Here is a 102,340-nt window from a genome sequence, read left to right as displayed (position 1 = left end):
ACGGTGAGTCAATTAGAGCCATGACGGCCTACAGTTACTTCGGAAACTCTGAGCCACCGGCCGGATTTGTCGTCGCCCTGCTAGGGGAAGACAGGTCCGAGTTTCTGATTTTTAGCGAAGGCTCGGTAAACTGGCTGGAATACGGGGACTACAGGTATGATCAGTGCAATTGATATCTCCTTCCAACCAGCTGCCAAAGTAGTGCGTCAGATGAAATGTTTGGCTTCCGGTATGGTGCTGGTTTCGGGTCTAGGAAGCGTTTGGCATTTCAATTCTCGGGTGGTGAAGTCGCCCATGCTCATGCGCATCTGATACCGCTTCTCGACAAGTACGATGTCACCTCGCAACGCTACATCGAGCAAGAAGTAATCACCTTCAAACCAATCCCGAATCCGGGGAACAACGAGCTCCGAACCTTTGCCAAACTAATTGCGGATGCTCTCGACCGATGATGTAACTTTGGGCTCTTACCGATATTCTATGCCAAGGCCGGTCAGTTGTTACTCAAGTCAGACTGAAGCACCAAGATACATTCCGCTACGTCGTCTTTTCTCATTGATCTGGTACTGACTTCGACAGATAGAGAGGTGTGCGGTGGCTGTCTTCCTTCGCAAGTGGCGCATGTCAAAGCGCTGCCGGAGGACCTCCGGTGGCCTTTATTCATGGCTTACGCACCAGCCACAGGCCCTATCAGAGGACGTCATGCCCTTTTCACCTGACGGTCAAGACCGCGCTACTCGCGCCATTGACCCATTGCCAATACGCCTTACCAAGCGCGCTATACTGGTTCTTGTCGGCCTGTTTTATTTCCTCTTCGTGGCCTTTGTCCCTCTTCTTTGCGTTAGGCGCAGAGGGTTTCGGGGTTGGTATTGGCGCCTGGTGAAACGGTCATGTTCACGCCTGCTGTGGCTCCTCAGCATCCGCGTCGAAATGCGTCCTGAGGAAAAGAATGCCCTCGCCGCCGACACCAACAGCATCATCGTGGTCAACCACCGTAGCCATCTCGATGGCTTCAGTCTCATGCACGTGGTGCCCGACACCAAATGGTTCACTTTCGCGGCGAAGTCAGAGTTCTGGAACAGCAAACTCCTGCGCACGGGTTTTGATGGAGCGGGTCTCGTCCCTATCAACCGAGACTCCGGCTCAACGGCCATGGATACGCTGATAAAGGCTGTCAGGGAAATGCCTGCCCGTTGTTCCATTGTGTTATTCCCAGAAGGCACCCGGGCCAAAACAGAAACGCTCGGGGATTTTAAAGCGGGTGCTGTATTAGTCGCCCGAGAAACCGGCCGCACGATCACCCCTATTGTCATCCACGACAGCGATAGTCTACTTCCACGCGGCAAACATTTACCGCGCAGCGGGACGATCCGTGTGGAGGCTTTGCCAACATTTACGTGCGATCCTACCGCTAGTGTGGATGAGGATCTGGCGCGATTGCGCAGGCAGATGATGGCTGTGTTTGAGCAGTGAAGTCTGTTTGACAGAAATATGCAGAAACCGAGTTTGTTGAGTTTCCGCTACGCGTAGCGGCAGATGACAGATTTGCAGAGCAGTTGTACTTGTCGGTGGGATTTTCTCCAACGGGTATCGATATTCGAAGACCTAGTTAGTACCCGTATTTCAGTATGCTCTTGGCCATTCGTATTTATGGATGGGCTGCTTGGTATTGTCTCTGAATTCTCAGAAGAGAATGGACATTTAAGTGCCCTGATCTCGCTATTCTTGCCGGAGGCAGAAAAAGCAGGGGAGACATGAATTTGCCAGATGCTGTACGACGTATGACTGACCAAAAGCTAACACTAAGCTGCCATCAGACCACCAGCATCGCCTGCGATACCGACTATGCAATCATCGCCGGTCTGAATGCGATTTGCCGGGCTTTCCCCTCCGAGTTCCAGTTTGGGTGAGGTTAACCAGAACGCGCATTGCCACGGGGTCATTTCACGTGGCAGGGCTTTCAACACTTTTTCCATCAAAGGAAGCGGGGTTCCATCCTGAGCAAACTGGAAAGATGGATAGGCGTTGGCTCCTTTGTAAGGCAAAGAAAGTACCTTCCCGGTTCGTGTCCAGATGTCGGCTATCCGCGTGATCTGCCAGGAGCCCTTCTGCCATCGTGCGTGCACGCCTACATCGTCCAGCAACGGATACTCACGCGCAAAATCATCCATCCGGATGTCATTGACCGCGCAACAATGCCCCTCGAATTTATGCAAATACATCTACTTACTCACTGAACTCACTAACAACTCATGAAACGATACTGCCAAAAAACCGTTCTAACCAAAGTTAAGAAGTTCACATTGGGCAAATTAAACTTCAGCTAACCTCGCTTTTTTACCTAGCGCGCTGAAATTATTGTTGGTTTGCTTACGATGACCCGCCGTTCTGATGCTCGTAAAACCAGTTCTGAATTCCTGGCTTTGTTACTCATTGTAGTAGTAATCCTCACAAGCTGAGGGCATTGGCCATGAATCTACCGAACCAATCTCTGGTTTGTGAGTGATCAACATCAGCGCGTTGGACAAAGCCGCCAGTCACTCTGTCCAGTGTTGGAAACTAGTACCAAGCGCGGGCTCTCTTTTTTACGATCACGATCCTCCTCGTTTGACACTCTCGCAAAAAGACAAACAGTCCTGATCCTAAGATTAGCGTGACACCAAGCGGGATGGGGAGATTTTGTATTTCTACCGACCTAAATTCCTTTCTCTGGTCACAATACGGACTGACCATTCCAAAAATTTCCTACCGCCACCTTGAATTTCTGGACCAATCATTCCAAATCATCCGCATGAGCAAAGAAACTCTCCCAAATGGCGACATCAAGCCATCCGCAGGTCCAGGTAGACCTCGTGCCTTTGACGAAGCTGAGGCATTGGAAAAAGCCTTGTGCGTATTTTGGCACAAGGGCTACGAGACCGCGTCCCTGGACGATCTGACCAAGGCCATGGGTTTGAGTCGGTCTAGCTTCTATGGTGCGTTCGGCAACAAGCAGGCTTTGTTTCACAAAGCCCTCAGCCACTATTCAAGGCGTGGTTTGAAAGAGCTGCGTGACGTTGCTGATGCAGGCGGAGATGACCCTGTTGGTGCGATAATGGAAGCTTTGGCGAACCCGCAAGGCGGCCGTGATGGCTGCATGCTTATCAACTGCCTGACGGAACTTGCTCCTCATGATGATGAAGTGGCGGCTCTCGGGCGGCAGCATTTGGAGAAAATTGACGAGATTATTGCGAGAGCGCTTGAGCCTTCGGATCCGGGACAGGCCCTCAACAAGGCACGCGCCTTTGCGTCCCTTGCAATCGGAACACTAGCCTTGCGCAAGGCGGGCGTTCCCGCTGAGCAGATATCGCAAACCCTGAAACAAGCCCGGTTGGTGATTTCGCCATAAGGCCTCCCGCCACCATAAGGAAATGAAACCTAAAACAATCTCAATCATGAGACAGTGACCCTATTATTGGACTGATTGGTCCAATAATATCTGAACGAAGTTTACCAAAGAAGGAAGCAGCAATGGCTGATGAAAAACTGTTCTCTGGCATCAAAGCTGGTGCAATCGAGCTGAAAAACCGCGTTGTCATGGCGCCATTGACCCGCAACCGGGCAAGAGCCGAGGATGACAGTGTCCATGAATTGCAGGCCAAGTACTACGCCCAGCGGGCGGGTGCAGGTCTGATCATCACGGAGGCTTCGCAAATCTCGCCCCAAGGCAAGGGCTATGCCTGGACGCCCGGCATTTATTCCGAAGCGCAGATCGACGGCTGGAAAAAAGTGACTGAGGCCGTCCATGCCAAGGACGGGAAGATTGTAATCCAGCTTTGGCATGTGGGCCGGATTTCGCATTACAGCTTGCAGCAGGATGGTGGCGCCCCTGTTGCACCATCCGCAATTGGAGCTAAGGCCAAGACGTTTGATGGTGAGCAGTTTGTTGAAACATCTGAACCGCGGGCTCTGGCCATCGAAGAAATTGCTGGCATCGTTGCGGACTACCGGAGGGCCGCGGAAAACGCCAAAGAGGCCGGTTTCGACGGTGTCGAGGTCCACGCAGCCAACGGATACCTTATCGATCAATTCCTGCGGGACGAATCCAACAGGCGTGAAGACGAATACGGCGGTCCTGTCGAGAATAGAGCACGGTTCCTGAAAGAGGTTATGGACGTGGTTGTCGATGTCTGGGGCGCCGACCGCGTTGGTGTGCGCCTCAGCCCATTCTCGGACGCCAACAACATCTCCGACAGTGACCCGCAGGCGACATTCACCCATGCGGTCAAATTGCTGAATGGCTATGGGCTGGCCTATCTCCATCTCGTGGAGGGACAGACTGGCGGCCCGCGCGATATTCCGGAAGGTGGCGATCTGAAGGCGCTCTATGAATTGTTTGACGGTGCGAAAATGGGCAACAACGCTTATGACCTGGAAATGGCGGTTGAAGCGGTTGAAACCGGAGCCGTCGATCTGGTGGCCTTTGGCCGGCCGTTTATTTCCAACCCTGATCTTGTCAACCGGTTGGAGAAAGGCGCCGCTCTGAATGAGCTCGATCCAACTACCCTCTACGGCGGCAATGAAAAAGGGTACACCGATTACCCGGCACTAGCAGAGGAAGCGGTTGCCGCAGAGTAATACATCGCTCTAGCCTCCGTAGTGACAGGCAATACAAAATAGAGTGAGCGCGCCGATTTGGACGCGCTCACCTCGCGGTTACGGCAATATCCTTTTTTGAAGCCGGGATCTAACACAAGCCTACGAATGAACTGCTTCCCTATGATCAGGGTTGAATATTTCCAATCAGAATGCACTTTTGATTGAGAGGCGCCCGGTTTTAGTTGAAGAAGATGTGCGGTGACTACCATCAATTGAACGCGTTTCTCGAACAGCGCATTGTTATGGGCAAATCGTGCAAACTTATGCGCAAATGGCGCGCAATATTTTGGGCGAATGTCTTCAATTTTTGTGAGTAAAATCAATGGCGGGGATGCAGCGTTATGAGCGCCCCTACAGCGGTTGTAGGTACGCACATAACACTGCATTCCTATCATTGATTTTATTCAAAAAATCTGGGTGTCTTCGCCCATAATTTTTCACAGCAATTGCGCATAAGTTTGCACGATTCGCCTAAAAGTTTGCACGGTTCACTATACGCGCTCAATTGTCGATTGTCTTAGCGTAGCTCGATCTACGTGAACGCACCAAAACTCAATCAAAAGCGCATTCTAGTTGGCAAACTCAACCCAAACCATGCTTGGGCACCAAAAAATCCAAAATGAAGTGCACAAGAGCGGCATGGCAGACCCTATCATTCCGATGAACCGGCAAGCGGAAAAGGCAACCCAGGCGCTCTTCACCGCCTACGGTATGGAAGGTATGATGAAGCTCAAGACCAACGTCGCCAACGTGGCCTAACAATAATAGCAGGTCTGGGGTTTTCCGGGCCTGTCTATCCAACACGGGAAAAGAGGAGCCTAGCCGATGACACACCCCGCATTTACCTCAGACTCTGTGGCCGTGATCACCGGGGGTGCTTCCGGCATTGGCCTCGCCGCAGCAGTGAAGTTCGCTCAGATGGGCATGCGCATTGTTATTGTTGATCAAGACACCGAGAAACTGGCTACTGCGGCAAACACGGTGTCTGCCGCCGGTGCGGCCGATGTGATGACGTCTGAGACAGATGTCAGTGATCGAGCACAGTTAGAAGCGTTGGAACGGAGGGTAGCAGACCGTTACCGCGGGGCAGACATCTTAATGAACAACGCTGGTGTGGGCGGCAATTCATCGACCACTGGGGACGCCGCGGCTTGGGATAAGATGCTGGGCGTGAACCTTTGGGGTCCGATCCATGGCACTCAGGTATTCGCGCCTAATATGATCGCGCGAAACAGACCAGGTGCAATAATCAATACAGGGTCCAAGCAAGGCATAACCACACCGCCGGGCAACCCTGCTTACAACGTCTCAAAGGCGGCTCTGAAAGCATTCACCGAGGCGCTATCACATGAGCTGAGAAACGGCCCCGGCCATCAGATCACAGCGCATCTCCTTGTGCCTGGCTTTGTTTATACTGGTATGATCTCCCTGCCTGAAAAGCCTACCTCAGCTTGGACCGCAGAGCAGACGGTCGACTTCTTTGTCGACAGCGTGAACCGCGGGGACTTTTACATCCTCTGCCCAGACAATGATGTCTCACGTGATATCGATGAGAAACGCATTGCCTGGAGCGTGGGAGACGTCATCGAAAATCGCCCCCCACTAAGCCGATGGCATCCAGACTATAAGAAAGCTTTCGAAGCGTTTATGGCGAAGGCTGACTAATCATCGTAATAGTCCAGCACTCAGTACGAGCTAAAGATCGGAGACTGTTCGGCGGCCATACGGGTTAGGCGCCTTTCAATTCGCGTTTAGTCTATCGTAAACAGCTCCTGTCTTTCAGCAACACCTCGCAATCTGTATCGCCCTAGGGAAACAAGGCTTGGAATGGAGTTCACTAATTCGCCAGCCACCTTGTCGGAAACGACAATGTTCTGATCGAGCCCGTTGCACATGCCTAGAATACGGGACGTTGTATTGACTGCCGGGCCGACCACTGTGAAATCCAGGCGAGACCTGCCGCCAATGTTGCCATAAAGAACATCGCCAGCGTGCAGCGAAAGAGTAAAGCCGGTCGTTGGCAAACCATCTGCTTGCCGTCGTTGGTTGAGTTCGTCAAAGGTATCTCGCAACTCCGCTGCCGCGTGAATTGCGACGCGGCGAGCATCCGGAACTTGGTTGATATCGAAGATGGCGAGCATTCCGTCTCCCATGAACTTCAGAACATTGCCGCCATGACGTTCAACAACGTCAACAGCTTCCGCAAAGTAATCGTTTAGCAATTCTATTATTGAATGTCCCGGAAGCGCCTCTGACAATTTGGTAAATCCTTGTAGATCAAAGTACCAAATCACCGCTGAAATCGTTTCGGATGAACCTCGGGTGATGTCCCCGGAAAGAACCCGCCTGCTGGCGTCTTTTCCCAAGTACGCGGCGGTTATGTCTTCAGCCATCAGCCTGTTTGCCCCACATTTCAGCGTCAGGCAAAGTGGAGATATCAGTTGACGCAAACCGTCAAGTTGCTGGTTTGTGAAACCCCCGCTCGCGTCGGTTGCCAATGAAATAATGGCACCTTCCTCGGCCTGCATTGGATCGACAGGTGTAGCATTATTTGGAAGAAGGAAGAACCGTTTGACAGCGAAGTAGTCTGTGGCACCGCGCTCGCGAAGTTCGTCGAAGATCGGAAAGTTGAGCGCGGGTTCTTCGACTGTCAGATCTTGCCTGATCTCTTCAACGTTGTTTGCCAAAAGATAGTAAATCGGGCTTAGTACGTATTCCTCAGGCGCATCCGTTCTTCGGACAAAGTTCTCTCGCTCGTTGCCGCCATCCCTGTGCCAGCGAAAAGCGACGGTTCCAATCTCGGGATGATGAGCGCGAACAGTGATGTTTGCTCTTTGAAGTGGAATTCCTGCCGAAACAAGACGGTTGCAGAATGCTTCAAGCCAGAGCTCCACAGGCGCATTCTCCAAGCCCTGTTGAACCAGCCAATCGGCTATGTCCTTAACGGCGGCGGTCAGTTCCCAGTTTTGGACTAATGGAGCTGCCATGATGACCTCACAACGGGTTGTCTCAACAGTTAGCTCCCAGTCTATTTCACTTCAAGGACACCTCAACTTCAATTTCCAGCGGTTCTCACTGCCCAAAGCGGACAAAGCTGCCGTCTTCATTCATCTCACGCTTTTTTATTTGAAGGCAAACACAGAAAGAGCAATTTTCAAGGCACCCAGATTCCGAAAGATCGCTTGGATACAGCGGGGGTCGAAACGTCAATCTTATCCTATTGCCTCAGTTGATCTATATCCGGAACACAGGATCTTCGGTTTTCGGGTAACTCTGTCGCTCCGTCCGCGCGTTTCTGGAAAACGTTGTGGTGAAGAAGCTTGATTTTCGGATGCGTCAGCGTCCCAACGACCTCGAACGGCCACGCGCTCCGCGACAAGGGCCTGCCGAGTTTTCGGGCCTCGGCCTGAATTGAAATCGTGTTTTTTATCCAATCCAGATCGCCGCGAGCAACTAGCTGTACCTTTTTGGCTTCCGCGACAAACGAGCTGAATGAAACGTCGCCAGCATCGATTTTAATGGGAGCGGCGAGGCACGTGATCTTGCTGTAACCTTTTCTCAGTTCTTCAGAAATTAGCCAAGGAAAAATGCCAAGTCCGGACAGTTCGAGAAGACTGGTTGATATTCCACCATTTGTCATCAAGATAGATGCAGAGCCTCTCATCGAGTTAAAAAAGGTCTCAACCGAGCGCCTGTTTCCGGTAAACTCAAAATTCCCATGAAGCTGGCCTACTGCCGAGTATTTGGTATTAAACTCGTTGAACAAGGTTGCCAGATTCCAATCCTTTATTGTGCCTTGAAGCGAAAGCAACTGCGGGCTCTTCACCATATTCAGTTTTGCCGTAGCGGAGAAATGACCTCCATCATATGCGACTTCGACCGGCCCAAGCTGGGCAATGCCGTTCATTGCCTTGAGATGGCTGGACAGGCTGGTTATTCCCTGTTCGCCCTCGATTTTTTTGATGTCAATGGACACATTGACATCCTGATCGAGCAGAAAGTCTTCTACCTCGACAAGATCACTGACTTTGCCTTTCGACACCTTGTGCTTTACGCCACTGGTTCCGGGTTGGCGAAAGCTTGTTGCAATGCGTGAGACAAAAGCAAAAGCGTTTTTAACGTCTTGAAGTTCGATACTCTGACTGGAAACCATGCCTTGCGTCAGTGGACGCGCGCCAGACGTGGATGTCTCAAGTTTGGCACTCAGTTGCGACTTTCCAGATGTTAGTGCGAGTACGCTTGAGTAGTTGTCTTGTTTTCCGTTTGCGGACAGGCTGACCTTTAATTGTCCGGCTTTGATTGTTTTCTGCCCGATGGCCGCTAGGAAACGGGCGCTGTCTTTGACATCTAGATTGAAATCGAAAGACAGGTTTTCAAATTCGTTTACGTTCCCGAGCTTAGCCTGGGTTTTAAGCTCCCACATTTCGGTATCAACGGTCTGCGCATCGAATTTGTTGAGGCTTAAGAACCCCTTTAGATCGTCCACCGAAAAACTGCCTTCGACGATGCCAAGCGATTTTGCGCTTAGGCCTCGGAAAAACAGCGATGACGGTATCGACATCGTACCGCTAAAGTCGACCTCTTTTAGGCGTAACAGGTCTTTAATGTTGCCTTTGGCCAAAAAGTAGGGTCGATCCTGTGGTCCCGCCTGCAAGCTAATATTTTCCAGCATCAGATTACCATTGCCAGCGCGAAACAGGCGGCCAAAGCGAACCGGACCTATCTGTTTTAATTCATTGTCAAACGCATTGGTCGTCAGAGTCAGATCCTGAAACTCCAGCGCGTTTTCAGTGCCAACAACGTGGGTTGAAAGGTCGGTGAGCTTTAAGTCCTTTAGATCCGTGGCCGTTTCAGGTGGATCTCCCTGCGGATAGAGGCGTCCGTCAACTGCAAGATCGATACCTTCAAAGCCGATCAGATTTTCGATAGAGCCTTCCACTGTCAGCAATTGACCTTTTGAAAGGTTTAAGGCCGTGCTGAGATCTGAGACTTTCAGCTTTGGGTTCTGGCTTTCTATGTCGGCCGCTAGATTTGCCCGACCTTCAATATCGCGATCCAGTCGGAGAAGTGCCAGAAGATCGCCGATTTCACCAGTATCCAACGTCAGTTTGCCTTTGAAACATACCAATTTGCAAGGAGAAGTAGTCTCGATCCTCACTCTGCCACAAGCGCAACAATAGCTTCTTGAGGCTGGGAATGCTGGTTGTTTTCCTCAAGCGGTTGGTCAAGCTTTCCACGATGCACCAAGGCGAACATTGGCGGAGTGAAATAAAACGATACGACAGTCGACAATAGTACGCCCCCAGCGATTGCAACGGCGAATGGCGGCCAAAATGCTCCTCCAGCTATGATCAGGGGTAGGAAACCACCAAAGGTTGTGACCGTTGTCGAGATGATATGCCGACTTGAACCAGTCACAACACGCGCCATCGCCACCCGGTCGCCTTGGCTTGCGTCAACGTCTTGTTGCAACCCGGTTAAAATTATTATCGCCGCGTTGATCGAAACCCCGATCGAGCCGATGACACCGATAATCGCCGTTATTCCGAACGGGAATTGCATAACGGCCAGCGACAGCATTGAAAGGCCTCCAGACAACACGCACACGACCAAGGTCACGAGCGTCAGCCGGAACGAGTTAAAGGTGAGAACGATAGTCGCAATGGAGAGTGTGACAATCAATCCAACAGAGGCAAGCAGATTGCCCACGGTGTTGGATCGGGCATCACTGTCGCCACCTAAGGACATCGAATAGCCTTGCGGCAACACAAACCCGGACGCATTAAGCGCTTCTAGTACGTCTTGCAACGCCTCTTCGGGTAAAACACCGGGGACGATAAACGCTTGGATAGTGTTTTCGCGCACGCCATCCGTTCGGGTTATGACGCTTTCCGCTGGTTCGATCACCGGCCTGGCTAGTTCCGACAACGGCACAGCAGGGAAAACACTTGTGGCGGATACGGCGGCAGCATTGGGCAGCAGGATGGGCATACTGACAATGGCGCTTAGGTCTGATCGCACCTCGTCACCCAGTCGAACACGCACCGGCAACTGTTCGGTCCCTTCGATCAGTGATCCACCGGTAATGCCAACAAGCGCCGTGTCCAGCTGACCAGCTATATCCGCCACATCCAGTCCCAGCAGACGCGCCTTGACCTCATCAATCTCGAACCGGATTTGAGGGTTGCCGCCGTTCACGCTGGCGCGCGCCTGGGTTACCAGATCGAGATTGGCCATGACTGAACGCACCTCGTCGCCCAGATCACGCAAAACCGTGATGTCCTGCCCCTGAATTTTGACTTCAACCGGTGCGGCGACCGGAGGGCCCTGAACAAGACTGCGAACGATGATCTGCGCATCAGGAAAGTCGGTATCCAGACGACTCTGCAACGTTCCAACAAGGCGGGCGGCGTCGTCTGCCGTGCCGGTCGTGATCATAGCTTGTGCAAACCCAGGCTCTCGTGAGCGGTTTCCAACGATGTTGTAGTAGAATGCCGGGCCGGACTCTCCGACGGTCCAGTAGACACTTTTGACGCCGTCGTCAGCCAGCAGCATTTCATCGATTTGGCGGGCGGTTGCTTCGGTGGTGGCAATTGACGTTCCACCCGGCATGTCGACTTCGATATAGAATTGGTTGCGGTCGACGCCCGGGAAGAATTGCGCGGTCAGCGTTGGAAAGGCCGCAAAGCCAAGCACCGGCAAGATCAATGCCAACGCGATAGATCGCACCGGATTGGTGACTGACAATCGAATTGAGGCCTCGAACATACGGGCAAGTGGCGGGATGCTGATACCGCGGCTCAGCATTCCTGCGTCTGGGCGATCGGACAGTAGCCAGCCCGCAATCGCTGGAGTCACAGTCAAGGCCACAACCAGGGACCAAACAAGCATCAGCACCACGGCGATAGCGATAGCACCGACAAAGTCGCCGGCGGGTCCCGGCAGCAAGATCATCGGCGTGAAGGCAAGCGCTGTAGTGACGGTCGACGCCAGCAAAGGCGCGGCCAACCGGCGAACAGCATCTCGCACGGCTGAAAGTCGCTCCATCCCATCCTGCAGACGACGTCGAATTTCATCGGTCATCACGATGGCTGCGTCAACAAGCAGACCGAGGGCAACGATCAGACCCGTCACGGACATCTGGTGAATGGGCAAACCGATCATGTTCATCGTCGCCAGGGTCGCCAATGAGACAACCGGCAAAACCAAAGCCACAATCGCGGCTGCCCGAACACCTAACGTAACAAACAAAACTGCCACAACCAGAGCCACGCCAATGGCCATGTTGACCCCAACCTCTGACAAACGATCCGTCGTGTACTGGCTTTGATCAAACAGCAGTATTTCCTGCATGCCCAAAGGTACCGCTGCGGCGCCGGCCTCAAGCTCATCCCGTAGAAAGCCTGTCCAGCGGTCGATCTGCACGCCGTCCTGCGCCAGAATTCCGACCAAAACGGAGGGCATCCCGTTGGCAAAAGCGATTGAGGACGGCGGTTCGCGTGCGCCCCGGTCTACGCTGGCAATATCGCCGAGCTGCACCACTGCACCGTCCGCGTTTTCACGCAGGACGATGCTCCGAATGCGATCCAGACTCTCAATTTCTCCGCTGACGCCAATGGTCAGGTCGACATCGGATTGCAGCCGCCCAGACTGAACCTTCCCATCTGCTTCGGCGATCCGCTGGGAAATCTCGGCAGCGCCAAGCCCAAGCGCAGCGGCCTTATCCATATCGACACTTACGAGCACCTCTTCCTCTGGCTGACCGAAATAGTCGACGGCTCGTGTCGCAGGTATCGCGCGCAATCTGTCACCCAATGCTTCGGCATGACGAGACAGCAAAGTTATCGGGAAGTCGGGGTCCTCGGCCGCAACTGCAATGACAGCGGAATAGGCAGCAATACCCTCGGCATCGAATTCCGGTGGCAATACTCCTGCCGGGAAGTTCTGGCGCGCATCTTCCACGGCGTCCCGAGCCTCGGCCCAAACCTGCTCAATGGTGGCTTCGTCTAGTGTTTCCAGCAATTCAACAGAAACGACCGACACGCCCGAGCGGGAGACAGAACTGATCTCATCCACCTCGGCGATCTTTCGCAGTTCTTCTTCGATTTCTGCGGTAACCAGTGCTTCAACCCGTTCGGGGTCTGCGCCAGGAAACTGCGTGGTTATGGTTGCGAAGAGGTTGGTGATCGTGGGGTCTTCCTGTCGCCCAAGCGATAGGAACGAAGACAGCCCTGCAGACACAAGCACCAAAATGATGAGGGCAACCAGCCGGGGATGGCGAAAGGTAAGGGTTTCCATCAGATCGCTCCGTTACTCGCCAGTGTCGAAGGCGACGCGCTGACCAACGCTCACCCGCTGCGGACCCTGATCGATCAGGACGGTGCCTTCCGGAAACGCGCCACGCACAAAGACGCGGTCGTCTTCGGCATGCAGCACTTCGACCGTCGCCAGGCGCACAGTCTTTTGCGCGTCGGCAACCAGCAGTGTCCATTGCCCGCGCGTTCCTTCCTTCAGCGATGTTGTGGGCACCCAGGTTCCCGCACTTTGGACAGGATCGAGTACATGCACACGTGCGGTTTGTCCGAAAGCAACGTCGGGAGCGTTTTTCAGATCGAACAGCGCAGTGCGGGTTCGGGTCACCGGGTCAATATCGGGCCGCAAGGTTGCAAGCTCAGCCCGGTAGCTTTTAGCTGATATTTCGATCTCAACATCAGTCAGAAGCGCCGGATCAACATCGAGAGGAACACCGATCCGAACCTGCGGCGACACGACCTCGACCATTCCCAGAACCAGCTCGCCCGAGCGCAGAGTTTCGCCACCGTCCACGTGTCGCGCGGTTATTTGACCGGCAAATGGGGCCTCGATGCTGGATTTCTCAATCCGAACGGTAACATCGCGCAGGGCCGCATCCAACTCGCCAATTCTGGATAACAATTCATCTTGCTGAGAAACGGCTTCGTCCAAACGGGCTTGACTGGTAAAGCCTTGTTCAATGAGTTTCGCGTTTCGCTCGACCGTCTTTCTTGCAAATGCAAGCTGGGCTGCAATGGCATCGCGTGATGCTGTCAGACGGTCGCGTTCGACCTCCAGCAGTGCAATGTCCAGTGTCGCAAGAAGTTGACCTTTGGCAACCTTGTCACCCTCATCCACCAGAATTTGATCGAGCGTCCCGTTCAGCTCGAAAGAGATATCTGCCGAACGCTGAGGTTCGACCTGCCCGATGAACACACGGTCGACCGTGTAAGCGCTCTCGGACGTTATCGGCGTCACGGATACCGGGGTCACAGCGGCGGCATCCGGTGCGGGCACCGCCTCCGCTCTACGGGTGAGCTCGGATGCGCCAAAGTGAACGGCGGCCGCTGCAACGGCTATAAAACTGACGGTCACTCCCAAACGCACAGTGCCGCGTAACACACGTGCAAATAGGCTCGGTTTGGTCGCTTCAGTAGATGAATTAGCAGGATTCGGCATTTGGGGACCTCATCAAGTTAGCATCTCTAACATATGTTAGAAGTTCTTACTTTGACAAGAGATACGTGATCTGGCACATGTTGGATCATGAGCAGCATCGAAAAAAATCATTCGACTAGCAGACAAACGGCTGGTCTTTCCGTCAGCAAGAAAGCCTATCATCACGGTGATCTCCGCGCTGCACTGATCGAAGCAACCCGACAGTTGGTCGAAGAGAAAGGACCGGACAGCTTTTCTGTATCCGAGGCGTGCAGACGCGCGGGCGTATCAACCGCGGCACCTTACAAGCACTTCAAAGACAAGACAGAAATGTTGGTCGCTACTGTCCTTGAAGGAATGGATCGGCACCGAGACAAAATGCTTGCCGCACTGGAAGGCGTTCCTGAAGGATCTCCCGAGCGCATTACTGCCATAGGAATGGAGTATATTGCCTTCGCGTTAAATGAGCCCGGGATCTTCAGACTGAAATTTGGCGGCTTCACAGACCGCATCGCGGATCTCCGGCTGGAGGAAGGCGGCCAGCAAAGTTTCGGGATTCTTTTGACTGAAGTAGCAAAATGTCTCGGTGAACCGGGAATCACAGACGAAGTTCGCCGCCGTGGTTTTTTGTTGTGGAGTTTCGTGCACGGGCTGTCCTTCATTTTGCATGACAAAGGGCTTGCGGAGAAAGGTAAAGAATTCGATCTTCATACCCTTCTTGAGGACGTTTCGGAAAGAATGCTGAGTTGAGCGTTCTCACGCTAAAACGAATTCAACCAAGCACTGATAGCAGACGATCTAAGCCGCTGTCACGCCTGCGCCTAAACGATTGCTCTGGTTCACATAGAAGACATTTTTTGGAAAGCACCGCCAATGTCGGCTATCCAGAATCGCAAGGTCTCGTCGTGAATGTCGGCTTCGGGTTGAGCCAGTATTACAAGATAGGGTGTACGGCAGAAGCTTTGTTCCAAAGCCTCCGTTTCGCAACCCGGAGTTTTGCACGCGCGTTCGTTAGCTGGGAATGTCCGCAGGAACTAGGATCGTCATTCCCACTCGACCTGCCACAGCCATGATCGCCGGAATGTCTGGTGGTCCATCTGGCGCCGGAATATCAGTCGTGCCGTCAGGCATTGCTTCACCGGCTTCGGTAAAAAAAGTGTCATGCATCGCGCCGGGGGCGTTAATGCAAAGTAGCCGGCCAGGCCGCTCTCCGGTGCATGTAAAGGCGTGCACTGCGCCGTCCGGAACCTTAACGAAGTCACCACATTTGACGTTGACTGTCTCGCCATTCAAAAAGAACTCGAATTCACCATCGAGCACATAAAAGCTCTCATCTTCGCCAGCGTGATGATTAGGCGGCGCACCGGCACCAGGCGCCGTCTTTATCTCAATGATAGTACAACGATCTCCGGTCTCACTGGGAAAGGCGTGAAAGGTCAGCAGGTTCCCAAGAAGATGATAAATTCGCGGGCGAGGTTCAGTCATTGCTGCGACTCCCTTTACTTGAATAACACTGCGCTTATGATACACATATCTACTTATGAGACAAGTGTATCACAAAGGGATTGAGATTGGCGCCTCGTACAAATCAAATCATCCGGACGCGAGAAGCACTTCTTTCGGCTGCACGTGACCTGATGTCAGAAGGCGAGGAAGTCACGCTGGCAAAAGTCGCTGAACGTGCAAGAACCAGCCGTGCGACGGTCTATCGTTATTTTTCTGACCCAAGTGTTTTGGCTTTGGACGCGACGCTCGATCTTGAAGTTACTCCAACGTCAGAACTTCTCGAGGGGCTGAATAACGTCAGGAGCCGTGTACATGTCGTTGCGCGTTACTATCTGGATTTTTCTCGGGTTCATGAGGCGCACTTCCGGCAGTTTTTAGCTGAATCACTCAAGGCATCTCTTGAGGATGGAACTGTCAAAATGCGTGGCGCCAGAAGAGTGGCGGCTTTTTCGGAAGCACTTGCGCCAGTTCACCCATTAATGGAGCCGAAGGAAATTGACGACTTGGCGAAGCGATTGGCCATGACGACCGGCATGGAACAACTTGTCATTCTTGAAGACATTTTGCGTGTGGACGAAGCAACTGGCTACCAACTTCAGGAAGGGTTGGTCGACGCTCTTTTGGATCGGTACTTGCCAAAAAACTGAGGATGGCCGAATTACAGAAATGCGCAGAAAGCAGACTTTGCAAACCTCAACGAACGATCATAGCGAACGTTTGCCGAGACCTTTTGGAGCAGCAGTTATGAGGAACCGGCTGGACAGGCTATTGATCATAACTTGCTGTTCTGTCGAAATCTCGCGCCAGTTGAAGGTCGCTGTGATTGCAAAGTCAGGCGATGGTCACTGTCCTGAATTGGTTTTCGCGATACTGCAAAGCAGATCGACATGTTTGTCCAACCATTCTTCGTTCAGCGCCTCGTGACGAATGAGCTTGCGGAAATAAGGTGCAGCGACTGCCAGTTCTATGAATTGGTCAACCGGAACGTCGGCGGCGATCTCACCCCGATCTATTGCGGCTGAAAGCACGGCTTCAACACTTGCAAACCTGTCTTTCATGAATTCAGTGATCACCAAGCGCGCTTCTGCATCGGTGGACGCAGCAGCGACAACTTGAGGCGCAATTTGGCCCCATGGTGTGTCGTTCAAGGCTCCCATCAGTACTCCGAGTAACCAGCGCAGGTCAGATCGCAGCGGGCCATCTGTTTTGGGTGGTATGTTAGGCGGTGTTGCGATGCGCCTGAATGCTGCATCACGCAGACCGCGCGCATCTGGCCAGTGCCTGTAAAGTGTGCTGCGCGAAATGCCCGTTGCCTTTGAAACCGCGCCATGAGTTACGTGCAGCACGCCCTCATCCATCAGTATCCTTTGCGCCGCATCGAGTGCGGCCTGTCGTGTGGCGATCAGCCTGGGATCTTCTTTCAATCGCCCCTCCTATAGAACATTTTGTTGCGCTGTAGAACATTTTGCCCTAAAAGTATGGTCAGCCAATACCTAAATCGCAAAACTCAATTCCACAAACACGTCTTGTCAAAATGGGAGCGTATCAATGTTCAAAGTGGCAGCAACCCCGCTGGCGGTACTCTTATCGATGGGCGCGACAACCGCTTTGTCCGAGAGTGGCACCTACGAGCTGGATCCTGGACACAGCCAGGTATTGTTCAGCTACGACCACATCGGGTTCTCAGAAACATTTGGAATGTTCTCAGGTTTTAGCGGTGAGATAAAGTTCAACGAAGATGATCCGTCTGCATCATCTGTCACAGTGTCTATGCCTGTAAAATCTATGATCACGGGCTGGGATGCCCGTTTGCAACACTTCATGTCCGATGATTTTTTTGGCGCGACTGACGGTGACGTGGTCACATTCGCCTCAACCAGCATCGAAGTCACCGGGGACAATTCCGCGAATATTTCTGGCGACCTGACCATGAATGGCATCACCAAACCTGTTGTTCTGGAAACAACGCTTAACAAGTCAGCGCCATACCCTTTTGGCGAAAAGGAGGGCAGACCGACCTTGGGGCTGGCAGCAACGGCGACTATCGTGCGGTCTGAATTCGGACTTGGGGCCTTTGCACCAGCCGTGAGCGACGAAATAGATCTCTTGATCAATATCGAGGCGTTAAAAGCTGAATGATGCGTGCAGGGGCACCGAAACCGCGCTGAGCACTCAATCTTTACTTTTGACGGGCTGACAACAAAATGAATGTGCACCTGAGAACATTGGCGGTTGCTATCACGGTAGTGGCATTGATGTGCTCGATGGCGTCCGCGCAAGAGCGCTCCTTGCCGGAGCGCACCTCGCACCGTCCTGAAACGACAAGCGGCGTACCGCATACTCAGATTGGTGTCAAAATTGATGCCGAATTGGCCCAGCTATTGCTGGAGCGAGTTGCTCAATTCCCAGGGGTTACACTTGGCCCCACACGCATATCACTACCTGGCGCAATTGGTTTTCAGCTTGATCCCGACATGTTTTTGTCTCAACCGAGCTCTATCGTCGGTGGGTTTGAATTTGCGCATATGCATCCTGATGGCAGCTTGCACGCTTCGCTGCATCCGGCAATGGCGCGGCGGGCAATTGAGGCTGGCTGGGCGGTAGCTCACCCTTGGGCCAAGCAACGTCCTGGGTGGAGCGGCTTTGTCTTGATATATACACCGACCACACCAGAAGAGTTGGATGTCGTCATCGATCTGGTAGAAAGCTCGTACACCTTCATCACCGGCAACACCTTGGGCTAAGCTCGAATTGTGCGAAAGTGTGCGGGGACACCTGTTTCCTGTCAGAGCGCAGTTTCAGCCACCTTGTTTCTCACAGTCATATTTTCTTAAATTGTCGCCGTGGCGAAGCGCTCGATACCTTCAAGCCATTCACACTAATGGTAGCTGCCGTCCGCTTGTTAGATTTTGCAAAGCTCAGAGTCGAAGTTCCGCTTCGGGCTGCCATCGGTCACAGATGAAGAGAGCAACGGGCTGACACTTTCAGAATGGATATTGCAAAGTGAACCTTTGTTAGTAACGCGAAACGCGCTAACTACTTCACCTTAATTCTAGGTTTCGCCAGCCAAAAAGACATTTTGCTCGGCTGTGTGTTTCAACGCAAGTTTTGGAACTTGCAGGCTTAGCAAAATACCCAGGCACAAGTTTTAGCCACAAAAATCTATTCGTCTGTTAATTTTGGTTCAGCGGAATTGGTTTAGCTAAAAGGATCACATCGACTGATGAAGCGGAAAATTGCTGCGATCCTAAGCCTCGATGTCGTCGAATATACCAAGCGCATGTCAGAGGATGCTGAGACCACGCTGAACACTCTACAACGCATTTTGGACGATGTGATCAGACCGTTGGTCCATGAAAACAATGGACGAATATTCAAGCTGATGGGAGATGGTGCTTTGGTTGAGTTTGTTGCAGCCACTGACGCAATTAATGCTGCCAGCCAGATTTTCAATCAGATGAGAGATGAAGACGTAACACTTCGAGGAGGTCTCCACGTTGGCGACGTAATGCCAAATGGCGCAGACTTGTTCGGAGAGGCCGTGAATGTTGCGTCGCGCCTTCAGTCCAGCGCGCATATTGGAAGTTGTCTCGTCAGCAAGACAGCTGCTGAAGTTGCAGGAACTTCGCTGGCGGTTGCTTTGCGACCAGAAAGCTCGATACGGTTGAAGGGAATTCCAAATCCAGTGGAAGCCTACTCTATTGATTTAGATGGTGACAAAAGACACGCAAAGAACAAGCTGCTGGCTAACTCTCAAGACGTCCGCTTTGCAAAATCAAAAGACGGTACAACGCTTGCCTGGACATCTACTGGAAGCGGAAGAAAGTTACTGGTCACACCAAACTGGCTCAGGCATCTGGAATACGATTGGACGATGAACACCATCGCCGGGTGGTTGCCGCTGCTTTCTGAAAATCACTGCCTTTATCGGTTTGATGGTAGAAACAATGGCTTGTCCCAGCGCGGCGTGCAGGATGTGTCTTTGAATCGAATCGTCGAAGATGTTGAGGCCGTGCTGGACGCAGCCGGGATCGAAAAAATGCCATTGTTTGGTATATCTTTTGGGGCAACCATTGCGGCGGCTTTTGCCGCACATAATCCTGACCGTGTTTCGGGGTTGGTTCTACTCGGTGGATTTGCACAAGGACTCGCGGTGCGTTCACAGCCTGGAATTGCCGCTCTTGGGCAAGCAATGATGGATATGAGTCTTGAAGGCTGGAACGATGAATACCCTTCTGCAAGAGACTTGATGGCTCAGTCTTTTGCTCCAACCGCAAGTCCGCATGACCAGCGCACTTATGCAGAATTTATGAAAGTGGCAATGGACCATCAGGATTGGCTCAAGATTGGACCACTGGTCGCAGGGGTCGACGTAACCGATCTACTTCCGCGGATCACCTGTCCGGCTCTTGTCATGCACGCTAATCGAGACAGGATGCACAGTGTTGAACAAGGTAGGATATTCGCCTCCGGCATCGAGAATGCGCGCTTTATTGGCCTTGAGACAGCAAACAACACGATGCCAGAGTATGATCCTGCCTGGCCTAAAGCCCTAGTGGAAATTGAGCGATTCTTGAGTTCAATTTGAGCAGTGTACGTTGTTCTTTGCCAAGCCTTTATTGTTCGAAGGTAAGAAGATGCCGTGCGCCCTTTGATTTTCGATACTGGAATTTGAAAACTCTAAGCTTCTCGTCATCGACCGCTTTGTCCTGATCTCGGAAACTGCAAAGTCTTGTTACGAATGTCCGGTTTGGGCAGGTAGCGGCCTATTAACCTGGAGGCTTGGCGGAGATGTCAATCATAGCGGTGAGCGTTGGTCGCGATGTTGCGTTCGTCGGCGTGCATCATATTTTTAGGGTCTTGGCGGCGCTTGTTTTGGCACCTGTCCTCGTAGCGGCTTTCACAAAGCCTTCCCGACTTAGCAATTAAGTTTGGCTGAATATGAATGATGAGGACACGAAAATTAATGTGTTTGTACTCTAGCCATGGTGAAAGTTCATTTCGCATTGCGATGTTCAAGAGAGGCATATGAGTTTGTGATCAGCGACTCTTGGGGTTGGAGAAATCCAGGTTTCAGCAGATACCACGCCCGAGAAAACGAGCCGCGTGAGACGGCCTGATGGATTTTGGCCTTATCTGCCGCGCAGAGTTGGTCCTTCGTATTTGCTGGTAGTCAGGTAACGTTAGTTTGGGAGTAAGATATGGAATTACCAACACTAACGTACGAAATGATAGCCGTGCTGAGTCTATTGTCTTTTACGGTCTTACTTTTAGTTACCGAAATCATACGGATCGATGTTGCAGCAATTCTTGTTATGGTTTTGCTAGGCGCACTGAGCTATCTACCGGGGCTGGGTAATCTAGCCGATGTATCTAAGCTCTTTGAAGGTTTCTCCTCCAACGCTGTGATGTCCATCATCGCAGTTATGGTAATTGGGGCGGGGCTTGATAAGACTGGACTTATGTCAAAGGTTGCGGCCTTGATCCTCAAGAATGGTGGCACGACTGAGGCCCGGATTATCCCAATTATATCAACAACGGTTGGTGTCATCAGCTCTTTCATGCAGAACGTCGGAGCTGCTGCGCTTTTCCTTCCTGTTGTCAGCCGCATCTCAGCACGTACAGAAATCCCGATGAGTAGATTGCTGATGCCTATGGGGTTTTGCGCGATACTCGGTGGTACGATTACATTAGTCGGGTCGTCCCCCCTCATCCTGTTGAATGACCTGATTGTTTCGGCAAACTCATCCCTTCCTGCTGACCAGCAAATGGAGACATTTGGGCTGTTTTCAGTCACGCCTATCGGTGTGATGCTGATGCTGACTGGGGTGCTTTACTTTGTGCTCTTTGGTCGTTGGGTTCTCCCTGCGCAGCGGGATCGTGGAGAAGACGCAAGCGCAGCGCGGTCCATGCAGACCTATGTCGAAAACACCTATGGGCTAAGGGCTGATATGTTCGAGATACGTGTTCCTGAAGGTTCGATCATCATCGGGCAAACGCTCGCAGATCTAATGGTAGCCCATAACATGTACATTCTTGGCACGTCCTATCGTGGCCACAAGGTCATCGCGCCGATGGCTGATACCAAGATCGAAGCCCCGGCGCGGCTCGCAGTGCTTGGCCTGCGTCGGGTGGTTGAGCATCAGTTTGCTGAGCCTTACGGATTAGAGATCCTACCCCAACTAGATGTCTTTGCGGATGATTTCGCCGCGACCCAATCGGGGGTGGCCGAAGTTGTTATTCCTCCCGGTTCTTCAGTGATCGGCCAGACTCCGATTGATTTACGTCTCCGTCAAACGCATGGTTTGTCTTTGTTGGCCATTCAGCGTGGCGAAGAAACACTAAGCCACGTTGAAACTGAGGATCACGCAGCCACACATATCGGGCAAGTCCCTTTGCAGGCCGGTGATACGTGTGTGGTTCACGTGCAGTGGGACCGTCTGACACGACTGAAGTCGGACAGGGATTTTGTCGTCGTAACTTCGGATTTTCCCCAGGAAGAGTTACGGCCACACAAGGTCGGATGGGCGCTTGCTTTCTTCCTGATAGCGTTGAGCTTAATTCTATTCTCCGATCTGCGCTTATCATTGTGCCTGTTGATCGGCGCTATTGGGATGGTGTTGAGCCGGGTGTTGTCGATTGATGAAGCCTACGAGTCGATAAGCTGGAGTACAGTTTTTCTTCTCGCTTCGCTGATCCCGCTAGGTCAGGCGGTTCAGAACACCGGCACTGCGGATTGGATTGCAGCGCATGTGTTGGCCCTTCTGAAGGGGTGGCCGATCTGGTCTTTGCAAGCAGGGATCGCCGTTTTGGCAACGGCGTTCACGCTGGTCATGTCCAATGTAGGCGCAACTGTCCTGCTGGTGCCACTAGCAGTTTCTATTGCCGTATCCGCGGGTGGCAATCCGGCTGTGTTTGCTCTCACGGTGGCAATATCAACGTCCAACTCATTTTTGATCCCAACACACCAAGTGAACGCGTTGATCATGGGCCCGGCAGGCTACCGGGTGGTCGATTTCGTTCGCTCAGGTGGAATCATGACTCTCCTTTTCTTGGTTGTCTCAATGACCGGGCTTGCGATTTTCTTCTGAGCCGCCTCTCGGCGATCCGTACAGAAGAACTCACAATATATGGTTTTTGAGACCAAATTTTTTGGCGCGGATTCAAAACGTCTGCAAAAAGGGCCTCCTCCGCGAGGGACCGAAGCAATGTGTCCAATTCAACCAAACCTGAAGTCGGTATACGCTGGAACTGGACCGTTCTTGTTTTATCGATCACTGTTATTGGACCAAGACCGTCGGCATTTTTGGAGAGTTCACGATGAAGTTCCTTCGTACACCGGACCATCGGTTTGACGGGCTGCCAGATTTCAACTTTGGCCCGAACTATCTTGATGTGGATGACACCGAGGGAAGTCTTCTCCGACTGCATTATTTGGACGAAGGACCGGCCCATGCATCACCAGTATTGTTGATGCATGGAGAGCCAACCTGGTGCTTCCTTTACCGGCGCATGATTCCGTTATTCAAGGGCGCGGGCCATCGAGTTCTGGCTCCTGATTTGATTGGGTTTGGAAGGTCGGATAAACCAACAGAGCGATCCGACTACACCTACCAACGCCATGTAGACTGGATGTCCGAGTGGTTGCGGAAGGTTGACCTGACGGGCATCACGTTGGTTTGCCAGGACTGGGGTGGTCTAATAGGCTTGCGGTTGGTAGCGAGTATGCCCGAGCGGTTCTCGCGCGTAGTTGTGGCAAACACGGCCTTGCCCACCGGTGACGCACCCTTGAGTGAGGCATTTCTTTCATGGCGGGAATACTCGCAGTCCGTGCCTGAATTTAATTCGGGACGCATTGTATTCGGCGGCACATCATCCAAGATTTCCGATGAAGAAGTCGCAGCATACAACGCACCGTTCCCAGATGCGCGCTATCTGGCAGGCGCTCGAGAGTTTCCAGTGTTGGTGCCCGACTCGCCCGACAATCCAGCTTCAGAAGCCAACCGAGCCTCATGGAAAACCTTCAAGACCCTCAACACTCCGTTTCTGACTGTTTTTGGAGAAGATGACAGGGTCATGGCGGGCGTAGACAAACTGTTCCAAAAGTCGATCCCTGGGGCAGTTGGTCAAAATCATACAGTTGTGCCAAAAGCCGGGCATTTCATTCAAGAAGATGCCGGCACAGAACTAGCACATGCGACTTTGAAATTCATTGAGCAGACATAGCAGCTATCAGATTAGTGTCTTCCCCTGCGGCCTCAACTCACACCAAATTTGCTACGCAAATGCTCAGCTAAGGCTGTTATGCGACGTGGTTGGGCCCGGCTCGGTGGAAACATCATTTGCAAAGGTTTCGGCGGTGGGAGGAAGTCGCGCAAGACAGAAACAAGTCTGCCAGATTGAACATCGTCGCCGACATCCAGTTCGGACTTCAAGACGACCCCATGGCCTGCAATCGCCCAATCGCGGATGAGTGAACCATCATTGACATTTCGATTTCCCTTTACCGATACGCGCTGGGCATTTGGTCCTGATCCAAACTCCCAAACGTTGTCGAGCATGTCGCCAAACCTCATCACCAAGCAGTTGTGGTTTAATAGATCTTCTGGTTTTTTAGGCGTTCCGAATGAGGCCAGGTAACTTGGGGACGCACAAACGAAACGTTGGTAGCTTCCCAGATTTCTCAACCTGAGTGAGCTGTCCGTAATGTTGCCGAAGCGAACGGCGAGGTCGAAACCTTGGCCTACAAGGTCGACATAACCGTCCGAGAGGGACAGTTCGATTGAGACGGCAGGGTTCTTTTCGGTGAATTCGGCAATAACCTTGGAGACAATGCTCCGTCCCAAGTCAATGGGCGCGCTTATGCGAATTGGACCAGACAGAGTTTCGGCGCCGTGCCGAACAAGTGTGTCCAGGTCCGCAACCTCACTGAGAACGTTTCTTGCTCCATTAGCGAGTGTCCGGCCTTCTTCGGTCAGGCTAATGGAACGGGTGGTGCGGTTGAACAAAACCACGCCGTAATGTGCCTCCAGAGCCGCGAGCCGTTCGGACACTGTAGTACTCGACAACCCTGTCTCGCGCGCCGCGGCCACCAGACTGCCTTTCTCGGCTATGGTCAGAAACAAGCGAAGATTGTCTAAAAGCATTAAACGGAATTTCCGGGTTATATGTTCGATCTTGCCCTGTTTATCCCGAAGGAGCTGCGGCGTAAATCTTGCGCATCGCTCAATAACACAAGGGATCTATTCCAATGGCCAAGCTGACAATCGTCGCCAACATCAAAGCCAACCCTGACAAAATTGACCTCGTAAAGGCCGAGCTGATCAAGCTCATCGACATAACCCGAGCCGAAGAGGGTTGCATCAACTATGACCTGCACCAGGACAACGACAACCCGGCTCATTTCGTGTTCTACGAAAATTGGGAAAGCCGAGAGCTTTGGCAAACCCACATGGGTGCTCAGCACCTTGCGGCTTACCTGGAAGCAACAGAAGGCGCCGTTGCAGAATTCGCCCTAAATGAGATGACAGTCATCGGTTGATAAAGAACCGGACAAAGGAGCACGTTATGAAAGCCGTGGGATACCTTAAGACAGGGTCGATTGATCGGGCGGACGCCTTAATCGACTTCGAGGCCGATAAACCGACGCCGAAAGGTCACGACTTGTTGGTGAAGGTGCAGGCCGTGTCAGTGAACCCAGTCGATACGAAAATTCGTCAAAAACGTGCTCCTGTAGGTCCAGCACCAGATATTCTGGGGTGGGACGCAGTAGGGATCGTCGAAGCAGTTGGCGAAGCGGTTGAGACTTTCAGTCTGGGAGATACAGTTTGGTACGCCGGGGCAATAAACCGGTCGGGAACCAATGCCGAGTTTCATCTGGTGGATGAACGTATCGTCGGGTCAGCGCCAAAGTCGATACCTGCAAAAGCAGCTGCGGCGATGCCGCTAACGACGCTTACTGCTTTTGAGATGCTGTTCGACCGCTTGCGGGTCCAAGATGCCGTTTCCGGCGGAACCAATACGTTGCTGGTTATTGGTGGCGCAGGCGGTGTAGGGTCAATCACCATTCAATTAGCACGGGCCCTCACTGACATGACAGTGATAGCGACGGCGTCCCGACCCGAGACACAAGACTGGGTTCGAGAGTTAGGTGCACACCAAGTCATCAACCACGCGGAACCTTTTGGCTCACAACTCAAGGCTCTCGGTATCGACAGCGTGGATTTCATCTATTCGACAAACCATTCCCAGCTTTATGCGTCCCAAGCTGGAGAGGTGATGACGCCCCAAGGTCGCTTTGGGTTGATCGATGATCCTGAGACCTTCGACATCGCGCCGTTCAAACCCAAATCGATCTCATTGCATTGGGAGTTCATGTACACTCGGTCGCTTTTTGGGACTGGAGATATGAATCGTCAAAGCGAAATCCTGAATCAGGTCGGCGGTTTGATAGACAATGGAAAGATCAGATCCACAGCAACCGATACACTTGGTAGGATCAATGCTGCAAACTTAAAGAAAGCGCATGCTATCCTTGAAAGCGGTAAGGCCAAAGGAAAACTCGTGCTTGAGGGTTTTTAGATGAGAATTGAGCGGCTGGATCATGTGAATATCGTGACGACTAGGTTGCCTGAGATGGTTACTTGGTATGAAAAGGTCCTGGGTTTGAAACACGGGGCCCGGCCCGATTTTCCGTTTCCCGGAGCATGGTTGTATGCGGGTAATCACGCCGTGGTTCATCTTGTGGGTCACGAAGGAACACCTAACGTTGGCACTGAAGTGAGGCTCAAGCTCGAGCATTTTGCGCTCTCAGCCACGGGGTTGAGCGCATTCGAAGAAAAACTGATCTCGAGTCAGATCCAGTATCGCAAAACTGAAGTCCCTGGGGCTGGAATGGTGCAAGTCCATGTGGCCGATCCTGATGGAAATCACATTCACATAGACTTTGAAGAAACCGAATAAGTGGCTAACCCGCGAATTAGTCGCAACGCAAAATCAAGCCGGTAACTTCTTGCCGATTAGGGAATGAGGTCCTTGCCGGGTTGCTTCCAAGACTTGCGTGGGACAACATTTTTTGGGCGGTGCAAACGTCGATTTGGAGATCAGTATGCCGGACCTCAAAACAAACAAGAAAAACGTCATCGCTTTCTACGAAATGATGTTCAACGAGTGTCGACCTGCCGAGGCCATAGAAATCTTTGTTGGGGAAACCTATACGCAGCACAACCCGCATGTTGGCGACGGCAAGCAAGCTTTTATCGAATATTTCGAGCGCATGGCCGCCGAATACCCGGGAAAGCGTGTGGACATCAAACGTGCGTTTGCCGAAGGCGATCACGTTATTCTGCATTGCCATCAAATCTGGCCCGATGGTCTCGAGTACGCAGGGATCGATATTTTTCGCCTGGATGTCGATGGGAAGGTTGTCGAGCACTGGGACGTTCTTCAGGAGGTTCCGGCAAACAGCGAGAATGACAATGGTATGTTTTGACTTCGTCGTTCTGACAGCGGTGCATGGAACTTCGAAAGCTCCTGTCAGCTAAACCACCAAGGTCCAAGGGTATAAGTCTTCTACAGCCTACACGAAGCTCAAATTCTGATCGAACAATGGAGGAGACACTACAACACAAAGCGGCCCCCGCAGTGCACTGGACTATCGCCCGCCAGCGCCCGAGACCATCATCCCAATGGATCACAGGCCGATGAGGCACTAACAATCAACTTGGACCAGTCAGACGAGGCTGCTCACAAAGACAAGCACGCTCTCAGTGTTTTGGTCATCGTGTTTCCTTTCGCTGTATTGCGCAGCAGGTCAGTCGCGACTGCAATTGCGTGCTAGAACAACCCTCTTCAATACCAAACTGATAGCAAAAACGCTTCACGTCTACTTCTTCCGACCTATCGCGAAAGAGCGTGCAACACCCAAACCGGTGTTTATACAAACAATTGCTTGGAACTGAGGTGCCCGGATCGGTTTTGATCCAAAACAAGGCTTTGAGTCTTTTGAGACACTAAACTCTGCGTCAGAAACCCTGTTTCAGGTGAAACGCTATGACCAAAAACCTATCGGTTTTTCTTATTTTGGCTGGTTTAGTATTTGCTGGTGCGTTGCTGTATGCCGTTGTTGCCGAGGATGGCGATGAATTGCCGGTCGGATTTGTGCAAGGAAACGGGCGGGTTGAAGCGGAACAAGTCGAAATAGCACCAACTAATGCAGGTCGGGTTGCGAAGGTAACGGCAACAGAGGGCAGTATGGTTGCGGCCGGTCAAATCCTGGCCGAAATGGACATAGATGAGCTATCTGCCGCCCTGGACCGGGCTAAAGCCGAAGTAGCATTGGCAAATCAAACAAAGGCCGAAGCAGAAGCGCTCGTAGTGCAACGCCAAAGCGAGCAGCGCAGGGCTGAGCAAGAGCTTGATCGTGCCACGGCGTTGCTGGCAGGACAAAATATATCCGAAACTATTTTTGAAGATCGCGATACCACTCATAAGGTCGCTACAGCAGTATTGGGCGCAGCGAAAGCCCGAGTTGCAACCGCAGAAAGCCGTATTGCTGCCGCTGAGGCAGAAGTGCGCAGGATCAAGGCACAGATTGAAGACAGCGCTCTAGTGGCGCCATTGCCCGGACGCGTGCTTTACCGGCTTGCAGAACCCGGAGAGGTCGTTGGCGCGGGCGAACCAATCCTAACTATTCTCGGCCTTGAGAATGTTTACATGGAAGTTTTTCTTCCGGCGCGTGAAGCCGGACTTTTGCCCATTGGAGCTGAGGCTCGTATCGTGCTCGACGCTTTGCCGGAATATGCGATACCTGCGTACGTGAGCTTTGTTTCTCCCGAGGCACAATTCACCCCCAAACAGGTCGAGACCCTGGATGAGCGAGAGCAACTGGTTTTTCGCGTTCGCGTCCGTATCCCAATAGACTTGGTTGAAAGTCGGATTGAGCACGTCAAAACCGGTCTGCGCGGTGTCGCGGTGATCCGGCTTGACCCAACCGTTGCTTGGCCTGAGGCGCTTGAACAACGCATCCCAGAAGAGCTGTTCGAATGAGAGTAGAGGATGACGCCTGCGATATTCACATTTCAGGTGTTACGCACCGTTATCGCAAGCATGTTGCATTGGACTCTGTTTCGTTGGAACTGCCAGTTGGCCAGCTTGTTGGCTTTATCGGGCCGGATGGGGTGGGAAAGTCTACACTGCTTGGTTTGATCACCGGCGCAAAGAAACTGCAATCCGGCAATATCGACGTTTTAGGCGGCCCGATTGGCAATTCTGGCCATCGACACAGCATTTGCCCAGCCATCGCTTTCATGCCGCAAGGGCTGGGTCGAAACCTGTATCCGGAGCTTTCTGTGCGCGAGAACCTCGAGTTCTTCTCAGGTCTCTTTGCTCAAGGGCATTCAGAGCGGGACGAACGTATCGCAGCGCTATTAGCTGCGACAGGGCTTGCGCAGTTTGAAGACCGTCTGATGGGCAAGCTCTCGGGTGGGATGAAGCAAAAACTAGGTCTTTGCTGTGCGTTAATCCAAGACCCCAAACTTTTGGTTTTGGATGAGCCAACTACCGGGGTCGACCCGTTGTCGCGTCGGCAGTTCTGGGCTTTGATTGATGCAATCCGAGCAAAAAGCCCTGAACTGTCTGTATTGGTTTCAACGGCGTACATGGAAGAAGCCGAGGGTTTTGACCGGATTGTCGCGATGGACGCGGGTCAAGTCATCTTTCATGGGAAGCCCGCCGAATTGAAAGGGAGTGATGTCGACCTCGAAATTGCATATCGGCGTCTGAGAGCACGGGAGTTGCCTGTCGAACCGGCGGGAAAAAACAAAGCGAATGGGCAGATCGAAGCAAAGCCAGTGATAGTTGCGCGTGGACTGACACGACTCTTTGGTGATTTCACGGCCGTAGACAACGTCGACTTCACAATCAATCGCGGAGAGATATTCGGGTTTCTAGGATCAAACGGTTGCGGCAAGTCCACGACAATGAAGATGCTGACTGGCTTGTTACCTTCCAGCTCAGGTGAAGCACTGCTGTTTGGCAACCCTGTCGATGCATATGACCGAAAAATGAGGCGTGATATAGGCTACATGAGCCAGGCCTTTTCCTTGTATGGCGAGTTGTCGGTCCATCAGAACCTACAATTGCATGCGCGGATATTTGCAATTGCCGACCGAGAACAACGCGTTTCGGAACTCACTGAGCGCTTTGGGCTCGAGGAGCACCGTCATACGTTGGCGACGGCACTGCCCTTGGGGATCAAACAACGACTGTCGCTAGCCGTAGCTGTGATCCACCGTCCGCGAGTGCTAATACTCGACGAACCAACATCCGGTGTGGATCCAGAGGCGCGCGATTCCTTCTGGGACTTGCTGATTGAGCTCTCTAGAAATGAGTCGGTTACGATCTTTGTTTCCACTCATTTCATGGGTGAGGCGGAACGCTGTGATCGCGTTTCTTTTATGCATGCTGGTAGAGTTCTAGCGGAAGGTACTCCGGCTGAACTGATCGCTGTTGAAGGGGCGGAAAATCTTGAAGACGCCTTCATTTCGATATTGGAAGCAGCAGAAAAACCAGTCTCTGTTGTCGCGCCAGAGGTGGGTTTTAGGACCAAATCCCACGCCGGGGGAGGAGCGTTTTCTCGTGTATTGGCATATGCGCGGCGCGAAACCGTTGAAGTAGCTCGCGACCCAGTGCGTCTGGCTTTCGCGTTTCTGGGTTCTGCTATTCTAATGTTGGTTTTTTGCTTTGGAATTACGCTGGATATCGATGAGCTTGAATTCGCTGTACTTGACCTTTCTCAGGGGCCGGAGAGTCGTGCTTATTCGGCTGAATTCGCCGGATCGTCCTACTTTAAAGCCACACCGCCGCTGCAAAGCGCCAGCGAAGGGCGCGACCGTCTAGTAGCAGGTGAGGTCTCTCTGGTTATTGAGTTGCCACCTGACTTTGACCGAAAGATGAGTACGGGTGAACCGACCCAGATACTTGCGACTGTAGATGGTGCTATCCCATTTAAGGGTGAGACGGTTGAAGGCTATGTTTCCGGACTGCACCAATCATTTCTCGCGGAATATGCCCTTAACAATTGCAAAAGCCAGATAGATATCGCCAGGATCGAACCCCGGTTTCGCTACAATCAGAGCTTTGAAAGCATCGCCGCAATGGCTCCGGCAATGCCTGCTATCCTACTGATTATGTTGCCAGCTGTTTTGACTGCCGTAAGCGTAGCAAGGGAACGAGAACTGGGGTCAGTTGTCAATTTCTACGTGACACCAACCACGAGGCTTGAATTTCTAGTCGGCAAACAAATTCCGTACATTTTGATCGCCTACGCAAACTTTCTGCTTTTGGCAGGAATGACCGTTCTTCTGTTCGGGGTGCCGTTAAAAGGAAATCCTTTCCCTTTGGCTGTTGGTGCCTTTCTTTACGTTTGGGCAACGACATCCTACGGGCTGTTGATCGCTACTATGTCATCCAGTCAGGTGGCCGCAACATTTGCAACTGCCATCGCCTCAGTTGTCCCAACAATCCAGTTCTCAGGTCTGTTGCAACCTGTTTCAACGCTCGAAGGAGGCGCACAAGTGGTGGGCTCTCTTTGGCCTTCCTCATATTTCCTACACCTAAACGTTGGTGCCTTCACTAAAGGTTTGGGGTGGGAGGCCCTTGCGCCAGACATTCTGGCCCTCGCCTGCTTCGGACCCGCTCTGACACTGATCGCAGCCCTATGCCTTCGGGCGCAGGAGAAGTGAATGCAGCGCTTATACTGCATATTCTGGCTAGGCTTGAAGGAAGTGATGAGCCTGCGCCGTGATTGGGTGATGATGGCATTGTTGGTTTGGTCTTTCACGCTGGCCCCGATCATGGAAGCAACGGGAGTGGCAAGTTCTGTAAACAACGCCTCGATAGCGTTTGCGGATGAAGACGACTCGCCACTTTCTCGAGCACTTGCCACAGCGTTTTTCCCACCAGAGTTCCAACCGGTCGTCCAAATCGAACCCGGAAAAGAACCTGCTTACATGGATGCTGGGCGTTTTATTTTCGTTGTGGCTGTGCCCCCCGGATTCGAGAAGGACCTGCGCGCAGGGCGCAGTCCGGAGATTCAAGTTCTCATTGACGCAACCGCTATGGAACAGGCCGGAATTGGTGCAAACTACATCACCAGTATCTTGAGCGCTGAAATATATCGCTATGCAATTGGTATCGATCTAGTGGATGCTCCCTCAATCAGTGTCATTCTAAGAAGCGCCTTCAACCCAAATAGAGATACTGTACGTTTTGCTGGTATCGTTGCTCTGATTGGCCAGATCATGTGGCTCACAACTATTTTGACCGGAGCGGCAATGATTAGAGAACGAGAGCACGGGACCATTGAACATCTCCTTGCCATGCCTCTTGCTCCATTTGACATTGCTATTGCCAAAATTTGGGCGAATGCAGCAGTGGTTTTGGTCGCGGCTGGTCTTTCACTAACGTTTGTGATGCAGGGTTCTTTGGGCATCAATATCGCTGGATCCAAGATGTTGTTTTTGGTTGGCACGGCGTTGTTTCTTTTTACTGCGACGGCGCTTGGGGTGTTTCTGGCAACCATTGCACGCTCTATGGCGCAGTTCGCGCTTCTGGTAATGTTGATTGTGCTGCCAATGCTAATGCTTTCAGGTGGCGAGACCCCAATTGAAGGTCAGCCAGCGTGGTTGCAGGCAGGTACTTTGGTTTTGCCATCACGCCACTACATGTCAGCAAGTCAGGCTATTGTTTTCAAAGGCGCTGGTATTGAGACTGTCTGGCCGGAATTCGTTTGGATGACGTTTTTAGGAATTGCTTTGTTACTAATGAGCCTACGGCTTTTTCGGCGTTCTCTTGCGCAGATCAGCTAACGCTCCAATCTGTTGGCTTTGACAGATTGGAGCGCTAGCTGATCGGCCTCTGAAGAAAGTTTGGATATCTGCTGGGCAGAAGTCAGGGCATCAGCGACTGTATGAGCGTTAGCCAAAATATCGCTAGTCATGTTAGTACTATACGTTTTGGCACCAGATACAGCCCGGACATCTGTGCTGCGTTGAGGGAACCTTTGTGAAACTGCACGAAACTCGTTCAACTCATTAAGTGAGGTCAGTTGGGCGAATTGATTGCTCCGGGTTGTGAGTTGCTTGATATGTTCCGGGATCTCGTTTCGGAAGGTGCGCGGCAGGTACTCAAAGCTCTTTGAGCCGCACCGAATACGGCTTTGTCTCGCCAACTGTGAGTTCCTCCGCAGCCAAATTTGTTTTGCTCTCGACGTAAGCCTGGTTTGGTGAAGTCGCATTGCGGCACGGACTTCTTCGTTGAATAGCGAACTAAGGCTACGATCAGCAAATGGGGATTGCTACGGAGAATATTTAGAACCTTCCATCGTGGTGTCGATAAAGGACTATACTCCCTGCCAGGCGCGCTTCGGGCGCGCGCGGAAACTTCTAACATTCAAGTAACGAAGGACAACGGCCTCTGTCCAAATGCCACATCAGCAGCGAATTCCGGAGAAGACAGAAGCAAAGATCCATTTTCTGTGGCCAAACGTACAATACTTAAATGACGGAGGTATCGTGCAGGTCGTTTGGTTCAAACGGGATTTACGGGTGAATGATCAGTCGGCACTAGCGCAAGCGTCTGAGGTTGGGCCAGTTCTGCCACTCTATGTGGTTGAACCTGACCTGTGGCAGCAACCTGACGCGTCAATACGGCAGTGGAACTTTGTTGCTGAGACAATCGCTGGGCTGCGAGAAGACCTAGGGAAACTGGGCCAGCCACTCATTGTGCGCATCGGACAAATTGTGGCGGTCCTTTCCGAGTTAAAAGACCGTGGTCTAATAGACGTTCTTTGGTCACATGAGGAAACAGGAAATAATTGGACGTATCAGCGGGATCGGCAGGTCGCTGCATGGTGCAAAGATCTTGGCGTACGGTGGCACGAAGTGCAAAACCATGGCGTTTTTCGCAGGCTCAAGTCCCGCGACGGCTGGGCGGAACGTTGGGACAGGTTCATGGCACTGCCCGTTTCGTCACCAGTTGCGCTGAAACCAATCGACATAAAACCAGGGTATATTCCCACGGCGCGCGACCTCAACTTGCGGGATGATCCATGCGTTGGTCGTCAAGCCGGGGGACGAGCTGCGGGTTTGGAACGATTGAACAGCTTTCTGACCCACCGTGGCAAAAGATACCAACGCGAAATGTCCAGCCCCTTGGAGGGGGCCGTTGCGTGTTCACGGCTATCGCCCTACTTGGCTTGGGGTGCGCTTTCGATGCGGGAGGTGTCGCAAGCGACTGAAAAGCAGAGATGTAGATTGCCGTCGCACGCACAGGACTGGCGTAAATCGCTTCGCTCGTTCTCGGGCCGATTGCATTGGCATTGCCATTTTATTCAGAAACTTGAGGATGAACCTCGGATTGAGTTTGAAAATCTGCATCGTCTCTACGACGGACTTCGACCAAAAGCACCAGATGGCGCGCTCTTGGCCGCATGGTCCAAAGGCGAAACGGGATATCCGTTTTTGGACGCATGCATGCGGTCATTGCAAGCGACAGGGTGGCTCAATTTTCGGATGCGCGCAATGGTGATGGCCACGGCGAGTTATCATCTCTGGCTGGATTGGCGAGCCCCGGGAGAGCATTTGGCGCGCATGTTTACTGACTACGAGCCGGGCATTCACTGGAACCAGGTGCAGATGCAATCAGGCACGACCGGCATCAATACTGTGCGCATCTATAATCCGGTTAAGCAGGGCTATGATCAGGATCCAGAAGGGGTGTTCATTCGGACATGGTTGCCGGAACTGGCCCATATTTCGGATCGGTACATCCACGAACCCTGGAAAGCCCAAGATGGGAAACAAATCATCGGAGTGCATTATCCAGAGCGTGTTTTTGACCATCTCGCAGCAGCCAAAGCCGCGCGCGAGCGGGTTTGGGGTGTCCGCCGAAGTGCGGAGTTTCGCTCTGAAGCGCAAGCCATTGCGACAAAACACGCGAGCCGAAAGACAAGGCGGACTGTTCGCAAAGTCGCGCGGTCGTTTCAAGATCAAGAGCAACTCAAACTGCCTTTGGGGGATCAGTGATGAAAATGCAGAAGAAAGCCGATTTGCCCCAGAAAATCTGCCCGGTCTGCCAGCGCCCTTTCACCTGGCGCAAGAAATGGGAAAACACTTGGGATCAAGTGAAATACTGCTCGAAAAAGTGCAGGTCGGCCGCATGACTGAGATGTTTCCAGAACTTGCGGACGTGAAAGAGACAATCAGTTTCAAACCCACACGAACCAATGGTCTTGCAAGGCTGAAGCAGTTCGTGCGACGCACCGGTCGGCATTATGCAAGTACGCGGAACTACGATTTTGGGACCGAGCAACGCAGCAATGTATCGGGTTTGTCACCTTGGCTGCGCCACCGTTTGATAACGGAGAATGAGGTTTTGGCAGCGGTGTTAGCGTCGCATAGTTCCAACGCGGCAGAGAAGTTCGTGCAAGAAGTGTTTTGGCGCACTTACTTCAAGGGTTGGCTGGAACAAAGGCCCAGCGTCTGGGCACTTTATCAGCGGGATTTGTTGAGCGCTTTTGAGCGACTAAAAGATGATGAGGGCTTGGAGACCCGTTTCAACGGGGCAGTGAACGGCAATACCGGCATCGACTGTTTCGATCATTGGGCGCGGGAATTGGTGACGACTGGCTACCTTCATAACCATGCGCGCATGTGGTTCGCATCAATCTGGATTTTTACACTCCGCCTACCGTGGCAGCTTGGCGCGGATTTCTTTTTGCGGCATTTGCTGGATGGCGATCCCGCGTCGAATACGCTGAGCTGGCGGTGGATTGGCGGATTGCACACGAAAGGCAAAACCTACCTCGCGCGACCTGATAATATTGCCAAATACACGGAAGGACGGTTTAAACCGAGAGGTCTGGCTAATTTTGCAGAGCCGTTGACCGAGCCGGTAGATCACCCGCTCATTCCCCTTTCAAGTTCGCACATGTTCCCGGACAGCCCTTATCTGTTGCTGTTGACGGAGGATGATCTGTCAGGTGACTGTTTAATGCCGACATCGCCTGCTGCCGTGATTGGACTTTTGGCGACGCATGGACGGTCTCCAAAGCCGATGGGAAACGCCGTAACGGACTTTGCCAAGGGGGCGATCAACAGCGCGCTTGAGCCTCACGGAAAGCTCGCGAAATCAGACGCGGATTGGTGTGGTCCGTTGATCGAGGCAGCACGGAATGCGGGTGTCACGACCATTGCAACAGCCTATGCGCCTGTCGGCCCTACTCGGTCACGCCTGGATCGTGCAGAACCTGTATTGAGAGACGCAGGCTTGTCTTTGCACAGGATAATGCGACCGTACGACGCTATGACATGGCCTCATGCAAAGGCCGGATTCTTCGGCCTTCGAAAGAAGATCCCACCGCTCTTAGGCCAATTGAATCTGCTCAGCCAACAAAGACCATAACCCGTGTCCACTGCTACTCTTCTACTTCCCAATCAATTGTTTGCACACCACCCGGGCCTGGCCGCCCGGCCAGACATTGTTGTGCTTTTCGAAGACCCGCTTTTCTTCGGTGATGCGTATTATCCGGCCTCGATGCACAAGCAAAAGCTTTGGCTGCACCGCGCCTCAATGGCGCGCTATAGAGATGGCTTAGTCGCTAAGGGCTTTGATGCCGCGATATGGCCCTTTGAGCGGCAGCCGGGCGCATGTCTTCGACTGTTTCAAAGTCTGCGTGATCGCGGTGTCAGCCAAATGATCATGGCTGACCCAGTAGACTTCATCGCAAAAAGACGTTTACGGGCGGCAGCTGGCAGTACTGAAATCACGCTCGATATACAGCCATCGCCTGGCTTTCTGAATACGCGGGACCACAATCTAGATTGGTTTGCCGGTCGAAAACGATGGCTCATGGCGGATTTCTACAAAAGCCAACGCTGCCGCTTGAACGTGTTGATGGACAGCGGTCAACCGACGGGGGGACAGTGGAGCTTTGACGAGGAAAATCGCAAGAAAGTGCCCAAGGCGCTGTTAGGCAGCCTGCCTTGGATCGATTGGCCTTCCCGTGACGCAGTTGATGAAGCTGCAAAAGCAAGCGTTCTTGCTGATTTTCCAGAAGCATTGGGCAGCCTGGATACGTTGTATTATCCGACATCACACAAAGCTGCGTCCGACTGGCTGGCGCAGTTTCTGGAACGGCGGTTCGAACGTTTTGGCGACTATGAAGATGCCATTGTTGAGGGCGAAAACTGGCTATGGCATGCCGTTCTCACGCCTGCATTGAACATAGGGTTGTTGACGCCAAAACAAGTTTTGGATGCTGCCCTTGCGCATGCGGATTGCAAGGGCATTCCCTTGAATTCGGTAGAAGGTTTTATCCGCCAGATCATTGGCTGGCGCGAATTTATGCGCGCGACTTATGAGAGCCTGGGTGTGCCGATGCGTACGACAAATCATTGGGGCCATCACCGCCCAATGCCCCGCGCTTTCTACGACGGAACCACCGGTATTGATCCGCTGGACGACACGATCAAAAGGGTGCTCAAGACAGGGTATTGTCATCATATTGAACGCCTCATGGTTTTGGGCGGATTTATGTTTCTGTGCGAAATTGATCCGGATCATGTCTATCGCTGGTTTATGGAAATGTTCGTCGACAGCTATGATTGGGTTATGGTTCCCAATGCCTACGCGATGAGCCAGCATGCCGATGGCGGGTTGATCACCACCAAACCGTACTTTTCGGGTTCAAACTATGTTCGCAAAATGAGCCATTGGGAAAAGGGGCCTTGGACCGACATTTGGGACGGGCTTTATTGGCGCTTTATTCTGAAACACAGCGATAGACTGACTGGCAATCCCCGATGGGCGATGATGTGCCGTACGGCTGGGCGAATGTCACCAGAGGTCAAAAGCAAGCATGTCACGACGGCGGAATCTTTTTTGCGACAGATGGTATGAGCTGGACTTTATGGCAGCGCATGACTGAGATTGAGCTCACACCATAGATAAGCCTTAGGACTGGCTGACCAAGCATTATGTGGTTGCTTGGTATGCAGAGGATTTGGGTTGAAAACCTGGACCGCCGCGTTCTTCCGTTTTCCGGAGGTTGGTTGCAAGAGGGTGATTACGCCGTGATCCACATTGTGAGCCATGATGGAACGCCAAACCTCGGCTCCGAAGTGAAGCTCAAACTCTAGCATTTTACGCTCTCAGCTACAGGGCTGAGCGCATTCGATTAAAAACTGGCATCACGTCAGATTCAGTATCGCAAAACCGAAGTCCTAGGGCCTCGCATGATCCAAATCCATGTGGCTGATCCTGACGGAAATCATATACATATCGAATTCGAGGTGACCGATTAATTGGCAAACCCTCGAAACAATTGGAACGCAAATTGAAGCTCGTAAATTTTGTCTACCATTGATCGAGCTAATTATTTTACGTTTTCCAAACTTTGCGAGCCAACGGTTTTGGATGGAAAAACACCGATTTGGAGATCAGCATGTCGGACCTCGAAACAAACAAGAAAAACGTCATCGCTTTCTACGAAAGGATGTTCAACGCGTGTCGACCAGCAGATGCCATAGCGATCTATTTTGGTGATACCTATACGCAGCACAACCCGCATGTTGGCGACGGAAAGCAAGCCTTTGTTGAGTACTTCGAGCGCATGGCCGCCGAATACCCGGGAAAGCGTGTGGACATCAAACGTGCGTTTGCTGAAGGCGATCACGTTGTTCTGCATTGCCATCAAATCTGGCCCGATGGTCTCGAGTACGCAGGGATCGATATTTTTCGCCTGGATGCTGATGGCAAGGTTGTCGAACACTGGGACGTTCTTCAGGAAGTTCCAGCAAACAGCGAGAATAACAATGGTATGTTTTGACTTCGTCGTTCTGACAGCGGTGCATGGAATTTCGAAAGGGCCTGTCAGCTAAACCACCATAGTCAAAGGGCATAAGTCTGATCCAAGAGATCCGCCGAAGCGTATCTATCAAGAACCAATAAGGAAGGAGATAAATATGCTCCCGAAGAGTATTCTTGCGGCGACCCTTGGACTATTTGCGGCCACTTCGCTTCAAGCCGGAGTTCAAATTCGCTTCATAGAAGGCGCACCCAAAGACCGTTTTGTTCTGACAAATGTGGGAACGTGCGAAGTAGAAACCTCGACCGTTAAAATTGACTTGTCGCAATCTGCTGGACGTCTGATTTTCGACGTTACCGAAAAAGGCGCGGGTGTAGAGGTATTCCAACCGCTCGAATTCGTTGAGGGTGCGGATGCACTGCGTCAATTTCCTTCGGTCGTGGATGGGCAGAATACAATTGAACTTGAGATCGTTTCCCTCGCAGCCGGGGACAAATTAGCCTTTACCATCGATGTGGACGACACGATCGGGCAACGCGAAATCACCGTAACGGAGTCGGAGATCGAAGGCGCCACGGTGTCATATACCGACGCGGATGAGACCAGTACTGCGACCTTCTCTTCCGAAGCGCTTGTCAACGTGACGACCAAGGGCTGCTGAAAGCTATCCCACAATGTCGAATTGGATGGTCCGCATAGCATTTCTTGCGCCCGTGTTGGGAGGCGGCATCCTGATCGGGATATTGACCGCGCCTGGCGATTGGTATGCGCAGCTTTCTAAACCTGCTTTCAATCCACCAAATTGGATATTTGGCCCGGTCTGGACGGTGCTTTATGTCTTGATCGCCATGGCGGGTTCACGCCAGTTCGAAACAGACCGAAGCTCGACTGCCATGAAGCTGTGGTGGGCACAGATGGGTCTAAACTTTTCGTGGTCCCCAATCTTTTTCATACTGCAACTACCGTGGTTTGCGTTTGTTATAATTGCCGCGTTGCTGGCTGTCATCGTCATGTTCATCGCTCTGGTCAGGAGCTCGGATCAGGTTTCCGCACTAGCCTTCCTGCCGTACTTTGCATGGGTCGCATTTGCCACTGTCTTGAACCTTTCTATTGCAATACTGAAATGAGAAAAAACGATATGCGTGGAAACTTCGCTGGGCTTGTTTCAGGTCTTGTTATCATCGGATCTATAATGGCACAGGCTGATGAAAATCTTGCAGAAGACTTCTCCAAGTCTCCGGAGACGAGTTGGGACTACGTTGCCGACACCGTCATGGGAGGAGTTTCTTCAGGACAGGTGCAGTTTCGTTCGGAACGTGATGTTGCGTTCGCCCGGTTGACCGGAACCGTCAGCACAAAAAACAACGGCGGCTTTATCCAGTTCCGACGCAAGTTGTCTGATCGACCAGATGAGGGTGTATCGGGCGTCAGGCTGTTGGTACGGGGGAATGGCGAGCAATACTTCGTCCACCTCAGGACACGTGGCACGGTGCTTCCATGGCAATACTATCAGGCCGCGTTCGCAACTTCTGACAACTGGACCGAAGTCTGGTTACATCTCTCAGGCTTCAAGGCTTCAAGTGCCATGTTGCGCGCTATTCCCGTTGCTGACGAAATCACCTCAGTTGGAGTTGTAGCCTACGGGAGAGATCACGAGGCCCGCGTAGATGTCAGCGAGATTGGTTTCTATTGAAGGTTTCCCAAGAGAGGGCTGCAATCTTCAAATAGGTCTGTTTGGAACCGCGCGGGATCTAAATTTACAAACCATCTTCCCGATGGAATACATTCCTTTGATGCCCGAGCATCAATTTGGACAGGTCTGATCAGGCTGCTCAACAACAGCAACCGACATTGCCAATCCAATTGTCTTTGCTCATCGTTTCCAAGCGACTAAATTGGGTCCATGGAAGAAGTCACTCGACTGACCGAATGGATGATTACAGAAGGTCGTCGCTCCGGTGATCCTGTAAAGGTGGTGTCACAGTTTTGTTCCTCCTTGATCGAAGCCGGAGTGCCGCTATGGCGGGCAAACATTGGCCAGCGCTTTGCCAACCCATTGCTTATTGCCTGGGGGGTAGTTTGGACGCCTGAAGGCACCGACAGCTACGACGTCACGCATGAGACGATGTTGACAGATGGTTATGTCGGGAGTTCATTCGAGTATATTCTTGCGAACAGAAAGCCACTTCACAAAAGTCTTCGGCGACTGGACTTGGAAACAGAGCATTCATCCTATCTTGAATTTGCAGAGCAGGGCGGCACAGACTACTACGCTACTTTGCTCTATTACGGCGATGGATCGCTGCATGGATGTACGTTCGTTACTCAGGCAAAGGATGGATTCTCGCCCGAACATCTTAGGCTGATTGAAGCGGCCTTACCGGCCCTTTCTTCTGCCTTGGAACCTGTCACGATGCGAAAATCGTCTAAAGGTCTGCTTCGAACTTATTTAGGAGATGGACCTTCCGAGGCCGTCTGGAGCGGCAATATAAAGCGCGGAGAGCGAACAACTTTGGATGCCGTGGTGATGTTCTCTGATCTGCGAGGCTTTACAGCACTTTCCGAGACCTCTCCGGAAGAAGATATCTTCGACACGCTTAGCGACTATTTTGATCTGGTGGTTAAAGCCGTAGAGGACAACGGTGGAGACGTCCTCAAGTTCATGGGCGATGGCATCCTGTCGATCTTTACTATTGAAGCGCAAAAAGACCATGCCGACCGCTGCAGAATGGCGGCTCTTGCAGCGCAGAGTGTGCTGAGTGGTTTGAACGCTCTCAACACCAGACGAGACGGGTTTCAAAAACCGCCTTTGGATGTTGGTATTGGAATTAACGTCGGGCAGGTCAGCTATGGTAATATCGGCAGCCCCGGCAGGCTTGATTTCACAGTTCTGGGCGGGGCGGTGAACGTTGCAAGCCGAATTGAAGGTTTAACAAAATCAACTGGTCGGAGAGTGTTGGCGACGTCAGCCGTTGCAAGTGCTGCTCCGAACATGTTCGTTAGCTGTGGGGATCACGAAATACGTGGCCTTGCGCAGCCCATTGAGTTGTTCTTTCTCACTGAAGATGCACAATAGTCAGCTATAGTTATTCAAAACAATCTACCTTCGGCATCTTACGAAATTAGATGATCGCTAGAAATGAAACACAAAGCGCAAAAATCCACTAAGGCACGGCAAGCTGAACGTAACTGTTAGAGTAACCGGAAAACGGGACTTGCCCGTTGTCGTTCAGCTTCCCTGGAATGATGAACATGGCCATTGACTTTGGTAGCAGGCATTTTCCCGCCAGCAGTTGATAAAATGAATATCTAGTCTGAATTAAGAATTAGATATTGGGAAATATCTGCGACTGATGTCCTATTTCTTTTTTGCTGCCATCTTCGCAGGCGCCGGTGACGGCCAAGCGATCAAGTAGTTTGCAGAAACCTAAAGCTGGGACCCAATTGGTAAAATACTTAATAGCCCGGCAACTATGTGATCCCAGGCCGATCCTGTCGGCTCGAATTGGTACTCAAGAATGGTGCCATCATTGGCTCTTGTCGTCCATTTAAGCTGGCCAGCTTGCTCGAGCGTCACGTTATATGTGTATGCGGGTAGTGCGTCGTCCAAGGCTCCCATCGTCTGCGCAGTCAACGCTGGAGAGTCAATCAGAATTCCCATCTCGGTGTTGATGTTGACAGATCGCGGATCCCAGTTGAATGAACCCACGAACAAGTACTGGTCATCAATTGCAAATGCCTTGGAGTGCAGGCCTGACCTGGATTGAGCCCAGTTAATACCGCGGCGCTGGACTTGATAAGCGTCGGGTCGCAGCTCGTAGAGTTCTACTCCACCGCGTAGCAGTGCTCGGCGTTTCTTGGCGTAGTGTGCGTAAACGGGTGCGACGTCGTTAGATGCAAGTGAGTTGGTTACAACCTTTACGTCGACCCCACGGTTCTCGAGTTCGGTCAGCCATTTCACACCGTTGTTGCGCGGCACGAAGTAGGCGGACACGATGTTCACTTCACTGCTGGCATTCTCAAAGTACGGAAGCAATTGAGATGCAAGAACGGGACCTGAGTTTTCGAGGCCCGCGGCCTTTGAAGGCGGATCAGCATAAAGTTTCGCTGGCAGCCAATCCAGTAACAGGGCACCATCCGCGAAGTTCTCTTTTGCCGACTTTCTGAGCGCTGCGCCGTACTGCGTTTGCTTCGCTTCCTCGACGAGTTCATTCAACCTGCTGCGCGCATCGCTCAGGTCAAATTCTTCGGGTTCTCCGACAACCACGCGAGCCGGAACAGCGAATTCGCTGTTCCAGTAAGCGTCAAAGCTACGTGACACTTCGCGTACAACTGGGCCTGCGGCCAGCACATCCAGATCAGCATAGTTCATTTCTTCCCGCGCCAAAAAATACTCGGCACCGATGTTTCTCCCACCTACAATCGTGAACACGTTGTCTGCTGTCATGGACTTGTTGTGCATTCTGCGATTGATGCGTTTGAAATCAGTCAGACCCGCGATCAAAAGGCTCTGATCTCGCCAGAACGGGTTGAACAGCCTTATTTCAATGTTTTTGTGATTGTCCAACGCAGCGGTCATCGCGTCGTAGCCGGACGTATCCATATCATCCAACAACAGCCTAACACGAACACCCCGATCCGCCGCTTGCAAGAGACTGGCAGCGAACAGGTGACCGGTTGGGTCGTCGTGCAGAAGATAGTATTGCGCGTCTATCGTTCGCTCGGCCGCAGTGGCCAACAGCAGCCGTGATACGAGCGCTTCTTCTCCATCACTGATCAGCTTGATGCCTGACCGACCGTCTTTAGGATCCCCAAGGCGATTGGCCGCCTGACCCAGAGCCGTGCTGGAATTTGCCGGTAGCGCAGCTGATACCGTCTTTTCATACGTGCGGGTTTTCGGAGCGCAAGCGACAAGAAACAGCGCGCAATAAACACTAATCACGAACTTCCACAGCGCCATTGGCTTTCTCCAACCCTATGCCCTAGGTGACTACGCCCGAGCGCGCGATTGCAAGTTTGTTCTATGAAGCCTGAGGTTGTTTTGTTCGCTAGTGTTGATTTCGTAACTCTCACAAGCGCCATGTTGTTGGTTTGCGATTTCGACACACCCCTAGATCCAACGGACTATGGCAGAACCCAGATGCGTCGAACCACACCGCTCGTAACCAGTTTCCGTGTTATAAGTCTCTGATCAGGTAAAATGATGCTCTCTGATTTTGGAAGTTTAGGTGCTCTTAGCATTGACGTGTTACGATTCCGCCCCACAGTTTTGACGCAGATTTTCGGAGCATGCAGAGTGTTTGTGAGGACCACCGCCTTATTGATTTTTGCTGTGTCGACCCCGGCCACGGCATTGCAGCTTCGCGAAACAGGGCGTTATGAACTTAATCAGCCCGCAAGTCTTGACTACGATCCGACCTTTTGTGGGTTGTGGATTGCGAACGAGGGGCCCGAGGCAATTCTCGTTACATTGCAAGGTGATGAATTGCGCCGTATATCCAGCGATCTCTTTCGGATCAAAGCAATTGCTGTTGAAGGGGATCACTTGTTGCTGGGCGATGGTCTCGGCAGTCTTCAACGTGTCACCAAGGACGGATCACGCCTGGGAGCACCCTTCGAATTGGAAGGTGGTTTCGCGGATACGGAAGGAATTGCGATCAACGCCAAGGGACAGATCGTGACCGTAGAGGATGACCCCGAACGGTTGTCGTGGTTCACCTCAGAGGGTGCATTGACGGCGAGGTTGGATACCATGAAGCTCTCTCCTCCCTTGAGTGAGGCGCAGGGGATCGCGATTGATCCGCGTACCGGCCACATGTTGATTGTTGATGACTGGGAAGGGTCAAACAGCCTGTATGAGTTCACGGCAGATGGCCAACTTCTCGCCCAGCAAAGTTTGTTAGAATTCGGAACCGATCCAGAAGGCCTCGCCATTAGGCCGGGGTCCAATCAACTGTTCGTTGCATTCGACGGTGGCGCGAAGATTGTGACATTTGACTACACGCCCACTTTGCCTGAAGGATCGCCGCCGCTCCCGCCGGGCGCGGATTGCATGATGTTCTGAAAATTTGGTTGCTTGCTTCGGCTGGCGCAGGTTTCGGCTAGTCGCGCTCGCTGTCCAAAGTTTCGCGTATGAGCGTCAGATTAGGCAATGATTCATGGAACGGTTCAGGCCCGAGTTCGGACAAAACTGGAGCCAGGGATTCCGACATCCGCTCCATACAAGTTTTCAAAAACTCAGCGCCTTGCGGTGTAGGCCGAGCAATTTTCGAACGCTTGTCATTGGGGTTGGCTTCAAGAGTAATCAGGTCATGATTTTCAAGACTGGAGAGCATGTGCGTCATCGAAGTTTTAGGCACTTGAAACGCGTTCGAAAGTTGCTGTGGAGTTTCACCCTCGGGACGCCGTACCAGATGGCCCAAAATTCCGAATTGAGTCGCCGTCATTCTACCAGGCAAGAACGTTTCCAGCTTGGTCGAGATCAACTGATTGATGATCCCGACCTCGGTGAAGAATCGGTAAACTTCGGTGGTCTCATCTTCAGGCTTCATTCAGAATTCGTGTCTCCAGCGGCCAGCGGGGTGTGGCAATTGGTTCAGGTCCATACCCCAAACGCAGCAACATTTGCACCGTGTGGTCCGGTGACGCAAGAAGCTCATGCGCCAGAGCGTATTCATCGGCCATCTCAGGATATTCCTGAAGGGCCTGGCTGACAGGATGAACGCCTAGGCCCATTTCGGTTGTCTTCAGGTAGAAACGCATCAACTGACGTCCAGCATCAAGTTGATCGCTTCGCGTATTTGTGGCTGTCGCGAGGACTGCGTATTGCGGTGTCGCGTCTAGCATAGCGAAGTAGTCTTGCATGTGCGCCTGAGTGCCTGGGTGATCAACGTTCATCAGGGTCTCGTTGTCCAATAGGCCAGTAAGTCGCAGCGTTTCCAGCATGGGATCACGCAGTTCAATCCCGTCTGGGTTTGCGTTGATTTCTGCTTTGCCGATCCGCATCAGGTCGACGGATTCTCTAAGGGTCTGTGGAGTTCGCATTTCGATTTCAAAAGCGCGTTTTGTGAGGTCTCGAATACGGGCCACTAGATCCTCATCGGAAATCAGAGTGGCATAGTTTTCAAGGACCGATATTTCCGCCTCAGAGAGCCGCTGTTCAGTGTACGGTTCTTTATTTGAATGTCGGTTGAGGATTTGATCTGAGAGTGGATCGGATGCCCCGCCAGATACAAACATCGCTTCTGCGATAGGTCCGTCATTCCCACCTGGCAGTAACTCGACCTCTGTATCAAACCCCTGTGCACCTGCTGCTAGAACCATCGTCTCAACAAATGCACCGAGGCCAATATAGAGCTGGCGGTGGTAAGGATCGGTTTCAGGAAGCTCACGTTCAGGATCACGGTGGATGCGCACTTTGTCTTGCCCAACCAACTCGATCAGCCAAGGTTGCAAATTGTGCGGATTGGGGGCGAGAATTGCGTAGGACAAAGCAGCCTTGCGTGGGTCATCATACGGTTTTGGCGTCCACGGAGCTAAAGCTTCATGGGGCGTACGTGTCGTGAGAAACCCAGCCGCGCCCGTTGCCGCCAGTATTGTGCCTCCGCCTAGAATCTTGAGAAAACGTCTTCGGTTTGGCATCTTGACTCTCCAATAGTACGATATCGAACTAAATTAATACGAAATCGTACTATTTCAACCCCAATCGATGCAGTGATTGTTTGAGCGACTAGAAAAAAGAAAATCAGAGCAGCCGGAGGCAACTGCGGGTTGCCGTTATCGACAAGTATTCGGAGCGCCTTTAGTACCGGAAATAAGCAGTTACTTTAGTTGACTAACGACCGGATACGAGAAGATCAGAGGCTGTTGAGCCGATGCTTTTCGAGTATCTCGCAAAGCATAGCCTTGGCTTGCAGCCTGTGTTCTCGATGACGTTCACGGGCGACATCCGGACGACCTTCACTAATCGCTTGGAAAACAACCCGATGATCTTCATTGGATTTGACGGGCAGGGGTCTGATGAACAAGGTCGTTGCGCGCGCGCGGCGCACCTGGTCGCTCATCATGGCGACAATCGCTTCGACCCGTTTGTTGCCGCCCAACCGAACGAGCTCTTGATGAAATAACTCATCGGCCTCGGCCCAGGCTTCAAGATCTTCGGCTTCGATGGCTCGGTCCATCTTCGCAATTGATCCAGCAAGTACTGCCAGTTCATCTTCTGAATAACCCGCTTCGGCAGCGCGTTGTGCAGCGAGGCTCTCGAGCTCCGTCAGGATGTCGTAGATTTCACGCATATCGTCTGATGAAACCGGCAGTATCCGCACGCCTTTGCGGGGCCGCATCTCCAACAACCCCTTGCTTTCCAACATCAGCGCAGCTTCCCGTATCGGGGTGCGGGACATACCAAGGGTTTCGGCGAGTTCCGACTCCAGGTGGTCAGTTCCGGCTGCAAGTTCGCCGGACAGGATCATCTGCCGCAAATCCCTAACGGCGCGTTGCGTATTGGAAAGAGTTTTTGCGTCTTGACCCTTCACGGCGTCTCCAGGTTGATCTTTCGTCCCTCCGCAGCCGAAAGATAGATGCTCTCTTCGATGCGGATCACGTCCAAATAGTCTCGGGCCGTGTTTTCCAGCGGCGTGCCCTTTACAAGGCCTGAAACGACGTGACTTTGCAAGGCGTGGACGCAATCGCCGCCAAATCCATTATGATCGCTTGGAGGTAGAATTTGCTGCTGCGCCTGCTTTCCAAAAGCGCGGAGTTCAACTGAACCATCGCCGTTAAGAACCAATGATCCTGTTGTTCCTTCAATGAGAGCTTCACCCATAGTTTGACGCAGGTTTTTGGCGCTGTGGTCAAGACACCTGTTCCCATCGAACAGAGCTTTCAAACCATTGGGATGATCAAACAGGATATAGCCGGCGTCCTCACCCGCGATAATGGGGTTCACTTGGCGCAAGTCCGCATAAACTGCGCTGGGCGCATCGAACAAGAATCGGAATGTGTCTACCCAGTGAACTGCTGTTTCATGAACCAGGAAACGCGGCATGTCCTGAAAATACGGCTGCCGGTCAAGATAGGCGCGTGGTCCTTGTCCGTCGCCAGGCCGAAGCCGGAAAGTAGCTTGTAGAGGTGTACCAATTCGACCCTCGGTCATCGCCTCTTTGATCGCGCGATACCAAGGTTGAAAGCGAAAGTTCTCGTGTACAACAATAGTTGCTCCTACCGCTTCGGCCTCTGAAACAATTTTCTCAGCTTCATGCAACGACATGCAGAAAGGTTTTTGGCAGATCAACCACTTTATTCCAGAGTGCAGCGCCGTTCGGATGGCATCGGCCTGCGCCACAGGCGGGAGGATGATGTCAACGAGATCTGGTTTTTCCGCCTCCAGCATTTTTGACAGATCATCGTAAGCGGCCAGTCCTGTTTCTTTCGCCTTTTTGATGTCACGGTTGCAGGATGCAATCGGAACCGCTCCGGGCATTCGAGACCAGCTTTCGTAGTGGAACTTGCTGAAATACCCCGCACCTACGCACGCGACCGTGATGGCTTGTTGAGTATTCATGCCAGCAATGCTTCCAATACCGATGAGGCTGCGTCCTGCGTTCCGGCTGTGCCACCTAGGTCACGCGTCAGGTTTTGACCGCTCTCAGTCACCTTTTCCACGGCTTCCCGTAAACGTTCGCCATCTTTGGACAGTTCTGGATGATTATGGGTCAACCCTAACCATTCAAGCATCATTGCTGCAGACAGGATCATCGCGAAAGGATTGGCAATGTCTTGTCCCGCAATGTCCGGAGCAGAGCCGTGACAGGGTTGGAACACGGCGTGGTTCAACCCGATATCTGCTGAAGGAGCCAATCCAAGACCGCCCATAAGGCCGGCGCCAAGGTCAGAAAGGATGTCGCCGAACATGTTTTCAGTCACCAAAACATCGAATTCCCAAGGCTTCTGCACCATCCAAAGCGCAGTGGCATCAACATAAGCATGGTCTGCCTGCAATTCGGGATGGTTTGCAGCTTCTGCATCAAACATCGATCTGAAGAACGCAAAGGCGCGGAATACATTGGCTTTGTCGACACATGTAACTCGACCCCGACCGCGCCCAGTTCTTTTGCGGTTCTGGGCGAGTTCAAACGCAAACCGGAACAGTTTTTCGGACACCTCACGAGTGATCAGCAGAGTTTCACGTGCTTCGTGTTCGGTAACTTCTCCAGCGCCTTGGGTGAAGAACAGTCCTTCTGTGCTTTCGCGTATCAAGACAAAGTCGATCTCTTTTCCGGGAGGCAGCGCTAAGGGGGTCATTTGTCCGCTGCTAACCTTTACCGGACGCACGCCGGCAAAAAGGCCGAGCTGCTTCCGCAGGTCGATCTGTGGTGAAATCTCGGTTCCATCAGGGTAGCGAACATCCGGCAAACCCATTGCAGATAGCAGAATCGCATCTGCCTTGCGTGCAGTTTCAAGTGAACCAGTCGGAAACGATTCTCCAGTTTTGGCGTAGTGGCCTGCGCCTGCTGGAGCGTCTGTAAACGCTAGGTCGTAGCTGGGATTGTTGCCGGAGAGCTGCCGCAGGATTTCAAGCGTAGGGGCCATAATTTCCGGGCCGATCCCGTCCCCGTGGAACACCGCGACATCGTAGTTCTTTTTCATCTTGGCCCGCTTCCTTCCAGTTTCGCATTCATAGCGCGATAGCAGCTTTCGCTACAGTCCGTTGACAATGCATTCTTTAATGTATACGCAAATAAATGCAATAATAAACGCAAAGATGTTTGGGAGGACTTGGAAATGAAACTGAAGTTAGGGCAGTTGGCGGCTGCAGCCGTGATTGCAACCGGGATTTCAGGGGCTGCTACCGCGCAGGATTACCCTTACCGTGATATCACCACAGCTGTGGTCTGGGGGGCCGGTGGCGGCACGGACACGATCAACCGAATGATCATGGCCGAAATGGAAAAACACCTTCCAGTCTCGATCAATGTGATTAACCAAACCGGTGGGGTCGCAGGCTCCAACGGCATGGTCTACGTCATGAACCAACCAGACGATGGCTATACACTGGTTGGTCTGTCTGAATCGAACGTCACCGCTGCTGTGCAGGGCGGTTGGGACAAGAAATTTGACTTTTGGTATCCGTTTATTGTTGGCGGATCACCCGATCTGATCTCGGTTCCGGCGGACAGCCCTTACAATACTCTGGAAGAACTGGTCGACGCTGCCAAAGCCGCTCCTGGCACTATTCCCGCTGCCGCGTCCGGCGCGGGTTCGATCCACCACTTGAATCTTCTCGCCATCGAGAAAGGGTCCGGTGCAGAGTTCAAGTTTGTTCCATACAAAGGCTCAGCGCCCGGGCAGGAAGCGGCGATAGCAGGTGAGGTTGCGTTGGTTGTGACTTCGCTGGCTGAACAAGCTCCTTTGATCGAAGGCGGACAGTTGAAGCCACTTGCGATGTTGACACCGGAAGATGCGCAGATTGCCGGAGCTACAGTGCCATCTGCCTTTAGCATCTATGACGGTCTCGACAAGTATCTGCCGCTAAAACAAGCCATCGGATTTGCCGTTCACAGCTCGGCTGGAGATGATGTGAAGGCGGCCCTCGGCGATGCGTTCGAGCAGGCGATTGCATCCGATACCGTCGCTGAATGGGCTGAGGCAAACAATTATGATGTCGGTGGTCAACACGGCGAAGAAGCTCAAGAATTATTTGCGAACCTTGAGGCTACTTTTGCCTATACCTTGCAAGATTTGGGCGCTGCCACGGTCGATCCAGCCTCGCTGGGTATCGAGAAGCCCTAATCCGATCAATTTTGGAAGGGCGCGTTTGATCGCGCCCTTTCCTCTAGGAGGCAGGCATGGACAAAATCGACGAAACACTGGTCATGCGGACCCGCGATTTCTGGGCTGCTATTGTTCTAATAACAGTGTCCGTCTTTTTCCTTTGGAAAACGTTGGACATCCCACTTTGGGGTGAAAACCGCGCAGGTGTAAGTGGGTCGGACTGGTACAACTCGGCTGCAATTGTACCGTTGTTCATCTTCGGTGGATTGCTTGTGTTGTCCTTCGTCTTGTTGGCTACTTCGATCCGCTCAGGTGGAGCCCAGAACGCGCTCACGGCTTTGGGGATCGGATGGGATAAGTGGGAAGCCTATCGAGCATCAACAATAGGCCTGATCCTTCTTGCATACGTCGTCGGACTGGTTCCCAGAGTGGACTTCATATTGTGCTCGGGGTTACTGATTACTGCTTTGACTTACGGCTACTACGGCGGTCACGCGCGGCGTGCTTTGGTAGCCTGTATCGCAGTTGTCTCTGCCGGACTTTTTGCGTTCGCCGTGTTTCCCGCGCAGGCGGAATGGAATGCACACGGTGATGATTGGTTTACACTGGCCCTATGGGTCTCGCTATCATTTGTGGTGTTGATCAAATCGGCTTCCGAACGCGTTTTGCGGTTTGTGCCAGTCGTCGCAATACTGGCCCCGCTGATCCTCGTCTGCGCGATGGCCTTTATTTTCCGACAGAACGTGCCCGCGCGCGGGGGGCTGATCTTCAAGCAAATCGAATACCACTACTACGTGACGCTTCGTCCGTTATGGAAAGACTGACCGGATGGACTTTATCCTTTCGCAACTGGCTGGGTTTGGGACCGCATTCGTTGGTCTGGCAGTGGACCCGCTGACCTATCTGTATTTGATTGCTTCCGTGTTCCTAGGCATCACGTTCGGCGCGTTGCCCGGCCTGACCGCAACGCTGGCAGTGACGATCCTGACGGGATTTTTCGGCAACAAGATCCCATTGGACTATTCGCTTATCGCTTTGCTCGGGGCCTATGTCGGCGCGATTTACGGCGGCTCTTACCCGTCTATTCTGCTGAACATACCTGGCACAGCAGCCAGCGCGGCGACGGCCATGGATGGCTACCCTCTGGCCAAAGCAGGTCGAGGGGGCGAAGCACTTGGTCTGACCACAACGGCCAGCTTTATCGGTACGGTTATCGGGACGATCACGCTTTTGATTTTTGTCTGGGCACTGCTTTTGGTTTCGAAGAACATCGCGAGTCCGGAAAAAGCACTCTTGGCTTTGTTTGGCATCCTTCTATCTGGCACACTTATGAGCGAGGATCTGGTGATCAAGGGATGGATCGCCGGTCTGATCGGGCTTGCAATGTCTATGGTAGGGCTCGATCCGCTTCTGTCTGAGCCGCGCTATACTTTCGGCTGGTCTTACTTATTGAGCGGGTTTCAGGTTGTGCCCGTTTTGATGGGGGCTTTTGCGATACCTCAAATCATCGACGGTCTAAGGCATGTTGAAGCCGGGAAAGTTCTGGCACTGAAGGGCCGTATTCTTCCAAACCTTCGCTCTATTCGACGCTACCTGCCGACCATAGGCCGTTCAGGGGTAATTGGGACCGGGGTGGGAGCGCTTCCTGGCGTGGGCGAAGATGTCGCCGGTTGGGTCAGCTACGGTGTCGGCAAGACCGTATCTGCCGAGGGCGACAAGTTCGGAAAAGGTTCATTGGAAGGTCTGCTATGCTCTGAAACAGCAAACAACGCCTGCATTGGGGGCGCGCTAATCCCGCTTTTGGTTTTGGGCATTCCCGGTTCGCCACCCGCCGCGGCTTTGATGGGGGCTTTCAAGATCAACAACGTGATCCCGGGCCCCACGATAGACCCCGAGATCATTCTGCGCGTAGTCGCAATCCTAGTGCTGGCATCCCTGACTATGTTCTTGATGGGCCTGTTCACTGCTCGGGTCTTTATCAAAATACTCGCCATACCGCAGACCATCTTCTTGCCGGTTGTGATGGTTCTGACAACAATCGGGTCCTTCAGCGTCGGTGGTGGCATCAATGATCTCTACCTGATGCTTGGTGTCGGCGCCGTCGCCTATTTTATGAACCTGATGAAGTACCCAATCGCTCCATTGGTCATTGGGGTTATACTGGGAAGCCTGTTTGACGAAACTTTCCGCCGATCGCTGTTCTTGTCGGACGGGGATCTTTCTGTCTTCTTTTCGCGACCCGGTGCGGCCATTCTACTTGTGCTCAACGTTGGTCTGATCCTCAGCCAACTGCCCATGGCAAAGCGCGCTTTCTTACGTTTGAAAGGACTTTCCGTCTGATGTTTGTGGTTACCGTCACCTTCACTCTCAAGCCCGGTACGAGAGAGACCTTTTTGCCGCTAATGGTCGAAAACGCTTCAACCTCTTTGCGTGAAGAACCCGGATGCCAGCAGTTTGACGTTTGCCTCGGCGACGATCCCGAGACAGTTTTTCTCTATGAGGTTTATGATGACAGCGTGGCGTTCTCCGCCCACCTAGAAAGCGCGCATTTCCAGTCCTTCGATACGGCTGTGGCTGATATGATCGCCACCAAGACTGTTCAACAGTATTCCGAGGTCATCCGATGAACGATTGGGAAATTCACGCCGTGAAATACGCGGATCGCAATGCCCGCACTCGACGCGACAGCTTCATATTGGATGACAATCACGATGCACCTCACGCGATGGACTATTTCGTTTGGGTGCTCAAGCGTGGCAACAAAGTTATACTGGTCGATACCGGATACGACAGCGACGAGGCAGCCGCCCGTGGACGTCCCATTGTGATGGACCCACGCGAGGCTTTGCGCCCATTGGACATCATGCCCGAAGCGGTGACCGAGGTTATCGTGACCCATCTCCATTATGACCACGCTGGGGGGCTGCATATGTTCCCAAATGCGAAGTTGCACATGCAATCGGCGGAAATGGCCTTCGCTACAGGTCCCTGCATGTGCCACGACCACTTACGCGCGCCTTTCTCGGCGGGCCATATCTGCGAGGTCGTAAAGCGCCTCTATTCAGGCAAGGTCGTGTTCTACGACGGAGAGGCCGAGATAGCAGATGGGGTGACCGTACACTGTATCGGCGGGCATTCGCGGGGGTTGCAATGTGTTCGTGTAAGAACAGCAGCCGGGTGGATGGTTCTGGCCTCGGATGCCTCGCATTACTACGAGAATTTCATGGCGCGAAAAGCTTTTCCCATCGTCGTCGACCTGCAGGACATGATGGATGGTTTCGAGACACTCGAGAAGTTAGTCTCGCATCCTCGACTTATCGTGCCCGGCCATGATCCACTTGTGCGCGAGATTTTTCCCATCGGAGCAGCACCGCACATCCATAGGCTGGATCCTGGGCCGACGAAGGACATTAGAATATGCTAATCGGCGTCATAGCGGACGATTTCACTGGTGCGAGCGACATTGCGAACACCTTGGCAAAGGGCGTCGAGCCGGAAGGTGGATTAAGAACCGCGCAGTTTCCAGGTATTCCGGATACCCCGGCCGACAAAGAGATCGAAGCGGGTGTCGTCTCACTCAAGAGCCGCACTGCACCTGTCGAAGAAGCTGTTGCGGACAGCCTGCGAGCCCTGCGATGGCTTAAAGATCAAGGATGCCGCCAGTTCATCTTCAAGTATTGCTCGACTTTTGATTCCACTAGGCTGGGAAATATCGGCCCGGTTGCGGAAGCGTTGGCCAACGAACTGGGCGCGCAAAAGGTGGTTTTCTGTCCAGCCTTTCCGACAACGGGGCGCACCATCTATCACGGCCATCTATTTGTGTTCGGCAAGCTGTTGAACGAGTCCGGGATGGAAAATCACCCTCTTACTCCGATGACGGATGCCGACATCAAGCGTTGGTTGCAATATCAGACCCAAGAAGCGGTTGGGTTGGTTTCAATTGACGCCGTGACGCAAGGACCAGAGGCGATTGCTACTGCTTTGCGGAACGTCGACGAACGCTTTGTGATCGGTGATGCGATTTCGGACGAGGATTTGCTGGCCTGGGGCGAGGCTCTGAAGGATGCCCAGCTCATTACTGGGGGATCTGGGATAGCGCTGGGGCTACCCAAGAACTTCGTCAGAAAAGCTTCGTCCAAAAGAGGTGGCAGTGTATTCACAGGTATCGCTGGGCCCGCCGCTATCCTTGCAGGGTCTTGCTCAGGTGCGACCCGTGGTCAGATCGATGTTCATGCGAAATCCCATCCGACCTTCGCCATTGACGTTCCGGGTGTTATGTCCGGGGATGTGACTATGCAAACGCTTCTGGATTTCTTTGAAACGCATTTAGGTCAGGCACCGCTAGCGTATTCATCGGGAAGCCCGGAGGATGTGCGGGCGATCCAAGACCAATTCGGTCGGGAAGCGGTTGCAGAAAAACTGGATAGTCTCTTTGCAGTTACCGCCCGAGAACTTGTCCAAAAGGGCTACAAGCGATTGGTGGTGGCAGGGGGGGAGACGTCGGGAGCTGTCGCAAAGGCTGTTTCTGAGGCACTGGGATCACCGGCCATGTCACTAGGGCCAGAGATCGACCCGGGCGTACCAGTCTTGAGCGTTGGAAAAACTGAACCCATTGCGCTGGCTCTAAAGTCTGGAAACTTCGGCGCTCCGGACTTTTTCGCTAGGGCGCTCAAAATGATGGAGGCAGGCAAATGAGTTCTGAAGAACAGGTACTGCGACAACAGATGTCCGAGCTGTGCGCCTCGCTGTTTGCGCGTGGATTCTCCGTCGGCACTGCTGGAAACGTCTCTGCACGTCTGCACGACGGCATCCTCATGACACCAACCATTTCCACCTTGGGCGATATCGACCCCGAGCGCATCGCTAAGATTGATTTGGATGGCAACCACGTCTCCGGTGACAAGCCGACCAAGGAGGTCTTTCTGCACCAAGCCTTCTATGAGACGCGGCCAGAAGCTGGCGCCGTGGTCCATCTGCATTCGACCTGGGCCACTGCACTGTCGTGTCTGGAAGACACCGATCCAGACGACTGTATTCCACCGCTTACGCCATATGTGGTTATGCGTGTCGGCACGGTCAAAATGGTTCCATACGTCAAGCCGGGCGACCCGACGTCCGGTGATTTGATCCGTGAACTGGACGGCAATTATAGTGCTGTTCTGCTGGCCAATCACGGACCCGTCGTATCGGGAAAGGACCTCTTCTCAGCGATCTGTGCGGCAGAAGAGTTAGAAGAAACAGCCAAGCTGCTCGTGACACTGCGCGGCCTGCCAACCCGCCTACTGGATGCAGAACAAGTCGCAGAACTCAAAGAGACTTTCGGAAGGATTTGATCTGGCACCAAAATGGTGCGTGTGCAAACTATCGGGCAAATCGTGCAAAGTTATCCGGTGACTTACCTCAGCAGATCTCAAGCGATACAACCCAGCAAACGATTGGCGGAGAACGAGTTTTTTATAAGGCCACGTTCACCACTATAGACGGTACTGATAACTATGTCCTCTACCCTTTAGAGGTATCGACGACAGCGGGTGACTATTATGGCGGGGCAAGTAGCTGGTTCTTTTCGACGACCGGGCCTTGCTGGAAGGCGTTCCGCTTGCATTAGCCAGCATAAGCACAAACAATCCGAACAAGATGAATTACGTATGCTTTGTCGATGGAACAGCAATCGAAACAGCCACAAGTAGCGTAATTGTTGAAGGCCTCTCAGGCGGTGATGAGATGATCCAGGCGGATGGGAGACCAGTTAAGATTTGATGGGTTGGCGCTCATCATGTGAGCCTTGCAGAATGCCTTGCAAATCAGAAGCTTTGGCCTGTGAAAGATTGATATGAATGCGCTTGGACGCGGAATCCCGAATTGTGATCTCTTTGTCTCGCAACAACACTAAGTTTCTAGCGGCCAAAACGGACTTTCGCCGCGGTAGAACGAATGTCCGTTTTTGGATTTCAGAAACTTAATGAGCGCTGATCTCCCCCGGTATTTCCCCCTTGTTTATGCTGTGTTTGCCTTAGTAATTGGACTTTTTTGAACCAGTGATAAGTTCATTATTGACAATTTTGGACGCCATTTTACAGAATCGGCCATGATCCATCCAATTGATCGCACGCTAGATATCGTTGTCCTGGTGAGTCCGCATTTCAATGTTTCGGCGACTACGTCTTTCGTGGATCCTTTCAGAATAGCCAATTACCTGACAGGTTCGGCTCGATTTTCTTGGACCTATGTCTCGGACCTCGGTGGACCAGTTGAGTCTAGTAGCGGCCTAGTCGTTGACACTGCCCCATTGGCGGCCGTGACGGGGCGCAAGCCCTGGTTGGTTCTGGTGAGTACAAGTTGGTCACCTGAACGTCACGGAACATCTCAGTTTAAGGTGGCCCTTCAGAAGTGGGAGGCGTGCGGAGCAATCGTTGGCGGCTTGGATACTGGTGCGATTGTTCTTGCGGCTGCTGGACTGCTTAAAGGCAAGACAGCGACGGTTCACTATGAACACATCGATGCCTTTGCTGAAATGGCCCATGATACCACAGTGTCAGAGAACATGATTGTTATGGATGGAAAGATGTTCACTTGTTGCGGGGGTTCCGCAGCGACCGATCTGGGTTTGCGGTTTGTGCACTCTGTCGATGGTGAGAGTATCGCCAATGCATCTGCGCGATATCTTTTTCATCACAATGTACGCGGTGAGGGCCAATCACAGAACCCCAAAGACGTGGAGCCACTGGGGTATGTCACCTCTGGGGTGGTAAGGGACGCGATCGACTTGATGGAGGCACATTTGGAAGCCACTTTGTCGATCCCTGAAATATCAGCGAGGTTGAAGATTTCGCAACGACAACTTAGCAGATTGTTTCAGCAATATGTCCAGAAGTCGCCGATCGAGTACTACCGTGACATACGCCTTGATCGCGCGCGTGGACTAGTAACCCAAACAGAGTTGAAATTCAGCGAGATTGCAGAAGCATCAGGATTTAACGGGCAAGTTCATTTCAGCCGGGCATATCGAAGCCGTTTTGGCCTCACACCAACTGCAGACCGTATTGAAGGCCGCACGCCATTCGAGTTCCGCGCTTGGCCAATGTTCAAGCCTGATATTAAGTCCGAAGGTGTTGGGTAGCTTTTTGCATCGCCGTAAGCATCTTGTCGCGTTGCGCTGATAACTCTTCGGTACTTTGCCCCTGAGTTTGATCGTTAATACCATCGACCAGTTTATTGATGACATCCTCATCAAGACGAGGGTTGCCCAGGTCATCCCACCAGCCATTGAATGTATCCTTGAAATGGTCACAGAAGGCCCGCAGACCGCCGTCGCCTGCACCCAGGTGGAAAAGCGTCGTCGGACCCATCGCGGCCCACCGCAATCCGGGGCCGGCCCACATCGCTTTATCGATGTCTTCGACACTGGCAACGCCTTCAATCGCCATATGGACGGCCTCGCGCCATACTGCAGCTTGTAAGCGGTTTGCGACGTGTCCGGGCATGCCCTTCTTGATCCGGATCGTGACTTTGCCCAGGTCTTCGTAGAACGTCTCTGTTCGGTTCAGAACATCTGAACCGGTGGCGTCGTTCGCTGTCAACTCGACCAGCGGAATGAGATGTGGCGGGTTGAACGGATGACCTAAGATGAGCTTACTCGGATCGCGCCAACCCTGTTGAAGAGCCTCGAGTGTTAGGCCGGATGTTGAGCTTGAAACTATTGCATCAGCGCTCAACTCTGGCTCAACTTCCGCATAGGTGGAATGTTTGATCGGCAACCGCTCGGGCACATTCTCCTGAATGAACTGCGCGTTTCGCACGGCCTCAGCTGCGGTCGGTGCAAAGGTGATCGCATCTCGGGTGGCGTGGCCAACTTGGCCCAATTCTTCCAACGCAGGCCACGCCTTTTCAATGTATTTACGGACGGATGCCTCAGCGTTCGGATCGGGATCAAATACGGTCACACTGCGACCCGACGCGAGGAACAGCGCTGCCCAGCTTGCCCCGATGACACCGGCTCCGAGAATGGCGGTTCTTTCGATTTCCGACATCAGAACAGTCCCGGATTCAGGGGGGATGCCGCAGTCATACCACCGTCTACAGTGAACAGTTGGCCAGTCGCAAAAGACGACTCGTCAGAAGCTAGCCAAACAGCCATCCCAGCAATGTCTGCGGGCTTACCAAAGCGTTTGACCGCATGGCGTGCCAGCGCGTCTGATCTAGCCTTTTCCGGGTCATGGGCGAGTTCGAATGCTGCGTCCAGCATGCCCGTCTCAATCCATCCCGGGCAGATTGCATTGCAGCGCACCGCAGGTCCATGGTCCACCGCGATAGAGCGTGTAAGCCCATGCACAAAGGCTTTTGAAGCATTGTAGAGCGCCATCGATGGGTCAGCGGCATTGCCCGAGATAGAACCAATGTTGATGATCGAACCACCCTGAGACATTTTCGGAATAAAGGCGCGGCAACAGTTAAAAACGCCTCGTGCGTTTACTCCCATCACCAAATCCCAATCCGCGTCTGTGCTTTCGGTCACTGTTTTTTCGACCTGAACGCCGGCGTTGTTTACCAGGATATCTACCAGGCCGATTGTTCGGGCAGTACGTGCAACCGCTTCGGGATTGGATACATCCAGCGTGTACCAGGTTACTTGATCAGGTAGATCATCTGGTTGAGGGCCGCGCCCGCAGGTGGCGATAGCCGCACCTTCGGCTGCGAAGGCCTCAACGATGCCGCGACCAATGCCCTGTTTGCCGCCTGTAACAAAGGCGCGTTTCCCAGCTAACCGCATCAGTGTGCCACCATAACGTGACGGACTGCGGTGTAAGCATCCAGCGCATAGACCGACATATCACTGCCCGTGCCTGAGCCCTTCATCGCGGCCCAAGGCATCTCGGGGGTCGCAACCCCATGCGTGTTTACCCAGGTGAATCCATAGCGCAACTTGGACGTCATTTGCATTGCTCTCCCAACATCTCGTGTCCAAACCGATGAGGCCAACCCGTAGGGTCCGTTGTTGGCGGTCTTCAACGCATCTTCTGCCTCAGAAAACCGAGAGACAGTTACAACGGGTCCAAAAACCTCATTGCAGGCAATCTCTGCAGTGTTGTCGACATTGGCGATGACTGTCGGCTGGTAGAAAAAGCCGTCTTCTTCGCCAGAGGCCCCACCGGAAACGATTTCAGAGCTGCTGCGTGCGCGATCAACAAAACCCGCTACACGATCCCGCTGAGCCGCAGAGACAAGCGGGCCCATTTCCGTTCCTTCAGCTTTCGGTGCACCGATTTGGATCTGGCCAACCTGACCGGCAATCGCGGCCACAAGTTTGTCGTAAACACTGTCTGCAACCATCACGCGGCAAGGCTGTGCGCAATCCTGACCGGCATTGAAGTAGCTGCCATATCGGATCGTCTCGGCCACAGCATCGAGATCAGCATCATCAAAGACAATGACTGGCGCCTTGCCGCCCAATTCCAGATGAACGTGTTTAATTTTCTGGGAAGCAGCTCGCATTGCAGCCATGCCTGTCGCCGGAGAACCCGTAACACTGATCCCTTCCATCTGTGGGCTGTTCATCAGGGCATTCCCCACGCCGGGCCCGCGACCATGGATCACGTTAAGCACGCCTTTTGGCAGAACATCTTGTAACAGTTCTGCAAGTCGCAGAGTAGATAGCGGCGTGATCTCGGACGGTTTCAACACCACCGAACATCCTGCCGCAATTGGTGCAGCAATCTTCCAGGACGCCATCATCAGCGGGTAGTTCCAAGGGGCGATGGCGGCGACAGGGCCAATGGGGTCGCGCCGGATCATCGACGTATGACCCGCGACATACTCTCCAGAGGCAGACCCCATCATGGTGCGCGCAGCCCCGGCGAAAAAGTGAAAGACATCAATCGTCAGCGGCATTTCATCATCATGAGCCGATGGCCAGGGTTTTCCCACATCTAGGCTCTCAAGTTCTGCCAACTCCTGGCTGTTCGCCTCGATAACATCAGCTATCTGAAGCAAGATTGTAGCGCGTTCTGCAGGGGTCGTAACCGAAAAGGTCTCAAATGCCTCTGCTGAGCCGCGCACCGCCGCCTCGATCTGTGCATCGCTGGCTTCTTTTACAGCACCGACTACCTCGCCTGTTGCAGGGTTCAGGACGTCCAAGGCCTCTCCGATCCCTTCAACCAATTCGCCATTGATCAACATCTTCGTCTGCATATGCATCTCCTTAGAAGCCAACCTGATCGCCGCCTTTTAGTGCGAGCCGCATGCGGGCTTCTGCTGGCGACGCGACCGTAAGGCCAAGGTTTTCAACGATTGATCGGATGCGCGTGACCTGTTCCGCGTTAGATTTTGCCAACTCACCCTTGCCCATGAACAGGCTGTCTTCGAGACCGACGCGCAGGTTACCGCCCCGCATGGCGCTTTGGGTCGCAAATGGCATTTGGTGACGACCAGCGGCAAGGACCGACCATTCGTAATTCTCTGCTCCGAACAGCTTATCGGCTGTGTTGTGCATGTGAGTCAGATGGTCCGCATCTGCGCCAACGCCACCCAAGATGCCAAATACCATCTGAATGAAAAATGGCGGTTTGATCAGGCCCTGATCCACGAACCATTTGACGTTGTAGAGATGTCCAAGATCATAGCATTCGAACTCGAACTTGGTGCCGTGATCTCCACCAAGTTTTTCGATGGCGTAACGAATTGTTTTGAAAGTGTTGGGAAAGATAAAGTCTTCCGTCATCTCCAAAAATGGCCGTTCCCAGTCGTGCTGAAACTCGGTGTATTTCTGCAGCATCGGAAAGATACCAAAGTTCATGGATCCCATGTTGAGCGATGCCATCTCTGGGCTGGTAGATGTCGCCGCCAGCAGCCGCTCATCCATCGACATCCCCAAGCCGCCGCCGGTCGAGACATTCATCACAACATCGGTGGACTGCTTGATTACGGGTAGAAATTGCTTGAACAGCTCAGGTCGGGGATCGGGTTTTCCTGTCTCCGGGTGCCGTGCGTGCAGGTGAACGATTGATGCCCCTGCCTGGGCCGCCTCAATACTGGCCGTCGCAATCTCGGCCGGTGTAATCGGCAGATGCGGTGACATTGACGGCGTATGGATGCCTCCAGTCGGCGCGCAAGTGATAATGACTGGCTTGGGCATCAGAGCTTCATCTGCTGCACTTGTGCAGACAGCCCCCCGTCCAGAACCCACAACTGGCCAGAGGCATAGCGCGCCTCGTCCGAGGCAAGCCAGTTGACCAAATTTGCAATATCCTCGGGCGTCCCGTAGGTGCGCATCGGATGAACATCACGCACGGCCTTTTGCAGCGTTTCAATGTTGCCACCTCCTCCGCCGGATCCATCGCCGTTGAAGAAGCTCTGCAGCATTGGAGTGTCGATATAGCCAGGGCAGATGGCATTCACCCGGATACCTTCTGGGCCATGATCGCAAGCCATTGCGCGGGTCAAAGCGTGAACTGCACCCTTGGTCGCGCAATAGGCCGCAAGCCCTGGATCTGCGATGAACCCGTCGTAGGAGCCAAAATTGATAAGGCTTGCGCTATTCCCTGTCTTCGCCGCTTCGCGCATCAATGGGATGGCGTATTTCGAGATCAGGAACGTGCCCGTGGAATTAACCGCAAAGCTTTGATTCCATTCCTCCAACGTGGTCTCTTCAACCGTTTTTTCGATCTCGATCCCCGCCGCGTTCACTAGGATGTCCAACTTTCCGTGTGCGGCGCGCACATGATCCATCGCCGCAACCGAGTCTGCTTCTTGAGTCACATCCAGCTTAACAAAATGACTGCCATCATCGTCGTGCTGATCTAACGACCCTTCCGGCGTGAGGTCAGCGGCAAATACCGTTGCGCCCTCTCTTAGAAACCGAGCGACAATCGCGCGCCCGATCCCACCGCGAGCACCAGTCACGAGAGCAACTTTTCCGTTCAGCATCATTGGTTTCAATCCTTCAAAGGCGGAAAACGGTAGCGGCGTGCAGCCACTGTCCAATCCATATTGTTGCGTACATATTGCTGACTTGCATCGGACGGCGGGTTGTAGTCCCAAGGCTCGCTGGCACCGGCCTCCATCGCGGCATGTAATGCACGGCGCGATTTTTGCGTGGCGATTATCTTCTTTCGCAAAGCGCTGCCGTCCCACCGTTCGGCGACTTCGGCTGCAAAACGAGTTTTCGCGTCAGAGTAGCTTGGGTCCGAAGCTAAATTCTTCGTTTCCATCGGGTCAGCACTCAGGTCATAGAGCTGCGGTGGGTCGCTATCACAATGAATATATTTCAAGGGCCCGCGCCGGATCATGATCACAGGATAGCCCGTCATCTCGGCACAGTATTCTCCGATCGCCTCATCAACTGGATCATCTTCACCCCGAGCCAGAGGCATAAGGCTACGACCGTCGATCGGCTCTCCGATCATCGTCTCATCACCGCCACCGATGTCGATAAATGTCGGCAATAGATCAACCAGTGACACTGCATTTTGAGCGGCCCCAACAGCGATGCCTGGTCCGGCCATGACCAATGGAATTCGTGCTGAGTGCTCGAAGAAGTTCATTTTGTACCACAGCCCTCGTTCACCCAGCATGTCGCCATGGTCGGCTGTGACAATCACAATGGTGCTGTCCAACTCGCCCGTTTCTTCGAGGATTTGAACCAGCTCTCCGATTTTGCTGTCGAAGTAACTGACGTTTGCCAAGTAGGCATGGCGCGCGCGCAGGATTTCTTCCTCGGTCAGTGGCACATAAGACGCTTCGATCCCATCCAATAAACGTCGTGAAAAGGGGTCTTGATCCTCCAACGCGGGCACAAACGCGGGCAAGTCAATTTCATCATCCGTATACAGGTTCCACCATTCGGGCCGCGCAACGTAAGGATCATGCGGGTGAATGAAGCTTGCAACCATCGCAAAAGGCGCGTCATTGCCAAGCGCTTTGTCTCGGGCCGCATCGAACAGCCAGCGTTTGGCAGCAAAACCGACCTCGTCGTCATAGTCGATCTGGAAAGTCGCGTGGGCAACGCCGCTTTCCTTCACCGTTTGCATGTTGTGATACCACTTGTCGATCCGCTCGTCCGGGGCCTCCCAATCCGGGGTCCACGCGAAATCAGCAGGATAGATGTCGGTTGTCACACGATCCTCAAATCCATGCATCTGATCCGGCCCGACAAAATGCATCTTGCCTGCCAAACATGTACGATAGCCCAGCGATTTCAGATAATGCGCAAATGTCGGCACCGAAGCCTTGAACTCGGATGCATTGTCGTAAGCTGCGATGCGACTGATGTGCTGACCCGACATAAAGGAAAACCGTGAAGGCGCACAGAGAGGGGAATTGCAGTAAGCTGCATCGAAGCGCATGCCGCGCGCGGCCAACGCGTCAAGATGTGGCGTCTTGGCGACCTTATGCCCGTACGCCCCTGTGAAATGCGGAGCCAATTGGTCCGCCATGACCACAAGGATGTTTGGCCGCGTCACGTGGCACCTTTTGCGTAAGCGTCCAAGACTAAGCCATGGAAGTGATGAACGGCGTGCTCGGACTTGCCGGACCCGTCCGGGTCATTGACGATCCGACCTTGGGTGAACGCAGGTGTATTCATCCCGCGCTGCACACTTTCGACAAGGCTGATATCTTCGACCTGAAGAACTTCGTCCAGATAGCGAATTGCGTCCAACTCCATCGCGTCGGGTTCCGGCGTCTCAAGGAAGAAGTCGTAAGTTTCAAGCGTCCGATCTGGCCCAACAGGTATGATGTTCAACACGATCATGCTGGACCGTCCGGGATATCGCATCAGGCAAGTGGTGGGATAGAGCCACCAAACCGCGTGAGTTTTCACCGTGGCGTTCGAGACGTCATAGGCGGTATTTGGACTGTTGCCTGCGTCAGCCATATGGCTGGAGTAGATGCCGTAGGTTGTAACCTTGTAGGTATCCATATCCACGAGGTCACAAAAATCCTTATGGGCCGTAGGGCAATGATAGCACTCAAGGAAATTGTCCACGACGTTCTTCCAATTCGACTTGATGTCGTAGGTCAGACGGTGGCCAAAAGTGAGTTGATCCACATCCGGCGCCCAATGGCGCACCTCGGCTTCCAGGTTTCCGGATTGCTCTGACAAAGAGGCAGCCGTCGGATCCAAATTGACAAAAACAAAACCGCAGAATTCTTCAACCTGCACTTCGTCGAGGCAAATCTCATCCTTGTTGAAGTCTTCGAGGTTTTCAGTATGTGGCGCACGCGCCAATTGCCCGTCAAGCTTATAGACCCAGGCGTGATAGGGGCACATAATCCGTGTGGTATTGCCTTCGCCTGATAGCAGTTCATGGGCACGGTGTTTACAGACGTTGTAAAAGGCGCGAAGCTTACCCTCTTTGTCACGCACGACCGCAATAGGCTGACCGGCAACATCCACCGTTACATATGATCCCGGCTCACGCGTCTTTTCGACATGACACACCCATTGCCAACTCTTGGAGAGAATCGAGCGAAGGTCAGCGTCAAACCACTTATCCTGTGTGTATGCCGAAGCCTGTAACGAGCTAGAACGTGATGGATCGACGTGATAGCCCAAGGAAATTGTTTCTGAACCGGTCATGCTGTCTCTCCCAGGTATCGCTAACCCTATTTAAAGTTAAATCAGAGATTGTACATAATTCGCCATCACTTCGGAATATTTCGCCGCTCAATTAATTTTCGAGAATACCCTGTTGATCAAACGAGCGCTGGATTTAACTGACAGGCAACTGCTCCGCCGTGCCAGTACCCGTTTAGCGGTCATTGGTGCGCATTGCAGCAATCGGTAAACTGGGCTCGAATTGGTCGTTCTCTGCTGTATGTGTTATTGACTGGTCGGTGCCCATATCTGACGTTTAGCATCGACTTTCCATTTCCATAAGGCGATGGAAAACGAGGCTATTTGGACCGTCTGCAAACCTCTTGGCCCTGACCACTATGTCACTCGCGGTACGACATAGTGGAACTTCAAATATCTCCCGCGATTTCATGTGAACGTCTGGGATCGTCCACCAGACAATGTGTCACAGAACTCGTTCCACCGAGCTTCGAACTGCACCGGATCGCACGCCTGTTGCGATTCTCTAGTAAAGATCGAGTGCCCTGATCTCATCCCTTTTCCTGAGGGCTTAGAAATTCTCTGTCGCCTCAAGCCTAGTGGCAGCTTCGAAGTGTTTCACTTTCGGCGAGTCGTGTTTTGCTGTCTTTTAAGACGTCGGCGACCGGGTTTCTGTCTGATTTGATTCCGGTTCCCAGTGCGTAGTCAATCACTACTCTAATCTTTTTTCGCACTCGACGCGCCATTTCATGTTTTGCTTTCCAGATTGAGTTAAGAACGGCGAAAAAAATCTGATCGCGAAATCAAGTGAACCGGCTTTTTCCCAACAACGGGTGACGTGTAGATGTTCAGTGTGTTAAACTGATGGTCAACCTGCTTGCCGTTACTGCTTTTCGGAATGATACATCCTTTGTGAACGCGAGTGGCAAGCTCATCGAATGTGATAAAGACCTTCGCTACAGCTTCCTTTTGCTCAACGGGATCGCCACTGCCTCATGCCAATCTTCGGTATTCCTCGGCTTTTGATCTTGCTTCTTCGACGCAGACCATCGACGCGGATCGCAGACCAAAGTCACTGCGCCGCTCTTGCACTACGATGCGCAATAGCCATCGTTTTGCACCTTTTGGATCTACCACTAAGTAGAGGCCGCCTCCGACTATGTGGCAGTCCAGAGCGGCTTTCTCGACCACACGCTGTGTCAGTCGACGTTCGACGTATCGACCCTTTGCATTGCAGCTTTGTCCCGAATTTCGGTTACCAGATATCCACCCCGCAATTTACACCAAATTACGGGGATCAGAACAGGGATATTGAGCGCAGAAAAAAAGTGTCTGATTTCAATGACACAACGGTGCGCTGGCGCCGTTTTAACATTCCGAAAGTGGGTAATGGCGGAGACGAAGAGAGTTTATGCAAATCGATAAGATCTAATAAATAATGTATAACATAAACATCTTAGAAGCCCTTGGTCATTTCCACCGAAGAAGCTATGCGGGATTTAATGGGAGATAAATCAGGTAGCTAAATTCGAACACTTGGGACTAAAAAAGTAGTCGACGTTCAAACGGCATGGCTCCAACGCCAACTGACGTTAGTCATCCTTTTGGAATTTGCTTGAAGTACCTTTGCATTTATAAGCTGTGAATATGGTCCCTCTCGCGGTGCGGTCTGATCGATTGCTGTAATTCGCCCGATAAGGCTCGTATGCGCCACACAACACATCTTCGCTGCGGTTGCAGTCCTAGTTGTTCTTTAGCGGCGGCTACGCGCAGGAAGCGGACTTTGCAAACTTTTCCGGACGGACTAAATCGGAAGTACAATCCTAGTCAGATTGGCTGCAGCGCTGCCTCACCAAACCGGCCATTCGCCGCGCGCTACAGCAAGTTTGACTTAAGTGATTGGTCAGAGCCAGATACGGCGAGCCCGGGCAACGCAGGAAAATCTCGAGACGCTCGACGTCAGCGTATTTGGCTCAATAGGGGCAAATGGTAACGCGCCGTCGGCGGATGGTTTTGTCTGACCGAGTCGAAAAATACTGTTTTCAAATAGCGTTGTGAATGTCAGGGATTGGGTGCTACAGATCTGGTACAATTCCGAATAGATGATCGACGTAATCCGCGGGTGTTGCCTGCCCCGGACCAACCGGGGCAAGGGAGTATCCGTCTACTGGTTACGCCAGTTCGGGCTAAAATCAGGCAGCCGCGATCTGGCGAGCCTTTTCGACCATGACCTCCGCCTGGCGGATCGAGGCATAGTCGATCAGACGACCATCCAGCGACACTGCACCTTTGCCTGCGGTCTCGGCCTCGGCCATAGCAACAAGGATACGCTGCGCCTTGGTGACTTCGGCATCGCTGGGTGACATGACCTCGTTCGCCAGAGCGATCTGGCTGGGATGGATGGCCCATTTGCCTTCGCAGCCCAACACCGCCGCCCTTTTGGCAGCTGCCTTATAGCCTTCAGGATCCTGGAAATCACCGAACGGACCATCAATCGGACGCAGACCGTTGGCACGGGCGGCGACAACCATACGGGCGAGCGCGTAGTGCCACATATCGCCCCAATGGGTCGCGCGCGCAGCATCGCCATCCGGGTCAGTCAGAACCGAATAGTCGGGGTTCACGCCACCAATGATCGTGGTTCGCGCGCGGGTCGAGGCTGCATAGTCCGCCACACCGAAGTGCAGGCTCTCATTGCGGTTCGAGGCCGCCGCGATTTCGCTGACATTCTGCATGCCCAGAGCGGTCTCGATGATATGCTCGAACCCGATGCGTTTCTTGTAACCCATCGCGTCTTCGATCTGCGTGACCATCATATCGACGGCATAGACATCTGCTGCTGTGCCGACCTTGGGGATCATGATCAGGTCCAGCCGCTCACCGGCTTGTTCGACTACATCCACAACGTCGCGATACATGTAATGCGTATCCAGCCCGTTGATGCGCACCGACATTGTCTTGCTGCCCCAGTCGATATCGTTCAGGGCTTGAATGATGTTCTTGCGGGCCTGCTCTTTTTCATCCGGGGCTACCGCGTCTTCGAGATCTAGGAAGATCACGTCCACATCCGATTTCGCGGCTTTTTCGAACATGCCGGGCTGGCTGCCCGGCACGGCGAGTTCGCTGCGGTTCAGGCGCGCGGGGGCCTGTTCGATGGCATAAAAGCTCATGGGTTTTGCTCCTTTGAAGAAGGGTGCGTCAGATCACGCGGTCACGGGGTGGGCGACCAGCGAAGAAGTCGCCCAGATTGTCCAGCACGCGAAAGCCCATGGCTTCGCGCGATTCTTTTGTTGCGCTGCCCAGATGCGGCAGCATCACGAGGTTGTCGCATTGCAGCAGGTCGGGGCTGATGCGTGGCTCGCCGTCGAACACATCCAGCGCGGCGCCGCCGATCGTGTCGAACATCAGCGACTGTACCAAAGCGCGCTCGTCCACCACCTCGCCGCGCGCGGTGTTGATCAGGAAGGCGTCGGGCTTCATCAGGTCCAGCCTGCGTCCGTTGATCAGGTGCCGGTTCGCAGCCCCGCCGGGGCAATGCAGCGAGACAAAGTCGCAATGCGGCAGCAGATCATCCACCGTTTCGACTTGGGTCGCATCGAACTGCTTCAGCACGTCGGGCGACACGGCGCTGCGGTTCTGGACAAGAATTTTCATGCCAAACCCGTGATGGGCGCGACGGGCCATTTCCTGACCGATGCGGCCAAAGCCGATGATGCCCAGCGTCTTGCCGCTGACCTTGGTGCCGACCAAATGGGTCGGACGCCAGCCGGTCCAGCCGCCTGCGCGCAGCTCGCGCTCGCCCTCACCGGCGCGACGGGCGACCATCAGAAGCAGGGTCATGGCCAGATCGGCGGTGCATTCAGACAGAACATCGGGCGTGTTGGTGACCGTCATACCCAGATCACGGGCCGCCGGTTCACAGATATGACTGTACCCGACGCCGTAATTGGCCAAAATCTTGGTCTGAGCTGCGGCCACGTCCAGCGCCTCGGCGCTAAGCGTGTCGGTGACGGTGGGCAGAACCGCGTCGTATGTCTTCAACGCGTCGCGGAGTTCCGCCGGAGACATCGGAATGTCCCCGGTATTCAGCACGGCGTTGTAGTTTTCGGCCAGTTGCGCCTCGACGGCGGCAGGCCAGCGACGGGTGACAAGGACCGAAGGTTTGACCATCACGCGGCCTTTCCCATGACACGGGCGATAGTCTCGCCGATCACCGCGGGGTTTTCAGCAACCGTTACACCAGCCGCTGACAGGATTTCCACCTTCTCGCTGGCGCTTTCGCCAAAGGCCGAGATGATCGCCCCAGCATGGCCCATGGTCCGGCCCTTGGGCGCGGTCAGACCCGCGACATAGGCCACAACAGGCTTGGTGACGTGGTCACGGATATATTCTGCAGCCTCGGCTTCCTGAGGGCCACCGATCTCGCCGATCATAGCTATGACCTCGGTGTCTTCGTCCTGTTCGAACCGCTCAAGGATATCGCGGAAGGACGAGCCGTTGATTGGATCGCCGCCAATGCCGACGCTGGTTGAGACACCGATGCCGCGCTCTTTCAACTGCGCCGCAGCCTCATAACCCAGCGTGCCCGAGCGTCCGATGATCCCCACAGTGCCCGGCAGGTAGATATGTCCCGGCATGATGCCCAGCAGCGCCTTGCCGGGGCTGATGGTACCGGCACAGTTCGGACCGGTCAGCACCAGGCGCTTGTCCTTAGGATAGCGGTACATGTAGCGTTTTACGCGGATCATGTCCTGCGCGGGGATGCCGTCTGTGATGCAGACGCAATAGCGAATACCGGCATCTGCGGCCTCCATGATCGAATCCGCCGCAAACGGCGGAGGCACGAAGACAAGGCTAGCCTCGGCGCCAGTGGCCTCAACCGCCTGTTTGACGGTGTCGAATACGGGTACGCCTTCGACGGTCTCTCCGCCTTTGCCGGGAACAACGCCGCCAACGACGTTGGTGCCATATTGCACCATATCCTTGGTATGCAGGCGCGCCATGCGTCCGGTGATGCCCTGAACGATAACGCGGGTGTCGCGGTCCAGAAGAATGCTCATTACACAGCCCTCATCTTGGTGTTTTGGGACAGATCGTTGCGCCATGCACCCACAGCGCGTTCAGCGGCTTCCATAAGGGTTGTCGCGCGGATGATTGGCAGGCCCGATTTGGCCAGGATCTTCTGACCTTCCTCGACATTGGTGCCCGCCAGACGCACGATGACCGGCAGGTCGATTTCCAACTCGCGCAGCGCCTGCACTACGCCCTCGGCCACCCAGTCACAGCGGTTAATGCCTGCGAAGATATTGACCAGCACCGCCTGAACGTTGTCATCGGACAGTACCAGTCGGAACGCTTTGGCCACCCGCTCGGGCGAGGCACCGCCACCGATGTCCAGAAAGTTCGCAGGTTCACCGCCAGCCAGCTTGATGGTGTCCATCGTGGCCATGGCCAAACCGGCACCGTTCACGATACAGCCGATATTGCCGTCCAGTCCGACATAAGACAGTCCGCGATCCGCCGCGCGGCTTTCGCGCGGGTCTTCCTGACTTTTGTCGCGCAATTCAGCAACCTGCGGATGGCGAAACAGGGCATTGTCGTCAAAGCTCATCTTCGCGTCCAACGCCAGCACACGGTCGTCACCAGTGATGACCAGCGGGTTGATCTCGACCATAGTCGCGTCCAGCTCGCTGAACGCAGCATAGCAACCCTGCAGGGTACGGACCATGTGCTGAATTAGGCGAGGTTCCAGCCCCAGATTAAACGCTATTTCGCGGGCCTGAAACTCCTGCAATCCAACGGCAGGTTCAACGATTGAGCGGACGATACTGTCGGGGCGCTCAGATGAGATTTCTTCGATCTCCATCCCACCTTCCGAAGAGGCCACGATCATCACCCGCTGACTGGACCGATCCAGCACAAAGCCCAGATAAATCTCGCGATCAATCGGTACGGCGGCCTCCACATAGACGCGGTAAATGCCTTTGCCCTCGGGGCCGGTCTGGTGCGTCACCAGCTTGCGGCCAAACATCTCGTCACAAGCCTCGTATATTTCGCTTTCCGAGTTGCACAGCTTTACACCACCGGCCTTTCCACGCCCGCCGGCATGGACTTGCGCCTTAATGACCCACTTGTCACCACCCAACTCACGCGCGCGATATGCCGCTTGCTCGGGGCTGTAGGCCAAAGCCCCCGAAGGGACCTCGACGCCGAAATTCGAAAGAAGTTCTTTCGCCTGATATTCATGGATATCCATCTGCATTCCCTCCCGTTATGCAGCGATAGATGTGCCGTAGCGACTTTCCAAAAGTGCTTCGATGGCTTCGAAATCAACTGAGCCGCCCATCTCGCGGATGGCCTGGGCGAACAGCCTGACGATGCGACTGACCGATTGGTGGGTTAGCTGGTTCAGGATGCCGATACGGACTTGAACCGGGGCGCTGAGCGTGGGCCAGATGCCAAAGCCACGGGCGCGGCAGTTCTGTACCAACTCCATCTCACGACCCGCCAGCTCTGCGGGCAGGTTCAGCACCACAAGGCTGGGCATGTCCGATGTGACTTGGCAACCCATCGCGGTGACGGCGTCGCGCAGGACGGCCTCATGCGTGCGATAGGAATGCGCACGTTTGGCCAATCCCTCCTGCAAAGTCAGGCGTAGCGATTCATGGAAGGCGGCGACCGCATAGCCCGAATGGGTACGGTGATAGGTGCCCTTTTCCACGTTTTGCCCGTCAACGATGCCCCAGTGGCGTGCTTCGAAAATCGGGTTGTGGACGTATGTATAGGCGCCGGAGGTCTTCAGCGCGTCGATATAGGCGTCGGTGAAGCTGACCGGCGCATAGGTCAGCGGTAGGCAGCACAGCCCTTTTTGCGGGCACGAGGCCCATCCCGCGACACCCGGATAGTCATCGATGCGGAAATCCGCGATACCCAACGACGATACGGCATCGATCAAACCCATCACATCGTGGCGTTCACAGGCATCCGAGAAGCCACGCAGGTCGTTGACCCGACCTGACCCGGTTTCCCAATGCGCCATGAAGGCCCACTTCGGTTTGTGCGTGGCCAACACCTCTTCGACCATCTCGCCTGTGACGGGCTGGCCGTGGGGAATTTCAATAACGGCGACACTCGCGGCTTGTGGGTCCAGAGGGTTGGTCGCGTGCTCTTCCGGTGTTGCAGCCTTGATCCGCAGAGTCATCGCATCGATGCCCGAGAAGGTGCCATTGGTGAATGCCACAACCTTGTCACCCGGCATCACCGCCGAGAACATGGTGTCCAGCCCACTCCATCCGGTGCCAGCAACCGCGAAGGTATGGGTGTTGGCGGTGCCCCAGATCTGACGCAGCATGTGCTTGCATTCGATCATGCCACGCAGCACGTCGCTCTGCATGTGGTCGGCAACGCCGGCGCTGGCAAACGCCTGCAAAACACGTGCGTCGGTGTTTCCCGGTCCTGGGCCAGCGGCCAGCGTCTCGGGGATGTCGAGCGTTGGATAAATCTGAAACGTCATGTGCTCCTCCTGTGCGTCGGGTGTGTTCGATACCGCCGATCGCCTTGACCCAGAGGAAAACTGAAACTTGCGCCGGGGCACAACGTAACTTACTACAGCTTTAGCATATCTTGTTAGGTGGGTATTAACCTACCCATTTTGGTAAATATGCCAATGTATACTGAAAGCATCCCCACCAAAATGGGTAGGTTTAGATAAAATCAGACGGGAAAACAATGTCCGACACATCTCAACGCCCCATTGATGTCATGCTGGCCAACAACAACCCTTTGGTGCTGTCGGCCATGTCCGAGATCTTCGAGCGCGACCCGCGATTCTCTCTGGTGGCCACTTCAGCGACCGCCGAGGGATTTCTGGGCACAGTCATGCGGGTGCCGGTTCAGGTGGGGATCGTGTCCTGGGAACTTCCTGCTTTGGGCGCGGCAAAACTGATTGAGGTTCTGCGCGAGCAGACCAACGCGCCACGCTTTGTGGTCTATGGGGACGAGGCTGGGGACGTACCGCGTCAGGCTATGCAGGCCGGGGCCGCAGGGTTCGCGCCGCGTTCGGGCGAGGTCGAAGGCTTGCTGGAAACCTGTGTCGATGTCGCTAAGGGCAAAATGGTATTTCCCTATATCGACGTGCGCAAAATGCATCAAAACCCGTTGCAGACTCTGTCGCGCAAGGAACTCGCTATCCTTGAGGCACTGGCGCAGGGCATGTCTAACAAGGAATTGTCGAAAGAGCTGCAGATTTCGACCAACACGGTAAAGTTCCATCTGTCGAACATATACGACAAGCTGTCGATCAAGAACCGCGCGCAGGCGATTGCCTTCTATTACGCTTCAAAACTGGACAACGTAAACTCGTGAACTGCGAAGCTCAGATAGTCGGAGATTTCTAGAAAGAAGCGTCCGCAGGTTTTGTGATACTGGCGACATTCTCGCGCGTTAGGGCTGCAGCCTGCAGAAATACCAAATAGCCATTGCAATACCCGTTGAAACCAAGATAACCCGCGAAACAGATTCCCGTCTGCAACCCCCTCTTGATTGAGGCGGCGATCTCGTGCTCAGGCTGCTGTCGGCGGTTATACCGCGTTGAGTTCTCAAATCCATGATTGTGATACCCCGCACCTTCGGCTCTTAGGATTAGAGCAGTCAGGATGTGAAGCTGAGTCCCGGCTGAGAGATGTGCATATTCGTTGGTGCTAGCGGGATCGGTGTCGGGATGTTGACATGGGCTGTTGCGGAACCCGTCGCGCACTTCAAGAACAACCCATCGGTTGTTCAGGGCGTGACAACGGCCCTTGACGCGGACAATGTGCGCACGGCTTATGTCTGGTCCTATCTGCATTGGGGTCTGGGCGCTTGGGCGTGCTATGCGATTGCCGGCCTTGCGCTGGCGTTTTTCAGCTATCGCCGCGGGCTTCCCCTAACGATCCGCTCGTCTCTGACGCCATTATTCGGCAAGGCTCTGTCAGGTATTCTTCGGGCTCTTCATCAGCCCCGGTGATCTGAAGTATGGGGCGCGCCCGGTCACGAGCTTGAATTCCGCCGCCCACTGTTTGACGACCGCTTTTCGCGGGGCGATCACGATGACCCGATCGATCAGATCCGCATTGAGCAAACGCTGTGCGATGACCGAGGCGCAGATGGTCTTGCCCGCGCCCGGCGCCGCGTTGATCAAAAAATGCCGATCTTCGCCGGCCTGGAGCCAGTCCATTGCTTTGTTGGCGCAGGCAGCCTGCCACGGTCTGAGATTAATCGTCGTCATTGCTTGCGCCTTTCTTCAGATTGCAGGTGGCGCAAGCCGGGGCCGATGATGCGAATTTGGAGGCTGCCGAATGACAGACGAAAACACATCTGCGGTCGGCTACATGAACCCGCCCGAACATACCCGCTTCAAAAAGGGTAAGTCGGGCAATCCCCGTGGTCGCCCGCGCAAGCGGGAAGACCTGAACACAGTTCTGAACCGAGTCCTCAATCGCAAGGTGCGGGTCAAAGAAAACGACCAGAAATTGCCGATCCGGGATGCACTGATGTGGAAGCTGCGCGATCTGGCACTGAATGGTGACAAGCAAGCAATGGCTCTGCAGCGACGCATCATCGACGAGTCAGGTATCGCCGATCCCAATGCCTATTCGCCGGAGGAAGAGAAAAAGAAGATCCTCCGCGCCGTCAAGCGGATCGCCGAACACAGGAAGCAGAAAGAAAAAGACAATGAGTAACGACAAGAAAGTAGGCTACGCCAACCCTCCTGAGTCCACGCGGTGGCAGAAGGGTCAATCCGGGAATCCTAAGGGTCGGCCGAAGACGAAGTCCGAATTCATGATGGACGCTGCACAGATTCTGACCCAGCCCGTCGACGCCCGCGCGCCAGACGGCACGACTGTTCGTTTGGACGGTATTGAAGCCGCCTATCTTGCGCTCTGCCGCAAAGGTCTCAAAGGGCACAAACCGTCACTGCTTGAAGCGATCCGGATCATGTTGGAAGTAGGCCCAGCCGTGCAAGCGAAAGAGGAAGAGCAGAAAAACAAGCGGCAGGAATTGGTGGAACGGCTGGAGCGCATGGGCGTGAAAATTCCAGAAGACTCCAAATTGCGCGGTTAGCGCAAATCCGTACTGGACTTCAGCGCGGACACGAGCGTCACTGCTCCCACGCCCGGTTGGACCCCGGGCGCATCTCGGTACCAGGGCCGGCATCCCGCAGGCCCGGAAAAACGAGGAACAAGAATGTCCAAGTCCAAATCAACCCCTTCGCGCGTGAGCAAGACTGCAATCCTGCGTAAATTGCGGAGCCGCAAGGCCGGCACAGATCTTGCCGCCCTTCAGTCCGCAACCGGCTGGCAGCCCCATTCGGTCCGGGCGGCGCTGAGCGGGCTCAGGAAGGCGGGGTATCGCATCGACCGCGCGGAACCCACCAAGCCCGGCACTGGCGCCATCTACCGCATCACCAACGGCCCGGAGAGCTCTCCGTGGCCGAGATCGAAACCTTGGACCGGGCGGCGCTGATCGCCGCCTGGAAAGAGGTCTTCGGCACCCCTGCCCCGAAACTCCTCAGCAGTCCCTTCCTGCGCCGGTTCCTGGCCGTCGAAGTGCAGACCCACGAGCGTGGCGGGTTGCCAAAAGACTTTGTCACAAGGCTCGCCAAGGCTGCACGGGACATTCCGTCTGCCACAAGCCCCGCGCTCAAACCCGGCGGCCGTCTGATCCGCGAATGGATTGGCGCGACCCATGTGGTCGATGTCGTCGAGGGCGGCTTTCTCTGGAAAGGTCAGCGCTATGCGTCGCTGTCGCCGATCGCCCGCGCCATCACCGGGGCCCGATGGTCCGGGCCCCGCTTCTTCGGTCTGAAGCGGGCGGGTTGACCGTGAGCAAGCCGCGAATCCGATGCGCCATCTACACGCGTAAATCCTCCGACGAGGGGCTCGACCAGGACTTCAATTCGCTCGATGCCCAGCACGAGGCGTGTGCCGCATACATCGCCAGCCAGCGGCACGAAGGCTGGGTTGCGGGCAAGTCCCGATATGACGATGGCGGCATCTCCGGTGGCACGCTCGACCGGCCCGGCCTTCAGCGCCTGCTGGCAGACATCGACGCGGGGCTCGTTCAGATGGTTGTAGTCTACAAGATTGATCGTCTGACCCGATCCCTTGCCGACTTTGCCAAGCTGGTCGAGCGCTTCGATGCCGCCGGTTGTTCCTTTGTCTCGGTTACCCAAGCCTTCAACACCGCCTCGTCGATGGGCTGGCTGACGCTCAACGTTCTGTTGTCCTTTGCCCAATTTGAGCGTGAGGTGACGGCCGAGCGGATCCGGGACAAGATCGCGGCCTCCAAGAAGAAGGGTCTTTGGATGGGCGGCGTGCCGCCGCTCGGATACGATCCGCATGCCGATCCCAAGATCCGCGGCCTCGTCATCAACGCAGACGAAGCTGAAACAGTGCGGACGATCTTCGCCCTCTACGAGGACCTCGGCTGCCTGAATGCTGTCATGCGTCGCGCCAATGAGTTGGGCCTGCGCTCCAAGCTGCACCGTTTCAAGTCCGGGCGGGTCCAGGGCGGTAATACACTCTCGCGCGGCCAGATCTATGCGGCTCTGCGCAACCCGATCTACATCGGAAAGATCCGCCACAAGACCAAAGTCTGGGATGGACAGCATGAGCCGATCGTAAGCGAGGCGGTTTGGGAACGGGTCCAGGAAAAACTGGAGACTGCCAGTGCGCGCCCGCGGAGTCGAAAGACCGCTGCCAAGCAACTCAGTACCAGGCCCACTGCACCGCTCACCGGGAAACTCCGTGATGAAACCGGAGATCGACTGACCCCGACGCACACCCATCGTCATGGACGGCAGATCCGGTACTACGTCTCAAACCGGCTGATTTCTGGGGGGACGGAGCCGCGAGGCTGGCGATTGCCTGCAAACGCCCTGGAGCATGCTGTGGCGAACGCCATTGCAGGGCGCATCAGCAAGCTCGCCCAGGACCATCGGATTTGCACACGACCAGATCTGCAACGTGACGGCGCCATACTGGCAAAAGCGCGTCGACTCGCCAGTCGGCTCTCAGAGGGTACACCCGATCTTCTGCAGAAGATTTTGGACGATGAGCAGATCACGAAAAACGGCATTGTCTTGCGACTTAATACGGATTGCCTAGCCAAGGCGTTGGAAATGCAGCCCAATGAGATGGACGGTGCAGTTCGGATGATCGAGGCTCCCTTCGAACTTCGGCGACGCGGTGTCGAAGGAAAGATCGTCATCGGCGACCGCGAGCCTCAACCAGATCGTACGCTCCTTCGCGCTCTTTCCCGCGCGCATGTCTGGGCAGCCGAATTGCGCGACGGCAGGCTCCTTAGAGAGATCGCCGTGGCGACGGGGCATGCAGAATCCTACATTCGCACCCGATCGCAGCTGGCGTTCCTGTCGCCCGCGATCCAGAGCGCAATCCTCGAGGGGCGCTAGCCGACGAACCTGACCCTCGAACGGTTCATCCGAAAACCACTGCCACTGGACTGGGATGCCCAGGCCCGATTGTTCGGCTTCAAAGGCGGTCAGAGACTTCCCTGATCTGGATGTGGCGTTCCCTGTTTCTCCTAAGAATTTCCCTGATAATCGCGAAAATGTTCCCTGTTATCTTGCGCAGGGAAATCTTGTGCAACGCACTGATAACACGTGATGATTCAGAAGCCAAAATCAGCCAAAAGGCCCAAATCTGAAGTATTTCCCAATTAACTCCCTGTTAGCAGGGAATTTTGGCCCTAACCGAAGCGCATGATGGTGCCTCCAGAGAAGTTACGAGGAAATCGCGCCAGCTTATGGGATCATGGTCGTCTCTCTGGCAGATGGCATAGCCCAAGCGCCCGGGAAAACGGGAGAAAACAGGGAAAGAAGGACTGCGCAGGCAGAGATAGGGGTGGGTGGCGGAGACGAAGGGATTCGAACCCTCGAGACGGTTTCCCGCCTACTCCCTTAGCAGGGGAGCGCCTTCGACCACTCGGCCACGTCTCCGCTGGCCGGTATATCCTTGCCTGTCATCCAGATACAAGGCGATTTTCTATGTCTGGAAAATTTTTCTGAATACCGATGATCAAACCCACAAGAAGGAGCGCTGGGGCTACCGAAAGCAGGGGTGCGAAACCCCCGAAATGCTGAAAAACATGCAAAACCTTGCCAACTCCACCTGTTCTGGCGCATATTTGTCTAGTTTTAAGGCTCTAATAACTATTCAGATTTAGCTTTCTGAGGCGACAGATATCGGGCGTGGGGTGTTTGGCACCCTGGTAGGTACCTTTTGGGGGAAGGGGACTTGGGTTTGGCCTGGTTGAAATTGTTTTGTGTTTTCTTGGTTCTAGCGACGCTGCCTGCGTCGGCCATCGCATCAATCGGAAAAGTGCTCAGTGCTAAACCGGGCGCGGATATTATCCGGGCCGGTAAAAAGATACGCTTGCGTGAAGGGATGGATGTTGTTTCAGGCGATACTATTTCGACCGACAGATCAGGCGTGGTTCAATTGGTGTTTGTAGATGAAACCAAGATCGCGGTTGGTCCGAACGCGCGAATGATCCTGGATGTCTCGATGCTGCGAGGCAATCGGAAGGCAAAAAACTTCACCGTGCAGGCGCTGGGCGGCAGTTTCCGTTTCATTTCGGGCAAAAGCAGAAAGCGCGCTTATTCGATCAAAACGCCCGATGCCACCATGGCCGTGCGGGGAACGACATTTGACATGTGGATTACATCCGGCAGCCAAAGCGCGATGCTGGTTATCGAGGGCACCGTTCAGATGTGCGGCCGACGCGGGTCATGCCGGTCGGCAAGCCGACAGTGCAGTCTCTTTGCGACCGGTTCGGGCGGTCAGGTGGGGCGCCCGATAGATCAGGAGCAGTATGACAAAGCGCTAAAAGGTGGTTTCCCCTTCATACGCTCGCAAACGCAACTGCTGCCACCGTTTCGGGTGAGTGCCGAAGGGTGTTCGGGCAGACAGGCTCAGGCCCCAAAGATTGAATCTGAAAGGCCAGAGCGGCGCGAAGCGCGGCGGCAAACGGAACAAGGTCGTTCTGAGGTGTCGGCGGCCCGCGAAAGCGGGCGATCCGAAGCGCCAGACCGGGCCTCAGCCAGCGCCGAAGGGCGTTCCGGGACATCAGCGCGCGCAGGAGTAAGCGCCTCGGGTGAAACGAGAACATCCGTAAACGCATCCAGTGGAAATATCGGTGGATCGGGTGTCAGGGCAACGGCGACGGCAGGTAACGCTTCAGCGATAGCTGGTTGGTAGCATCAGGTTACATATATTTTCATGTTCCCCTGCGCCTGGAAGGTGAACGTGGTGGGTAAGATAAGAGACAAAATTGGGCGTCGATTAGTATTCAGGCTTGTAGGCTTGGGGCTGATCTTGATGGGCTGCTTCATTAGGGTCGCGGATCCGTATCCCGTTCAAATGTCCAGATTGATTTACTTCGATATCCTGCAGCGGATTTCACCACGGGCCTACAACCCAGATCTGCCGGTCCGCGTAGTAGATATTGATGAAAGGTCTCTGGCAGAATGGGGCCAATGGCCATGGCCTCGTACCCTGTTGGGTCAGATGGTCGAACGATTGGGCGAATACGGTGCCGCTGCGATTGCCTTTGATATGCTGTTTGCCGAGCCCGACCGATACTCTCCGATGCGACTGTTGCAAGACCCGACCTTGTCCGGACTATTGCAGGTGGATCAGGCCGCGATCGATCTGGACAATGACGTCAGATTTGGGGACGAAGTTGCGAAATGGCCAGTGGTTCTGGGTGTGGCAGCCCGGCAAACCGATAGCGGTACGGCCATTGTACCGAAGGCGGGGTTAGTTGAAATCGGAGAGAACCCCGCAGCTGGCCTTGTCAGCGTTGCCCACTGGACCTCTCTGGCGCCGCCATTGGGGGAAGAAGCGGCCGGGATCGGGGGTGTTAATGTTTCGCCCCAAGGAAGTTTGGGTGTGGTGCGACGGGTCCCTGTGCTTTGGTCCGGGCCCAACGGTGTATTACCTGCGCTTGGGGTTGAAGCCCTGCGGGTGGCCATGGGCGAATCCGTTTATTTTGCCGAAGGATCGCAGGACGAGATCGGCATCATGCTTGAGGTTGGTCTGGGTGATTTTGTGCTGCCGACCACCGAGAATGGCGAGATCTGGGTGCGTTACAGGCGGGACAATCCTGGCCTCTATCTGTCGGCCGATGATGTCATGCGCAGCGGTAGTGATCCAACGCTTCAGTCAGAGATAGAAGGACGGATCATTCTGGTCGGCACCTCTGCGGCGGGCTTGTTCGATATACGCGAAACGGCACTGGGTGAATCTGTTCCCGGTGTTTCGATCCACGCCCAGATTATCGAACAGATCATCCTTGGCGATGTGCTGAGCAGATCGGATGTTACCTCTGCACTTGAGCTGCTGGCGTTCGTGATCCTGGGCGTCGTTGTCACAGTGGTCATGTCCAACTATGGGGCGGTCGCTTCTTTTGCTGCAGGCGGTGTGGCCGCATCGGCCGTGATTGCCATCAGTTGGTTGGCGTTCCAGAACCAGTCGGTTCTGTTTGATGCGACCTTCCCTTTGGCAGGAGGTATGGCCAATTTCGGGCTTCTGGCCGGGTACCTCTTTGTTTCGACCGAGCGGGAGAAGCGGGTGATCCGCCAGACTTTCTCGCATTATGTCGCACCGGAAATCCTCGATGAGATGGAGGCCAACGGGCATCAGCTGCAATTGGGAGGTGAATCTCAGGAGATCACGGTGATGTTTTCGGACATTCGGGGCTTCACGCCATTGTCCGAGTCTGTATCAGCCACCGATCTGGTGGCCTTGCTGAATGCGCTGTTCTCAGAGATCGGGGATCAGATTCTGGTCGAGCGTGGAACGATCGACAAGTTCATCGGCGATGCGGTTATGGCTTTTTGGAATGCACCGCTGCCCGTGGATGATCACCCGTGCCGCGCTGCTTTGGCCGCGCTGAAGATGCGCGGCGCGTTAGATAAGTTCAACACTTTGCCCATCATGCGCGGGCGTCCTCCCATCGCTCTGGCGACAGGCTGCGCAACCGGAGCCGCCTGCGTAGGCAATATCGGCTCGCGGCGCCGGTTCAATTATACAGTAATCGGAGATGTGGTGAATGTGGCAGCGCGGATCGAACAAAACTGCCGACATGTGGATTATGATATTCTGGTCTCAGACTCTATTCGCCGTGTCACCAATTCTGATCTTGCGCTGCTAGAGGCGGGCTTCGTGGATTTGAAAGGCAAAAGCGAGCCAGAGCCTGTTTATGTACTGGTCGGAGATCGAGAAGTTGCAGGCAGTGCATCGTTTCAAAAGCTGCAGACCGCACACATAGGTCTACTAGAGGCGATACGCGCACGGAAATCACAGACCGTAGTCGCTGGGTTGTGCAAGGAATGTGCCAAGCATGCGATGGCGGTTGAGCCAGGTTTGGCATCATTCTATCGCGCGCTACCGGGGCGCATGGCGGATTTCCGATCAGAGGTGCTTCATGCGCGGCCGGTGTTTATTCATCATCATGGTCTGCGTGAAGGTGCAGAGTAAGTACTTCGCCATATGCTTTGGAAAAGAGAACGGGGCGCTGTTGAAAATCAACTGCGCCCCGCCGGAAGTATCAATCTCGCCCCCTCGAATACCATCTAAAACAACACGGGCTAAAACTTTCGATATATTCGAGATCGACCTTCTATCCCTATATTTAACGAATTCGGCGGGGTAGACAGTGAAGAAGTTCACATTACCCTGAAATTGTTTAAATTTTTTCTTAGCGCCAGTCGAAAAAACCTGGTCCGGCCTGTTTCAGCAGAGAGGCGGCCATTGTCTGACCCAGTTTTGCGCCATCTTCGAGCGCCCCGGTGGCTTCTTCGCTGATCGCCTCGGAACCGTCCGGGCGCAGAACTTCTCCACGCAGATGCAGTTGGCCATCTTGGACTTGTGCCAGACCGGCGATCGGTGTTTCGCATGAGCCATCCAGCCCGGCCAGCAGGCTGCGTTCAGCCGCAAGGCGTTGGCTTGTTTCGACATGATGAATCGCCGCCAGCATCTCGGCGGTGCGGTTATCGTCGCTGCGCCGTTCAATGCCGATGGTGCCCTGCGCAATGGCAGGTAGCATGTCATCAGGTGATATGGCAGTCGCGGGGACGTCTTTCATATCCAAGCGGCGCAATCCGGCCATGGCCAAAAAGGTACAATCGGCCACGCCATCGGCCAGCTTCTTCAGGCGAGTCTGAACATTGCCGCGAAACTCGACCACATTCAGATCGGGCCGCCGGTTCAGCAACTGTGCCCGACGGCGCAGCGAAGACGTCCCGACAACCGCGCCTTCGGGCAAGTCGTGAATCGAACTCAGCGTCGGAGAGATAAAGGCATCGCGCACGTCTTCACGCGGCAGAAAAGTATCCAGCACCAGCCCATCAGGCTGTTCGACCGGCATGTCCTTGGTCGAATGCACGGCGACATCAATCTCGCCCTTCAGCATCGCCTCTTCGATTTCCTTGGTGAACAGACCCTTGTTGCCAATCTCTTTCAGCGGTCGGTCCGCATCGATCATCGCGCGGTTGTCGCCGGTGGTCTTGATCACCACGATCTCGAACGCATCTTCTGGAAGGTCGAAAGCGGCACCAAGCCTCTGACGGGTTTCATAAGCCTGCGCCAGCGCCAGCGGTGATCCACGGGTGCCGATTTTCAGAGGCGATGCGGGGGTAGGCAATGTAAGACTCATGCGCACAGCTTTAGTCGCGTCACATTGCCCTGACAATGGGGGCAGAGCTTGACAAATTGCCACTGAGGGCCGACGCGTTGCACCAAACCGGAACACTGGGGGCACGAATGGCCGAGACAAAGAAATTGCTACGGGCGCTGGCGGGGGAAGTGCAGGATGTGCCGCCGATCTGGATGATGCGACAGGCTGGGAGGTATTTGCCTGAATATCGTGCAACGCGCGCACAGGCCGGAGATTTCCTGTCTCTTTGCTATAACCCCGAGCTTGCCGCCGAAGTCACCCTTCAGCCTATTCGCCGCTACGGCTTTGATGCCGCGATCCTGTTTGCTGATATCCTGCTTCTGCCGCAGGCGCTGGGTGCGGATTTGTGGTTTGTCACCGGCGAAGGTCCTCGCCTTTCGACAATTACACGGCAGTCGGAGTTTGATGCGCTGAAGCCCGTTGATGCAATTCATGAGACGCTTTCTCCGGTGTATGAAACCGTGCGTATTCTTTCGCGTGAGCTTCCTTCTGAGACAACTCTGATCGGATTTGCAGGCGCGCCCTGGACAGTGGCTACCTACATGATCGCCGGACGGGGCACCCCGGATCAGGGGCCAGCCCATGCGCTGCGCGAAGAAAACACTGCGCTGTTCGAGGCGCTGTTGGATCGGATCACGGCCGCGACAATTGAATACCTGTCTGCCCAAATCGAGGCAGGGGCCGAGGTTGTCAAAATATTTGATAGTTGGGCGGGATCATTGAAGGGCGAAGCGTTTCAGAAATACGCCGTTGAACCCTGTCGCGTGATTACTGCTGCCATAATGGCACGCCATCCGGGCATTCCCGTCATCGGTTTCCCACGCGAAGCGGATCAGGGTTACATCGGTTTCGCCAAGGCCACCGGTGTGGATTGTGTCGCGCTGGACAATTCTGTGTCGCCCGAATGGGCTGCTGCGAATGTGCAAGTCGATGGGTGTGTACAGGGCAATCTGGCTTCATCGCATATGGTGACAGGCGGGCAAGCGCTTGTCGATGAGACGCGGCGGATTGTCGAAGCCTTCTCAAAAGGACCGCATATCTTCAATTTGGGTCATGGTATTACGCCAGATGCGGACCCTGAGAACGTTCAATTGATGATCGATACGGTGCGCGGGCGGTAAGCCTGGCGTGGGGGCCAGCCCCCTCTTGGCCTGCGGCCAATTCACCCCCGAGGTATCTTTAGCCAGATGAAGCGGGAGGAAGTTCGTTCAAAATCTCATTTGTATGCTCTCCGCGTTTGGGGCTGGGCCGCGGTTGCCAGTTGTAGGTTGAGAATCTAGGAGCGGCTGCGGCTTGACGTGTTTCGTCGTGGTCGACCCATGTTTGGCGAGCCGAATTCATGGGGTGATCTCGTGCTTCTTGTGGACTTAGGACTGGGGCAACGCAGGCGTCCGTGCCTTGAAACAGCGCCGCCCATTCGTCGCGCGGCTTCTCGGCAAAGATTTTGCTCAACCGCTTCGTCAGGTTGGGCCACGTCGCATGGTTATTTTGCTGAGCGAATTCCGCGTCATCGCTGAGCCCGAGGATGTCCAGGAAGTGAGCATAGAATTTTGGCTCCAGACACTGAACTGAGATGAAGCCGCCATCTGCGCAGGCGTAGGTTCGGCTCCAATGCGGTCCGTCAAGCAGGCTTTGACCCCGGGTGTCGGACAGGTTGCCGGTTTGGCGCAGGCTCATCAGCAAATTCATCATGTGTGCCGAGCCATCGTAGATGGCGGCGTCCACCACAGTGCCTTTGCCTGTGCTCCGGGCATTCAGAAGCCCGGCGAGCAGACCTGCAACCAGATACATCGCACCACCGCCGATATCCCCGACAAGTGTTGCGGGCGTCAAAGGCGGTTGGCCGGGCAGCGACGCGTAGGATAAAGCCCCTGAAAGGCCGATATAGTTGAGATCATGGCCCGCTGTCTCAGAAAGTGGGCTATGCTGCCCCCAGCCTGTCATTCGGCCATAGACCAGCTTTGGGTTCAGGTAATGACAGTCTTCCGGCCCCAGCCCCAGCTTTTCCATCACGCCGGGGCGAAAACCCTCGATCAGCGCATCAGCCGTTGCGATCAGCCGTTTTGCAACGCTAAGGTCCTGCGGGTTTTTGAGGTCCAGCGCTATTGATCGTTTGCCGCGATCCAGCAGCGAACGTTCAGGCATACCCGGAGTGACGGCGGACCCTTTGCGATGGATGGTGATGACATCGGCGCCCATATCCGCCAGCAGCATGGCCGCGAAGGGGGCTGGGCCCAGCCCTTCGACTTCGATGATGCGTATGCCGTGCAGCATGTCTTCCTCCTGCGGCGCAGGGTTTCTGTTGGGCGGAGCGAATGCAAGCGAAGAATCCCGATCCCGTGCTTTGGTTTGTGCAAACTGGTTGCCTGCATCGATGTTTCAGGGCTAGGTCTTTGTGGTCTGCCGAAGGATTAAAAAGAGGTTGAGAGATGCAGTTAAGCGATACCCGTGAAATTCAGGCGCCGCCTGCCGCCGTTTACGCTGCGTTGCTGGACCCTGAAGTATTAAAAGCCTGCATCAGCGGCGCGCAGGAGATTACCGGTGATCCAACCGAGGGGTATAATGCGACCGTGGTGCAAAAGGTTGGCCCTGTGAAGGCGACTTTCAAAGGCACAGTGACCATGTCCGACATGATTGAGCCCGAACGCCTGACCATCGCTGGTGAGGGCAAGGGGGGCGCTGCAGGCTTTGCCAAGGGAAGCGCTGATGTAACCTTCGCGCCCAGCGAGGCTGGTGGCACCCTTCTGACCTACGAGGTCGAGGCTAAGGTGGGTGGCAAACTGGCTCAGCTGGGCAGCCGCCTGATTGATGGGTTTGCCAAGAAGATGGCCGATCAGTTTTTCGCCAATCTTCAAGAATATTTCGAAGGTCCGCCACCGCAAGAAGACGCTGCCGAAGAAGAGACCAAGTCAGGCTGGCTAGGTCGCCTGACGGGACGAGACTGAACCCTGCGCACACGCGCATGGCACTGTGCGGAATTGGACTGTTCGACGATGGTCCGTCACGATAGGTTGCGGGGTCAGAACGAGGGTACGCATGACGACCATATTGTCGATCCGGGATTTGCGGAAGTCTTATGCCGATGGGTTTGAGGCGCTGAAAGGTGTGTCTCTGGACATTGAAGAAGGTGAGATTCTAGCGCTGTTGGGCCCCAATGGGGCGGGTAAAACAACGCTGATCTCGACTGTGTGCGGTATTACCACGCCGACTTCGGGCTCGGTCACCGTAGGTGGCCATGACATCCAGACCGAGTATCGCGCAGCCCGCAAGATGATTGGGCTGGTGCCGCAGGAAATCGCGCTGGAACCGTTCGAGAAGGTCTGGAACACTGTCCGCTTTTCGCGCGGGCTGTTCGGTCATAGCGGAGACAACGCCAGGATCGAGGAAATCCTGCGCAAGCTGTCCCTATGGGACAAACGCCGTAACGCAATCAAGGAACTATCCGGAGGCATGAAGCGACGTGTGCTGATCGCGAAAGCCTTGGCGCATGAGCCAAGGGTGCTGTTTCTGGATGAACCCACCGCCGGCGTAGATGTCGAGCTACGTAAGGACATGTGGGAGATCGTGGCCGAATTGAAGCAGGCTGGTGTCACCATCATCCTGACCACTCACTACATCGAGGAAGCCGAGGCAATCGCCGACCGTGTGGGTGTCATCGACAAGGGTGAGCTTTTGCTCGTGCAGGACAAAGACACATTAATGGCGCAGATGGGCAAAAAGCAGATTGAGGTCATGTTGACCGAGCCCATTTTATCCGTTCCCGACGTTCTGTCCGATCATCAACTGACGCTCAACGGTGCAGGCGATGCGCTGATCTATACTTACGACACCAATGCCGAGCGCACGGGCATCACCACTCTTCTCAATGATGTTGCACAGGCCGGTTTAGTGCTGCGTGATGTGCAGACGCGGCAATCGAGCCTTGAAGAGATTTTCGTCAACCTCGTGTCCGGAGAACCCGCATGAACTGGTCCGCTATTACTGCCATCTACCGGTTTGAAATGGCCCGATTCTTTCGCACACTGGCGCAGAGTTTTTTGTCTCCGGTCCTGTCGACCTCGCTTTATTTCGTGGTGTTTGGCACTGCCATCGGCAGTCGCATTCAAGAGATCGAAGGCGTGTCCTACGGGGCCTTCATTGTGCCGGGTCTGATCATGTTGTCCGTAGTGATGCTATCAATCTCGAACGCGTCCTTTGGCATCTACTTCCCCAAATTCTTGGGTACGATTTATGAGTTACTTTCAGCCCCCATCAATTTCATCGAGATTGTGATTGGCTATGTGGGCGCGGCCGCAACTAAGGCACTGTTTGTAGGTCTTGTCATTCTGGCCACTGCGACGTTCTTTGTGGACATTCGCATTGAACACCCGTTTGCTATGGCGGCTTTCCTGATCCTGTCCTGCCTCAGCTTTTCCTTGCTGGGTTTCATCGTGGGTATCTGGGCGGGTAATTTTGAACAGATGTCGCTTGTCCCCCAGCTTGTTGTGACGCCCCTGATTTTTCTGGGTGGGACGTTTTACTCGATCTCGATGCTACCTCCGCTTTGGCAGACGATCACTCTGTTCAACCCCGTGGTTTATCTGATTTCCGGGTTCCGCTGGTCATTCTATGGTATCGCAGATGTCCCGATATTTTGGAGCCTTCTGGCCATACTGGCCTTCACCGGAATATGCCTCGCGATCATTGGCTGGATCTTCAAAACCGGTTGGCGCATCCGCAGCTAGGGCGTTGCATTTTTGCCCATCAGGTGTGTGAAATTGGTTCACGTCGCGTTTATGGCGCTTCGGGTCTCTTGTTTACGGCTCCGGCGCGCTCTACATCGGCTTCCATGAAACTCAGCCTGCCCTTCATGAAAAAGCCGCCACTTGTGGCCGTTGTTCGCCTGTCCGGTGCCATTGGAATGGCCGGGCGAGGGTCGATGAACGCGACCGCTCTGGCACCGGTGTTGGAGAAAGCCTTTCGCAAGGGCAAGCCCGCTGCGGTCGCGCTGGAGATCAATTCGCCGGGCGGCTCCCCCGTTCAAAGCTCATTAATCGGTGCGCGTATCCAACAGCTGGCGGAAGAGCTTAAGATCCCTGTCTACGCCTTCGTCGAAGACGTGGCGGCTTCGGGTGGATATTGGTTGGCGGTTTCAGCGGATGAGATTTGGGCCGATGACAGTTCGGTTCTGGGGTCGATCGGCGTGATATCGTCGGGATTTGGCGCGCATGTTTTTCTGGCACGTCAGGGCTTTGAACGGCGCGTACATACTGCGGGTCAGTCGAAATCAATGCTCGACCCGTTTGCTCCGGAAAAGAAAGAAGACATTGCACGGCTCAAAGTGCTGCTGGGCGATATCCACGAGAATTTCATAACCCATGTGAAATCTCGCCGGGACGGCAAGCTGGACAGCAGCGCTGATCTGTTCAACGGCGAGGTCTGGCTGGCCCGTCGCGCGCAACAGCTGGGCCTGATCGATGGTATTGCCCATCTGAAGCCCAAGATGCAGGAGAAGTTTGGCGACAAAGTCAGGTTCCGCCGCTATGGCCTGCGCAAACCGATCTGGTCGCGCTTCGGCGCTACGCTGGCGCAGAATGCCATAGCCGGTATTGAGGAGCGCGCTGCCTACGCGCGTTTCGGGTTGTAGAGTGATCATCAAAGCAGTCACCTTGTTCCTGATCGCCATGGGCGTTCTGGCGATGTTCGGCAAGCTACGCTTTCCTGGACAGAAACGATTGAGTTCTGCGAAATGTCCGCGTTGTGGGCGGTTTAGGATCGGCAAAGGCCCGTGTCCTTGCGAAGAAGGAGGCCGTGGATGACGGCATGGCTGTTCTCCGGCCTCGGGCTGCTGATCCTGTTGTTGGCAGGCGACGCGCTGGTGCGAGGGGCCGTGAACCTCAGCCTGCGGTTGGGGGTTCCCGCTCTGATCGTCAGCCTGACAATCGTTGCATTCGGAACTTCGGCCCCTGAGCTGCTGATTGCGATCAGCGCCATCAAGGAAAACGCGCCGGGCATTGCGTTGGGTAACGTGGTGGGCTCGAATACAGCGAATATATTGCTGGTTCTGGGATTGCCCGCGCTTCTGGCGACCTTGCACACAAGCGAGTGCGACAGCCGCAAGAACTACATCTTCATGCTTCTGGCGTCGGTGTTATTTATCGGGTTGGCTTTTTGCGGGGTCTTTAATCTGCTCAGCGGGGCAATTTTGCTGGCTGCGTTGGCTCTGATCCTCGGCAACGCGTTTCGCGAAGCACATGCGCACCGGAAAGCCTGTGGTGAAGCTTGTGCCGATGAGGACGAGCTTGAGGGTCTTGAGGAAGCAGATCCTGACATGCCTTATTGGAAGGTGGCGATCTACCTGATCCTCGGCTTGATCGGACTGCCAATGGGTGCGCATCTGCTGGTCGAAAATGCGACCGTCATTGCCCGGAACTATGGTGTGAGCGAAACAGTGATCGGCCTTACGCTGATCGCGGTGGGTACGTCCCTGCCGGAACTGTCGACAACCGTCATGGCTGCCCTGAGGCGACAAGCGGATGTGGCACTGGGTAACGTCATCGGATCGAACATGTTCAATCTGCTGGCCATTGTCGGCATTACGACCTTGTTTGGGCGTATTCCCGTCGATCCTGAATTCCTGCGTTTCGATCTGTGGGTGATGCTCGGCGCGTCGCTCTTGTTGGTTCCTTTTGTATTCTTCAAGAAAGATATCACACGCGTCTGGGGCCTGATCTTGACAGCGCTCTATGTGATCTATGTTGCAAGCCTGTTAGCCTGACCTGACGAGGAGAATGAGCCCATGACCCGAGCATTGGTGACCGGTGCCGGTAAACGCCTTGGTCGTGCCATGGCGCTGTATTTGGCGCAGCGCGGCATGGATGTCGCTGTGCACTATTCCAGTTCGGCTCAGGCCGCGCGTGAAACGGTTGATGAGGTTCAGGCGCTGGGCCGAAGGTCAGTTGCGCTGCAGACCGATCTGCTTGATGAGGCGCAAGTCAGCTCATTGCTGCCGCGTGCAGCTGAGGCGCTGGGTGGTCCGATCACCTGTCTGGTCAACAATGCATCGATATTTGAGTATGACAATATCCACACAGCTACCCGCCAAAGCTGGGATCGGCATCTCGACAGCAACCTGCGCGCACCATTCGTACTGACCCAAGCCATGGCCGAGCAGGGGTTGCAGCCGGAGCTTGATGATCAGGGAGAGCCTCTGGCGATTGGGCTGATCGTGAACATGGTGGATATGCGGGTGCGTAAACTGACGCCTGAGTTCATGTCATACACGATTGCCAAGATGGGGTTGTGGGCCTTGACCCGGACTGCAGCGCAGGCTCTGACACCCGCAATCCGTGTGAACGCGATCGGCCCCGGTCCAACGCTGCAGGGTCATCGCCAAAGTGATGCTCATTTTAGCGCTCAGCGGCAGAACACGATTCTGGAGCGCGGCGCGAACCCGTCGGATATTACTGCTGCGCTGGGATACTTTCTGGATGCACATGCCGTTACGGGGCAGCTTCTTTGCGTCGATGGTGGGCAACATTTGGGTTGGCAAACACCCGATGTTCTTGGTGTAGAATAAGTAAATCTGCTGCAAGTTTTGCACCGCTCTCATCTCTGTTACTCGAGCGTTACAAAAATGTCTTAATTTTCATACACTTGTCGCAGATCAAGAAAATTATCCTTTAAAAACAACGTCATAATTTCCTGCCTATTTTTTGTGCAGATCAACGAAAAGGCAAGGATTCAAGGGAAAATCGTGATGCCCCAAAAGTTATCTGCACAGTTATCCACAGAAGCCGTGGATTTGTTTTCTCTTGATCTGAAGCGCACAAGATTGCAGCCATGGTCAGAGAATCATATCTCAGACTCATGACCGCTAGCACTGATTCCGAATCGTCGACCCAAGCCAACGGCTATGCCTGCATTCAGCGTTATGTGAAAACGCTGGACAGCTCGCCGGGTGTGTATCGGATGTTGGATGGGGACAGCCGAGTTCTTTACGTAGGTAAAGCGCGAAACCTGAAGGCGAGGGTATCGAACTACACCCGCCCGGGGCACTCGGGTCGGATCGAGAAAATGATCGCCGCAACTGCCTCGATGATGTTTCTGACCACTCGGACCGAGACCGAGGCGCTGCTGCTGGAACAGAACCTGATCAAGCAGCTCAAGCCCAAATACAACGTATTGTTGCGGGATGACAAAAGCTTCCCGAATATTCTGGTCGCCAAGGATCATGCCTTTCCGCAGATCAAAAAGCACCGAGGGGCGAAGAAAGAAAAGGGGGCTTATTTCGGCCCCTTCGCCAGTGCAGGCGCGGTGAACAGGACGCTGAACCAGCTGCAAAAGGCGTTCCTGCTGCGGAACTGTTCGGATTCCATGTTCGATAGCCGGACCCGGCCGTGTTTGCTCTATCAGATCAAGCGATGTTCTGGACCGTGCGTCGAACTGATCTCGGAAGCCGACTATCGTGAAAGCGTTAAGGATGCCGAAAGGTTCCTGTCAGGCCGATCTACCAAAGTGCAGGAAGATCTCGCCGCGCAGATGATGGCTGCCTCCGAGGCGATGGAGTTCGAACGGGCCGCCGGTCTGCGCGACCGTATCCGGGCGCTGACGCAGGTGCAGACGTCTCAGGGCATCAACCCGCGCGGCGTGGCCGAGGCTGACGTCATTGGCCTCTACATGGACAGCGGGCAAGCCTGCGTTCAGGTGTTCTTCATCCGCGCCAACCAGAACTGGGGTAACCGCGATTTCTATCCGCGCGTCGGCCCGGATGTGTCACCGGCTGAGGCGATGGAAGCGTTCCTGGGCCAGTTCTATGACAACAAGGAACCACCCCGGCAGTTGATCCTGTCTGATGCAATCGAGAATGCCGATCTGATGCAGGAGGCATTGTCGGAAAAAGCTGGACGCAAGGTGGAAATCCTGGTGCCCCAGCGCGGTGAAAAGCAGGAACTGATCGCCGGTGCCTTGCGCAACGCACGTGAATCGCTGGCCCGGCGGATGTCGGAAAGTGCCACGCAGGCCAAATTGCTACGCGGTGTGGCCGAGGCCTTTGATCTGGACGCGCCACCGAACCGGATCGAAGTTTATGACAACTCTCACATTCAAGGCACCAATGCCGTGGGTGGCATGATCGTCGCGGGCCCAGAGGGGTTCATGAAAAACGCCTATCGCAAGTTCAACATCCGCGGCGATGATCTAACCCCCGGCGATGACTTCGGCATGATGAAAGAGGTCCTGACCCGCCGTTTTACGCGCCTGCAAAAGGAAGATCCGGATCGGGACAAAGGGCATTGGCCCGATCTGCTGCTGATCGACGGTGGTGCAGGGCAGGTGAGCGCCGTGAATGAGATCATGGCCCAGCACGGGGTCGAGGATATCCCGATGGTCGGTGTCGCTAAGGGTGTCGATCGCGATCACGGCAAGGAAGAATTCCACCGCATCGGGCAGCGCCCTTTTGCGCTGAAACGCAACGATCCCGTATTGTACTTTATCCAGCGCTTGCGGGATGAGGCGCATCGCTTTGCCATCGGCACCCATCGCGCGAAACGCGCCAAGGCGGTTGGTGCAACGCCACTGGACGAAATCCCCGGCGTCGGGGCCGCGCGCAAACGCGCCCTGCTGACTCATTTCGGCAGCGCCAAAGCGGTGAGCCGAGCCAATTTGGCGGATCTTAAAGCCGTCGAGGGGATTTCAGCCGGGTTGGCGCAGAAGGTCTATGACTTCTTCCATGACAAGGGCTAGGCTTTTCGCCCCCGCCAAAGGATATAGAGGCCCGACGCCACGATGAGGCCGCAGCCAATCCACATGGTCTGATCCAATCGCTCGCCAAACATCAACACGCCCAAGCCGATACCGAATAACAGCCGCGAATAGCGAAACGGCGTCACAGATGAGACCTCGCCGGTGCGCATCGCCTTCATCAGCGCGGCATAGGCCATGACCCCCATCACAATCGCCCCGCCCATGTGCAGGCTGACATTAGGCGTCAGAGTTTGCAGCGGTGTTCCTTCCCAGAATCGATAAGCCAAACCCGCGACAATGATGCAGAGGAAGCCATAGAACCCCAGAACTTCGGTGCCCAGTGTTGCGGGTGCGGCGCGGCTGGCCAGATCGCGCCCCGCAAAGCCGAGCATCCCCAGCACGGCAAGGATTGACAGGGCCGAGAAGCTGTCTCCGGTCGGTTGGATGATGATCACAACGCCAACAAGACCGATCAAAATGGCGCTCCATCGCCGCCAGCCGACGGATTCTCCAAAGAACAACGCGGCCCCTGCGACGACAACCAGTGGTGTGGCCTGCAGGATCACCGTGGCCGATGACAGTGGCGTCAAAGCGATCGCCAGCACATAGAACAAACGTCCAAGAATCTCGAAGACCACACGCACCTTCATTGGGCGCGACAACACGTCGGGCTGGAACAGACGCGTGCTACGTACTGTGGCAACCGCTGCATAGATCACAGCACCACCCGCACCGAACAGTACAAGCACCTGCCAGATCGGGATCGACGCCGAAGCCGCCTTAAGCAGCGCATCCTCCAGCGCGAACAGCGCCATTGCGGCGACCATCCAGGCGCTGCCGATCAGATTTGACCGGGGATCGGTTTGAATATGCGGTGTCATGTCAGCTCTGGGGTGTTGTCTGGTTGGCCAGCCGACAATCTGACGCCAAAGCAATCAAGTGCCAAGACGAAACCTGTAATGTGACCACCGCTGCGACGCTTTGACTTTTAAGACAGCAAACGCTTGTGCTGGGTCAGTTTTTTAAGACCCTGTCTTTTCTGTCTTGACCCGGCGATGTAGGGTCCAAGCCATGAAATGGAACCTGCCGAATATTCTGACTGTACTGCGCCTTGTGGCGGCCCCCGGTCTCGCCGTGATGTTTCTGTATTTCACCCGTCCCTATGCGGATTGGTTTGCTTTGATTCTGTTCCTGTCAGCGGCGATCACCGATTGGTTCGACGGGTATCTGGCGCGCGCCTGGAAACAGGAAACGAAGATTGGCGCTATGCTGGATCCCATTGCCGACAAGGCAATGGTGGTAATCGCGCTGATGATATTGGTGGGCTATTCGACTGAACACTGGACACCATGGCTGGTCCTGCCCGCGACAGTGATCCTGTTTCGCGAAGTCTTTGTCTCAGGCTTGCGAGAGTATCTGGGCGATGTGGCCGGAACCCTGAAGGTCACCAAGCTGGCCAAGTGGAAAACGACGGCACAGATGGTAGCGATCGCGATCCTGTTCTCGCAGGGGATATTCGAGCACCATTTTGTGATGGCCACGTTTGGCATGGATGCGACAATCATTGATCAGGTTCTAGCAGGGCAGGTCGAGGACCTGAACAACATCCGCTGGCATCTTGAGGCCATGTTCTGGTCAGGTCGTATCGGGCTATGGCTGCTCTGGATTGCCGCGACGCTGACATTGATCACAGGCTATGACTACCTACGTAAAGCCATGCCCCACCTGAAGGAGAGCTAACCGATGAACGTGCTGTATTTCGCCTGGGTGCGCGAACGCATCGGCCTGCCGAAAGAGAAGATAGAAACTGAGGCCGCAACAGTCAGCGATTTGGTCGCGGAACTGAGCGCGCGTGAGGATCGCTATGCTGCTGCCTTTGCCGATCTGTCGGCCTTGCGCGTGGCGCTGGACCAAGAGCTTTCGGATTTTGACGCCCCACTGACCGGTGTGCGCGAGGTTGCGTTCTTTCCGCCCATGACGGGTGGCTAGAATGCGGATCGTCGTGCAGGAGGCCCCGTTCGATCTGGGGGCCGAAGCCAACGCTTTTGCCGCCGGGGACGATGCCAACGGGGCCATCGTGACCTTCACAGGCGTTGTGCGCGATCTGGCTTCGGGCGATCTGGATGTGATGGAGATCGAGCACTATCCCGGCATGACCGAACGCGCCCTAACCAAGATAGCGGAAGAGGCGCAAGCCCGTTGGTCACTGGGCAACGTTCTGGTGATCCACCGCCACGGAAGGCTTGCGCCGGGTGACCGTATCATGATGGTCGCCACCGCCGCACCGCACCGCAAAGATGCGTTTGAGGCGGCGGAATATCTGATGGATTACCTCAAGTCTCGCGCGCCATTCTGGAAGAAGGAAATCACCACGTCCGGAGCAGAATGGGTGGCTGCCAAGGACGAGGATGAAGACGCGCTGACCCGCTGGTAGGGTGCCTAGTCTGCGTTGTTGATCCGCCCGCGCATCTCTTCGGCTTCCTGCCGCGCCGCGCGCAGCCCTTCCATTGCGGCATTCAACTCGGCTTCGGTTTGAGTCAGCTGGTTGGTCAGCTCTGCCTCGCGCTGCTGAAGATATGTGATTGCCTGATCGCGTGTTTCTTCGGCCTCGTGCAGTTCCTGACTCATGCGGTCAAGATCGGCCACGTCGCTTTGGCGAACACGGGACAGCCGATGGGCCAGCCAGTTGGCGAACCAACCCATGCAGAAAGCTGCGAACAGGATGATGGCTGTGGCGATGATGAATTCTGTTCTGTTCAACTTACTGGTCCTCTGAGCCTGCATCCGGTGCGTCGGTTTCAGGTGTCTCGATTTCGGCCTCAGATTCGGCCTCGGCTTCCATCGCCTCAAGCCCGGTCAGGGTGTTGGCCACGGGTTCAGGACGGATCAGGCGAAACTCGATGCGGCGGTTCTCTTCGCGGCCTTCTTCGGTTTCGTTATCGGCGATGGGCTGCGTCTCGCCATACCCGACCGCAGAAAAGCTTGAGGTCGGCACGCGCCGTCCGCGCAATTCGTTCAGGATCGACTGCGCGCGCGACTGGCTGAGCTGCTGGTTCATCTCTTCACGGCCCTGACTGTCGGTATGGCCCTGAATCTCCAACCGGATGGGGCCACATTCACGCAGGATGTCCGCGATCTGGTTCAGGGCATCGCGCGAGTCTGCTGCGACGGTGGCTGATCCCGGTTCGAACGCAATTTTTCTGGCGGCCTGAACCTCGGCCAGCTGCTCTTCGCAGACCTCAGGGTCGGGCGGCGCGTCGGCGGGTGCGGGCGGCTCCTGATAGGTGATTGACAGGGTGTAATCCTGCGCCTCGCCCAGCTTGTCCGATAGCATGCCGGCGATCCGGGCCTTGGCGTCGGGATCATGGCTGATGCCCGACAGTGCTACATTGTCCGGCGTAACGGTCAGGGCGCCATTGTGCAGTTGCGACAGTGCCTCCAGCCCGGCCAAGACGCGTATGGGCCAATCCGCGGGCAGGTCCGGTGCAATCCGGGTGGCTGTGTGCACCTGCAATGATCCAAAGGCGGCACGTGCAAAGCTGTCGGTCATTTCACGCAGCGTTTCGTCACTCAGACGGCCACGCAGTTGAACCAAACCCTCAGGGCTACGTGTTGCGACGAATTCAATAGGCCCAGTCGGGTCATCCGGTTCGGGTTCGGGAAGAACTGCATGCAAGGCGAAAACCTCGGGCAGCGTATTTTCGAGCTCTCCCACGATGCGGTCGAACTCCAAAGGGTTTGTCCCTTGTGTGGCAACTAGAGTGATATCTGCATCCGACAGAGTAACTGAACCCTGACCAAGTTCGGATAGCGCACGAATGCTGAGCTGCGCTGCATTCGCCCAACGCGGAGACGGTACGCCTAGCCCAATGGTGCAGGAATAGGGGCCGGTTAATCCGGCCTTTTGTGCTGCAGCGACGATGATGTCGCGCGCAACTTCATCCTGGGCCGAGCACGCATCAAACTGCCCGCCATCCTCATCTATCAGATAGCGCAGCGTGAATGGTGTGATTACCGGGCGAGGTGCCGAAATCGAAAGGCCGATTCGCAGACCTGGTGGCGCGGCGCGGCTCAGGTCTTGTTCCAGCTGGTCTTTCTCTTGCTGGCTATCGGCAATGGCCGTGATACGCACCAACCCTGGGCTGGCAGATATCTTGGCCCGTGGCAAATCCGAGAGCGCTTCGATCGCATAGTCGATTGCCTGATCCCAACCGTCTGGCTTGGGATAGTCGGCACTTTCCATCAGGTCCGAAACTGACGCGTCCCGATCAAGGCGTTGCAGCCTGTCTACCAGATCATCGCGATCCAGAGCCGCAGGTACTAGCCCGATAATCGAAATTCCACTGTCATTGCGCAAGATCTCGGTAGAAAAGCGGGGCGGTGTCAGATCGGCGGTGGGAGCAACCTCCATCTCGTCAATGACGCGCGAGGTGTCGACCTCGGTGCCCGCAGCGATCAGGGCGTTGAATCGGGTCGCCTCAGTCGGGGCCGTGCCGGTCAGAACGACACGCAGGCCGTCGGATTCGACTTCGGCCCAATCATGGCCCTGCAAGTTCAAGGCCTTTCGCACGGCCAGTTCCGAGGCGTCTTCGATCTTGCTGACCGCAAATCCAGCGACCACCAGCGATAGCACGGCGGACACCGCGAAAATCAACGCAACAGCTAGGGCGTAAGGCAGACGCATGGGCGAAATCGAGACTCCTCGGGCGGTTGGTTCCGGGACTCATACAGAGCGCAGCACAGAGGTGCAATCAGAGGAAAAGGGCGACGCAGAGGAAGATCAGCGGAATCAAGCCGGTGTCGCGATTGGCCCGGAAAAGCTGCAGCAATTTGGCGTTGTCCTCCGTGTCCAGCCCCCGCAATTGCCAGGCCAGATGCCACCCCATCGCCCAGGGCCCGCCAAGGGCGACCGCCAAAGCAAGAACCGATGTCCCGGGCAAAGCCGCGTCGATAATTGCAAAGGCCATTAGACTGACGGTTCCAATCAGAAAATACTTGAGCCAACGGGCGGTATCAGTGCCAAACAGGCGCGCGGTGGACTTGATGCCGATCAGCTCGTCATCCTCGGCATCCTGATGGGCGTAGATCGTGTCGTAGAACAAAGTCCAGGCGATTCCTGACAGATAAAGCATGATCGCAGGCCAGCCTACGGTGCCGGTATGTGCTGCCCAGGCTAGCAATGCGCCCCAGTTGAAGGCCAGCCCCAGAAAAATCTGCGGCCACCACGTAAAACGTTTCGCATAGGGATAGATGGTAACAGGCAGCAAAGACAGAACCCCCATCGCCATCGCGGCCCGGTTGAAGGTCAGAAGGATGGCCAGGGCCAACAGACATTGCAGCACCATCCAGAATGCAGCCTGACGGACACTCACCTGGCCTGAGGGAATCGGGCGCGACCTTGTACGCTCGACCTTCCCGTCAAACTCACGATCAGTAATGTCATTCCACGTACAGCCCGCGCCACGCATCAAAAACGCGCCGATCGCACACCCAACGGCGATCCAAAGATCCCCCCACCGTGGAGTGCCGTCGCTCAGGATGGCCAGCGCCAGACCCCACCAGCAGGGGATCAGCAGCAACCATGTGCCGATGGGTCGGTCTGCACGGCTGAGCCGCAGGTAAGGGCGGGCAAAGGCGGGGGCGTGGGTGTCGACCCAATTGCCGGTTACGGCATCGGCGACCTGACCGTCTGGTGTTGGGGCATTGCCTTGCATATGTAGGGTCTCATGAATGCGAAGATCAGACTGTATGTAGAGCACCCTTTGGGTCCGGGGCAATCGGTTCCTTTGACGCGTGAGCAGGCGCATTATCTGTTCGGTGTCATGCGCCTGTCGGTTGGGGGGCAGGTCGCGCTGTTCAATGGCAGCGATGGCGAGTGGCAGGCAGAGGTAGCAGAAGCAAGTAAACGAGGCGGAATTCTGTCGTGCGTGGAGCAATCGAAACCTCTGCAATTACCGCCCGATCTGTGGCTTCTCTTTGCACCGATCAAGAAGGCGCGGACCGATTTCATCGTTGAAAAAGCAGCTGAAATGGGGGCCGCGCGGATCATACCGGTGCAGACCGAATTCACCAACTCCGAGCGCATTCGGCAGGATCGCTTGCAGGCCCACGCAATTGAGGCGGCCGAACAATGTGGCGGCACTTTTGTGCCTGAGGTCGCTGACCTCCAGCGATTGGATCGTATCCTGGGCGCGTGGCCCGATGATCGCCAATTGATGTTCTGTGACGAGGCAGAAGCCGGCTCGGCCCTGCGCTTGGCAGAGAATGAGAAAGGCAAGCCGTGGGCGATCCTGATCGGCCCCGAGGGCGGGTTTTCCGAGCCCGAACGCAAACGGTTGGCAGAGCTGCCATTTACCCATGTGGTCAGCCTCGGCCCACGCATCCTGCGCGCCGATACAGCAGCCGTTGCGGCGATGACAATGTGGCAGCAATCGTTGGGAGATTGGACGTGACGTGGCAATTGGCGCAGGAAACGGACCTGTCCAGGATCGACTCGTTTTTGTCCCAACATATCCAAACATCGATGTTCCCTTTGGCCAATCTACGGGATTTTGGCCTGTGCGGTACGCATCCTCGGTCGTTGAATGCATGGACGCTTGGCAGCCCGTTGCGTGCGGTCTTTGCCATAACAAATGAAGGCATGATCCTGCTGCAATGTCCCGACTGTTCGGATACCGAACTTGCCGCAGCGATTGACCTTATTCGAGGCCGGGCCCTGTTCGGCATCGCGGCTGAGGCAACGCAGGCTCGTCGGATAATGCAGTTGGCAGGTTGGGAGGGGCGACCCGCGACCCTGAACAGCGATGAGCCGGGGTTTTCCCTGGCGTTGGATCGACTTCAAATACCGGATTTCAGTGGGGCAGATCTCATGCCGCTTACTGATGTAGACCGTTCGGTCCTTGAAGACTGGCGAGAAAGCTACCTCATCGAAGCCATGGATTTTGATCCTGTGCGCGCACAGACGCAGGCTGGGAAGGACATCAAGACCTATATCGAGCGGGATTCTCATCGAGTTTTGCTGCAGAATGGCCTACCGGTCAGCATGACCGGCTTCAACGCCCGCCTGCCTGATGTGGTGCAGATCGGCGGTGTCTACACGCCACCAGATTTACGAGGGCGGGGCTATGCGCGTTTGGCTGTTGCCTTGCATCTGGTTGAGGCGCGCGACGCGGGAGTTTCCAGAGCTGTCCTCTTTGCGGCTTCCGATGCGGCAGCGCGGGCCTATATATCCATTGGGTTCCAGCCTGCGGATCAATACTCGCTGATCCTGTTCAAAAACCCGGAGGACGTGGCATGAGTTTCTTTCGACCCGAAGCCAAACTGGCCCTGTGGCGCTGGCGCGAAGTGCTGGTTGCAGGGTTTGTTCTGATCCTCGGCCTCAGCTGGATCAGCGGCCCTGGTGGATTGCTGGCGTGGTTGGGGTGGCTGCTGATCGTCGTCTCGATGGCACTGGCGGTGATCGGAGTGCAACGCGCGCGCTTTCGCAATGGTGCGGGAGGACCGGGTGTGGTGACTATTGATGAAGGCCAGATCACCTATCTTGGCCCGCTCGACGGCGGCATCGTTGCAGCCCGCGAAATCGAGCGGTTGGCGTTGGATCCGACCTCGCAACCTGCGCATTGGGTTTTGGATCAGCCAGGGCAGCCGACCCTTCACATTCCGGTGAACGCCGAAGGGGCCGAGGCACTGTTTGATGTGTTCTCAGCACTTCCGGGGCTTAAAACCGAGCAAATGTTGTCGGAACTCAACGGTCGTGCGGCACATCCGGTGGTGATCTGGGAACGCACGCCGTCACGGCCTGCGCACCTTAGGCTGCATTGACACTGGCGCGGTTTGCGCTCAGGACTGACCGCCAAGACAGACACATCAGGATCGGAGCACGGGTCACATGTCCATCCCCCAGTCCGGCGGCGGACCGATCGAACGCCATGAGCAACTGGCCGAATATCTGGAATCGGGCTGCAAGCCCAAGGAAGATTGGCGCATCGGAACCGAGCATGAGAAGTTCGGCTATTGCAAAGACACTCTGAAACCACTGCCGTTTGAAGGCAAACGGTCGATTGTGGCCGTGCTGGAAGGTCTGCGAGACCGCCATGGCTGGGCTGAAGTGCGTGAAGCTGGACATTTAATCGGGCTTGAGAAGGACGGCGCGAACGTCAGCCTGGAACCAGGCGGTGCGTTGGAACTGTCCGGCGCTCCGCTCGAGACAATTCATGAAACGTGTGATGAGGTGAACACTCACCTGCGTGAAGTGAAGGATATCGCCGATGAGATCGGTGTAGGCTTTATTGGTCTGGGCGCAGCCCCGATCTGGACCCATGAAGAGATGCCGTTGATGCCCAAAGGCCGTTACCGGCTGATGAACGATTATATGGAGAAAGTCGGCACCATGGGCCGCGCCATGATGCGGCGCACCTGCACGGTTCAGGTCAATATCGACTTCGGGTCCGAGGCCGACATGGTGCAGAAGCTGCGCGTCGCGCTGGCCCTTCAGCCGGTCGCGACGGCGCTGTTTGCGAACTCTCCGTTTTTCGAGGGCAAGGTGAACGGCCAGAAAAGCTGGCGCAGTTATATCTGGCGGCATCTGGACGATGCACGGACGGGCATGCTGCCCTTTGTGTTCGAAGAAGGCTTCGGGTTCGAACGCTATGTACAATATGCGCTCGATGTACCGATGTATTTCGTCTATCGCGACGGCCAGTATATCAACGCGCTGGGCATGTCGTTCCGCGACTTCCTGCAGGGCAAACTGCCTGCACTGCCCGGTGAGACGCCGACTCTGTCCGATTGGGCCGATCACCTGACCACGGCATTTCCCGAAGCGCGGATCAAGAAATTCATGGAGATGCGCGGCGCCGATGGTGGCCCATGGCGCAGGCTCTGTGCGCTGCCTGCCTTCTGGGTTGGTCTGACCTATGATCAAACCGCACTGGATGCCGCTTGGGATCTGGTCAAAGGCTGGGATGCCGAGACGCGCGAAGCGCTGCGGGTTGAGGCTGCCAAGGATGGCCTGCAAGCGCAGGTTGGCAACATCAACATGCATGATCTGGCGCGCGAAGTGGTCTCGATCGCAGAGGCCGGACTTGCATCCCGCGCGCGCCCCGGTGCAGGTGGTCTGGTGCAGGACGAGACGCATTTCTTGAACGCGCTCAAGGACAGCATCGATACGGGCAAGGTGCCCGCAGATGAGTTGCTGGATCACTACAATGGCGACTGGAATGGCGATCTGACCCGGATTTATCCCGAATACAGCTATTGATCCCCACCGTCCCGCTTGCATTCGCGGGGCGGGGCCGATAGCAGGTTGGCGACCAAATTCAGAGGGCGTCATGGACGATCTTAAGGCAAAATATCTGGGCCAAATCGCCGAAGCTGGCGACGAAAACGCGCTTGAGGCGATCCGCGTCGCTGCCGTGGGCAAAAAGGGCGAGGTCGCGCTGAAGATGCGCGAGCTGGGCAAGATGACCCCCGAGGAACGTCAGGTCGCAGGCCCCGCGCTGAACGCCCTGAAGGATGAGATCAACTCGGCGCTTTCTGCCAAAAAGGCCGCGCTTGCCGACGCCGCGCTGGATGAGCGTCTGCGCACCGAGTGGCTCGACGTTACACTACCGACCCGCGCGCGCCGTCAGGGCTCGATCCACCCGGTCAGCCAGGCGACCGAGGAGTTGACCGCGATCTTTGCCGAACTGGGTTTCTCGGTGGCCGAAGGGCCGCGGATCGAAACCGACTGGCATAACTTTGACGCCTTGAACATCCCCGGCCACCACCCTGCACGGGCCGAGATGGACACGTTCTACATGCACCGTGCCGAGGGTGATAACCGCCCGCCGCATGTGCTGCGCACACATACCTCGCCGGTCCAGATCCGCTCGATGGAATTGCAGGGCGCGCCGATCCGCGTAATCTGTCCGGGCGGTGTGTATCGCGCCGATTATGACCAGACCCACACGCCGATGTTCCATCAGGTCGAAGGGCTGGCCATCGACAAAGACATCTCGATGGCGAACCTGAAATGGGTTCTGGAAGAGTTCGTGTAGGCGATCTTCGAGTTCGACGATGTCGACCTGCGCTTCCGCGCCTCGCACTTCCCCTTC

The 102,340-nt window shown here is 54.6% G+C and carries 96 protein-coding genes, 1 tRNA gene and 3 pseudogenes; 63 read left to right on the top strand and 37 right to left on the bottom strand.

Translation table 11 applies throughout. The features are described 5' to 3' along the window. Nucleotides 1–206 precede the first annotated feature (206 nt). Nucleotides 207–362, bottom strand: coding sequence for a hypothetical protein (locus tag ACRZ9U_RS18585; protein ID WP_480902641.1), 156 nt, complete (start codon nucleotides 360–362; stop codon nucleotides 207–209). Between the two features lie 340 nt (nucleotides 363–702). Here ACRZ9U_RS18585 and ACRZ9U_RS18580 point away from each other — a divergent pair, with 340 nt between their 5' ends. Beyond that, entirely contained in the window at nucleotides 703–1,473 is a 771-nt protein-coding gene (locus ACRZ9U_RS18580) for a lysophospholipid acyltransferase family protein (RefSeq protein WP_170408622.1), read from the top strand. Between the two features lie 329 nt (nucleotides 1,474–1,802). Here the strand turns inward: ACRZ9U_RS18580 and ACRZ9U_RS18575 are convergent, their stop codons facing one another. Further along, nucleotides 1,803–2,222 (bottom strand): hypothetical protein, encoded by a 420-nt coding sequence (locus tag ACRZ9U_RS18575; protein ID WP_170582966.1) that lies wholly within the window; start codon nucleotides 2,220–2,222, stop codon nucleotides 1,803–1,805. Nucleotides 2,223–2,653: 431 nt separating this feature from the next. On the opposite strand from ACRZ9U_RS18575, the gene ACRZ9U_RS18570 reads away from it, so the two are divergent. From ACRZ9U_RS18570 to ACRZ9U_RS18560, 3 genes are all read left to right on the top strand, one after another. Next, entirely contained in the window at nucleotides 2,654–3,388 is a 735-nt protein-coding gene (locus ACRZ9U_RS18570; RefSeq protein WP_480902636.1) for a TetR/AcrR family transcriptional regulator, read from the top strand. A 122-nt stretch (nucleotides 3,389–3,510) separates the two neighbouring features. Continuing rightward, a complete protein-coding gene (locus tag ACRZ9U_RS18565; protein ID WP_170408620.1) occupies nucleotides 3,511–4,617 on the top strand; it encodes an alkene reductase in 1,107 nt (368 codons plus the stop codon). Between the two features lie 846 nt (nucleotides 4,618–5,463). Beyond that, the gene (locus ACRZ9U_RS18560) at nucleotides 5,464–6,303 is read left to right on the top strand and encodes an SDR family NAD(P)-dependent oxidoreductase (RefSeq protein WP_170408619.1); all 840 of its coding nucleotides are present in this window, start codon (nucleotides 5,464–5,466) and stop codon (nucleotides 6,301–6,303) included. Nucleotides 6,304–6,389: 86 nt separating this feature from the next. On the opposite strand, the gene ACRZ9U_RS18555 is transcribed toward ACRZ9U_RS18560, so the two are convergent. From ACRZ9U_RS18555 to ACRZ9U_RS18540, 4 genes are all read right to left on the bottom strand, one after another. Next, a complete protein-coding gene (locus ACRZ9U_RS18555) occupies nucleotides 6,390–7,625 on the bottom strand; it encodes an adenylate/guanylate cyclase domain-containing protein (protein ID WP_170408618.1) in 1,236 nt (411 codons plus the stop codon). Between the two features lie 230 nt (nucleotides 7,626–7,855). After that, nucleotides 7,856–9,739, bottom strand: coding sequence for an AsmA family protein (locus tag ACRZ9U_RS18550; protein WP_170408617.1), 1,884 nt, complete (start codon nucleotides 9,737–9,739; stop codon nucleotides 7,856–7,858). A 53-nt stretch (nucleotides 9,740–9,792) separates the two neighbouring features. Next, nucleotides 9,793–12,936 (bottom strand): efflux RND transporter permease subunit, encoded by a 3,144-nt coding sequence (locus ACRZ9U_RS18545; protein ID WP_170408616.1) that lies wholly within the window; start codon nucleotides 12,934–12,936, stop codon nucleotides 9,793–9,795. 12 nt (nucleotides 12,937–12,948) lie between these two features. Continuing rightward, nucleotides 12,949–14,025 (bottom strand): efflux RND transporter periplasmic adaptor subunit, encoded by a 1,077-nt coding sequence (locus tag ACRZ9U_RS18540; RefSeq protein ID WP_170746952.1) that lies wholly within the window; start codon nucleotides 14,023–14,025, stop codon nucleotides 12,949–12,951. 171 nt (nucleotides 14,026–14,196) lie between these two features. Between ACRZ9U_RS18540 and ACRZ9U_RS18535 the strand changes: the two genes are divergently transcribed. Beyond that, nucleotides 14,197–14,838 (top strand): TetR/AcrR family transcriptional regulator, encoded by a 642-nt coding sequence (locus ACRZ9U_RS18535; protein ID WP_170408614.1) that lies wholly within the window; start codon nucleotides 14,197–14,199, stop codon nucleotides 14,836–14,838. Between the two features lie 261 nt (nucleotides 14,839–15,099). On the opposite strand, the gene ACRZ9U_RS18530 is transcribed toward ACRZ9U_RS18535, so the two are convergent. Next, nucleotides 15,100–15,573 (bottom strand): cupin domain-containing protein, encoded by a 474-nt coding sequence (locus tag ACRZ9U_RS18530; protein WP_480902631.1) that lies wholly within the window; start codon nucleotides 15,571–15,573, stop codon nucleotides 15,100–15,102. 86 nt (nucleotides 15,574–15,659) lie between these two features. Here ACRZ9U_RS18530 and ACRZ9U_RS18525 point away from each other — a divergent pair, with 86 nt between their 5' ends. Further along, entirely contained in the window at nucleotides 15,660–16,241 is a 582-nt protein-coding gene (locus ACRZ9U_RS18525; protein ID WP_170408612.1) for a TetR/AcrR family transcriptional regulator, read from the top strand. 195 nt (nucleotides 16,242–16,436) lie between these two features. On the opposite strand, the gene ACRZ9U_RS18520 is transcribed toward ACRZ9U_RS18525, so the two are convergent. Continuing rightward, the gene (locus tag ACRZ9U_RS18520) at nucleotides 16,437–17,018 is read right to left on the bottom strand and encodes a TetR/AcrR family transcriptional regulator (protein ID WP_170408611.1); all 582 of its coding nucleotides are present in this window, start codon (nucleotides 17,016–17,018) and stop codon (nucleotides 16,437–16,439) included. A 124-nt stretch (nucleotides 17,019–17,142) separates the two neighbouring features. On the opposite strand from ACRZ9U_RS18520, the gene ACRZ9U_RS18515 reads away from it, so the two are divergent. The 6 genes from ACRZ9U_RS18515 to ACRZ9U_RS18490 all read left to right on the top strand — a co-directional run bounded on the left by ACRZ9U_RS18515 (nucleotide 17,143) and on the right by ACRZ9U_RS18490 (nucleotide 23,820). After that, the gene (locus tag ACRZ9U_RS18515; RefSeq protein ID WP_170408610.1) at nucleotides 17,143–17,733 is read left to right on the top strand and encodes a YceI family protein; all 591 of its coding nucleotides are present in this window, start codon (nucleotides 17,143–17,145) and stop codon (nucleotides 17,731–17,733) included. Nucleotides 17,734–17,798: 65 nt separating this feature from the next. Beyond that, nucleotides 17,799–18,338 (top strand): luciferase domain-containing protein, encoded by a 540-nt coding sequence (locus tag ACRZ9U_RS18510; protein WP_170392859.1) that lies wholly within the window; start codon nucleotides 17,799–17,801, stop codon nucleotides 18,336–18,338. A gap of 479 nt (nucleotides 18,339–18,817) precedes the next feature. Beyond that, nucleotides 18,818–20,182 (top strand): alpha/beta fold hydrolase, encoded by a 1,365-nt coding sequence (locus ACRZ9U_RS18505; RefSeq protein WP_170408609.1) that lies wholly within the window; start codon nucleotides 18,818–18,820, stop codon nucleotides 20,180–20,182. A gap of 194 nt (nucleotides 20,183–20,376) precedes the next feature. Continuing rightward, nucleotides 20,377–20,523, top strand: coding sequence for an AbrB family transcriptional regulator (locus ACRZ9U_RS18500; protein WP_480886218.1), 147 nt, complete (start codon nucleotides 20,377–20,379; stop codon nucleotides 20,521–20,523). 272 nt (nucleotides 20,524–20,795) lie between these two features. Further along, nucleotides 20,796–22,685, top strand: coding sequence for an SLC13 family permease (locus ACRZ9U_RS18495; protein ID WP_170408607.1), 1,890 nt, complete (start codon nucleotides 20,796–20,798; stop codon nucleotides 22,683–22,685). A gap of 229 nt (nucleotides 22,686–22,914) precedes the next feature. Then, nucleotides 22,915–23,820, top strand: a complete 906-nt coding sequence (locus tag ACRZ9U_RS18490) for a haloalkane dehalogenase (RefSeq protein ID WP_170408606.1) — start codon at nucleotides 22,915–22,917, stop codon at nucleotides 23,818–23,820. Between the two features lie 32 nt (nucleotides 23,821–23,852). Here ACRZ9U_RS18490 and ACRZ9U_RS18485 read toward each other — a convergent pair whose 3' ends face one another. Continuing rightward, nucleotides 23,853–24,740: a LysR family transcriptional regulator gene (locus ACRZ9U_RS18485; protein WP_480902627.1), complete on the bottom strand. Its 888-nt coding sequence runs from the start codon at nucleotides 24,738–24,740 to the stop codon at nucleotides 23,853–23,855. Nucleotides 24,741–24,844: 104 nt separating this feature from the next. Here ACRZ9U_RS18485 and ACRZ9U_RS18480 point away from each other — a divergent pair, with 104 nt between their 5' ends. The 17 genes and pseudogenes from ACRZ9U_RS18480 to ACRZ9U_RS18400 all read left to right on the top strand — a co-directional run bounded on the left by ACRZ9U_RS18480 (nucleotide 24,845) and on the right by ACRZ9U_RS18400 (nucleotide 41,537). Continuing rightward, a complete protein-coding gene (locus ACRZ9U_RS18480) occupies nucleotides 24,845–25,135 on the top strand; it encodes a putative quinol monooxygenase (RefSeq protein WP_170408604.1) in 291 nt (96 codons plus the stop codon). Next, nucleotides 25,132–26,175 (top strand): zinc-binding alcohol dehydrogenase family protein, encoded by a 1,044-nt coding sequence (locus tag ACRZ9U_RS18475; RefSeq protein ID WP_480893717.1) that lies wholly within the window; start codon nucleotides 25,132–25,134, stop codon nucleotides 26,173–26,175. Before ACRZ9U_RS18480 ends, ACRZ9U_RS18475 begins: the two co-directional genes overlap by 4 nt. After that, nucleotides 26,176–26,556 carry a VOC family protein gene (locus ACRZ9U_RS18470; protein WP_170408603.1) on the top strand — a complete coding sequence of 127 codons (381 nt, stop codon included), beginning with the start codon at nucleotides 26,176–26,178 and terminating at the stop codon, nucleotides 26,554–26,556. Nucleotides 26,557–26,701: 145 nt separating this feature from the next. Then, the gene (locus ACRZ9U_RS18465) at nucleotides 26,702–27,085 is read left to right on the top strand and encodes a nuclear transport factor 2 family protein (protein WP_480886222.1); all 384 of its coding nucleotides are present in this window, start codon (nucleotides 26,702–26,704) and stop codon (nucleotides 27,083–27,085) included. 75 nt (nucleotides 27,086–27,160) lie between these two features. Next, nucleotides 27,161–27,308: pseudogene (locus ACRZ9U_RS18460) on the top strand (integrase core domain-containing protein); the annotation flags it as partial. A 337-nt stretch (nucleotides 27,309–27,645) separates the two neighbouring features. Then, complete coding sequence (locus tag ACRZ9U_RS18455) at nucleotides 27,646–28,641, top strand: HlyD family secretion protein (protein ID WP_170408457.1); 996 nt, start codon at nucleotides 27,646–27,648, stop codon at nucleotides 28,639–28,641. Beyond that, entirely contained in the window at nucleotides 28,638–31,337 is a 2,700-nt protein-coding gene (gene rbbA / locus ACRZ9U_RS18450) for a ribosome-associated ATPase/putative transporter RbbA (RefSeq protein ID WP_170408456.1), read from the top strand. The genes ACRZ9U_RS18455 and rbbA overlap by 4 nt, the downstream gene beginning before the upstream one ends. After that, nucleotides 31,338–32,462, top strand: a complete 1,125-nt coding sequence (locus ACRZ9U_RS18445) for an ABC transporter permease (RefSeq protein ID WP_170408455.1) — start codon at nucleotides 31,338–31,340, stop codon at nucleotides 32,460–32,462. 705 nt (nucleotides 32,463–33,167) lie between these two features. After that, nucleotides 33,168–34,679 carry an FAD-binding domain-containing protein gene (locus tag ACRZ9U_RS18440; RefSeq protein ID WP_480902621.1) on the top strand — a complete coding sequence of 504 codons (1,512 nt, stop codon included), beginning with the start codon at nucleotides 33,168–33,170 and terminating at the stop codon, nucleotides 34,677–34,679. Next, on the top strand, nucleotides 34,679–34,816 hold the full coding sequence (locus ACRZ9U_RS18435; RefSeq protein ID WP_170408453.1) for a DUF2256 domain-containing protein: 138 nt from the start codon (nucleotides 34,679–34,681) through the stop codon (nucleotides 34,814–34,816). Before ACRZ9U_RS18440 ends, ACRZ9U_RS18435 begins: the two co-directional genes overlap by 1 nt. Next, the gene (locus tag ACRZ9U_RS18430; RefSeq protein WP_170408452.1) at nucleotides 34,813–36,057 is read left to right on the top strand and encodes an FAD-binding domain-containing protein; all 1,245 of its coding nucleotides are present in this window, start codon (nucleotides 34,813–34,815) and stop codon (nucleotides 36,055–36,057) included. Before ACRZ9U_RS18435 ends, ACRZ9U_RS18430 begins: the two co-directional genes overlap by 4 nt. Before the next feature lie 3 nt (nucleotides 36,058–36,060). Beyond that, the gene (locus tag ACRZ9U_RS18425) at nucleotides 36,061–37,554 is read left to right on the top strand and encodes a cryptochrome/photolyase family protein (protein ID WP_170408451.1); all 1,494 of its coding nucleotides are present in this window, start codon (nucleotides 36,061–36,063) and stop codon (nucleotides 37,552–37,554) included. 544 nt (nucleotides 37,555–38,098) lie between these two features. After that, complete coding sequence (locus tag ACRZ9U_RS18420; RefSeq protein WP_170408450.1) at nucleotides 38,099–38,482, top strand: nuclear transport factor 2 family protein; 384 nt, start codon at nucleotides 38,099–38,101, stop codon at nucleotides 38,480–38,482. A 136-nt stretch (nucleotides 38,483–38,618) separates the two neighbouring features. After that, entirely contained in the window at nucleotides 38,619–39,122 is a 504-nt protein-coding gene (locus ACRZ9U_RS18415; protein WP_170408449.1) for an aggregation factor core, read from the top strand. A gap of 25 nt (nucleotides 39,123–39,147) precedes the next feature. Further along, the gene (locus ACRZ9U_RS18410) at nucleotides 39,148–39,588 is read left to right on the top strand and encodes a TspO/MBR family protein (RefSeq protein ID WP_480902617.1); all 441 of its coding nucleotides are present in this window, start codon (nucleotides 39,148–39,150) and stop codon (nucleotides 39,586–39,588) included. After that, entirely contained in the window at nucleotides 39,585–40,154 is a 570-nt protein-coding gene (locus tag ACRZ9U_RS18405) for a CIA30 family protein (RefSeq protein ID WP_480902614.1), read from the top strand. Before ACRZ9U_RS18410 ends, ACRZ9U_RS18405 begins: the two co-directional genes overlap by 4 nt. Before the next feature lie 210 nt (nucleotides 40,155–40,364). Beyond that, nucleotides 40,365–41,537, top strand: coding sequence for an adenylate/guanylate cyclase domain-containing protein (locus ACRZ9U_RS18400; protein WP_170395464.1), 1,173 nt, complete (start codon nucleotides 40,365–40,367; stop codon nucleotides 41,535–41,537). 351 nt (nucleotides 41,538–41,888) lie between these two features. Here ACRZ9U_RS18400 and ACRZ9U_RS18395 read toward each other — a convergent pair whose 3' ends face one another. Beyond that, the gene (locus ACRZ9U_RS18395; protein ID WP_170408446.1) at nucleotides 41,889–43,421 is read right to left on the bottom strand and encodes a phospholipase D family protein; all 1,533 of its coding nucleotides are present in this window, start codon (nucleotides 43,419–43,421) and stop codon (nucleotides 41,889–41,891) included. A 309-nt stretch (nucleotides 43,422–43,730) separates the two neighbouring features. Between ACRZ9U_RS18395 and ACRZ9U_RS18390 the strand changes: the two genes are divergently transcribed. Next, on the top strand, nucleotides 43,731–44,525 hold the full coding sequence (locus ACRZ9U_RS18390; RefSeq protein ID WP_480886228.1) for a hypothetical protein: 795 nt from the start codon (nucleotides 43,731–43,733) through the stop codon (nucleotides 44,523–44,525). Nucleotides 44,526–44,562: 37 nt separating this feature from the next. Here the strand turns inward: ACRZ9U_RS18390 and ACRZ9U_RS18385 are convergent, their stop codons facing one another. The 5 genes from ACRZ9U_RS18385 to ACRZ9U_RS18365 all read right to left on the bottom strand — a co-directional run bounded on the left by ACRZ9U_RS18385 (nucleotide 44,563) and on the right by ACRZ9U_RS18365 (nucleotide 49,108). Continuing rightward, nucleotides 44,563–45,012 (bottom strand): MarR family transcriptional regulator, encoded by a 450-nt coding sequence (locus tag ACRZ9U_RS18385; protein ID WP_170408445.1) that lies wholly within the window; start codon nucleotides 45,010–45,012, stop codon nucleotides 44,563–44,565. Next, entirely contained in the window at nucleotides 45,002–46,102 is a 1,101-nt protein-coding gene (locus ACRZ9U_RS18380) for an Acg family FMN-binding oxidoreductase (RefSeq protein WP_170408444.1), read from the bottom strand. Before ACRZ9U_RS18380 ends, ACRZ9U_RS18385 begins: the two co-directional genes overlap by 11 nt. 215 nt (nucleotides 46,103–46,317) lie before the next feature. Beyond that, entirely contained in the window at nucleotides 46,318–46,995 is a 678-nt protein-coding gene (locus ACRZ9U_RS18375) for a GntR family transcriptional regulator (RefSeq protein WP_170408443.1), read from the bottom strand. Further along, nucleotides 46,992–48,023, bottom strand: a complete 1,032-nt coding sequence (locus ACRZ9U_RS18370) for a Gfo/Idh/MocA family protein (RefSeq protein WP_170408442.1) — start codon at nucleotides 48,021–48,023, stop codon at nucleotides 46,992–46,994. The genes ACRZ9U_RS18375 and ACRZ9U_RS18370 overlap by 4 nt, the downstream gene beginning before the upstream one ends. After that, nucleotides 48,020–49,108: an isocitrate/isopropylmalate family dehydrogenase gene (locus ACRZ9U_RS18365; protein WP_170408441.1), complete on the bottom strand. Its 1,089-nt coding sequence runs from the start codon at nucleotides 49,106–49,108 to the stop codon at nucleotides 48,020–48,022. Before ACRZ9U_RS18365 ends, ACRZ9U_RS18370 begins: the two co-directional genes overlap by 4 nt. A gap of 135 nt (nucleotides 49,109–49,243) precedes the next feature. On the opposite strand from ACRZ9U_RS18365, the gene ACRZ9U_RS18360 reads away from it, so the two are divergent. The 8 genes from ACRZ9U_RS18360 to ACRZ9U_RS18325 all read left to right on the top strand — a co-directional run bounded on the left by ACRZ9U_RS18360 (nucleotide 49,244) and on the right by ACRZ9U_RS18325 (nucleotide 57,353). Next, complete coding sequence (locus ACRZ9U_RS18360) at nucleotides 49,244–50,251, top strand: tripartite tricarboxylate transporter substrate binding protein (protein WP_170408440.1); 1,008 nt, start codon at nucleotides 49,244–49,246, stop codon at nucleotides 50,249–50,251. A 56-nt stretch (nucleotides 50,252–50,307) separates the two neighbouring features. Beyond that, a complete protein-coding gene (locus ACRZ9U_RS18355) occupies nucleotides 50,308–51,057 on the top strand; it encodes a hypothetical protein (RefSeq protein WP_480886236.1) in 750 nt (249 codons plus the stop codon). A gap of 4 nt (nucleotides 51,058–51,061) precedes the next feature. Beyond that, entirely contained in the window at nucleotides 51,062–52,573 is a 1,512-nt protein-coding gene (locus ACRZ9U_RS18350; RefSeq protein WP_170408439.1) for a tripartite tricarboxylate transporter permease, read from the top strand. Continuing rightward, a complete protein-coding gene (locus tag ACRZ9U_RS18345) occupies nucleotides 52,573–52,860 on the top strand; it encodes a putative quinol monooxygenase (protein ID WP_170408438.1) in 288 nt (95 codons plus the stop codon). The genes ACRZ9U_RS18350 and ACRZ9U_RS18345 overlap by 1 nt, the downstream gene beginning before the upstream one ends. Continuing rightward, nucleotides 52,857–53,657 carry an N-acyl homoserine lactonase family protein gene (locus tag ACRZ9U_RS18340; RefSeq protein ID WP_170408437.1) on the top strand — a complete coding sequence of 267 codons (801 nt, stop codon included), beginning with the start codon at nucleotides 52,857–52,859 and terminating at the stop codon, nucleotides 53,655–53,657. The genes ACRZ9U_RS18345 and ACRZ9U_RS18340 overlap by 4 nt, the downstream gene beginning before the upstream one ends. Continuing rightward, complete coding sequence (gene otnK / locus ACRZ9U_RS18335; protein ID WP_170408436.1) at nucleotides 53,651–54,928, top strand: 3-oxo-tetronate kinase; 1,278 nt, start codon at nucleotides 53,651–53,653, stop codon at nucleotides 54,926–54,928. The genes ACRZ9U_RS18340 and otnK overlap by 7 nt, the downstream gene beginning before the upstream one ends. Continuing rightward, nucleotides 54,925–55,566, top strand: coding sequence for a 3-oxo-tetronate 4-phosphate decarboxylase (gene otnC / locus ACRZ9U_RS18330; RefSeq protein WP_480902607.1), 642 nt, complete (start codon nucleotides 54,925–54,927; stop codon nucleotides 55,564–55,566). The genes otnK and otnC overlap by 4 nt, the downstream gene beginning before the upstream one ends. Nucleotides 55,567–56,321: 755 nt before the next feature. Continuing rightward, nucleotides 56,322–57,353, top strand: a complete 1,032-nt coding sequence (locus ACRZ9U_RS18325) for a GlxA family transcriptional regulator (protein WP_170408434.1) — start codon at nucleotides 56,322–56,324, stop codon at nucleotides 57,351–57,353. Here ACRZ9U_RS18325 and ACRZ9U_RS18320 read toward each other — a convergent pair. From ACRZ9U_RS18320 to ACRZ9U_RS18255, 14 genes are all read right to left on the bottom strand, one after another. Beyond that, nucleotides 57,331–58,263, bottom strand: a complete 933-nt coding sequence (locus ACRZ9U_RS18320) for a 3-hydroxyacyl-CoA dehydrogenase NAD-binding domain-containing protein (RefSeq protein ID WP_170408433.1) — start codon at nucleotides 58,261–58,263, stop codon at nucleotides 57,331–57,333. The two genes, ACRZ9U_RS18325 and ACRZ9U_RS18320, sit on opposite strands and share 23 nt — an antisense overlap. After that, a complete protein-coding gene (locus tag ACRZ9U_RS18315; RefSeq protein WP_170408432.1) occupies nucleotides 58,263–59,003 on the bottom strand; it encodes an SDR family oxidoreductase in 741 nt (246 codons plus the stop codon). The genes ACRZ9U_RS18320 and ACRZ9U_RS18315 overlap by 1 nt, the downstream gene beginning before the upstream one ends. Next, nucleotides 59,003–60,421 carry a gamma-aminobutyraldehyde dehydrogenase gene (locus tag ACRZ9U_RS18310; RefSeq protein ID WP_170408431.1) on the bottom strand — a complete coding sequence of 473 codons (1,419 nt, stop codon included), beginning with the start codon at nucleotides 60,419–60,421 and terminating at the stop codon, nucleotides 59,003–59,005. The genes ACRZ9U_RS18315 and ACRZ9U_RS18310 overlap by 1 nt, the downstream gene beginning before the upstream one ends. 10 nt (nucleotides 60,422–60,431) lie before the next feature. Next, nucleotides 60,432–61,364, bottom strand: coding sequence for a 3,5-dioxohexanoate:acetyl-CoA acetone transferase (kce, locus tag ACRZ9U_RS18305; RefSeq protein ID WP_170736767.1), 933 nt, complete (start codon nucleotides 61,362–61,364; stop codon nucleotides 60,432–60,434). Continuing rightward, nucleotides 61,364–62,131, bottom strand: coding sequence for an SDR family NAD(P)-dependent oxidoreductase (locus tag ACRZ9U_RS18300; RefSeq protein WP_480902602.1), 768 nt, complete (start codon nucleotides 62,129–62,131; stop codon nucleotides 61,364–61,366). The genes kce and ACRZ9U_RS18300 overlap by 1 nt, the downstream gene beginning before the upstream one ends. 32 nt (nucleotides 62,132–62,163) lie before the next feature. Then, on the bottom strand, nucleotides 62,164–63,690 hold the full coding sequence (gene betC, locus ACRZ9U_RS18295; protein ID WP_170408428.1) for a choline-sulfatase: 1,527 nt from the start codon (nucleotides 63,688–63,690) through the stop codon (nucleotides 62,164–62,166). After that, nucleotides 63,687–64,808: a ring-hydroxylating oxygenase subunit alpha gene (locus ACRZ9U_RS18290; RefSeq protein ID WP_170408427.1), complete on the bottom strand. Its 1,122-nt coding sequence runs from the start codon at nucleotides 64,806–64,808 to the stop codon at nucleotides 63,687–63,689. The genes betC and ACRZ9U_RS18290 overlap by 4 nt, the downstream gene beginning before the upstream one ends. Before the next feature lie 572 nt (nucleotides 64,809–65,380). Continuing rightward, a complete protein-coding gene (locus tag ACRZ9U_RS18285) occupies nucleotides 65,381–65,575 on the bottom strand; it encodes a phage integrase central domain-containing protein (RefSeq protein WP_480902644.1) in 195 nt (64 codons plus the stop codon). Between the two features lie 202 nt (nucleotides 65,576–65,777). Next, the gene (locus ACRZ9U_RS18280) at nucleotides 65,778–65,975 is read right to left on the bottom strand and encodes an Arm DNA-binding domain-containing protein (RefSeq protein ID WP_170408426.1); all 198 of its coding nucleotides are present in this window, start codon (nucleotides 65,973–65,975) and stop codon (nucleotides 65,778–65,780) included. A gap of 1,001 nt (nucleotides 65,976–66,976) precedes the next feature. Next, nucleotides 66,977–67,954: an HpcH/HpaI aldolase/citrate lyase family protein gene (locus ACRZ9U_RS18275; RefSeq protein WP_170408425.1), complete on the bottom strand. Its 978-nt coding sequence runs from the start codon at nucleotides 67,952–67,954 to the stop codon at nucleotides 66,977–66,979. 28 nt (nucleotides 67,955–67,982) lie between these two features. After that, nucleotides 67,983–68,954, bottom strand: a complete 972-nt coding sequence (locus ACRZ9U_RS18270; RefSeq protein WP_170408467.1) for a 2-hydroxyacid dehydrogenase — start codon at nucleotides 68,952–68,954, stop codon at nucleotides 67,983–67,985. Next, the gene (sucD, locus tag ACRZ9U_RS18265) at nucleotides 68,954–69,844 is read right to left on the bottom strand and encodes a succinate--CoA ligase subunit alpha (protein WP_170408424.1); all 891 of its coding nucleotides are present in this window, start codon (nucleotides 69,842–69,844) and stop codon (nucleotides 68,954–68,956) included. Before sucD ends, ACRZ9U_RS18270 begins: the two co-directional genes overlap by 1 nt. Beyond that, nucleotides 69,844–71,040, bottom strand: coding sequence for a malate--CoA ligase subunit beta (locus ACRZ9U_RS18260; protein ID WP_170396612.1), 1,197 nt, complete (start codon nucleotides 71,038–71,040; stop codon nucleotides 69,844–69,846). Before ACRZ9U_RS18260 ends, sucD begins: the two co-directional genes overlap by 1 nt. Nucleotides 71,041–71,055: 15 nt before the next feature. Continuing rightward, nucleotides 71,056–72,297: an alanine--glyoxylate aminotransferase family protein gene (locus ACRZ9U_RS18255; RefSeq protein ID WP_170408423.1), complete on the bottom strand. Its 1,242-nt coding sequence runs from the start codon at nucleotides 72,295–72,297 to the stop codon at nucleotides 71,056–71,058. Between the two features lie 215 nt (nucleotides 72,298–72,512). Here ACRZ9U_RS18255 and ACRZ9U_RS18250 point away from each other — a divergent pair, with 215 nt between their 5' ends. Beyond that, nucleotides 72,513–73,148: a LuxR C-terminal-related transcriptional regulator gene (locus ACRZ9U_RS18250; protein WP_480886248.1), complete on the top strand. Its 636-nt coding sequence runs from the start codon at nucleotides 72,513–72,515 to the stop codon at nucleotides 73,146–73,148. 337 nt (nucleotides 73,149–73,485) lie between these two features. Then, a pseudogene (locus tag ACRZ9U_RS18245) lies at nucleotides 73,486–73,764 on the top strand (BCCT family transporter); the annotation flags it as partial. Here the strand turns inward: ACRZ9U_RS18245 and ACRZ9U_RS18240 are convergent. After that, nucleotides 73,753–74,049 (bottom strand): DEAD/DEAH box helicase, encoded by a 297-nt coding sequence (locus ACRZ9U_RS18240; RefSeq protein ID WP_480886249.1) that lies wholly within the window; start codon nucleotides 74,047–74,049, stop codon nucleotides 73,753–73,755. The pseudogene ACRZ9U_RS18245 and the gene ACRZ9U_RS18240 sit on opposite strands and share 12 nt — an antisense overlap. A gap of 70 nt (nucleotides 74,050–74,119) precedes the next feature. Here ACRZ9U_RS18240 and ACRZ9U_RS18235 point away from each other — a divergent pair, with 70 nt between their 5' ends. The 5 genes from ACRZ9U_RS18235 (at nucleotide 74,120) to ACRZ9U_RS18215 (ending at nucleotide 77,235) form a co-directional block, all read left to right on the top strand. Further along, entirely contained in the window at nucleotides 74,120–74,503 is a 384-nt protein-coding gene (locus ACRZ9U_RS18235; protein WP_170408422.1) for a DUF5681 domain-containing protein, read from the top strand. Then, nucleotides 74,409–74,885 (top strand): DUF5681 domain-containing protein, encoded by a 477-nt coding sequence (locus ACRZ9U_RS18230; RefSeq protein WP_480761829.1) that lies wholly within the window; start codon nucleotides 74,409–74,411, stop codon nucleotides 74,883–74,885. Before ACRZ9U_RS18235 ends, ACRZ9U_RS18230 begins: the two co-directional genes overlap by 95 nt. Nucleotides 74,886–75,008: 123 nt before the next feature. Then, on the top strand, nucleotides 75,009–75,287 hold the full coding sequence (locus ACRZ9U_RS18225; RefSeq protein ID WP_170408420.1) for a DUF3489 domain-containing protein: 279 nt from the start codon (nucleotides 75,009–75,011) through the stop codon (nucleotides 75,285–75,287). Beyond that, nucleotides 75,251–75,643, top strand: a complete 393-nt coding sequence (locus ACRZ9U_RS18220) for a DUF2924 domain-containing protein (protein WP_170408419.1) — start codon at nucleotides 75,251–75,253, stop codon at nucleotides 75,641–75,643. The genes ACRZ9U_RS18225 and ACRZ9U_RS18220 overlap by 37 nt, the downstream gene beginning before the upstream one ends. A 2-nt stretch (nucleotides 75,644–75,645) precedes the next feature. Next, complete coding sequence (locus ACRZ9U_RS18215; RefSeq protein ID WP_480886254.1) at nucleotides 75,646–77,235, top strand: recombinase family protein; 1,590 nt, start codon at nucleotides 75,646–75,648, stop codon at nucleotides 77,233–77,235. A 456-nt stretch (nucleotides 77,236–77,691) separates the two neighbouring features. On the opposite strand, the gene ACRZ9U_RS18210 is transcribed toward ACRZ9U_RS18215, so the two are convergent. Beyond that, nucleotides 77,692–77,781: transfer RNA gene (locus ACRZ9U_RS18210), tRNA-Ser, on the bottom strand. Between the two features lie 334 nt (nucleotides 77,782–78,115). Here ACRZ9U_RS18210 and ACRZ9U_RS18205 point away from each other — a divergent pair. Then, entirely contained in the window at nucleotides 78,116–79,042 is a 927-nt protein-coding gene (locus ACRZ9U_RS18205; RefSeq protein WP_480902595.1) for a FecR family protein, read from the top strand. A 162-nt stretch (nucleotides 79,043–79,204) separates the two neighbouring features. Then, nucleotides 79,205–81,325: a CHASE2 domain-containing protein gene (locus ACRZ9U_RS18200; RefSeq protein ID WP_480902592.1), complete on the top strand. Its 2,121-nt coding sequence runs from the start codon at nucleotides 79,205–79,207 to the stop codon at nucleotides 81,323–81,325. Between the two features lie 220 nt (nucleotides 81,326–81,545). Here the strand turns inward: ACRZ9U_RS18200 and hemC are convergent, their stop codons facing one another. Beyond that, nucleotides 81,546–82,502: a hydroxymethylbilane synthase gene (hemC, locus tag ACRZ9U_RS18195; RefSeq protein ID WP_170408417.1), complete on the bottom strand. Its 957-nt coding sequence runs from the start codon at nucleotides 82,500–82,502 to the stop codon at nucleotides 81,546–81,548. 107 nt (nucleotides 82,503–82,609) lie between these two features. On the opposite strand from hemC, the gene hemE reads away from it, so the two are divergent. Then, the gene (gene hemE, locus ACRZ9U_RS18190) at nucleotides 82,610–83,644 is read left to right on the top strand and encodes a uroporphyrinogen decarboxylase (RefSeq protein WP_170408416.1); all 1,035 of its coding nucleotides are present in this window, start codon (nucleotides 82,610–82,612) and stop codon (nucleotides 83,642–83,644) included. 58 nt (nucleotides 83,645–83,702) lie between these two features. On the opposite strand, the gene ACRZ9U_RS18185 is transcribed toward hemE, so the two are convergent. Next, a complete protein-coding gene (locus ACRZ9U_RS18185) occupies nucleotides 83,703–84,797 on the bottom strand; it encodes a CaiB/BaiF CoA transferase family protein (protein WP_170408415.1) in 1,095 nt (364 codons plus the stop codon). Nucleotides 84,798–84,952: 155 nt separating this feature from the next. On the opposite strand from ACRZ9U_RS18185, the gene ACRZ9U_RS18180 reads away from it, so the two are divergent. From ACRZ9U_RS18180 to uvrC, 7 genes are all read left to right on the top strand, one after another. After that, on the top strand, nucleotides 84,953–85,468 hold the full coding sequence (locus ACRZ9U_RS18180; RefSeq protein WP_170395597.1) for an SRPBCC family protein: 516 nt from the start codon (nucleotides 84,953–84,955) through the stop codon (nucleotides 85,466–85,468). Nucleotides 85,469–85,559: 91 nt separating this feature from the next. Then, complete coding sequence (locus ACRZ9U_RS18175) at nucleotides 85,560–86,489, top strand: ABC transporter ATP-binding protein (RefSeq protein ID WP_170395599.1); 930 nt, start codon at nucleotides 85,560–85,562, stop codon at nucleotides 86,487–86,489. Then, entirely contained in the window at nucleotides 86,486–87,247 is a 762-nt protein-coding gene (locus ACRZ9U_RS18170; protein WP_170395601.1) for an ABC transporter permease, read from the top strand. The genes ACRZ9U_RS18175 and ACRZ9U_RS18170 overlap by 4 nt, the downstream gene beginning before the upstream one ends. Before the next feature lie 104 nt (nucleotides 87,248–87,351). Further along, nucleotides 87,352–88,149: a S49 family peptidase gene (locus tag ACRZ9U_RS18165; RefSeq protein ID WP_170408414.1), complete on the top strand. Its 798-nt coding sequence runs from the start codon at nucleotides 87,352–87,354 to the stop codon at nucleotides 88,147–88,149. 168 nt (nucleotides 88,150–88,317) lie between these two features. Next, the gene (locus tag ACRZ9U_RS18160; RefSeq protein WP_170395605.1) at nucleotides 88,318–89,280 is read left to right on the top strand and encodes a calcium/sodium antiporter; all 963 of its coding nucleotides are present in this window, start codon (nucleotides 88,318–88,320) and stop codon (nucleotides 89,278–89,280) included. Nucleotides 89,281–89,301: 21 nt separating this feature from the next. Next, a complete protein-coding gene (locus ACRZ9U_RS18155) occupies nucleotides 89,302–90,081 on the top strand; it encodes an SDR family oxidoreductase (RefSeq protein WP_170408413.1) in 780 nt (259 codons plus the stop codon). 290 nt (nucleotides 90,082–90,371) lie between these two features. Continuing rightward, nucleotides 90,372–92,246, top strand: coding sequence for an excinuclease ABC subunit UvrC (uvrC, locus tag ACRZ9U_RS18150; protein ID WP_170408412.1), 1,875 nt, complete (start codon nucleotides 90,372–90,374; stop codon nucleotides 92,244–92,246). Here uvrC and ACRZ9U_RS18145 read toward each other — a convergent pair. Beyond that, nucleotides 92,243–93,127 carry a DMT family transporter gene (locus tag ACRZ9U_RS18145; protein WP_170408411.1) on the bottom strand — a complete coding sequence of 295 codons (885 nt, stop codon included), beginning with the start codon at nucleotides 93,125–93,127 and terminating at the stop codon, nucleotides 92,243–92,245. The two genes, uvrC and ACRZ9U_RS18145, sit on opposite strands and share 4 nt — an antisense overlap. Nucleotides 93,128–93,317: 190 nt before the next feature. Here ACRZ9U_RS18145 and pgsA point away from each other — a divergent pair, with 190 nt between their 5' ends. The 3 genes from pgsA to ACRZ9U_RS18130 are packed head-to-tail and all read left to right on the top strand — an operon-like array spanning nucleotide 93,318 to nucleotide 94,680. After that, nucleotides 93,318–93,986, top strand: a complete 669-nt coding sequence (pgsA, locus tag ACRZ9U_RS18140; RefSeq protein ID WP_170408410.1) for a CDP-diacylglycerol--glycerol-3-phosphate 3-phosphatidyltransferase — start codon at nucleotides 93,318–93,320, stop codon at nucleotides 93,984–93,986. A 3-nt stretch (nucleotides 93,987–93,989) separates the two neighbouring features. Further along, nucleotides 93,990–94,235: a molybdopterin converting factor subunit 1 gene (moaD, locus tag ACRZ9U_RS18135; RefSeq protein WP_170395615.1), complete on the top strand. Its 246-nt coding sequence runs from the start codon at nucleotides 93,990–93,992 to the stop codon at nucleotides 94,233–94,235. Between the two features lies 1 nt (nucleotide 94,236). After that, nucleotides 94,237–94,680 carry a molybdopterin synthase catalytic subunit gene (locus ACRZ9U_RS18130; RefSeq protein ID WP_170408409.1) on the top strand — a complete coding sequence of 148 codons (444 nt, stop codon included), beginning with the start codon at nucleotides 94,237–94,239 and terminating at the stop codon, nucleotides 94,678–94,680. A 5-nt stretch (nucleotides 94,681–94,685) separates the two neighbouring features. Here the strand turns inward: ACRZ9U_RS18130 and ACRZ9U_RS18125 are convergent, their stop codons facing one another. From ACRZ9U_RS18125 to ubiA, 3 genes are all read right to left on the bottom strand, one after another. Next, a complete protein-coding gene (locus ACRZ9U_RS18125) occupies nucleotides 94,686–95,006 on the bottom strand; it encodes a hypothetical protein (RefSeq protein WP_170395619.1) in 321 nt (106 codons plus the stop codon). 1 nt (nucleotide 95,007) lies between these two features. After that, complete coding sequence (locus tag ACRZ9U_RS18120) at nucleotides 95,008–96,930, bottom strand: OmpA family protein (RefSeq protein ID WP_170408408.1); 1,923 nt, start codon at nucleotides 96,928–96,930, stop codon at nucleotides 95,008–95,010. A 67-nt stretch (nucleotides 96,931–96,997) separates the two neighbouring features. Then, nucleotides 96,998–97,960, bottom strand: coding sequence for a 4-hydroxybenzoate octaprenyltransferase (ubiA, locus tag ACRZ9U_RS18115; RefSeq protein ID WP_170408407.1), 963 nt, complete (start codon nucleotides 97,958–97,960; stop codon nucleotides 96,998–97,000). 12 nt (nucleotides 97,961–97,972) lie between these two features. On the opposite strand from ubiA, the gene ACRZ9U_RS18110 reads away from it, so the two are divergent. From ACRZ9U_RS18110 to ACRZ9U_RS18090, 5 genes and pseudogenes are all read left to right on the top strand, one after another. Next, nucleotides 97,973–98,698: a 16S rRNA (uracil(1498)-N(3))-methyltransferase gene (locus tag ACRZ9U_RS18110; protein WP_170408406.1), complete on the top strand. Its 726-nt coding sequence runs from the start codon at nucleotides 97,973–97,975 to the stop codon at nucleotides 98,696–98,698. Next, entirely contained in the window at nucleotides 98,695–99,543 is an 849-nt protein-coding gene (locus ACRZ9U_RS18105; RefSeq protein WP_170408405.1) for a GNAT family N-acetyltransferase, read from the top strand. Before ACRZ9U_RS18110 ends, ACRZ9U_RS18105 begins: the two co-directional genes overlap by 4 nt. Further along, nucleotides 99,540–100,067: a hypothetical protein gene (locus ACRZ9U_RS18100; RefSeq protein WP_170408404.1), complete on the top strand. Its 528-nt coding sequence runs from the start codon at nucleotides 99,540–99,542 to the stop codon at nucleotides 100,065–100,067. Before ACRZ9U_RS18105 ends, ACRZ9U_RS18100 begins: the two co-directional genes overlap by 4 nt. Before the next feature lie 67 nt (nucleotides 100,068–100,134). Continuing rightward, nucleotides 100,135–101,505, top strand: a complete 1,371-nt coding sequence (locus tag ACRZ9U_RS18095) for a glutamate--cysteine ligase (RefSeq protein WP_170408403.1) — start codon at nucleotides 100,135–100,137, stop codon at nucleotides 101,503–101,505. 70 nt (nucleotides 101,506–101,575) lie between these two features. Then, nucleotides 101,576–102,280, top strand: a pseudogene (locus ACRZ9U_RS18090) (tRNA ligase subunit PheS family protein); the annotation flags it as partial. Nucleotides 102,281–102,340 lie beyond the last annotated feature (60 nt).

This window comes from Ruegeria sp. D7 (assembly GCF_056534355.1).
This window is presented reverse-complemented; position numbering and strand designations above follow the sequence as displayed.

Coding starts and splice junctions, on each gene's coding strand:
- ACRZ9U_RS18200 (WP_480902592.1), top strand. CDS start 79,205: ATGTCCAGATTGATTTACTTCGATATCCTGCAGCGGATTTCACCACGG.
- ACRZ9U_RS18405 (WP_480902614.1), top strand. CDS start 39,585: ATGAGAAAAAACGATATGCGTGGAAACTTCGCTGGGCTTGTTTCAGGT.
- ACRZ9U_RS18255 (WP_170408423.1), bottom strand. CDS start 72,297: ATGACGTTTCAGATTTATCCAACGCTCGACATCCCCGAGACGCTGGCC.
- ACRZ9U_RS18230 (WP_480761829.1), top strand. CDS start 74,409: ATGCCTATTCGCCGGAGGAAGAGAAAAAGAAGATCCTCCGCGCCGTCA.
- ACRZ9U_RS18225 (WP_170408420.1), top strand. CDS start 75,009: ATGTCCAAGTCCAAATCAACCCCTTCGCGCGTGAGCAAGACTGCAATC.
- ACRZ9U_RS18420 (WP_170408450.1), top strand. CDS start 38,099: ATGTCGGACCTCGAAACAAACAAGAAAAACGTCATCGCTTTCTACGAA.
- ACRZ9U_RS18560 (WP_170408619.1), top strand. CDS start 5,464: ATGACACACCCCGCATTTACCTCAGACTCTGTGGCCGTGATCACCGGG.
- ACRZ9U_RS18505 (WP_170408609.1), top strand. CDS start 18,818: ATGAAGCGGAAAATTGCTGCGATCCTAAGCCTCGATGTCGTCGAATAT.
- ACRZ9U_RS18170 (WP_170395601.1), top strand. CDS start 86,486: ATGAACTGGTCCGCTATTACTGCCATCTACCGGTTTGAAATGGCCCGA.
- ACRZ9U_RS18290 (WP_170408427.1), bottom strand. CDS start 64,808: ATGACCGGTTCAGAAACAATTTCCTTGGGCTATCACGTCGATCCATCA.
- ACRZ9U_RS18555 (WP_170408618.1), bottom strand. CDS start 7,625: ATGGCAGCTCCATTAGTCCAAAACTGGGAACTGACCGCCGCCGTTAAG.
- ACRZ9U_RS18455 (WP_170408457.1), top strand. CDS start 27,646: ATGACCAAAAACCTATCGGTTTTTCTTATTTTGGCTGGTTTAGTATTT.
- uvrC (WP_170408412.1), top strand. CDS start 90,372: ATGACCGCTAGCACTGATTCCGAATCGTCGACCCAAGCCAACGGCTAT.
- rbbA (WP_170408456.1), top strand. CDS start 28,638: ATGAGAGTAGAGGATGACGCCTGCGATATTCACATTTCAGGTGTTACG.
- ACRZ9U_RS18270 (WP_170408467.1), bottom strand. CDS start 68,954: ATGGTCAAACCTTCGGTCCTTGTCACCCGTCGCTGGCCTGCCGCCGTC.
- pgsA (WP_170408410.1), top strand. CDS start 93,318: ATGAAATGGAACCTGCCGAATATTCTGACTGTACTGCGCCTTGTGGCG.
- ACRZ9U_RS18485 (WP_480902627.1), bottom strand. CDS start 24,740: ATGCTTTTAGACAATCTTCGCTTGTTTCTGACCATAGCCGAGAAAGGC.
- ACRZ9U_RS18145 (WP_170408411.1), bottom strand. CDS start 93,127: ATGACACCGCATATTCAAACCGATCCCCGGTCAAATCTGATCGGCAGC.
- ACRZ9U_RS18315 (WP_170408432.1), bottom strand. CDS start 59,003: ATGCGGTTAGCTGGGAAACGCGCCTTTGTTACAGGCGGCAAACAGGGC.
- ACRZ9U_RS18430 (WP_170408452.1), top strand. CDS start 34,813: ATGACTGAGATGTTTCCAGAACTTGCGGACGTGAAAGAGACAATCAGT.
- sucD (WP_170408424.1), bottom strand. CDS start 69,844: ATGAGCATTCTTCTGGACCGCGACACCCGCGTTATCGTTCAGGGCATC.
- ACRZ9U_RS18175 (WP_170395599.1), top strand. CDS start 85,560: ATGACGACCATATTGTCGATCCGGGATTTGCGGAAGTCTTATGCCGAT.
- ACRZ9U_RS18360 (WP_170408440.1), top strand. CDS start 49,244: ATGAAACTGAAGTTAGGGCAGTTGGCGGCTGCAGCCGTGATTGCAACC.
- ubiA (WP_170408407.1), bottom strand. CDS start 97,960: ATGCAAGGCAATGCCCCAACACCAGACGGTCAGGTCGCCGATGCCGTA.
- ACRZ9U_RS18110 (WP_170408406.1), top strand. CDS start 97,973: ATGAATGCGAAGATCAGACTGTATGTAGAGCACCCTTTGGGTCCGGGG.
- ACRZ9U_RS18095 (WP_170408403.1), top strand. CDS start 100,135: ATGTCCATCCCCCAGTCCGGCGGCGGACCGATCGAACGCCATGAGCAA.
- ACRZ9U_RS18490 (WP_170408606.1), top strand. CDS start 22,915: ATGAAGTTCCTTCGTACACCGGACCATCGGTTTGACGGGCTGCCAGAT.
- ACRZ9U_RS18465 (WP_480886222.1), top strand. CDS start 26,702: ATGCCGGACCTCAAAACAAACAAGAAAAACGTCATCGCTTTCTACGAA.
- ACRZ9U_RS18100 (WP_170408404.1), top strand. CDS start 99,540: ATGAGTTTCTTTCGACCCGAAGCCAAACTGGCCCTGTGGCGCTGGCGC.
- ACRZ9U_RS18400 (WP_170395464.1), top strand. CDS start 40,365: ATGGAAGAAGTCACTCGACTGACCGAATGGATGATTACAGAAGGTCGT.
- ACRZ9U_RS18180 (WP_170395597.1), top strand. CDS start 84,953: ATGCAGTTAAGCGATACCCGTGAAATTCAGGCGCCGCCTGCCGCCGTT.
- ACRZ9U_RS18470 (WP_170408603.1), top strand. CDS start 26,176: ATGAGAATTGAGCGGCTGGATCATGTGAATATCGTGACGACTAGGTTG.
- ACRZ9U_RS18435 (WP_170408453.1), top strand. CDS start 34,679: ATGAAAATGCAGAAGAAAGCCGATTTGCCCCAGAAAATCTGCCCGGTC.
- ACRZ9U_RS18480 (WP_170408604.1), top strand. CDS start 24,845: ATGGCCAAGCTGACAATCGTCGCCAACATCAAAGCCAACCCTGACAAA.
- ACRZ9U_RS18580 (WP_170408622.1), top strand. CDS start 703: ATGCCCTTTTCACCTGACGGTCAAGACCGCGCTACTCGCGCCATTGAC.
- ACRZ9U_RS18260 (WP_170396612.1), bottom strand. CDS start 71,040: ATGGATATCCATGAATATCAGGCGAAAGAACTTCTTTCGAATTTCGGC.
- otnK (WP_170408436.1), top strand. CDS start 53,651: ATGCTAATCGGCGTCATAGCGGACGATTTCACTGGTGCGAGCGACATT.
- hemC (WP_170408417.1), bottom strand. CDS start 82,502: ATGAGTCTTACATTGCCTACCCCCGCATCGCCTCTGAAAATCGGCACC.
- ACRZ9U_RS18410 (WP_480902617.1), top strand. CDS start 39,148: ATGGTCCGCATAGCATTTCTTGCGCCCGTGTTGGGAGGCGGCATCCTG.
- ACRZ9U_RS18415 (WP_170408449.1), top strand. CDS start 38,619: ATGCTCCCGAAGAGTATTCTTGCGGCGACCCTTGGACTATTTGCGGCC.
- ACRZ9U_RS18250 (WP_480886248.1), top strand. CDS start 72,513: ATGTCCGACACATCTCAACGCCCCATTGATGTCATGCTGGCCAACAAC.
- ACRZ9U_RS18165 (WP_170408414.1), top strand. CDS start 87,352: ATGAAACTCAGCCTGCCCTTCATGAAAAAGCCGCCACTTGTGGCCGTT.
- ACRZ9U_RS18350 (WP_170408439.1), top strand. CDS start 51,062: ATGGACTTTATCCTTTCGCAACTGGCTGGGTTTGGGACCGCATTCGTT.
- ACRZ9U_RS18445 (WP_170408455.1), top strand. CDS start 31,338: ATGCAGCGCTTATACTGCATATTCTGGCTAGGCTTGAAGGAAGTGATG.
- ACRZ9U_RS18495 (WP_170408607.1), top strand. CDS start 20,796: ATGGAATTACCAACACTAACGTACGAAATGATAGCCGTGCTGAGTCTA.
- ACRZ9U_RS18355 (WP_480886236.1), top strand. CDS start 50,308: ATGGACAAAATCGACGAAACACTGGTCATGCGGACCCGCGATTTCTGG.
- ACRZ9U_RS18155 (WP_170408413.1), top strand. CDS start 89,302: ATGACCCGAGCATTGGTGACCGGTGCCGGTAAACGCCTTGGTCGTGCC.
- ACRZ9U_RS18275 (WP_170408425.1), bottom strand. CDS start 67,954: ATGAGCTTTTATGCCATCGAACAGGCCCCCGCGCGCCTGAACCGCAGC.
- ACRZ9U_RS18545 (WP_170408616.1), bottom strand. CDS start 12,936: ATGGAAACCCTTACCTTTCGCCATCCCCGGCTGGTTGCCCTCATCATT.
- ACRZ9U_RS18310 (WP_170408431.1), bottom strand. CDS start 60,421: ATGCAGACGAAGATGTTGATCAATGGCGAATTGGTTGAAGGGATCGGA.
- ACRZ9U_RS18510 (WP_170392859.1), top strand. CDS start 17,799: ATGAATGTGCACCTGAGAACATTGGCGGTTGCTATCACGGTAGTGGCA.
- ACRZ9U_RS18370 (WP_170408442.1), bottom strand. CDS start 48,023: ATGAATACTCAACAAGCCATCACGGTCGCGTGCGTAGGTGCGGGGTAT.
- ACRZ9U_RS18365 (WP_170408441.1), bottom strand. CDS start 49,108: ATGAAAAAGAACTACGATGTCGCGGTGTTCCACGGGGACGGGATCGGC.
- ACRZ9U_RS18325 (WP_170408434.1), top strand. CDS start 56,322: ATGATCCATCCAATTGATCGCACGCTAGATATCGTTGTCCTGGTGAGT.
- ACRZ9U_RS18160 (WP_170395605.1), top strand. CDS start 88,318: ATGACGGCATGGCTGTTCTCCGGCCTCGGGCTGCTGATCCTGTTGTTG.
- ACRZ9U_RS18340 (WP_170408437.1), top strand. CDS start 52,857: ATGAACGATTGGGAAATTCACGCCGTGAAATACGCGGATCGCAATGCC.
- ACRZ9U_RS18565 (WP_170408620.1), top strand. CDS start 3,511: ATGGCTGATGAAAAACTGTTCTCTGGCATCAAAGCTGGTGCAATCGAG.
- moaD (WP_170395615.1), top strand. CDS start 93,990: ATGAACGTGCTGTATTTCGCCTGGGTGCGCGAACGCATCGGCCTGCCG.
- ACRZ9U_RS18185 (WP_170408415.1), bottom strand. CDS start 84,797: ATGCTGCACGGCATACGCATCATCGAAGTCGAAGGGCTGGGCCCAGCC.
- ACRZ9U_RS18535 (WP_170408614.1), top strand. CDS start 14,197: ATGAGCAGCATCGAAAAAAATCATTCGACTAGCAGACAAACGGCTGGT.
- hemE (WP_170408416.1), top strand. CDS start 82,610: ATGGCCGAGACAAAGAAATTGCTACGGGCGCTGGCGGGGGAAGTGCAG.
- ACRZ9U_RS18515 (WP_170408610.1), top strand. CDS start 17,143: ATGTTCAAAGTGGCAGCAACCCCGCTGGCGGTACTCTTATCGATGGGC.
- otnC (WP_480902607.1), top strand. CDS start 54,925: ATGAGTTCTGAAGAACAGGTACTGCGACAACAGATGTCCGAGCTGTGC.
- ACRZ9U_RS18575 (WP_170582966.1), bottom strand. CDS start 2,222: ATGTATTTGCATAAATTCGAGGGGCATTGTTGCGCGGTCAATGACATC.
- ACRZ9U_RS18130 (WP_170408409.1), top strand. CDS start 94,237: ATGCGGATCGTCGTGCAGGAGGCCCCGTTCGATCTGGGGGCCGAAGCC.
- ACRZ9U_RS18120 (WP_170408408.1), bottom strand. CDS start 96,930: ATGCGTCTGCCTTACGCCCTAGCTGTTGCGTTGATTTTCGCGGTGTCC.
- ACRZ9U_RS18320 (WP_170408433.1), bottom strand. CDS start 58,263: ATGTCGGAAATCGAAAGAACCGCCATTCTCGGAGCCGGTGTCATCGGG.
- ACRZ9U_RS18380 (WP_170408444.1), bottom strand. CDS start 46,102: ATGCCAAACCGAAGACGTTTTCTCAAGATTCTAGGCGGAGGCACAATA.
- ACRZ9U_RS18530 (WP_480902631.1), bottom strand. CDS start 15,573: ATGACTGAACCTCGCCCGCGAATTTATCATCTTCTTGGGAACCTGCTG.
- ACRZ9U_RS18395 (WP_170408446.1), bottom strand. CDS start 43,421: ATGGCGCTGTGGAAGTTCGTGATTAGTGTTTATTGCGCGCTGTTTCTT.
- ACRZ9U_RS18235 (WP_170408422.1), top strand. CDS start 74,120: ATGACAGACGAAAACACATCTGCGGTCGGCTACATGAACCCGCCCGAA.
- ACRZ9U_RS18240 (WP_480886249.1), bottom strand. CDS start 74,049: ATGACGACGATTAATCTCAGACCGTGGCAGGCTGCCTGCGCCAACAAA.
- ACRZ9U_RS18385 (WP_170408445.1), bottom strand. CDS start 45,012: ATGAAGCCTGAAGATGAGACCACCGAAGTTTACCGATTCTTCACCGAG.
- ACRZ9U_RS18345 (WP_170408438.1), top strand. CDS start 52,573: ATGTTTGTGGTTACCGTCACCTTCACTCTCAAGCCCGGTACGAGAGAG.
- kce (WP_170736767.1), bottom strand. CDS start 61,364: ATGCCCAAGCCAGTCATTATCACTTGCGCGCCGACTGGAGGCATCCAT.